Here is a 115,343-nt window from a genome sequence, read left to right as displayed (position 1 = left end):
CTCACAGCAGCAGCATAAAGCTCAGCAGCACCTGGAACAGGGTTGAAGCTCAAATCCAAAGGATCAGCAGTCTTAACTGGTGGCAACAAAGCTGGGTTCACGCCAGCAGCGACAGCTGCATTGTAGGCATCCTTGTAAGCCTGCAAAGCCTTGTTGTAAACATCCTTAGCTTCAAGAGCAGCTTTCTTAGTGTCATTGTACTTAGTCTCAGCATCCTTATAAGCTGCATTTGCACGCTCCCAGTGAGCAGCAGCACGATCCACAGCATCAGATAAACGCTGTTCCTTAGCAGAATCATTCACGCCAGAAGTTTCGAATGCATCATAAGCAGCCTGAGCAGCCTGCCAAGCAGCATAACGAGCATTCAACTCAGCCTGAGCCTTACGGTAAGCATCCTTAGCGGCATAGAAAGCCTTCTTAGCCTTAGCGAAATCGTTATCAGCATTCTGCAAGGTCTTAGCGGCATCGCGAACATTATCAATGGCTTCCTGCTTCTTATCAGGATCTGGAGTTGCGCAAGACTCTGCATCCTTAGCAGCAAGATACTTATCACGAAGCTCGTTCACCTTAGTCTGCTGAGCATCCTTAGCAGTCTTAGAAGCAACATAAGCATTACGCTTAGCAGCAAAAGCACGAAGAGCAGTAGCCTCGCCAGCCTTAATGTCAGAATCAATTGCGTTATCGAAAAGTTCGATAGTAGTATCCGCCTTCACCTTGTAATAGGCAGCGACAGTCTTACCAGCTGCTGGTGTGATAGTTGGCACAGCACCAGTAGCATCCTCAGAAACAGTCATCGTATCCAAAACAGCTTTAGCAGCAGCATACTCATCGTAAGCAGCTTTAGTAGCAGCCTTAGCAACGCTCATGACTTGTGGATTAGCTGGGCAAGCAGCCATTGCTGGAGCAGCAAAAGCGAAACCAGAGAGGAGGGTGGCGCCAGCAGCGAATGCGGCGATAGCCTTCTTGTTCAACATAATATTTTCCTTTCTTCTTCTCCTTCGCACTAGGGTATGCGAAGAAAAATTTGCCATTTGCGGTTTCCCGCTAGTACCAGTGAACTAGGGATTCAACCGGTAACTGAGTTAAAACTTACCGCAAGCTCTCAGAAAACTCAACACTAAAATTCAGATTTCTAAGCGCCAAAAATACAAAAATCTTGATAAATATTAGTTGTATTCATTAAAAAGCAGAAATATTTACGGCATTTTTATATATTTTTTGATAAAAATTACACGACACGCCATATACTGGATTTTTTTAATGTTTTTTCAGCTTTCTTTAAGGTTTGAGTTTTGCGGTTGCTCCAAATGCCTTATAAAACAAGGGAAAACGCAATATTTAAGCATTGACGCGCTTTAAGCAAAACTAAGGCACCAAACACACATCAAACACCAAAAACAAACGCATCAACACAACAAAACACACACCAAACACAAAAAATGCCCGAGTAAACAAGTAAACAACTCACTCGGGCATTAAAATCAAACTTCGCAAAAACACTAATCAAGCAAATCGTCAGAATCTTCAGAATTTGCTAAATCGTCACCATTAGACGCATCAAGAACATCTCGCTCGTCAATAACAGGCGCCAAAACCAAATCCTTCACAAGCTCACGCGTGCGAAGCTGAGAATCAGCATCCAAACCATCGTCTGTAATAACAGTATCAACCTGATCAAAACGAGCAAACAGTGAAAGCGACGTGCAACTCCATTTAGTGTGATCCGTCAAAATAATCGTGCGATCCGCAATATCCATTAACGCCATATCCGTAGCAGCTTCCAAAGAGTTCGGCATAAGGAATCCGCGAGGAAGAGACACAGAGTGCGTGCCAAGAAAAACGGTATTCACACGAAGAGAAGCAACAACTTTATCTGCAATAGGCCCAACAAGCGAATTGGAACGCGTAATCACGCCGCCGGTAACAATAACCTCAACATCCTTCGACTCCAACGCTTGCACAAGCTCTGCAACAGGAATCGAATTAGTCAAAATCGTAATACCAGAAGCCCTGCGCGACTCGAGCAAATGTTGCGCAAACACATAAGCAGTGGTACCACCGCCAATAGCAATCACATCTCCAGGAGACACATAATCCACGGCCAAACGCGCAATTGCATCCTTCAAACCAATGTCCATCTGCGACTTTACAGAAAACAGCGGCTCCGAAAGCAAAGTATTAGTCGTTACAGCGCCACCGTGAACGCGCTTTAAAAGCCCGCGATCCGAAAGCTCCGCAATATCCCTGCGAACCGTCATAGCAGAAACGTTCAGCTCTTTAGAAAGCGCAGTAATGCGAACAGCACCGCGCGTACGGAGACGGCTTAAAATCAAATGTTGACGCTGCGAAGAAATCATACGAACATTATCGCACACGTTAACGCAAAAAACAAACGTAATTGAGCGTTTTAATGCCTTAAAACGAAAAGAACGCACATTTTGTTGTCAAGCAAAGCAGGTTTTGTGAAAAATCGCACAAAAACGAACGCGGGCTAAGTGAGGAAACGCACAAAATACGCTAAGAAACTACGCTAAGAATACGCCAAGTTAGGAAACGCACAAAAACACTAAATAATAGCGCATATAAAAATAATGCTCTACTATATAAATATGTACTACGTTTCTGAACATTCATTGCACAATGTCGTCAATAAAGCAACGACCGACCTTTTTACATTCTCATACAAACACATTATTAAACCGCATTTTGTTTTTAACATTCCTCCAGACGAAGCGCATGATCGCATGATTAATTTTTGCAAATTTAGCGAGCGCACTCCTGGATTAATGTGGCTTCTTCGCGAAATGCTTAACTACACAGACCCGGTGTTAGAAACTAAGGTTATGGGTGTGGATTTTGCGAACCCGTTTGGCTTAAGCGCGGGACTAGATAAAAACTGCCAAATGGCAACCGTACTAGACAACGCAGGCTTTGGTTTTGAAACAGTTGGCTCTACCACGAGCCGACCATGCGAAGGAAATCAAAAACCTTGGTATCATCGCCTTCCAGAATATGACTCTATTCTTGTGCACGCAGGACTAGCAAACGATGGCAGCGAAGCTGTTATTGCACGAGCCGAAAAAGCTTGGACGCACGCAAAGTCTATGAATATGTCTATTTCTATTGCGCGCACAAACGACGACTTAGTTGGCGACTTGGAAGAAGGAATTGAAGACTACCATATTTCCATGGAACGCGCAGCAGGAAGAAGCTCAATAATTGAAGTAAATATTTCATGCCCGAACACTCGCGTTGGCGAACCGTTTAGTCAGCCGGAAGCGCTTGACAAATTATTCACCGATCTTGACACTATTAAGCGACCTCAGCCAACGTTAGTTAAGATGCCGCTTAATTTGCACGGTGGTTGGGAGCAGTTCAAGTCTTTGCTTGACGTACTTGCAGAACATAAAGTTGACGGAGTAAGTATTGCGAACTTGCAAAAGAATCGCGCAGGACTTGACGTTCCGCAAGATTGGCAAGGAGCGCTTTCCGGAGGTCCTACATACAGCGCAAGCAACGATCTTATTCGACGCACGCGCAAAGCTTTTGGTGAACGCTTTGCTATTGCAGGCATTGGCGGAGTATTTACACCAAAGCAAGCATATGAGAAGATTCGCTCAGGCGCTGACTTGGTTATGTTTATTACGTCACTTATGTACAGAGGACCGCAGCAAATTACGACGCTGAAACGCGGACTTGCGGATCTTTTGAAACGCGATGGCTTTGAGCATGTTGCAGACGCAGTCGGTGCTGATTTGAACTAGCAGTGCGGATTTGCACAGTGCGGATTTGCACAGTGCGTATTTGCACTAAAAATGACCCTTACTTTGCTCACAATCAAGTAGCATAAGTAAGGGTCTTTTTGTAGAAACAGCACAAAACAACTTAGTATTTAGCAAGTTAACTAACAATTACGAGTTGACAAATGCCGTTTAATAATTATCAGTTCCCGAATTGTTATAGTCGTCGCGACGAGCAGTGCCGTACTGATCTTGCGTGTTCTTTTGCTTCTTAGCTTCTTCCTGCTGTTCTTGCGCTGCCTGCTTTCTAGCGTCTTCATCTCGCTTTTGCTGATCAGTTTTAACAGTAGTTTTAGGCATACCAGGCAGAGTTCCGCCGGCAGTGTACTTTGGATCAGGCTTGCCGTAATCGTTATCAACAGGAATGTTAGCAGCCTTCAAATAGTCGTTCATAAACTGTTTCCACGCTGGCGTTGCAATATACATACCGTACCAAGCTGCCATTGTGCGACCGTTAATAGTCATACCATTAAAGCTTTTTTGCGATTCAGCGTTACCAACTGCCACAAACGAAGCAACTTGATAAGGCACAAAACCAGCTGTAGTCATGTAGTACTGCTCGTTAGTACCAGTTTTTGCGAAAGTCTTGCGACCGCCATCAAGTTGTGTAGTTGAAGCCTCGCCGCCAGGTTGCACAACACCCTGATTCAGCGCATAAGCAGCAGTTTGAGCGATTCCCTTTGGAATTGCTTGATGGCAATGTGCACTAGGAACTTTCAAACGCTTACCGTTTTTGTCAACAACTCGCTTAATAGCAATAGGATCACATGCCACGCCATCAGCGCCAAGAGTTGCATACACATTCGCCACAGTTAAAGGCGAAGCTTGCACAGAACCAATCGTCATAGGCGGATTAAGCGAGTTAGCAGAATACACGCTCTCCTGACCAAGAGGCGAATTGTGGTAGCCAAGTATGCGAGCAGCATCCGCTATAGAGCACAGCTTAATTTGCTGAGCCATAGAAGCCTGAGTGGTGTTATGCGAGCGCACAAGACCTTGCAAAGGAGTTTCCGGATTAGTTGTGCCACCACCAGAGTTTTGAACTGACCAACTGCCAACTCCGCGGAATTTGCTGCAATTAAAATCAGCATTGTTGTAAAGCATAGAAGTGCGAAGAGGCTGATTAATTGACTTTCCAGCAAGCATCCACGCAACCATATTAATTGGCTTCCAAGTAGAACCAATTTGCCAACCGAGACCGCCACCATCTCGCTCATCGACAGCATAGTTCAAAGCAGTATGCGTAGGATCTGATTTTGCAGCATCCGTAGCATCATAAATACGATTGCTACCAAACGCCAAAACTTCACCAGTTCCAGGCTTAATTGCCGCAATTGAAACTTCAAAACCGCTCTTATCGTTTACAGGAATCGTATCCTTAGCAGCTTTCATAGCAGCCTTGCTAGCACGCAAATCCATAGTTGTGTAGATATCAAGACCACCCTCAGTAAGCAACTTTTCGCGCGCAACAGCAGTTTTACCAAACTCGCGAGAGTGCAAAATTTTCTTCGTCACGTAATCGCAGAAGAATGCTGCATCACCTGCAGCTTGGCAACCAATCTTGGAAACTTCCCTCTGTATGTTAAGAGTGCTTTTAAGAGGAATAACAACAGCGGAATCATGCTCGCTCTTAGTAATAAAACCTTGGCGAAGCATTAAATCAAGAACAATATTGCGCTGCTTTTGCGCTTCAGGCTGATTCGCTTCAATAGAAGGATCGTAATGCGAAGGATTCTTTGTAATTGCAGCAATAGTTGCCGATTGAACAAGATTAAGTTTTGCAGCGCTCGTATTGAAGTAGCGGTGAGCTGCAGTTTCTACGCCGTAAATATTATTGCTACCGAACTGCGCAATATTTAAATATCCCTGCAAAATCTCAAGTTTGGAGTATTTTTTCTCCATTTGAATTGCAATAAGCATTTCGCGCAATTTACGAGCAATAGTGCCTTCAGAAGCGTGGTACTCAGCTAAAGGATCGTTATTTTCGTGAGCTTTAATCATAAGCACATTTTTTACATATTGCTGAGTTAAGGAAGAGCCACCTTGCATATCTCCCTTTTTAACGAATGTTTGCACGAATGCGCGAATAACACCTTGCATATCTACGCCGGAATGCTCAAAGAATCGACGGTCTTCACGAGCAACCATTGCTCGCTGCATATATTGCGATATGCGTCGGAGCGGCACTACAGTGCGGTTTTGAGCATAAAAAGTTGCAATAATAGTTTTGCCATCAGAAGCGTAAAGTCGCGATTTTTGCGGCAAAGCAGTTACGTCAAAATCGATGCCGTCAACGCGAAGTGAAGGCACTACTGTTTTCACTATGCTATTCACGCTCATTACGCCAGGAACAAACATAATACTTGTTGCAACACCTCCTGCAACACACAAAGTGATGTAGGTAAGGAACAGCGCTAGCACACGGCGAACAGTCAGTGAATTCTTTTTCGGCATGCGTACTATTCTAAAGGTTTGCCTCTACTTGGAAACCGAGATAATAAACATTCGCGCTTTAGCGCTCAGCTCGACGGATAAGCATGCCAGGCTTATAAATAATAATTGACCTGCCTTGGCGCATAATCCAGCCTCTGTTTGCAAAATCCATAAGTGCTTTGTTAACTGTTTCGCGCGAAGAGCCAACAAGTTGCGCAAGCTCTTCTTGCGTCAAATCATGCGGCACAAGCAAGCCGTCACTCATAGGCTCGCCAAATCTCGAAGCTAAATTCAGCAAAGTCTTTGCTAAACGAGCAGGAACATCCATAAAAACTAAGTCGGAAATTCGCTCATTATTTGCTCTCATGCGCGCTGCAAGCACTTGAAGCATATCTACTGCAACACTAGGGTGATTGTTTAGCCAATTGAATAACACGTCATTTTCTAGCCATAAAACTCTAGTGTTGTTTGTAATAGATATTGCTGAAGCTGTACGAGGACCGCCGCTAGGATCAAAAACTGGAATTTCGCCTAGAATTTCGCCAGGAGTGTGAATACTTAGCAATTGCACACGATTGTCGTTTGAATGACGAACTAATTTAACTCTTCCACGCTCAAGCAAGTACATTCGATGGTCAGTATCGCCTTCATTAAAAATTGCCGAACCTTTTTTAAATGTCGACTCTTGCAAATACTGCATCAATTCTTTTACTTGATCAGCTGGAACTTGCTTAAACAATGCGGTATGTTGCAGTGAAAATTCATCGCTGTCAACGCTGAGTGTTGCCATTGCTGCTCTACCCCTTCATTAAGCAATAAGTAGATATCTCCATTGAACTACCTGTATGCGGATGAGCGCAAACGCAAACGAAAAACGCAAGCGAAAAACGCACATCACCTGACCTATGATATCACGAAAGACGAGGAAACGACATTTACTTTACGCCGCTGTAAAATTTCTGCCGGATTAAGTCGCACAGGCGGCATAAACTGCGCACGACTGTAAAGTTTCTGCCGCTTTTTAGCGCGTAACCGACATTTATTTTACAGTCGCGTAAAATTTCTGCCGCTTTTTGGCGCGCAAACGACCAAAACTTTACACAGTTGTAAAGTTTCTGCCGATTCCACTAACTATTTATGCCCATAACATGCAAGCACCACGCGTTTTCATAAGCTAACTCCTGCCATTGCCTGTACCTGCCAGAAGTGCCACCGTGACCGCCGTCAGTTTCAATACGAGCAATTGCGTCAACACCAGAAGCTTGCAATTTAGCGAGCCATTTCAAAGGTTCCGTAACAAGCACGCGCGTGTCGTTAATAGAGGATGTGATTAAGATTTTCGGAAAATCAGCTAACTTTTTGCGACCCTCTTCCGTTTTTGAGCAAGGCACATTTTCGTAAGGAGTATACGATTTCATATAAGCGTAAGCTTCAGGATCATCGAGCGGATTCCCCCACTCATCCCACTCCGTTACAGTAAGCGGCAAAGAAGAGTCGAGCATAGACGTAAGAGCATCTACAAAAGGCACGTCTGCTTCAATTCCTGCATAACATTCCGGAGCCATATTTGCTATAGCGCCCATAAGCAAGCCTCCTGCTGAACCACCGTTTGCAACAGTATGGCAAGCTGAAGCAAAACCAGCTTTTTGCAAAGCACGCGTGGCATCAACAAAATCTTCAAAAGTATGCTTTTTATTAACGCGCCTACCCTGCTCATACCACGCGCGGCCCATTTCTCCGCCGCCTCGCACATGCACTTGCGCATACAACACACCGCGATCCAGCAAACTCAAGCGACCGACAGAAAAAGTAGGGTCTGAACTAATTTCATACGCTCCATAGCCAGTAATAAACATTGAGTCAGTTTTAGAAATTTTATCCGGACGCCACACAAGAGACACTGGCACACGCTCACCATCTCGAGCAGTAATCCAAACGCGCTTTTCAGCATAATTGTGCTCATCAAATTCGCCTAAAATTTTACCTTGCTTGAGCAACACATCTTCGCCTGTTAAAGGATCCAACTCGCGAAGTTGACCTAAAGTTGCGTAGCTGCCAAAAGCGTAACGCATATGCGGAGCTTCGTACGAAGGATTTCCAGTCATAGAAATACTAAATAAGCGATTATTGTTGATTTCTTCTTGTGAAATATTTGCGAGCGCAGCGCGTGATTCTGCTTGCGCTTGATCCGCAAGTTGATCCGTGAGTTGAGAAGAAAGTTGATCCGCAAGTCGATCCGTAAATTGATTCGCAAGCTTAGAAGAAAGCGGTCGCACTTCGCAAAAACGCCACGGTTTTGCTTGCAAAAAATCTTCAGCAGCGCGCTTTTTGCTCATTACAGCCAAATGCGGCAAACCTTGAGAGCGATAAGCTAGTGCCACATAATTTTTGTACATTGACAATCCGCTTATGCTCAATCCAACTGCATTTTGCAATATTTCAGGATTTTGAGGCGAATTATAAGGCTTTGTAATAGGCTCACTTCCGGCACCTTTTTGCCAAGCATCTCCCTGCTCGCAACCATAAGGAGAACCCGAAGCAATACATACTCCATCCGAAAGCTTGTACGTTACATGCTCATCAAACTTGCCGGAATTTCCTCTCATGTCAATAATGTCAATTTCAAAATTAGGATTTTTAGCGTTATGGCACACAATCGCAATTGGAATATCTTCACCATTTTCGCCAGCATTCTCAAAGCAAGCGAAAGAAATATCGTATTCCACTCCCTCAACCGGCTCAATAACCATACGGAATTCGCCCTCAGGATTGCTCAAAGGAAGCATAAGCACACGCGACGTAGTCTTTGAACTACTACTGATCATCATGTATCGTTCGTCAAAACTTTCATACACGTCAACAAAAAATCGCTCGTCAGTTTCTTCAAAAACTTTTACATCGCTGGAAACTTTAGTGCCGACCTTATGCCTCCAAACTTGATAAGGACGCCAAGCGTCATCAAGCTTTACATAAAACACCCATTTTCCATCTGGAGAAAGTGAAGCAGAAGCAAGATTTTCCCACGATTCATCCAACTGCGACCAAGAACATGTTTTTGTAGAAAAGTCACGAATAAAATAGTTAAAGCGTTCATCGCCTTGAGTGTCGACACCGTACAGCATTCGCAAACCGTCGGTGCTCAAATCCATTCCACCGACTTTAAAGAATTTGCCACCAGAGCGCTCAGATTCAAGGTTTGCATCAAATAAAATTTCTTCACCATCAGTTGCGCCAGGTTTTGCAGAATTGTCGATAGTTGGCGGATTCCAATCGTCACTATTTTCGACTTTCATACGGCATTGCACAGCGTATTGTTTGCCTTTTTCAGTGCGCACGTAATACCAATAATTATTCATGCGCACAGGAACAGACATGTCTGTTTCTTGAACTCTTGAGCGCAACTCGTCAAATAATGTAGAACGCAAGTTTTCTAAGTGCTTCACACGCTGTTCAGTATAAGCGTTTTGACTATTGACGTATTCCATAAGCTTAGGATTATTGCGATCTTTCATCCAAGCATATTCGTCTATATAAGTGTCGCCATGAAATTCACGTGCCGACGGTATGCGTTCTGCTGCTTTTGGCTTTGCGAAATCTTGATTATTCATAGCTACACCTCTTTTAATTTTCATTAAGTATTTTCTTCAGCTTTTATATATTAGTAACGAAATATTTTCTGCAATTCTTTAATATTACAAAATTATTTTGCAATTATTTTATGCTATTTCGCAATCGCTTCCTCTATAAACGGAAGCATTACTTTAGCTAAATCTTTGCCTTGCGGAGCTGCAAAAAATGGCACGCCTTGCAAAGTACCAGCAGCACCTTCTGCTTCAATTATGCGCATTTGACTATCGTCAAAACCATCAAGACCATCAATATCACCAGAAAACTCGTTAGCATTATTTAATTTTTCGATTGCCATAGTAGGAATTTCTTGCGCATCTTCGCACGCACTGTCAAGAGCATCCGAAAAAACATACGCACGCTTAGACGCACTTAAAGCAAGCGCAAAATCACGAGATAATTTACGACGGAAATCCTCAACAGTAGCGCTCTTGCGCAATTGCCTAATACCTACTGCAAGCACGCGACCTGGATGCTTACGAATAATATTCGCATACGTTAAAGGATCCTTTTGACCATCGTCACCAATAAGCACAAAACGCATGCCAGGAAAATCATCCATAAGTTGAGTTGCAAATTCTAATTTATGCTGCGGTCCGTTTGGAATAAAAGTTTTAGGGCGTGGATCCAAATCACGAAGAAGAAGAGGACCCTCAGGAAACTTTTCGCGATCAATAAAGTGACGAATTGAAGCCTCAACATTCCACGGAGAAGTAGAAAGATAGAAAAATGGAATATCGTCACGCAAACGCTCTAAAGACTGGAAAAACTCAGACATCCCAGTAACTGGCGAACGATGAGCAGGATTCATAATAAGCAAATTATAAGCAGCGCGAATTGGCGAAGGCGCTTGAGTAACCATAATAGTGTCGTCAACATCCGAAATAACACCAATAGGAACATTTGCGTCAATAGCAAACAAACTCGCTTTTACAGGCTCACGGTCACTAACAGAATACGAAACAACGTGACGACCAGGCTCTAAAGCGCGCTCTGTAATTAAATCTAAATATCCTGCACGGTCAGAAATACAATACTCTGCACTGCCATCGCGCGAACCTTCAGGCTTATCGTATATTTCAGAATCGCCAATTTGAGCCGTTTCTACAGGAATACCGTCAATAGACAAAGCAACGCGCACGCGCACAGCAGGAACAACAAGCATCGCGTAAATTCCACGTTTTAGAGCAGAATGATGACCGAGCTTTGGAGCATACACAGTTCTGCAAATCAAGCGAGCATATCTATGCGTTCCATACCCAATATATGGCTCAACACTTGGAAACCAGCCAAAACGACGAGCAACACGACCAGCAAGACGCATCCACGTGCCGAAAATAGACGTAACAATCCTGCGACCAAAACGCACAATCAATGGCTTATTGTCAATACGCTCAGCTTTAGAAGGAGCGTCAAACAATGTTGCAGTAACATGCACAGGAATTGGCGCGCTGCTAATTCGTCTAGAAGCAGCTAATTTCGGAGCAGATTGTGGGCTTTGCACACACTCAAGATTAGAACGCGCAGAAAGTGAAAGTTCTTCAGCGCGTTCATCTTTGTTAAGTGAGTTACCCACAGATTCGCTCATTCGCGCACCGGACCATCCGGAGTCGTGCCAACAATTTGCACAATAGTGCCGCGTGGGCAATTGTCAAAAATCCAGTGAGCATCCTGCTCATACATGTTTATGCAACCATGAGAGCCATGATTTGCAGCATCGCCAGTTGCAATACCCTTATAATTCCAAGAAGCAGTGTGGAAGCCTTCTCCACCATGGTAATAGCTAACCCAACGCACTCCAGGAGAGAAGTAAGGAGAGCCATCGCCATTCCTACCGCGCATATCTTGTGAAGCATAACGCAAGTAAATAAAGAATGTGCCAGAAGCTGAATCATCAGCACCGCGCTTACCTGTGCAAACAGGGAATGTTTTTACAAGCTCATCATTCCTATATACAGAAGCCATTTGAGTTGTTTTGTCAACAACAATTCGCATTTCAACAAGCTTCTTCTCAACTGTGAACTTAGTGACTTTTGCAGGAACAGCCATCTTGAAATCATTGCCATTTCGCAAAGATTCTACAGCCTTTTTCGCAACATTATTGGAATAGTTAATTTCAACACCGTTAGAACCTTTAAGCGTTGTGAAAATAAACTTACCTTCTTTATCGATTGCATCTTCCTGATTAATTTTTTGCTGATTAAGCTCTTTTGGAAGAACTTGAGACAAATAATAATCTGCTTTATCTGCATCAATTGTGTAAGAAAGCTTACGGCGAGTCGTATCTGCGTTTACACTAATCCAAGACGCAATCGCTTCTTTTGGAACAGTAAAATCTTTGCCGTCGCCGTTGTTAAACGTAACTTTTTTCTCAAGAAGTTTATTTAAATCATTTACAAATTTTTGCGCTGCATCAAGCTTAATAGGAGCGTCAGTACGTCGAGATGTAACAGAAACTTTTACTGTTTTACCAGGGTGAGCAATTAACTTTTTTACTGCTTCGCGAACAGACATAGTTTCTATAGTGCGACCAGGTACGCCATCTTCTACTTTGAAAGATCCAGAATCCTTGTCAAAAACTGCGCTATAAGGCACAGCACGATCACTTTCACGAATAAACTTATGCAATAAGTACGAATCCAAAGCGGAATCATCGCGCTCAGCTTTCAAGCTCACAGTTTGATGAACCCAAGGCATAATGCGAGTAAATAAATTATCTCGCTTAGCATTCATAATAGCTTTTACAGTTGCGTTCTTATCAATCTTGACACCAAGCTGGCTCAAATCTGCATCAATACTATTGCCTTGATCGTCACTAATTTCTAATTTGCTATTTTCTACAGCATTCTGAACAGTTTTGCTTACAGCATCTTCCTGATATCCAGTGAGATTGCGCGTAATAGAAGCATCACCAAAATCAACACCTGGAGCAACTCGATTGTTGAAATACAAATGAAGTGCAAAAAATGCTGCAGCTAACAAAATAACAAAAATAAGAAGCGAATACATTAACGCCAATGCGGAACGGTTCGCACGATGTTTCTTTGCTTTCGGCTCCACTACTCTAAATGAATCGGTTGCAGTTGAGTCGGCAGGAGTTGCATTTTCATACACTCCATATGCATTTTTATTGCCAAACATGTTCTTCTTGTTTCCAGCAATATCGTCAACAATATCGTCAACAATATCTCTAGAAGTGTCTTCTTCATCTGCGACTTCGCCTAAATTATCGGCAAGAGTTCCCTCATAATTAACAGAATTATCAGAATCATCAACCATTTGATCTTCTGCATGACTTTGAGGAACCTGCATAAAAGCAACAGTATCGTCACTAGCATCATCAGGCATATTACTAGATGTAATATTGAAGGATTCATCTCCCTCAAAATTTTGCTGTAATTCAGCCATATTCAAAACCTCTGCTCAATAATTGTATGCGACAGACACGTTTGAATAGTTTATCACTAGCGACGCACGAAATTAGTATTAGCGATGAATAGGAGCATAAATGGCTAAATAACCGGATATATAAATGGCTATAAAATGCGCACGAAAAATGCGCGAAAGCAATCAAAACAATATTTATAAAAAACAATAAATAATATACAAATGTGTAAAAAACGTAAATATTCGCAATATGCCGAAAAATTTAGTATTGTAGAAAAAATAATGTGCAAGAATAGGAGGTATGCCAACTATGCCTATTCAAGCGACTATTGCTCTTATGATGGTTGTATTCGCGCTTGTACTCGCGCCATTCGTCATCATGATTGTTTCACGCGCTTTAAAACGTCATCATTTGGCAGAAAAACTTGCTAAACGACACGGCGACTCAGTGCATTACGCATTCATACTTAATCCTTCAAAACCGCAAGCGGAATCGTATCGCGAAAGTATTAAAAATTATTGCAAAGAACGCAATTTAACCTACGAAATTATTGATACACAGCTAGATAAAGATGGGCGCGAATGCGCTTTAGAAGCGCTTTCAAACGGAGCTAACGTAGTAGTAGCAGTAGGCGGAGATGGCACGGTTCGTACTGTTGCGAGCGCAGTAAGCGGTAAAGGTCATGCGATGGGAATTATTCCTATCGGAACTGGCAATCTTTTTGCTAGAAATATGGGAATTCCAGTAAACGACGTGGATGCTGCGTTGCGTGTCGCAACTTCTCACGGCTCTAGGCAGGTTGACGTTGGGCGCGTAACGATTCTCGACAATACAGAAGAAGATCATGGACACGCATTCTTAATTATTGCCGGCATTGGTTTTGACGCGTTAATGATTGACGATACTGATCCAAACTTAAAAAAGAATATTAGTTGGCTTGCTTATTTTGTTTCTGGCGTAAAGCATTTGTTTATGCCAAAATATCGCGCAACCGTCACCTTACAGCGTTCGAATGGCGACGAAAGCGTGCTAAAAGGATTGTCTTTCCACACACTTATGGCTGGAAATTGCGGTCAGATTCCTATGTTTTCGCTTATGCCAGAAGCAGCGTACGACGATGGCGTGCTTGATTTTGAGATTATTGACACTTCGGGCGGTTTAATTGGTTGGGCTAATTTGTTCCGAGGAGTAATACACCAAACGCTAACCGGGCGCGCGCTACAGCAGGATTCGCTTTCTGCAGGCTCAAGAATTGACCAAACGCAAGGTTTTAGTGCAGAAGTGCAATTAGAAAAATCTGCTCCAGTGCAAGTAGATGGCGACATTTTGGGCTATACGAAACATTTGCGCTTCACTGTTGACAAGCAAGCATTGTGCGTAAGAGTGCCAACAAGCGTAAAAACCAGCGTTGCTGTGAGCAAATAATATAAAATACAAGCACCGTGGCAAAATAAAAAATTATGGTAGCAAAAAATGCGGGAATGCCCGCCACCCCAGAAGATCTAGTCGACGTCGACGCTTTGGTTGGCGCTTACTATGATGAAGTTCCAAATTCCAACATTCCAGAGCAGCGAGTGATTTTCGGCACGTCCGGTCACCGTGGTTCTGCTTTGAAAACTTCGTTTAACGAAGCTCATATTGTGGCAATTACGCAAGCTATTGCTGAATATCGCAAAAAAGCTGGCGTAACTGGTCCTCTTTATATTGGTCGCGATACGCACGCTCTTTCTGAGCCTGCTCAAAAAACCGCTATTGAGGTTTTGGTTGCTAACGGAGTTCACGTTCGCGTGGATGCTCGCGGCGACTTCGTGCCAACTCCTGTTGTTTCTCAAGCTATTTTGACGCATAATCGCGCAGCCGACGGCACTCAGCGTTTTAGCGGCGACGGTTTGGCTGATGGCATTGTCGTCACTCCTTCGCACAACCCACCAACCGACGGTGGCTTTAAGTACGATCCTGTAACAGGCGGCCCTGCACCTGCAGATGTAACTAACGCAATTGCAGCTCGCGCAAACGAATTGCTCGACAATTACAAGTCCGTAAAGCGCGTACCTTTCGAGGAAGCAATCAAGTCTGACTTGGTTGAAGGCTTCGATTACCGCGAACACTACGTTAGCGATTTGGCTAATGTAATTGACTTCGATGTGATTCGCTCCAGCGGCGTGCGTTTGGGAATTGACCCACTCGGCGGCGCAAGCGTAAACTACTGGCCACTTATGAACGAAAAGTACGGCTTGAACATTGGCGTTGTGCGTCCAGAAGTTGACCCAACTTGGCGATTCATGACTATTGACCACGATGGCAAGATTCGTATGGATCCAAGCTCCCCTTACGCAATGAAGGGCTTAGTTGATCAGCTTAACGCTGGTGCTTGGGATAAGTACGATTTGGTTGGCGGCACCGATCCAGATGCTGACCGCCACGGTATTGTGTGCCCGAACTGGGGCGTTATGAACCCGAACCATTACATTGCAGTATGCGTGGAGTACTTGTTCGGCGGCGCTCGTCCGGATTGGCCAAAGAATACTGCTATCGGCAAGACGCTTGTGTCTTCTTCCTTGATCGACCGCGTGGCTGCTTCTATTAACGCAAAGCTTGTGGAAGTTCCAGTTGGATTCAAGTGGTTCGTTGACCCACTCTTTAGCGGCGAAGTTGCTTTCGGCGGCGAGGAAAGCTCCGGCATGAGCTTCTTGCGCAAGGATGGTCGCGTGTGGACCACCGATAAGGATGGTTTGATTCCTGATTTGCTCGCTGCGGAAATTACTGCAAAGACTGGCAAGAACCCAGCTCAGCTTCACCAGGATCAGGTTGCTCGCTTTGGCGAAAGCTGGTATAAGCGCGTCGATACCCCAACCACGCTTGAGCAGAAGCAGAAGTTCGCAGCTTTGAGCGGTGACGACGTTGAAGCAACCAAGCTTGCTGGCGAAGATATTACCGCAAAGCTTACGGAAGCTCCTGGAAACGGCGCAAAGATTGGCGGCTTGAAGGTGACAACTAAGAACAACTGGTTCGCTGCTCGCCCATCTGGTACCGAGAATATTTACAAGGTTTACGCAGAATCCTTCGTTTCTCCAGAAGCACTTGACAAGGTGCTTGAGGAAGCTACTGCTGTAGTCGACAAGGCTTTAGCGTAACGTAATAATCTTGCGTAAATAAAGAATCTACTAATTGCGCTGGTTGCAATCTGCAGCCGGCGCATTTTTGAAAGGTTTTGTCATGATTGTTGTTTCTACAGACGGTTCCGCGCTCGGAAACCCAAACGGTTCAATGGGTTGGGCGTGGGCAGACCACATTGACGAGTCTGGTAGCTCTAACGAACACCATCACACAGGCAATGCAGATGCTGGCGGCGCAACTAATGGCACAAATCAAATTGGCGAATTATGCGCAGTTTTGGAAGCTTTACGAGCACATCCTGGAAGCGAGCCGCTCACAATCGAAAGTGATTCACAATACGCTATAAACTGCGCAACTACGTGGATTCACGGATGGAAAAAGAACGGTTGGAAAAACTCTAAAAACGAGCCTGTTAAAAACTCTGAGCTGATTCGCGCAATCGACGCGGAAATTACTAAGCGCGAAGGTGCCGTAAAATTCGTGTGGGTTAAGGGACACGCAGGAAACGCAGGAAACGAAAAAGTTGATACATTAGCACGCGGATATGCGGAAGATTGCCGAAATGGTTTGAAGGATGGATACTTGCCTTTAGAAGGCTGGAAGTCGCTTCTTGCTTCTGAATATGCAAAAGGTACGAATGTGCCAAGTGATGCGAAAATGCTTTTAGATGGCAAAATTTCCAATGCAGAATATCATCTTGAACGCACAGTTGGCGAAGATATTAATCCTGATTTTTCTGCACAAAATAGTAAAAACGATAGTGATTTAACTGAATCTACGAATGAGTCAGCGCGCGAACAAACGCAAGAAGCAGAATGTGAAACAGCGCGCGAACAAGAGCGTGAAACAAAGCGTGAAACAAAGCGTGAAACGTTAGAAAATAGCGAAAAAGATGCACTATCAATAGAAAATGAACAAGATGCACACCAACAAGACGCTATAACTATTGTTCAAGAAGTTCCAAAAACAAAGCAAAATGTTACGCAAACTGCATCTAAAGCAGTTCAAGGATTAAGCGTTTCTGGCGTGCTGCAGTTTACTCCTCCGCCAAACACAAGCCCAAGTTTTAACGGCGAAGCGCGTTTTATTTCCGGCACAATCAACGTAAGCGGATACGTCGATCCAGACGGCACCTTGCATTTAGCTCCAACCGCCTTCTACCTAAATCAATGATAAAGGCATACTAAAAATCTGCACGCAGACTAATATGGAAATGTACGAAAATGAGGCACGCATAAAAGCACAAAGCCTCTCCCGCAAATAGCGATGGAAGTTCATCGGCGAACTCGGGAATAACAAAAACAAGAAAGCAGGAATAATGGATAAAGCACAACAAGATGCGCTTAAAAAGGCAGCAGGCATTGAAGCCGCGAAGATTGTAAAGAATGGAATGATGGTTGGTCTTGGCACCGGCTCTACAGTGCGCTTCTTGGTTGACGAACTTGGCCGCAGAGTTAAGGAAGAAGGCTTGAGCTTCACAGGAGTCACCACTTCTCGTCGCACGCAAGAGCAAGCAGAAGGCTACGGCATTAAGATTCTCGACATTAACGAAGTGGATCACATTGACGTTACAATCGATGGTTCTGACGAAGTTGACAAGAATTTCAACGGTATTAAAGGCGGCGGCGCAGCTCTTCTTTGGGAAAAGATTGTGGCTATTAACTCCGACCGCATCGTGTGGATCGTTGACGCAAGCAAGGTAGTTGATACGATTGGCAAGTTCCCACTTCCTGTTGAGGTGATTCCATTCGGCTCCGCGCAGGTGATTCGTAAGTTCGAAAAGCGCGGATATAAGCCAGTTTTGCGTCTTGATGCGGACGGCAAGGAAGTGCGCACCGACGAGAACAACTTCGTGGTTGATTTGCACATGGAGCGCATTGAGCATCCTCAGGAGTTGGCGAAGGATTTGATTGAGACTGTCGGCGTTGTGGAACACGGATTGTTCTTGAACATGGTTGACACGGTGATCGTCGGCGATCCAAACGGTCCTCGCACTCTTACGAACCCAAATAAGTAGCGAAACTAATATAAAAGTAGAGTCCGCAAACGCGGGCTCTACTTTTTTGTATACAAAAAAGCGCCGGAAAAACCGACGCTTCAAAAAAGTCTTACGTGCCTAAACGTTCAGACACGCATCAACGCATAGCAAGAAAATTACTTGCGCTGGTGACGAGTCTTACGCAGCAGTTTGCGGTGCTTCTTCTTGCTCATCCGCTTGCGGCGCTTCTTGATGACAGAACCCATCTGAAGCCTCCATTCCTATGTAAAGTGTGCAACTTGCCTAATGTTACACCGTTTGAACGACTTTGTGGAGTGATATTACAAAGAACATCATTTTTTACAACAATTTACATCGGGAATTTGTGATAAAAACGCTCTACTGCTTGCTTTGCGCCTTTCACTTCAAAAACAGCAGTATCGTTCTGCCACAATGCACTAGCTTGCGATTTATCATTTTCATCATTTCGCAACACATAGCTACCGGAAGTCTTACCAGAAACTTGAATTTTTCCACTTGTAATATCAGAACCCTTAAGTCCATCAACTAACGCTTCATACTGCTTGTTCGCAGAATCGCGATTCGACCATTGAGCAACAGTTACAGACACTTCCCCATCTGGCTGACCAGTTGAGTACTTAACAGAATACTCTTCCAAAGGCGACGATTCAGTCCAGTTTGCACTAGGTATAGCGTCAACACGAGCGAAATCAAGTACGCTATCTGGCATAGCCTTAAGCAATGCCGTAGAAGATGCTGGCAAAGGTTTCGATGGTATAGAAGGCGTTTTAGGCATTACCATATGATTTTTGCTCGCAACATTTTCGTGATTCAATGCCCAACCTGGCCACATAAACGCTGAAATTAAAGCCAAAACCACAATTACTGCAGCTGAAGTCAACACAACTAATAACTTGTTGTGTGATGAATTATTGACACTTGAGGAATTCATATTCAACGCACCCATCTTTGAAGCATTCATACTTGAAGCATTCGATTTCGACATACTTGCATTATGTCACATCGCGATGACGCTTTTAGTGCGCAAAAACGCTTTACAATCAAAAACAAATACAAAATATGATTGTCTAATAAAGCGTATAGCGTCGAGATATGGCTAGTAAATCTACTCTTCACTATTTATGCTCCGAATGCGGCTGGAGCGGCTCAAAATGGTACGGTCGCTGCCCTGAATGTGGCGAATGGGGCACAGTGAACGAGTTTAGAGAAGCGCGAGTTAGTGGATTATCTCGTACAACGCGCGCATCGCGAGCAACAGCAATGCACACAACAGCATCGCGCACCTATTCACCAGATAGCATAACTACTTCCAATCGCAATATCGCGCATTCAACTCTCGATTCAACAACGTCCGCGCAACCAATTAGCGAAATTCAAGCAGACGACGCAATGCGCATCCACACTGGTTTTAGCGAATTCGATCGCGTATTAGGCGGAGGACTTGTGCCAGGCTCCGTAACTCTTATAGCTGGAGAGCCAGGTATCGGAAAATCAACACTACTTTTAAAAACAGCAGCTTACGTATCTAAACAATCAAAAGAAAGCAACGCTCCCCCTGTATTGTATATTTCCGGCGAGGAATCAGCAGCGCAAGTTAAATTGCGCGCGTCTAGAATTAACGCTGTAAACGATTATTTATTACTTGCAACAACAGGCGATCTTGACACTGTACTAGATCTTATTGAAACGCATCATCCTACGCTTGCTATTGTCGATTCTGCGCAAACGATTTCCGCACAAGAAGTAGATGGCATTACAGGCGGTTCTACACAAGTTAGAGAAGTTGCGAGCGCACTTATAGACGTTGCTAAAACTAACAATATTCCGATACTTTTAGTTGGGCACGTTACAAAAGATGGTTCAATAGCAGGACCGCGTACGCTTGAGCATTTAGTCGACACAGTATGTCAATTTGAGGGCGATACACAAACAGCGTTACGCATGCTAAGAGCTGTAAAGAATCGCTTTGGACCTACAGACGAAGTTGGCTGCTTCGATATGAGCGGTGAAGGAATTGAGGAAGTGCCGGATCCTTCCGGACTGTTTTTGTCTTCTACAGAAAACGATAATCAAGGTAAAAATGCGCAAGATGGCACAAACGACGGAACTTGCGTCACTTTTACACTTGAAGGACACAGAAGCCTGCCGATTGAAATACAAGCACTTGTAACGCAATCAGCTCTGCCCACTCCTCGCCGTGCAGTTTCAGGTGTTGATTCTAACCGTCTCGCAATGCTTACAGCAGTTTTGTATCGTCACGGACGCGTTAATTTACTTGCAAAAGATTTGTACGTATCTACTATTGCAGGAGCGTTGGCAAAAGAGCCATCTTGCGACTTGGCAATTGTAGCAGCTTTAACTAGCGCTGCCGCCGGGAAAGCAGTAACTCCTCAAACTTGCGCAATTGGTGAGATGAGCTTAACTGGTCAAGTTCGCCCAGCGCCAAGAATAGAGCCGCGATTGCGTGAGGCTGCGCGAATAGGATATAAGCGCGCTGTTGTGTGCCCGCTTCGAAAAAAGATTAATATTCCAGGATTGCAGATTGTTGAAGTGCGCAACGTTCGAGATGCGTTACAAGCGCTTGGATTGTGAAGATTCGTGATTTTATAGATTTGCGATTTTAGGAATTAATATAGGAGTTTAATATGATTGACTTTAGCGAATGGGTGTCTGTTGCTTCGCAAATGACAAATCGCTCGCTTGCTGGATCGCGCGTGCTTGTTGACGATACTGCAGAAAATAATACTTACGATAGTGCTGAAAATAATACTAAAAATAACAACAAAAATATTGAGAAATTCCTAAAAAGCTCACAGTCCTGGGGAATAATTCCTACAACCTGCAAAAAAGATGCAGATTTTGACGCCACACAATCATTAGAAAACCTAAAAAACACTACTATTAACGCCCCTAGCTTAAGCGGAAAAGACGCAATCGACTACGCGCAAAAACACATGCCCGTGATGCAAACACTTCTTAGCGAATTGCGAAAAAAAGAACTTGACTTGCAAGGAGTCAGAATAGCTGTTTGCCTTGTGTTGGAGCCAAAAACAGCTGTGTTACTTAGGGAATTACACGCTTATGGAGCAACAGTTGGCGTTTTTTGCGCACCAGACGAAACGGATCAGCGAGTAGCAGATCAGCTTAAAAAAGAAGGAATTGTAGTACAAGCAAATCGCAGTTGGACACCTGCACAAACACACGAAGGCGCACTAAAACTCTTAGACGAAATACAGCCAAACATAATCATTGACGACGGAGCTAGTTTTGCACGACTGGCAAGCTTAGAGCGCCCGCAAATCGCCGAAAAACTAATAGGAGTTGCGGAAGAAACAACAAGCGGAGTGCGCGCTTTCGAAGCAATGCAAGAAGCTGGCCAGCTAAACTACCCAGTAATCGCAGTAAACAACAGCGCCTTAAAAACCGACTTTGACAACCGGCACGGGACTGGCGAAACATGCGTTACAACAATGCAGAAAATTCTTGGAAGCGCATGTTTTAGAAACGCTAAAGTTACGGTAGTTGGGTATGGCCCGGTTGGTCGCGGTTTTGCATTAAGAATACGCGCTCTCGGCGCTAACGTTACTATTTGCGACACAAATCCAGTTCAATCTTTGCGCGCAGTATTCGACGGATTTGAAGCTAAAAACCTTGAATGCGCTGTTACTTCAAGCACAATGATTGTTTCGGCAACTGGAGTTCGTCACACTATAACTTTGCAACACATGCAAAAAATGCAAGAAAATGCGATTTTGGCAGTTATTGGCGGAATCGCAAACGAAATTGCGCTAGACGAAATACGCGATTTTAAGCCAATTGTTGGAACATCGCAAAGGCAAATTCAGGTTCCGAACGGCCCACAAATCACACTGATAAGCGAAGGCGACGGAACCAACTACACTACTGGAGGCGGAAATCCGATTGAAATAATGGACTTTAGTTTTGCAGTTCAGGTGAGCGCAGTTGCATATTTACTAGAGCACAATGGGAAAAATGCAAACAAAAGCAATAACGGGAAAAACCGCCTTAATGCTGGAATCTACCAGCTACCCGAAGCTTCCGATAACCAAATAGCGAGTATTGCATTAGAAAAACGAGGTTACAGCGCGAGTGAAGCTAATAAAAACAACGGCTACAGATGGGATTTAACGCGATTTGCAGAAGAAGAATCAAATTAACTAAAATTCAATTAACAAAAGTTCAATTGACTAGAATCTAATTAACAAAAACATAATAAAACTGAGCAATAATAAAGTAAAACAACGAAATTATTTAATAACAATTCCATAAGGAACACAATGCTTCAAGATCCAATACGCGCACTCGCCCACCCAACGCCACTTAACGAAGTCACATTGTATAGCGCAGCGATGGTTATTCCAGTAACAGGACCTATTATTACCGAAGGAGCCGTAGCAGTATCTAACGGACACGTTGTACACGTTGGAACAAGACAGTGGGTGCTGAACACTCTAAAAGACGAGATGCCAAGCGAATCCTACAAGCAAATGTTCAACAATGAGAAGCATTGGCATGGGCTTATGACACCTGGCCTTATTAACGCCCACACGCATTTGCAATACACGAATATGGCAAGCGTTGGACTAGGAGAATATCGCAATTTTCACGATTGGGAACAGGGATTCAACGTCGTATACGACAAGCTCCAAGAAGAAAAGAAACAAAACCCTTCTATAACGCCTTGGAAAACTTCAGCATACGAAGGCGCCAGAATGATGGTTGAAGCTGGCACAACTGCTGCAGCCGATATTGTAACCGACATTGAAGCCGTTGGAGCGCTCGCAAGCCAGGGAATGCACGGAATAGCCTACTGGGAAGTAATGGGCTGGAAAAACGTTGATTGGAAGGAAGAAGGCTACGCTAAGCTGCTTAAAATGCTTGAGCATATGATGAACAATGGAAGCGTGCCAAGCATAGGAATTAGCCCACACGCTCCTTACAGCTTAGAAACTGAGCCTTTTGTGGACTTGCCGGATATTGCAAGACAGCTGAACATGCGATTGCATATACACTTGGCCGAAACCCCAATGGAAGCAGGAAATCACGCAGATACTCTGACCACGTATTCAGCTCCAGATTGGAACGCAAACATTTGGACAAGCTACAGCGAGCTGAAAGAGCACGGAATGACAGCTTCCGCAATTCAGTTTTTGGATCAGCTTGGCTCTCTTGGGCCAGACGTTCATATTGCGCACGGAGTTTGGGCAGATGGCGAAGATAGAAGGATTTTACGTCAGCGTGGAGTTGGAGTTGCGCTTTGCCCAAGATCTAACCGCATTACTGTTACAGAAAGAGACGCACCAATTCGCGACTACATGGAAGAAGGTAATTTGCTTGCTATTGGCACGGATTCGCTATCTTCTTCACCATCTCTTGACGTTTTGGACGATGCCGCGAAAGTTTACGATTTAGCAACAGCTCAAGGTTATAGAAAAGATGATTTATCTCATCGAATTATAAGAATGATGACTTTGGGCGGAGCAAGCGTTATGGGCCTACACGTTGGACCACACAGAATTGGTCAGATTAACGCTGGAGCTACAGCAGATCTTTCTTTCTTTGATATTCAAACCGATACGGATTCTCCTCAAGGAATTGAGGAAACTTTGCACAATTTTGTTCGCCACGGTGCCGGTAGTGCGAAGGCTACCGTTATTTCTGGAAATCTTGCTTATAACGACGGCGCATTTGCAAAGTAGCGCTTGCAAAGTAGCGCTTGCAAAGTAGCGCTTACGCGACAATACTTACAAAATATCGCCTACCAAACACTTACCCAGCAAAACAACAAAATACAAGTCAAATCAAATAAAAATAGGATATTACAATGAGTGTCAGCTTAGAAAATATGAGCGATTACGCAAAGAATCTAGTTAAAGAACTGCACCTAGAAGCCCACCCAGAAGGCGGCTGGTATAACCGCGACTGGCAAGCATCGCAGCTTTACAACGAAGCCAACACTGAAAATATTTCAGACGCGAGCGCAATCAATACGAAAGTCGACGAGAACGCTAGTGCAGACGCACCAAGACCATTGGCATCGCTTATTTACTTCCTTCTTCCCGCTGGAGATTCAAGCGCATGGCATAAGGTTGACGCAGACGAGATTTGGCTTTGGCACGGACCTGCAAATCTTACGATTGAGCTTGGAGGATGCGCTAAAAGCCCTTGTGACGAAGCTGATTTGCAGAGATTTACACTTGGAAATAGTGAGAATAGTAAAGGCTTAGAAGTGCGTGGACACCTTGTGATTCCTGCTGGAACTTGGCAGCGAACAGTTCCTAGCAATGCAGATGTTCTAGTTTCGTGCGTTGTAAGTCCTGGATTTACTTTTAGCGGATTTGATTTAGCTTAAAGATTTGTGCGTCACGCTGATTTTTCGCGGATTCTATAACTTGCTATAAGTAACTGCAATAACAACAGGGCTTACTATTCCGGTATCTTAATATAGACTTGTTTTGCGCAGCTTACTCACGCACTTGCCGCACGCACTTGCGTAAATACAGAAGAATCGCAGAATCTGCTACGCGAAGTACATAATTTATACAATAAAATTTCGAAAGTATTGCAATTATCAGCCAATACACAATGATATAAAAGGAGAGAATATGACTATTCGTTATCGTAAGACGCTGATTAAACATGCTATAAGGTTTGCAGCAGCTCTGCTAAGCGTAGCAACTTTAGCAGGAACCGCAGCATGCGGCGGAAGTAAGCCTGAAGGTAACAAAACTGTAGAAGCAAATGTGCTCACAGTTGGAACCGCTCAGCCAGCATACGAGCCGTGGATTCACAATAACAAGCCTGAAAACGGCGAAGGATTCGAATCAGCAGTTGCGTACGCTGTGGCCAAAAAGCTCGGCTACGATAAAAGTCATGTTAAGTGGGTTCGCACAACTTTCGACTCTGCCGTAACCCCTGGTCCAAAAGATTTTGATTTTAACATTCAGCAGTTCTCGATCACAGAAGAACGCAAGAAAACAGTAGACTTCTCCCCAAGCTACTACAACGCAACTCAGTCCGTAGTAGTTAAAAAAGACGGAAAATTCGCTTCAGCTAAGTCGCTTGCAGATTTGAAGTCCTCTACTATTGGCGCAATGGTTGGAACTACTAGCTACGATGCTGCTAAGAAGATTAAGGGCGATATTCAAACCTTTAACGACAACGATGCTTTAGCTCAAGCTTTGAACTCAGGTCAAATTGACGCACTTGTTATAGACACTCCTTCTGCTTTCGTAATGGTTCAAACCGACGAAGTTAAGAACAGCACTGTGGTTGGTCAGATTGCTGGTTCTGAAGATAAGGAAGGCATGGGAATTGTGCTTCCTAAGGATTCGAAGCTCACTAAAGATGTTACTAAAGCTATTAATGAACTTGAGAAAGACGGTACGCTTAAGAAGCTGCAAGATAAGTGGCTTGCTGAGTTTACGACTAAAGTTCGCGAGTTGAAGTAAAGCAAAACTCGCGCCATACCAAACGAATTGTAAAATAAGCTATATATTTAAGCGGTAAATTTAAGTGCGCAATCACTTTGATTTACCGCTTAAATAATTTCAGATAAAACACATTTATTTTAATTAAATAAATAATCGTTTGAAGTACTTAAATGCTTTAGTACAATAACTAAGGAATGTTCATCGCGTTGAAAGGCTTAAGGCTACGCCAATGACAGCACTTACAGGCAATACTGCTGAAACCCGAACGAATAAAACAACATCCGCAGAAGACTACAATGTCAATACGTCAAGCAAAGCGAACGTAGAAAACGCAAACGTAAGCAAAGTAGAGCGGAATCGTCGACTTATAAGAAAGAAGCAGAATCTACGTTCTGTAGGAATCAGTATTCTCAGCACTGTTGTTCTTGTTGGAGTTGTTGTTATAACGCTTGCAATGAGCCCAGGTTGGCCAAGAGTACGCGAAACATTCTTCTCTGGCAAATACTTTATGATATCTTTGCCATCTGTTTTGCAAGGTTTAATGCTTAATTTGCAAGTTCTTGTATTCGCTGTTATTGGTGTGGCAATACTCGGAACTTTAATCGCAGTTATACGCACAAGCACAAGCCCACTGCTGTTCCCTTTGCGAGTCATAGCGCAATTTTATACGACTATTATGCGCGGCATACCAATGCTTGTTGTGCTTTACTTAATCGGCTTTGGCATACCTGGATTGCAACTTTTTGGACGCATTCCGCCGTCAATACTTGGCACAATCGCCATTGTTATGAGCTACTCCGCATATGTCGGAGAGGTATTGCGAGCAGGTTTTGAGGACGTTCACCCTTCTATGCGAGCATCCGCAAGATCGTTAGGATTAACATCCGGGCAAACTGTGCGATTAGTGGTAATTCCGCTTGGTTTAAGGAAAGTTGCGCCTGCATTAATGAACGATTTTATATCAATGCAAAAAGACGCTGGACTTATATCTGTTTTAGGTGCTGTTGACGCTGTTAGAGCTGCGCAAATATCTGTTGCAACTTCTTATAATTTTACGCCTTACGTTGTGGCAAGCGTCGTGTTCATAGCGCTAAGTATTCCGTTTATTGTGCTGAACGATTGGTATACAGCAAGGTTGCGCAAACGCGAGCTTAACGGAGGAACTGTGTGATGAATAACTTAAATCAGCGTGAAAATCAGAAAGCAAATCAGAAAGCAAATCAGAAAATGAGCGAGCAAACAAACGCAAACGATAACTCAGATTCAACTCCAGTTTTGCGCTTAAGCAATATTCGTAAATCATATAACTCAACTCCTGTTCTTAAGGGTATTTCGTTTGATATCGCTTCACACGAAGTAGTGGCACTTCTTGGCCCTTCCGGAAGCGGAAAATCCACTCTTATGAAGTGCATTAATTTGCTTGAGTGCGTGGACGACGGGCAAATTTGGCTTGGAAATACGGATATTACTGACCCTCGCGTAAACCAGGATAAAATACGGTCTCAAATTGGAGTCGTATTCCAACAATTCAATCTTTTCACGCACATGACCGTTTTGGATAACGTTACTTTAGCCGCACGTAAAGTACACCACTGGGATAAAGATCGCGCAGAAAGCCGCGCAATGGAGCTTCTAGCTAGGATTAAGCTTGAAAATAAAGCAAAGTCTTATCCTGATCAGCTTTCTGGTGGACAGCAGCAGAGAGTTGCGATTGCGCGAGCGCTTATGACAAGCCCACAGCTTTTGCTTTTAGATGAGATTACTTCCGCTCTTGACCCTATGCTCGTTGGTGAAGTTTTAGACATGGTTTCGGAGCTAAAAGCACAAGGAACAACAATCCTGATGGCAACGCACGAAATGCATTTCGCACACGAAGCAGCAGACAGGATTGTTTTGCTGAGAAACGGCATTGTGGCAGAAAACGGAACGCCATACGAAGTTATGGACGCATGCACAGACCCAGAAACGCAAAACTTCTTTAAGTCGTTCCACCACTAAAGCAAACGTGACTATCTGAAAGTTACTAACTAAAAGCTAGTTTTTAAGATTAAATATTTTCTGACTGCGTAATCTCGCGCACTTGCTCAACATTAGCTTTGAGCATATCTTTTAGCGCGTCAACTGAGTCAAAAGCCTGTTGCGGACGCAAGAAACTAGCAAACTCAATGCAAACGCGATGCCCGTACAAGTCTTTCCAATCGTCGAACAATCCGTAAGCTTCAACAGTGCGCTCTGCATCTTCTTCGCCATCTTTATTAAATGTTGGCTTAGTTCCAATAGAAATCGCAGCAGGCCAACGCCACGGAGAATGAACGCCTAAATGAAGCTCATCACGACGCAAAACACTCACATCTGGAACAGCATTTTTCGATGGCCTGACATCGTTCTTATTGTCAGCATCTAAATCAACAACCCAACCTGCATACACGCCATCAACTGGCACATAGCCTTCAATTTTTTCGCCAAGATTTACTGTTGGGAATCCAATCTCGCGCCCACGCTCGTCTCCATGAACTACTGTTCCTTCAACGCGATGCGGCTGATCCAAAATTTCACGCGCTTCTTTGACTCGACCAGTAGCCAACATCCAGCGCACATTTGTAGAGCTCCAAGCACGCACTTTCTTATTTGGCATGCTCTTGCTCCAAGCACGGTATTCAGCTTTATTCATGCCCTCAGAAGGATCTTTAGGGTCTCCAGGCTCCTGTGGAACTTCACGAACAATAGGATCAGGCACGCGAACGTCGTCTGGGCCCAAATCCTCTACTTCAATAAGCTCAAAAACTCCAGTTGCTTGAGACAATTCGCGAATTGCTTTAATATCACCAGCACGACGAGCACCAAGTGCAGCATCAGAGCCAAGAACTAATGCTCGCATACCAAGCTTTCCAACGAGCTGACCTAAGAAGAAACGGTACGATTTTGCAGCAAAAGCAAGGCTGTAGCGCACAATCACAACATGATCAACATCCAACTGTGACATCACACGCAAACGTTGACGCACGCTTGTAAGAGCATCCGGATCGTCCGGAAGTTTAGAATTAACGTCGCCAAAATCATCGTACAAATCAGGATTAGCATGCACTACGCTTGGACGTGGATCAAACATAATCACTACTGAAAACGCTCCATGACGATGCGCAAGATCCACAGTACGACGAATAACCTCGCGATGACCTTTGTGCATACCGTCGAATACGCCAATGGTAACAACCGCTTTACGCTCCGCACTTAACGTTGGCCAATTAATCATGCCGTTGGCATCTGGTCGAATGTCGATGACCTTCATGATATCCTTACTATCCGCGTTCAAGCATTACTCAAGCAAACTACGCAAATTACGCAATTCGTTATTTTAAATACTTATCTAGTTTACCAGTCTTCTCGCTTGCCGGAAATACCACAATTGGTTTGATTTGATTACTTTTTATATTTTTTGTCAATTCAACTACTGCAACAACGTCACATTCCGCAGTATTTGCGTTTGGAACGTACGCTATTGCAGGATAATTTTCGTAATTTATGCCAGATTTAAGCTCAATCCAGCGCCCAAAACGCAAGTCTTTAGCTTGATTTTCATCAATGCTTAAAGTTGGAAGCGAATACGAAGCTGCATCCATCATATTTAAGCAAATTTTAGGAAGCATATTATTTGCGTCAAAATCGTCACTAGGAACTGCTTTTGAGCGATGCTGCAATACTCCATTGCGATCAGTAAATTCTCGCATTTGAGCGCGAAGTTTAAGAACTCGCGAATCAGTAACCGAAAAATCACCAACGCTAGTGCGACGAAGCTGAATAAGATGCCCACCAACTCCTAGTAAGCGACCTAAATCGCGAGCTAAAGCGCGAATATATGTTCCACTACTGCAAGAAACTTTTGCAGATATATCGCATACGAGTTTCCCACTCACTCCCCTAGTAATTCGAGGATTGCTCACTGAAAAATCACTAACAAATATCTCTCTAGGAGCAATCTCTACTGATTTTCCTTCGCGCGCTAAATCATAAGCTCGTTGACCATTAATTTTAATAGCAGAAAAAGCAGTAGGAGCTTGCATAATTTTGCCTACTAAATTTTCGCTAACAACTTGCTTAATTCGCTCAAAAGACAGTTGCTTTTCAAAAGATAGTGAACTTTCAAAAGACGTGTCGCTATTAGCAACATGAACCCCCGGACCTATATTTAATGCGTCATCCGGAAGAATTTCACCTTCAGCGTCATCAGTAGTAGTTGCTTCTCCTAAGCGGATTACTGCTTCGTAGGTTTTATTGTGCCCCAACATGTAATTTAAAAGTCGCGTTGCGTTGCCAAAACCTATGATTAGCAATCCTGTCGCCATAGGATCAAGCGTTCCTGCGTGACCAACTCGCTTTGTATGCAACAAATGACGAGCGCACGCAACAATATCGTGACTTGTAACACCTTGCGGCTTATCTACAAGCAGTAATCCTGAATCTGGTATGCACATAAGTTAAATCTAGCTACTATACGATTCACATTGAGTTTGCTTTGAGATTTAATTGTTGTCAGACGATTCAGACGTGTCTTCAAAGTCGTCGCTTTCAAAGGCATCGTCCTCTTCAAAGTCATCGTCGTCGTCGAAGTCATCGTCAGATTCTTCAACTTCGCGCGGCTTCTTATACGGATCGACATCGCCAGCATACTTAGCATTTTCACGCAACTTAGCTAATTCTTCATCACGATGACGAGCTGCAACAAGAATATCCTCAATTTCGTGCGCTTCAGAAGGCACTTCGTCATAAATGAATTTCAATTGAGGAGTCAAACGCAATCCAGCTTTTGCACCGACCAAAGAGCGCAGTCGACCGTGAGCCTGCTGCAAAGCTTGTGCTGCACGCTGACGCTCGCCCTGCTCTTTGCCTTCGTGACCAAGTTGAGTCCAGTAGACCTTTGCAATTTGCAAATCGTTCGTAACGCGCACTTCCGTAATAGTCACACTCGCCAAACGCTTATCGTGCAAATGCGATTCCATATTAGAAGCGATTACGCGCTGAATTAATGCTGCAATACGTGCAGCTCTAGGATTCGTTCCTGCCATAATTACTTGCGCTCAATCTGCTTCATTTCAAAGGTTTCGATTATATCGCCAAGCTCAATGTCGTTGAAGCTGCCGAGATTAATACCAGCTTCGTAACCTTCGCTAACGGATTGCACGTCATCCTTAAACCTACGCAAGCTGGAAATCTCCAGGTCGTTGACTGTAGCAACGCCGTCGCGCAAAATACGGCACTTCGTACCGCGCTTGACTTCGCCGTCTTGAACCATAACACCAGCAATATTGCCGAACTTGGAAGAACGGAAGATTTCGCGAATTTCGGAATGCGAAGTAACAACTTCTTCGAATTCTGGCTTAAGCATACCCTTCAAAGCAGCTTCGATATCTTCGATTGCCTTGTAAATAACCGAGTAGTACTTAACTTCCACGCCTTCGCGGTCTGCCAAATCAGCAACCTGACGGTTTGGACGCACGTTGAAGCCAATAATCACAGCCTTATCGACAGTTGCCAAGTTCACATCGTTCTGAGTAATTGCACCAACACCGCGGTGAATAACCTGGATTCCAACTTCTTCAGAAACCTCAATCTTCATCAAGGAATCTTCCAAAGCCTCAACAGAACCGGAAGAATCACCCTTAATAACGATGTTCAGCATGTCAACTTCAGACTTAGCGAACTGTTCCTTAAGACTTTCAAGAGACACAACCTTGCGGCGCTTTGCAAGCTGAGCCGCACGCTCTGTAGCTGCACGCTTTTCAGCAATTTGACGAGCAGAACGGTCGTCCGAAGTAACCAAGAACAAGTCGCCAGCAGTTGGAACAGAAGTTAAACCAAGCACCTGAACAGGAGTGGAAGGAGCCGCATCCTGCAAATGCTTGCCGTTCTCATCGAGCATAGCGCGCACACGACCGTAAGAAGTGCCAGCAACAATAGAATCACCAACGTGAAGAGTACCTTGCTGCACAAGAACAGTAGCAACAGCACCGCGACCCTTATCGAGTCGAGCTTCGATAGTTGCACCGCGAGCATCCATATTTGGATTTGCTTTAGGATCAAGCTCAGCATCAGCAGTCAACAACACAGCTTCAAGAAGCTTATTGACGTTCGTGCCCTGCTTTGCAGAAATATCCACAAACATGGTGTCGCCGCCGTATTCTTCAGCAACTAAACCGTATTCTGTAAGCTGACCGCGAACCTTATCTGGGTTAGCACCTTCAACATCAATCTTGTTCACAGCCACAACAATTGGCACATGAGCAGCTTGAGCGTGGTTAATAGCTTCAACAGTCTGAGGCATCACGCCGTCGTCTGCTGCAACAACAAGAATTGCAACGTCTGTAAGCTCAGCACCGCGAGCACGCATAGCAGTAAACGCTTCGTGGCCTGGAGTATCGAGGAACGTAATCTTACGAGGCTTTCCTTCAAGATTTACAGTTACTTGATAAGCACCGATGCGCTGAGTAATGCCACCTGCTTCGCGATCGATAACATTCGACTTACGAATAGTATCGAGCAAGCGAGTTTTACCGTGATCTACGTGACCCATAACAGTTACTACAGGCGGACGAGATTGCAAATCGTCATCTTCTTGCAGCTCTTCTTCGTCCAAATCGATGTCAAACTGCTGCAAAAGCTCTTTATCTTCTTCTTCAGCAGAAACAATGCTGATATTCCAGCCGATTTCTTCACCCAAAATTTGGAATGTTGATTCATCCAAAGATTGTGTAGCTGTTGCCATCTCACCCAAGTGGAAGAGAACAGTTACCAAAGCTGCTGGATTTACATCGATCTTTTCTGCTAAATCAGAAAGAGTTGCGCCTTGACGCAAGCGAATCGTAGCTCCGTTACCGGAAGGAATACGCACGCCGCCAATCACTGGTGCTTTAAGCTCTTCGTATTCACGACGTTTCGCTAAGCGATTCTTACGAGCCTTAGAAGATTTACCACCTTGACGACCGAATGCGCCTGCAGCTCCTGCACGACCGCGACCGCCGCCACGCGATGGACCACCATTAGGTGCACCTGCTGCAGCAGCCTGGAAGCTAGCTCCTTGAGATGCAAAACGAGATTCTGCAGATGGGCGAGAAGATGCACCAGAGCCTGCACCTGCGCCACCTTGACCGCGACGCTGACCCGACCACTGAGATGAGCGTGCGCCACCTTGACCAGAGCGACTGCCACGTGAGCGACCACCGCGTTCTGCACGTTCACCACGCGAACCTTGAGCTCCAGCGCCAGCTTGACCTGGACGACCACCGCGACCATTTTCAGCGCCAGGACGAGACATCGGATGAGGACGTGGAATATCTCCAGGTGTAGGAGCACGCATGCCTTGCTTACGGCTAAACGGATTATTGCCCGGACGTGGAGCAGATGCGCCTGCACCTTGCGCATTCTGGTGCGGACGAGGGCGAGGAGGCATTTGAGAACGATCTGAGTGAGATTGACCTTGAGCTTGCTGTCGAGATTCGCCGCGATTATCACGATTATCGCGATTCTCATTGCGACGATCATTTTTTCTATTTTCGCCGGCAGCAGCATTAGGACGGGAAGTATTGTTTGAGCGAGTATGATTTGCACCCGGCTTTGGAGCAGAATGAGAAGCTGCGTTATGCACAGGCTTGTTAGCAGAAGAGTCAGCTACAGAATCACTGTGTGACGAATCTTTAGCTTGAGGTTTAGCTTGAGGCTTAGCCTGCGGCTTAGCTTTTGGTGCAGCAGGCTTACTTGCACTAGATGCCTTTTCGGACTTATTTCCGTCAGATGCTAATACTGTTTGCAAACGACGGACTACTGGAGCCTCAACTGTTGAAGAAGCAGACTTAACAAATTCGCCCATGCTCTTCAAACGCTCCAACACGGTTTTACTGTCTACACCAAATTCTTTGGCCAGTTCATACACGCGCTTTTTAACCACTCAGTGTTCTCCTCTGTCTGTGGCAGCGCTAGTACACGCGACCACTTTACATTATTGCGAGCTTATTATTTATTATCGTGCGATATATCATCGTGCGACCATGATCTTATACCTCGTCTCCCGCCGGACGATGGCTATTGCCTTTCGCCCAGATTCCAGCTTTTAGCATACTCGAAACGTTGGATTGGCTCGAGTGTCGCTAAATGCCACGTAAGAGACTACTTTATTTGCACACCGCTAATAAAATAAACAATCAAGAAGTGCTAAACATTGCGGAAATATCAATCCAAAACAATATTCAGCACTTCTCAATAACAATCTATTCAGCAGCAGATGCGTTATTATTCAAATCAGCTGAAGCAGGCTGCGCATTTTGCGCTTGAGCTGCAGCAACCTTCTTAGCATGCTCTTCTGCAGACTCAATACCAATCTTCCAACCAGTCAACTTTGCAGCCAAACGAGCGTTCTGACCTTCTTTGCCAATAGCAAGAGAAAGCTGAGCATCATGAATAAAAGCAACTGCAGTTTGGTTCTTTTCGCTCACTACTTGTACTTGTGTAGCAGTAGCAGGCGAAAGAGCAGCAGCAACAAACTTTGCTGGATCAGATGACCAATCGACAATATCAATCTTCTCTTGACCCAAGTTTTCCATTACAGCACGCACGCGCGAACCGCCAGGACCAATTAAAGCACCCTTTGGATTCACACCTTCAGTATTAGCTCTAACGGCAATCTTTGTGCGAGCGCCAGCTTCACGCGCAATCGACATAATAGAAACTGCTCCAGAAACAAGTTCCGGCACTTCTCGCTCAAAAAGACGACGAACTAATTCAGGATGCGAACGTGAAACAACAATTTCCGGACCGCGCAAACCACGAGCAACATTTACAACATATACGCGAATACGCTCGCCATGGCGGTAACGCTCACCTGGAACCTGCTCGCGACGAGGCAAAATAGCTTCAACGTCTCCAACAGCAACGTGGATATTAGTGTTATCTTTTGCGTCTTGCTGAATAATGCCGTTAATAAGCTTTCCTTTTTGACCAGAAAACGCACCAAATACGCGGTCATCTTCAGCTTTACGGAAAATTTGACTAATAACTTGACGAGCTGTCGCAGCAGCTAAACGACCAAAATCACGCGGAGTATCGTCATACTCCTCTCCCAGCGTTGGAGCTGGATACGGGTTATCTTCAGTAGGTTTACCAGGAATTTCATCCCTAGCCCACACAGTAAACGAACCTGCACGTTCGTCCAATTCAACTCGCACATGCTTTGCAGGATGAGCGGTTTTCATATACGCAAGACGCAAGGCCTCGGCGAGTGCCTCGTCCAGCTCCTCGGCATTAATCCCCTGCTGTGCCGCAAGCTGATGCATTCCCGCCAAATCCAATTCCATCGCGCACGTCCTCTCGTTATAACGCATTAATTTATGATTATTAATTGTAACTATTAAAGCACACTTATTTTTTCTTACAATAATAGTTAGCTTTAATTGTTGCAGACTTAAAACAAATACCAAATTAATAAATCGATATTGGTCACAGTCAGTGGCTATTTTAGTAGATTATGCAGACACTTTATGTTTTGTTAAATGATATGCGCAAACAAGTAAAACGCAGTATTGCCAGAGCACTCGTGCTTCTTATATGCGTTTTAATATCTCCACTTCTAACAGCTTGCGGAACATTACAAAACATTCATGTCGAACATACTGTTCACACAGCAGCTCCAGAAAATGCATGTGCTAAAGCATACAGGCTTGCGCAAAAAAGGCAGCGCGAAATCAAGAAGAACCAAAATAACATATCCACTAAGGATTTGGAAACCACAGCAAAATATTGGAAAACTGTCGCTCAACAATGCCCGGGAAGATTAAGCGAAAGCATTGTATACAGCACGCAAGCTCAATGGGAAATGCTTTCGAAGAAAAATAGTGACGAAAATTCAAATAATGTAAGCAATAAAAGCGAAAACGGAAACGGAACTGAAACTGGAAACGGAAACGGAAACGAAAGCTCAGAAAATACAAAAACTACAACAGCGCAACAAATGGAGCATGATTCATACGCGAATCTTATAGAAGTAATAAATCATTACAAGAACTTCAAATGGACGCATCAACCCTTAGCTCAAGCTGCAGAAGCTGAAGACAAACTCGCTTTTATTTTGCAAACGCTAGCAGCGAGAAAAGATCAAAATACTGCATTGGAATACAGCGATATGGCGTCAACAAACGCTCAAACTCTTATGCGAGCTGCAGGAGAAGGAACAGACTTGCGCAAAAAAGTTTACGATATTCCTCAAGAGGCGTTAGAAAGCGGAAAAACGCATGATTCAGCAAGCGGAAAAGATCTGCCGATTGCTGCTATAGCTTATATGGATTGCGCTAGAGAAGAGCTAGATGCTTTTAATCAAGTAATAGTTATTGAAGAAAATAAAACTAAAAGCGCAGCAAAAAGCAATAACAACGAAGCAGGATACGAATACTCTGCAGTTCAAGCGAATAATGTTTTTAAGGATGCGATAATAAAACTAATCACTTCGCGATTATTACGCGCCTACGCATTCGGCTACCCAGCGGACTCAAATTTAATTTTGAAATAGCATAATTTGGTATGGTCTCCAATACAGGTATAACTAATGTCATTACTCCATTATTTAAAACGCACACTGTTTAATCGCTTACCCAGAAAGGGCAATCGGCAAAAAGAGACCTACTATGCAATAGCTAGCAGGCCTCTTTTATATTCAACATAGATATATAACAAATGCAAGCTGAATATTACAAAACTTATATTTATAAATCTTAAATTATTTATCTCAAGTTATTCAAATGCTTCACGCTCCCACAGTGCGCTTAATGGTATTGCCCACAAATTGTCCGCCCACTGCATAATTTTTTGACCCAAATAAACAACGTATCCGCACTTAAATTCATGTCTTCGCGAAAGAGCTACAAGTCCCTTAAAATCGTTACGATTCAACATGCTAGAGCTTTTTACTTCCACCCCAACCAGATTTCCACGGAAACTTAGCACAAGGTCAACTTCTTTAGGACTGCTGCCAGTTTCACGCCAGTAGAAGCAATCCGGGTGCATTTTAGACCATTGCACGGCAGGCATAATCTGATTTACAACAAAACTTTCCAGCAAATTCCCATACATAACTGGATCTTCCAAAGGATTATGACCTTTACTGATCATTGTTTGAACGCTTAAAGACGTATCAACCGGATGCATCTTAGCTCTAGTAAAAGTTTGACGATTCGGCGCGGTTTTTATATTCGGGAGCGCATTTATTAAAAACCTGCGCAAGAATACGCTAACATAACGCTCAATAGTTCGCCTATCTAAAGCAAGATCTTGACCTATTGAACTCGTGTTAAGAATCCCACCAGGCGTACACAGCAATTTATTAAGTATGCTAACAGCCAAACTTCTGTCTAATCGTTCTCCTGGAAGAATAGTATCTCCCAACACCGCAAGAATATCGCTTGACACAAGCTTTTCGCGTTCCCAATCTTCATAAGAATCATATGATTGCTGATATTCTGGGAATCCGCCAGCAGCCATCATTTTATATACTTCTTCTCTGCTTATTTCTTTTTCATATTTAAGATTTGGATTACTTTCTATAAGATTATCTACAATATTTCCACTATTTTGAGTAATTTCGCACTGAGTAAAAGGACTCATTATAAAGTGCTGAGCACGCCTAGCAAGAGGATCTTGACCATCTAATCCGTTGCGATTTATAAGCGCACTACCTGTTAAAACATACTGAAGACTGTTTGAAGTTGAATTATCAACTATTTCTTTTATTGCAAGCGGAAGATCTGAAAGTCTTTGCGCTTCGTCAATAACAACTGGAGTACTAAGATTTTTTAGCCACCCATATAAATCTGTTGAGGCAAGCGCAAACGTATTTTCATCCGCAAGACTCACGTATGAAAACCCTTTAGACACAAGCTGACGCTTTGACATCATAGTTTTGCCTACAGCCCTTGCGCCTTCAAGAATTACGACTTTTCGTTTTGCGTGAAGAATAGCATCAGCAATTGGTCTAGGAAAATATTCGCTCATAAAAACAACTATACACGAAAAACGTAGTTTTTATACATTCGATGTACAATTTTTTGTACATTGGATGTACAAAAACTACAATATGCGCATATTACGCTCGCGCGCGAAACTCGCGTTGGAAGCACACTAATCTGCCCTGCCTTCGTCAATAGAGACGAAGGCAGACCGAGCTTTCACTGAAAGTGCACTGCACTTTCAGTTTTGAGAAAGCTCGGCAGAATAAAAAAGCTTCAAGCGAGAAATACGCTTGAAGCTTATTATTCTGCGGATGAAGCGAGATTCGAACTCGCGGAGGAGTTTACCCTCACACGCTTTCGAGGCGTGCTCCTTAGACCGCTCGGACATTCATCCACTTGCGATTTGCTGCACTGAAAGCGCACACAAACGCAACTTTTCAATTGTAAACCATGCTGCGAATATAAAACCCATGGTGCGTTGAAACATTACAACTCAGACGAATCACGGCGAGCGCGAATTTTTTCAGCGCGAGAAGCAAGCTCCTCATCAGGAGGATAAGCTACATATTCCAATGTCAATCCATGAGGATCAATTGGACCCGTCGAGCCTTCACGAAGAGGAACATTAATCTTTCCCTCAAACCAATCAAGAGAACGCTTTCCGCAACCAATTTGCACACAAGCTTGCACCAAAGAACGCACCATATTGTGCGCAAAAGCATCAGCGACAATAGTAAATTCAAGCAAACCTTGTTCAATAGGAAGAACAAACCCAGTGCTATTTTGCGCATCATTTGACCCAACTCTGTGCCATCGAGCCTGCTTAACTTCGCGAATAGTAGTTCCTCCAGGATTTGGCTTAGCAAATGAACCAAAATCATGCAAACCAACCATAAGACGCGCAGCTTGATTCATAGCGTCAACATCAAGCTCTGAATCAAAACGCAAAACAAAGCCGCGCATACGAGGATCATATTTAGCTTTGCAATACCCATCAGCAATACGATACACATATGTGCGCTCTAACGCAGAAAATCTAGCATCAAAGCCACAAGGCGCAACACTAACCTTGTGTATGACAATATCCTGCGCAAGAACGTGCCTAAGCCTATACTCCAGCGCACTAACACCATCTAAACCAGTATGTCCTATACAACGCTGCAATGTTTCATCTGAAATATCTAAATGACACACTTGATGAGATGCATGAACGCCAGTATCCGTACGACCAGCAACAGTAAGACGCAACGATTCAGTAGGATCATTTTCCGGGACACGCAAAACCATATGCAACGCTGCCTCAATATCACCTTGAACAGTGCGCAAAACCGGCTGCTTAGCCCAACCATAAAATCCGCCGCCGTCATAAGCTAAATCCAAGCGAAGTCGCATTTAAAAACCTTCCATTCGTCGTAACTGAATAATTCCGCAATTAAATTCCGTTTACAGTTGCTTCATAAAATTTACTTCGTACAATTACTTCACGCCTACGCCAGCAACAGCAGCAATAATTCCACGTATAAGCTCATAAGACTTCGCATCCAAGTGCGTTGCCATTCCAAGTAATTTTGGCACAAGCTCAGACCAATGAGAACCCAATAAATCAAAAGTAGGATAACCTAAACTCGACAAAACGTTATACACACTATCAATCCTGCGTTTTCGTTCTTCAACAGGCAAATCAAACATCCAAGAATTTATAGCTTTTGCGATTGCAGCAGCGCGAGAAGTAACTTCATCTCGATAATCAAAATCGCCATCCTCAACATGCCAATACATGCCAAAATGCTGCATTAAACCAACAGAATCAGCCCTAGCTACTTTATATGGCAAACCATTATCCATAAGAAGCCCAATAATCGAAGATTGCGGCACAACTTTCTCTATTCGACTTGCCACGCGCGAAAAAACGCTAGTATCTACTACATCATTTGCAAAACCCGGCCCATCCATTGAATAAATTTTAGATACAAGATTGCCAAGTTTTTCATTTTCTGCATCCAATCGCATAGTAGCATAGGACGCCATATTTCCGCCTTTTGAATGACCTGTGACAATAATATTCGGGCTGCTATTGCGATTGTTATTGTTATCGTGATTATTATTATCGCGCTTGTTACTGTTATCGCGATTGTCGCACTTCAAATTAGTTGATTTTGCGAAAAACGAGGAAATTTTTTGTAATAAACTAGCTTTTTTTGCAATATATTTACTATATCTTTGTGTTACAGAAATTAAATACTCTGCTGCTGACTCCTGAGCTGGAATTGGGCAGCGAAAAGCCATATTAAAATCTTCTTTCCACCCAACAAGCGTATTATCAGTGCCTCTAAAAGCAACAACAATAGTATTCGGATTATCAATTCCTTCACAAGCACTAAGGTCAAAAGTAACGCCGGCAAACTGCTGCTCACACGATTCATAAGCATTCGATTTATCAAATCGTTCAAGAATTTCGCCTACTCTAATACCTCTATAACGCGGATTAGATGCAACTGCAAAAAGCAACTCTTGGCGAAACTTATCAACCTTAGCTACTCCAGAAGAAAACATCGACGAAAAATCTTCAAAACGTAGCAGATCGTAAATAGACGTAGTCGAAATAACCTTTGACTCACTGTTATATAGCGGAATAGATTTTGGCATATTTATGTATGAAAGTTCGCACAAAATCAACGCATCAACAGAATTAAAACTTCTTTGAGCAAAAGTACGAAAATCGCTTCTTACTTGATCCAGAATATTCGTCATAACTTAATAATAATACAAATAAAAAACGAGCCGAGGAATTAACCTCGACTCGTCTTAGCAATTCTTTAAGAAGCGATTAAACGCTTGCTTTAAGATTCACTTTACCGATGCGTAAAGCTGGAATGCAAACTACTCGGCAGCTTCTTCTTTAGCTGCAACCTTGGTAGCTGCTTCAGCTTCCTTCACAACAGCCTTCTTTGGGCTTACTGGCTCAGTTACGAGCTCAATAATTGCCTGAGGAGCGGTATCACCACGACGTGGAGCAATCTTCACGATGCGGGTATAACCACCTTCACGCTGCTTCATCTGCTCAGCGATCTGAGTGAAAAGCACGTGAACCACGGACTTGTTGCGAATTACACGCAACACACGACGACGCGAATGCAAATCGCCACGCTTAGCGAATGAAATCAAACGCTCAGCAAGCGGACGAAGACGCTTTGCCTTTGGCAACGTCGTTACGATACGACCGTGCTGGAAGAGGCTGGTCGCCATATTGGCCAGCATCAGGCGCTCATGAGCCGGGCTAGAAGCCAGACGAGGGCCTTGTTTCGGTGTAGGCATTATTACTCCTTATTGTCGCATCGTTCAGGTGGGCATCAACCCGAACATCCGAACGTTACGACGATTGCAGATGGAACTTACTCGTCTTCAGGCGAGAAGAAAGTGCCACCTTCGAGATTATTGGCGTCGAAGCCAATCGGTGAAGCCTTCAAAGACAGACCCATTGCCTGCAACTTTTCTTTAACTTCATCGATGGATTTCATGCCGAAATTACGAATATCGAGCAAATCCTGCTCAGTGTGAACTACCAGTTCGCCGACTGTATGAATACCCTCACGCTTCAAGCAATTATAGCTACGCTGAGTAAAATTCATATCTTCAATCGGTATAGCCAACTGAGAATCAGCTTCATCATGAGTTGGCGCTGGACCAACTTCAACACCTTCGGCATCAACGTTAAGCTCACGGCAAAGACCGAAAAGTTCAACTAAAGTCGAGCCTGCAGATGCAACTGCATCACGCGGTGTAATAGCTGGCTTGGTTTCCACATCCAGGATGAGCTTATCGAAGTCCGTGCGCTGTTCCACGCGGGTAGCTTCGACCTTATAGCTCACCTTCAAAACTGGTGAGTAGATCGAATCCACAGGAATGCGGCCGATTTCGCTGTTCTCCTGCTTGTTCATCTGAGCTGGCACGTAGCCGCGACCGCGTTCAACAGTAAACTCAATTTCAAGTTCACCATCTTCTGCGAGTGTAGCAATATGCAAGTCAGGATTAGCAATAGTAACACCGGCTGGAGGAGTAATATCTCCAGCAGTGGCCTCACCTTTACCATTCTTGCGCAAATACATCACTACAGGCTCGTCGTACTCACTCGTGAGCACGATGCCCTTGATGTTCAGCAGAATTTCAGTGACATCTTCTTCAACACCTGGCAGAGTCGTAAACTCATGCAAAGCTCCAGAGATGCGAACCGAAGTAACGGCAGCACCTGGAATAGAGCTTAACAAGGTACGACGCAGCGAATTGCCGAGAGTGTAGCCAAAACCTGGTTCCAGCGGCTCAATAGTAAAGCGAGAACGCTGGGGATTCAGTGATTCCTCGGTAAGTGTCGGACGCTGTGCGATAAGCACTTTGGTATCCTTTCAGCTTCTGGTCGGTGGTGCACTCGCCGCCCATAAGCGGGTTGGATGGATGGATTCGTAAGAGTGCTCAGACGCGGCGACGCTTTGGTGGGCGTACGCCGTTATGCGCTTGCGGGGTAACGTCGGTAATAGAACCAACTTCGAGACCCGCGGACTGGAGGGAACGGATAGCGGTTTCACGACCGGAACCTGGACCCTTAACAAACACGTCGACCTTCTTGAGGCCATGTTCCATTGCCTTGCGTGCAGCAGACTCAGCAGCCATACCTGCAGCGTAAGGAGTCGACTTACGGGAACCCTTAAAGCCGACATCACCGCCGGAAGCCCAAGAAAGGACTGCACCGGATGGATCGGTAATGGAGATAATCGTGTTATTGAATGTTGATTTAATATGCGCCTGCCCAACCGGCACCGACTTGCGGTCCCGGCGACGCGGCTTGCGCGAGGCTTGCTTTGCAGCTGCCATTGACCCTCGTTTCCTAATGACGAATGAGTTGGTATGTCTAGACGATGGAAATATATCCGTGGCCTAGAGCCGACCACCGACTACTATCGGGTGGCCTTCTTCTTCCCGGCGACAGTACGCTTCGGACCCTTGCGAGTACGAGCATTAGTCTTGGTACGCTGACCACGCACAGGAAGACCCTTGCGATGACGCTGGCCTTGATAGCAGTTGATCTGAATCTTACGACGGATGTCAGCGTCGATCTCACGACGCAAATCGCCTTCAATCTTGTAATTGGCCTCAAGATAATCACGCAAGGTGATCAGCTGTTCATCCGTAAGATCCTTGACGCGAGTGTCCGGATTAACACCGGTCGCGGCAAGCGTTTCCTTAGCGCGAGTACGACCAACACCAAAAATGTAGGTGAGGGCAATCTCAATGCGCTTCTCATTGGGAATATCTACTCCGGCAAGACGTGCCATTGTAATTCCTTTACTGTTACGCAGGTCGTGCACCAAGTCTTCCGCACTAATAGAAATTAAGTGCGGCCTGGGCCTGCGCACCCAGGGTTCAGCTTCTGCTGTGACTTAGCGCCTTATTCTTTGTATTCCGCGATGGAAATCTGCTCAGCCCTGACGCTGCTTATGACGTGGGTTAATGCAGATCACCATGACGCGGCCGTGACGGCGGATCACGCGGCAGTTTTCGCAGATCCTCTTCACGCTAGGGCTGACCTTCATGGTTTTCCTTTGCTTGTACCTTACTTATAACGGTACGTAATACGCCCACGATTCAGATCGTAAGGGCTCATCTCTAGCACTACACGATCTTGAGGAAGAATGCGAATATAATTTTTACGCATCTTACCAGAGATCGTAGCTAAAACAATGTGCTCATTCTCAAGCTGAACGCGAAACATCGCATTTGGTAGTGCTTCTACTACCATGCCTTCGACTTCAATCACACCGTCTTTTGCCATGAGCCTCGTTCCGTTCCTTGGGCATACTACTTTGCGCATCCGAAGACACGCCAATCTTCTATAATACAGTAAATGCGTCCCATTCAACACTCGGCGTGTCGAACAGAACGCATTTTACTTTTTAAATTTAAAAACGCACTAATTAATTAAGTGATTCAACAATGCGATTATTGATTTCCTTAATATCTCCAACGCCATCTACTTCAACCAACTGACCGCGGCTATCATAGATATCAAGCAATGGAGCTGTTTCTTTCTCATACGTTTCCAAACGCTTAGCAATTACTTCTGGAGTATCGTCAGAACGGCCTTGCTCAACTGCACGCTTTTGCATGCGTTCGAGCAAAACATCGCGCTCAGCCTCGAGAGCCACAACGTGATCGAGAGGAGTGCCAAGCTCTTCCAACATACGATCCAAAGCTTGAACCTGAGAAGCGTTGCGAGGATAACCGTCAAGAATCCAGCCGCTCTTTGCATCGTCCTGAGCAAGACGATCCTTAACAATGCTGTTTGTCAGCTCATCTGGAACCAACTCGCCCTTGTCAAGATATCCCTGAACCTGCTTTCCAAGCTCAGTATGATTCTTAAGGTTATAGCGGAAAATATCACCAGTAGAAATCGCTGGAATGCCATAATGCTCACTTAACAAAGCGGCCTGAGTGCCTTTTCCAACGCCCTGTGGACCCATAATTAATAATCGCATATTCATCTCCTTAGCTCGCTAACTGTAGTTACTTAGATACTTGCTTTTGATCATCATGCTTGAACAAGAAACCAGCGTACTGGAATTGTTCAGTCTGAGCCTTTGCTTGACGCAACGTATCCAAACCAACGCCAGCAATAATCAAAATTGTTGTACCACCGAATGGCAATTTTGTATTCAAATGCAAAGCCATAATCAAAACGGTAGGAATCAATGCAACAAAGAGCAAATAAATAGCACCGACAGTATTCAACCTGTTCATAACATAGCTAAGATAATGACTCGTAGCACTGCCAGCGCGAATGCCTGGTATGAAGCCACCATACTCTTTCATGTTATCTGCAGTCTCATCAGGATTAAAAGTAATCTCTGTGTAGAAGAAGCAGAAGAACACAATCATTACTGTGTAAAACGCAATATACCAAGCAGAAGTGGAATTAGCCAAATTAGCTTCAATCCAATTCACCCAAGCCTTGCTCTTATCTCCAAACTGAGCAATAAGAGTAGGAACAGCAAGAATTGATGAAGCAAAGATTGGTGGAATAACGCCACTCATATTTACCTTTAACGGCAAATAAGTCGAAGAGCCGCCATACATCTTTCGTCCAATCATGCGGCGTGTATATTGCACAGGAATACGACGCTGAGCAAGCTCAACAAAGTCAACAAATATGAGGATAACAAGCAAAACGCCACCAACAATAGCGAACTTATTCCAATCGCCATTAGAACCGTTGGTACCCCAACCAATCTCCCAAAGCTTTGGCAAGAAGCCAGAGCAAATAGACATAAAGATTAAGACAGACATGCCTTGACCGATACCCTTATCGGTAATGAGTTCTGCCATCCACATAATAAGACCAGTGCCGCCAGTCATGATCAAAACCATGACAATAAGGCTCCACATGCTTCCGTCTGGAATAATATTATTTCCGCACTGATAATTAAACAAAGCACCCGTACGTGCTGTTACCAAAATCGTAGTAGATTGCAAAATTGCCAATCCAATAGTTAGGTAACGCGTGTACTGCGTAAGCTTTGTTTCACCAGACTGGCCTTCCTTATGAAGAGCTTCGAAGCGAGGAATAACCACGCGCAAAAGCTGAATCACAATGGAAGCAGTGATGTAAGGCATAACACCCAAAGCAAAAATAGAAAGCTGCAACAGCGAGCCGCCTGAGAACAAGTTAACTAACCCAATAAAGTTCTCGCTCGATGAAGCTAATTTAACAGTGCAAGCATGCACAACTTTATAGTCCACACCCGGAATCGGAATAAATGAACCAATACGATAAATAATTATCATAGCGAAGACGAAGAGGATCTTGTTCCTCAACTCCTTCGTCCTGAAGGCCTGGATTAACGTTTTCACCTGGGTCTTCCTCCCTTTTTTCGCGCACTCCTAGGCGCAACAGTGCAAAAAACAAACTCTGAGGCAATAGTTTAACTCACGGTACCTACTGGAATAGGCTATTGGTGAGTTTTGATGATAAAAATAGTCCCTCTAGACAATGCTAGAGGGACTATTTACAGATTTATAACTGCATCAAGCTTTAAGTAGCTTCTAACTACTCTTCGCTGATGGAGCCGCCGGCAGCCTCAACCTTTGCCTTAGCAGAAGCAGAAGCTTTCATACCCTTAAGAGTCAAAGCAACAGTCAATTCACCATCGCCAAGAACCTTTACAGGATAGCCATCACGTACAGCGCCCTTAGTAATAAGGTCAGCTACAGTAACCTCGCCACCCTTTGGGAAAAGTTCAGCAAGATCTGCAACGTTGACGACTTGGAATTCCTTCTTGAAAGGACTCTTGAAGCCACGCAACTTAGGCAAGCGCATGTACAGTGGGAGCTGGCCACCTTCGAAGCCAGGACGAACCTGATAACGCTTCTTTGTGCCCTTATCACCACGACCTGAGGTCTTACCCTTAGAGCCTTCACCACGACCTACACGGATGCGATCCTTCTTAGCTCCTGGAGCTGGACGCAACGTGTGCATATGCAGCATTGGTTCTTCGTTAGCCATAATCAGTCGACCTCCTCGACGCTCACCAAGTGGCGAACGGCCATAACCAAGCCACGATTGACGGGGGTGTCCTCGCGAACTACGCTGTGACCAATCTTATGAAGGCCGAGCGTATGAACATTCGCGCGCTGGCGCTCAGTTGTATGAACTAAACCATGCACCAGAGTGATCTTCAAATTTGACATCACTCACCATCCTTTGCTTCAGATGCCTTGGCGGCCTGAGCTTCTTCGCGAGCCTTGCGAGCTTCGGCAATGCCGGCAGCACGCTCACGGAGCAAAGCATCAGGAGCGACTTCCTCAAGAGAAAGACCACGACGAGCAGAAATCTCTTCTGGCTCTTCGAGCTTCTTCAAAGCGTCCACAGTAGCACGCACTACGTTTACAGCAGTTGCAGAGCCCATGGACTTGGTGAGGATGTCCGTAATGCCGGCGCATTCCATAACAGCGCGCACAGCACCACCAGCAATTACACCAGTACCTGGAGCAGCTGGACGGAGCAACACAGTACCAGCAGCATCGTGACCGAGCACTGGATGAGTGACGGTACCACGAATGCGTGGAACAGTGAACATATGCTTCTTAGCGTCAAGCTGACCCTTAGCAATAGCAGCTGGAACTTCGCGAGACTTGCCGTAACCAACACCAACAGTGCCCTTACCGTCGCCAACAACAACAAGTGCTGCAAAGCTAAAGGTACGACCACCCTTGTGGGTCTTGGAAACACGGTTAATAGTAACTACGCGATCCAGAAGCTCTTCGCCACGGTTTTCTTCACGACGATTACGACGTTCGCCGCGCTTACCCTCGCCCTTGTTACGGCGAGAACGACGATCATCGTTACGCTCCTCAGCGGATGCCTGAGTGTTCTGAGTTTCTTCAGCCACTTGGGTTTCCTTTTCGTTGTCGCTCACAGTGCCAGACCTCCCTGACGGGCGCCTTCAGCCACTGCTGCGACGCGACCATGATATTTGTTACCGCCACGGTCGAAGACTACAGCGGTGATACCCGCTTCCTTCGCCTTAGCCGCTACTAATTCGCCAACCTTGGTTGCAGCTTCAGTCTTCGTGCCAGTGAAACCAGCGAAGTCAGCAGTCAAAGTGGAAGCGCTTACCAAAGTAATTCCCTTGGTATCATCCACAATCTGAGCAACCATATGACGGTTAGAACGGGAAACAACTAAACGAGGACGTTCAGATGTGCCGGCAATGTGCTTACGAAGACGGGCGTGACGACGCAAACGTGCGACTTTGGTACCCTTACCGAAAATCTTAACGCTCATATCACTTACCAGCCTTTCCAGCCTTGCGCAGGATACGTTCATCGGTGTACTTAATACCCTTACCCTTGTAAGGTTCTGGAGCACGAAGCTTACGAATGTTAGCAGCAACCTGACCAACAGTCTGCTTATCGGTGCCCTTTACGATTACCTGGTTAGGATTTGGCAACTCGAACTCAATACCTGCCGGTGGTTGAACGGTAATAGTGTGAGAATAACCAAGCGAGAACTCAATGCCCTTGCCCTTCATCACTGCACGATAACCGGTACCGACAATATCCAAAGTCTTGGTGTAGCCTTCATGCACACCCTTCACCATAGAAGCAACAATTGCGCGAGCCAAACCATGCTTTGCACGAGTTGGGCGCAAATCGTCAACTGGAGTCAGAACAATCTGATTGTCAGCGACTGTTGCGGTGATTCCCTCTGGAATTTCATAAGAATCAGAACCCTTAGCGCCTTTGACGCTGAAGGACTGACCTTCAATCTTTACTTCCACGCCTGCAGGAATGTCGACGGGGAGCTTACCAATATGCGATGCCATCTTCAGCTCTCCTTTCTCACCATACGTAGGCGACGATTTCGCCGCCAATGCCTCGATCGAGGCATTCCTTCTGAGTCAACAATCCCGAGCTGGTCGAGATAATAGCAATACCGAGACCACCAAGAGGCATTGGCAAAGCATCAGACTTTGCGTAACGACGCAAGCCTGGCTTAGAAATGCGCTTGATGCCTTGGATAGAACGCTGGCCATTGGAGCCATACTTCAACGTAATTTCCAACGTCTGTCCAACCTTAGCTTCCTTAGCAGCGAAGTCCTTAATATAGCCTTCGTGCTTCAGAATCTCGGCGATATTCGCCTTGAATTTGGAGTACGGCATTTCCACGGTATCGTGCTTTGCCGCGCTCGCATTACGCAGACGTGTCAACATGTCTGCGATTGGATCTGTCATTGTCATGTGGGCTAACGCCCTTTCTCGCCGTGGTTTCCACCGCCTCTATATGAGAACTTTGTCTTCAAGCAGTGGACCTTCAGCGTCGATATTTACCAACTGGACTTCGTAACACCCGGCAACTCACCGCGATGAGCCTTCTCACGAAGGCAGATGCGGCACAGACCGAACTTGCGATACACGGAGTGAGGACGACCACAAACCTGGCAACGCGTATAAGCGCGTACCTTGAACTTCGGCTTGGCGGCCGCCTTGTTTTTCAGAGCGGTTTTTGCCATTTCAGTTCTCCTTGAATGGGAAACCGAGGTGCTTAAGCAAAGACTTGGCCTCCACATCGTCCTTGGTGGTAGTCACCACGGTGATGTCCATACCACGCTGATGATCAATCGAGTCAGGATCGATCTCATGGAACATAGACTGTTCCGTAAGACCAAAGTTGTAATTACCCTGACCGTCAAACTGGTTGCCGTTGATACCACGGAAATCGCGGATACGAGGCAAAGCCAGAGTGAGCAAACGATCCAAGAATTCCCACATACGATCGCCACGAAGAGTTACGTAAGCACCGATAGCCTGACCTTCGCGCAAATGGAACTGAGCGACAGACTTCTTTGCCTTAGTTACCTTTGGCTTCTGGCCGGCAATCAAAGTGAGATCCTTAATCGCACCTTCGATGAGCTTAGAATCACGAGCTGCAGCGCCGACGCCCATAGAGACGACAACCTTCTGCACGCGAGCCACCTGCATAGGATTAGTGTGGCCGAATTCTTTCTCCAAGGCTGGTACGATTTCATCCTTGTATTGTTGCTTTAAGCGCGGAGTTGCCGGCAACTCAACTGTAGTATCGGTCATGCCAGCTCCTTTCCGGACTTCTTGGCGACACGCACGCGCACGGTCTTAACCTTGCCGTCACGAGCCTCTTGCTTAACAATCACGCCAACGCGTGTAGGCTGCTTGGTCTCTGGATCAATAACCATCACATTAGAGCGATGGATTGGAGCCTCAACCGAAACAATGCCCGCCTGCTGACCCTGCTGGGTGGCGCGAACGTGCTTCTTAACGACCTGAACGCCTTCTACGATCAAACGGTCATCGGCAAGTACACGAACTACTTTGCCTTCCTTACCGCGATCCTTGCCGCGAATGACCTTCACCTGGTCGCCGGACTTAATCTTGGCTACCATATCAGATCACCTCCGGAGCAAGGGACACAATCTTCATGAAGCGCTGATCGCGCAATTCACGACCGACTGGTCCGAAGATACGAGTGCCTTTTGGTTCACGACCGGAGCCGAGAATTACGGCGGCGTTCTCATCGAACTTAATATAGGAACCATCGACACGGCGATGTTCCTTGACAGTACGGACGACGACAGCCTTAACTACGTCGCCTTTCTTGACCGACCCGCCAGGGATCGCGTCCTTGACGGAGGCGACGATGATGTCGCCGATGCCGGCATAGCGTCGCTTCGATCCACCGAGCACGCGGATGGCAAGTAATTCCTTAGCACCCGTGTTGTCGGCGACATGAAGCCGCGTTTCCTGCTGAATCATTGATTCTCCTTAGCCGAGCTGGTTCTCCCCACTCACCTGTGTCTACCACATTAGCAGACACAGGTGAAGCGCGGAGCCTTGCCGAACTTGTTTACTTGGCGCGCTCGATAATCGAGTCGAGACGCCAACGCTTGGTCTTGCTCAGTGGCCGAGTTTCCATAATACTCACGAGGTCGCCAATATGTGCCTCGTTGTGTTCATCATGGGCTTTGACCTTGCGGGTGGAGCGAACGACTTTACCGTAAAGCGGGTGTGTCGAACGCTGCTCCAGCTCAACGGCGATTGTCTTGTCCATGGCCTCGGACACGACGTAGCCGCGACGAACCTTGCGGAAGTTGCGCTCTTGGTTCTCAGCCATGCTTACTTCTCCTTGACCTCAGTGGCGCCAGGCTCTTGGCTGATGCCGAGTTCACGCTCACGCAGGATAGTATACATCCTGGCAATGTCGTGCTTGACCGCCTTGAGGCGAGCGCTGTTTTCGAGTTGACCAGTTGCTGCCTGGAAGCGCAAGTTAAATAGCTCTTCCTTAGACTTCTTCAAGAAGCCTTCGATCTCAGCATTTGTCTTCTCGTTCAAATTCTTGATGGTGTAGTCTGCAGTTCCGACTGGCATCAGATGTCACCGCCTTCACGCGCAATAACACGGCATTTCATTGGGAGCTTATCGATAGCGCGGCGCAAAGCCTCGCGAGCGATGTCCTCAGAAACACCACCGATCTCGAACATTACGCGTCCTGGGTGGATGTTGGCAATCCAGAATTCTGGAGCACCCTTACCGGAACCCATTCGCGCACCAAGCGGGTGCTTGGTTAATGGACGATCTGGGAAGATCGTAATCCACACACGACCGCCACGCTTAATGTAGCGAGTCATTGCGATACGAGCTGCCTCGATCTGTCGGTTAGTGATGTAAGCCGGAGCCAGCGCCTGAATACCAAAATCGCCGAAAGCGATCTCGGTGCCACCCTTAGACATGCCGCTACGGGTAGGACGGTGCTGCTTACGATATTTAGTCCTCTTTGGGATAAGCATCTGCTCACTCCTTCGTTTCCGTTGCGGCAGGAGCTTCAGCAGCTGCAGCTTCAGCTGGCTTTTCAGCCTGTGCTTCAGCAGCCTTCTGCTGGTTAGCAGGACGTGCGCCACGACGTGGGCGACGATCGCCACCACGACGACCTTCACGCTTACCCTGCTGAGCCTGCTGCTCTTCGAACTCACGCTCGGTCATATCACCCTTGTAGATCCAGACCTTTACGCCGATACGGCCGTATGTGGTCTTAGCTTCAAAGAAGCCGTAATCAATCAAGGCACGAAGGGTCTGCAGTGGAACGCGACCCTCGCGATAGAACTCAGAGCGGCTCATTTCGGCGCCACCAAGGCGACCGGAGAGCTTGATACGGATACCCTTGGCACCTGCACGCATTGCATCTTGCTGTGCCTTACGCATAGCACGACGGAATGTAACACGGTTTGTCAACTGCTCCGCAATTCCCTGAGCAACCAACTGAGCGTCAAGTGCAGCGTTCTTCACTTCGAAGATGTTGAGCTGTACTTGCTTGCCTGTGAGCTTCTCGAGCTTTGCGCGAACGCGCTCAGCTTCAGCGCCACGACGACCGATGATAATACCCGGACGAGCAGTGTGAATATCTACACGAACGCGATCACGAGTGCGCTCGATAACGATACGAGATACGCCAGCACGCTCGAGGTCATGGCTCATTTCCTTGCGAATCTTGTCATCCTCAAGGACGAAGTCACGATAACGCTCGCCAGCTTTGTTGGAGTCAGAGAACCACTTAGAGCGATGATTCTCGGTGATGCCCAGGCGATAGCCGAAAGGATTGATCTTCTGACCCATCTTTAGCGGGCTCCTTCCTTAAGCGAGACGATAACAGTGATATGGCTTGTGCGCTTGTTAATGCGCGCAGCGCGACCCTGTGCACGAGCACGGAAACGCTTAAGCGTTACACCCTCGTCCACATAGGTTTCCTTGATGACCAAGTCCTGCTCACGGAATGGTTCACCGGCTTTTTCAGCCTTAACGCGAGCGTTAGCGATCGCGCTTTCAAGAACCTTGCGCACCGGCAATGATGCGTCCTGAGGAGCAAACTTCAAAATGGTAATAGCTTCGCTTGCACGCTTGCCTCGGATGAGGTCGACCATGCGGCGAGCCTTGCGCGGCGTCACGCGGACGTGACGAGCGATTGCTTTAGCTTCCATGTGTCCTAACTCTCCTTTAGCGGCGTGCCTTTTTGTCGTCCTTCACATGACCCTTAAAGGTCTTGGTCGGGGCGAACTCACCGAGCTTATGACCAACCATGGCTTCGGTAACGAATACCGGCACATGCTTGCGGCCATCATGTACGGCAAAGGTGTGTCCAATGAAATCAGGAGTGATCATCGAACGACGCGACCAAGTCTTAATGACATTGTGCGTACCCTTGTCGTTTTGCTCGTCGACTTTCTTCTGCAAGTGGGCGTCGACGAAAGGGCCCTTCTTGATGCTACGAGTCATCTATTCGACACTCCCTTACTTGCGGTTCTTACCATTCGGGCGACGACGAACAATCATCTTGTTCGAAGCCTTCTTTGGACGACGTGTACGAACCTCGCCCTTGCCCCATGGAGAAACTGGTGGCTTACCACCACGGGTGCGACCACCATGTGGATGGTCCACAGGGTTCATGGATTCGCCTCGGGTGATTGGTCTACGACCAAGCCAACGTGCGCGACCTGCCTTACCAAGCTCGATATTGGCGTGATCAGAGTTACCTACTTCGCCAACAGTAGCGCGGCAACGAGCGTCCACGTTACGAATTTCGCCAGATGGCATACGCAACTGCGCATAAGCACCATCCTTAGCGACGAGCTGAACAGCAGCACCAGCGGAACGAGCAATCTTCGCACCACCAAGTGGACGAAGCTCAATTGCGTGAACCACGGTACCGGTTGGGATATTCTTCAGAGGCAGGTTGTTACCTGGCTTAATATCAGCCTGAGCGCCGGTCTCAATAACATCACCCTGGGCAATGCCTTCAGGAGCGATAATGTAACGCTTCTCACCGTCTGCGTAATGCAACAAAGCGATGCGAGCGGAACGATTAGGGTCATACTCAATATGAGCGACCTTTGCTGGCACGCCATCCTTGTCCCAACGCTTGAAGTCGATGAGACGATACTGACGCTTGTGACCGCCGCCGCGATGGCGAGAAGTCATGCGGCCGTAAGAGTTACGACCACCAGTCTTGCTGAGTTTGCGTACCAGCGACTTTTCAGGCGTAGAACGCGTGATCTCGGCAAAATCCGAAACCGAAGCGTTACGACGGCCTGCAGTCGTCGGCTTATAAACGCGGATAGCCATAATATAGTATTCCTTTACTTTTCTCGGCTAGCCTTCAGTTACCAAAGATGTCAATCGTTTGACCTTCAGCCACGGTGACAATAGCGCGCTTCTGGTTCACACGACGGCCGAAACCGGTGCGAGAGCGCTTCAACTTGCCAGCGCGGTTCAAAGTGTTAACGTTTGTCACCTTGACCTTGAAGATTTCTTCGATAGCCTGCTTGATCTGAACCTTGTTAGCATCTGGAGCCACTACGAAAGTGTACTGACCACGATCAGAAGCTGCATAACTTTTTTCAGAAACAACTGGCTTAAGAATTACGTCATGTGCTGGGTTATGGACTGCGACCATTTAAATCAGGCCTCCTTAACGACAGGCTCGGTCTTAGCAGCAACGAAGGCTTCGAAGCCTTCCTTGGAGAAGACGACGTACTGAGCTGTAACAACATCGTAAGTGTTGAGCTGATCAGCGAAGATCACGTGAACAGTTGGAATGTTGCGTACAGACATCCACTCATTGATGTTCTCACGAGAAAGAACAACAGTAGTGAATTGGTTATTGGTCACAGGGGTAAGTGCTGCAACAGCTGTCTTGGTGGATGGAACATCCTTAATACCAAAGTCAACTACAGCAATACGTCCAGCATTTGCACGATCCGAAAGAACATAACGAAGAGCAGCTGCCTTCATCTTCTTCGGGGTGCGCTGATCGTACTTACGAGGAACTGGACCATGAACAACGCCACCATGTACCCACTGTGGAGCACGAATGGAACCCTGGCGAGCACGACCGGTGCCCTTCTGCTTCCATGGCTTCTTACCGCCGCCGGAAACATTAGCACGATTCTTCACAGCATGGGTGCCCTGACGAGCAGCAGCAAGCTGAGCGATTACGACCTGATGAACCAGTGGGCCGTGAGCTAAAACGTCTTCGTTGGAGATGCCGAAAATTTCAGCAGGAGCTTCAACGGTTCCGCTTGCATTGCCCTTAGTATCAGTGACGTTCAGAGTTACGTTTGCCATAATTATCAGGCTCCCTTCACTGCCGAACGGACGAGAACGATTGCGCCCTTAGGACCTGGAACAGCGCCCTTAATAGCGAGAATGCCGTTCTCGACATCCGAAGAAACGATGGTGAGGTTAAGCGCGGTGGAAGTCACATGACCCATGCGACCAGCCATACGCTTGCCCTTCAAAATGCGGCTTGGAGTTGCGCAAGCGCCCACAGAACCTGGGCGACGTTCGTTCTTGTGCGAGCCGTGAGTACGGCGATAGGACTTGAAGCCCCAACGCTTGATAGTGCCAGCAAAGCCCTTACCCTTGGTAGTGCCAGTGACATCTACTTCAGAACCCTCAGCGAACAATTCAGCAGTCAATTCCTGACCTGGCTGATAATCTGCTGCGTTCTCGGTGCGCACCTCAGCGAGGTGACGACGAGGAGTTACACCAGCCTTTGCAAAATGACCAGCCAATGGCTTAGTCACCTTGGTAGGATCAATCTGGCCATAACCGAGCTGTACTGCGCAATAACCGTCAGACTCTACAGTCTTTACAGCGGTAACTACGTTAGTAGCAACTTCAACCAGAGTTACGGGGACGAAGAAGCCGTTTTCATCCCAAACCTGCGACATACCCAGCTTGCGGCCGAGCAATGCAGTGCGATTCTTATTCTGCGACATTACTTTCTCCCCCTTCCTACAGCTTGATCTCGATGTTTACATCCGCAGGCAGGTCAATGTGCATCAAAGAATCCACAGCCTTTGGCGTTGGATCTACGATGTCAATGAGGCGCTTATGAGTGCGCATCTCGAAATGCTCGCGAGAATCCTTGTATTTATGAGGAGAACGGATAACAACAAACACGTTCTTCTCGGTCGGCAGAGGAACCGGACCCACTACTGTGGCGCCCGCGTTCGTCACCGTCTCGACGATTTTCTTCGCCGATTGGTCGATGACCTCATGGTCATAGGACTTAAGCCTGATGCGGATTTTCTGTCCCGCCATTGCCGTCCGCCCTTTCTAGCGATTCGTTTACTGTTTACCAACCTGAATTCAAGGGCACCGGCGAGAATAAACCCCTAGGGTAATTCCACATCAGTGCGCGGCATCAAAAACCTATTCATACAAAAAGATTTCGATTCAAAGTTTTTGCTTCCGCGCTCGCTTTTTTTAATTACAATATGCGAGCCTTAAAACAGGCAACTAAGTAATTAAACCATCAACCTTCGATTATTAAAAACCGGGCGTGTCGGCTATTTTCCAACAAAAAATGGCAGAAACTACAATTAGTTGAGCTTCTGCCATTATTAACTAAATACGCAAATAATTACGCCGCTTCACGCTCCAAACGCATGCGATGGCCTTCTTCTTGAGAAACACCATAATATGCAGCAATAGCAATATCCTTCATATCCTCAATTTGCGGAATACGAGGATTTGCAGGCGCACACTGATCTTCGTAAGCACGCATGCCAATATTGTCAAGTATCGACCAGTAGTACTCTTCGTCTACGCCACAAGCCTTAAACGAAGCGTCCATTCCAAGCTTTTCATTTCGATACTCTTCAACAGCGCGAGCAAGATTTTCAACGCCTTCTTCAGGAGTTTTACCAGGATCTACACCAAGATTCTTAGCGATCTCCTGATACCTCTCAAGCGCAATATAGCGGTTGTACTTTGGCCAGCTAGTTGGCTCTTGCGGAATTTGACCGTTATATCGAATAACGTAAGGCAACAAAATTGCGTTTGTATGACCGTGTACAACATGGCACAAAGCACCAATAGTATGAGCCATAGCGTGGCACATTCCGAGGAATGCAGAGCCAAACGCCATTCCAGCCATAGTAGCTGCATTATGCATTTTTTCTTTCGCTTCAATCTTGCGCTGAGAATCTTCGCAATTCACAGAATCGTTGAGATTTTCCCAAATAAGCTTCGAAGCATGCAAAGCCATAGCATCCGTAAAATCATTTGCGTAAACAGAAACATAAGCTTCTATAGCATGAGTTAATGCATCAAAACCAGAATCACACGCCAAACGACGAGGCTGCGTACGAGCCAAAACAGGATCGACTATTGCGACCGTTGGAGTCAAAGCGTAGTCCGTAATAGGATACTTGTATCCAGTCTTGTGATCTGTAATAACAGCGTAAGGCGTAACTTCAGAGCCAGTTCCGGAAGAAGTTGGTATGCAAACAAGCTTAGCTTTGCTACCAAGAGGCGGAATCTTAAATGCGCGCTTACGAATATCGAAGAACTTTTCTCGCAAATCAGCGAAAGAAATCTCCGGATGCTCATACATAAGCCACATAATCTTAGAAGCATCCATTGGAGAACCGCCACCAACAGCAATAATTGTGTCTGGCTGGAATTCGTCACGCATCATTGCGGCTCCACGCTCAACCGTTTCAACGCTTGGCTCAGGCTCAACGTAATCAATAATACGGAAACTAACGCGATTATCTCGAGCACGAAGCTGGTCGATAATCTTATCGACTACGCCAAGCTGCTCCATAACCTTATCGCACACAACAACTGCGCGCTCAACGCCGTACATATCCCTCAAATAACGAATAGCATTCGGCTCAAAATAAGTTTTAGCCGGAATCTTGAACCATTGCATATTATTATTCCTTCGTGCAATACGCTTAATATTAAGAAGATTTATAGCTTGTACGTTGCCAGAAACGGAATTTCCACCATAAGATCCGCATCCGAGAGTAAGCGAAGGGGCAATCGCGTTGTAAATATCTCCAACGCCACCAAGAGATCCAGGAGAATTCCAAACAATTCTGCAAGCATGCATACGAACGCCATATTCGCGCACAAGATCTTGATTATTTGTGTGAATTACAGCAGTGTGACCAGCTCCATGTACAAGCATCTGCTCACACATCTCAAAGCCTTGTTCCTTATTTTCTGCGCGAAGCATTGCGTGTACAGGAGCGAGCTTTTCCATAGTAAGCGGCTCCATTTCGCCAACTTCTTTGCACTCAGCAACCAAAATCACAGCATCTTCTGGAATTTCAAATCCAGCTTCGTGCGCAATATATTGCGGAGACTTACCAGGAACAACGGAATTAAGTTTTGGCGTATTTCCAGAATATGCAGTGCATCCAAACATATATTGTTCAAGCTTAGCTTTTTCGTCAGCGTTAACAAAATATGCTTTCCTGCGCTTCAATTCGCGAAGTAATGGCTCATACACATCCTTGTGCGCAATAATTGCTTGCTCTGTTGCACAAATCATTCCGTAATCAAAATGCTTTGAAAGAATTAAATCGTTTGCAGCGCGCGCAATATCAACGTCGCTATCGACATATGCAGGAGCATTTCCAGCACCAACACCAAGAGCAGGTTTTCCTGAAGAATACGCTGCTTTAACCATTCCAGGACCGCCTGTTGCAAGAATAGTTGCGATCTTTGGATGTTTCATCAATGCACCGGTAGCTTCAATTGAAGGATGCTCAATCCATTGAATGCAATCTTTTGGCGCGCCAGCAGCCACAGCAGCATCGCGAACAATTCGAGCTGCTTCAGAAGAGCACTTTTGCGCGAAAGGATGGAATCCAAAAATAATTGGGCAACGAGTCTTAAGCGCAATAAGCGACTTAAAAATAGCTGTAGAAGTTGGGTTCGTAACTGGAGTTACGCCTGCAACAATACCAACCGGCTCAGCAATTTCGTCAATGCCGAGGACATCATCCTCGCGAATAATACCAACTGTTTTTTGACCTGCTAGATAATGCGTAATATGTTCGCATGCAAAGATATTTTTTGTAGCTTTGTCTTCTACTAAGCCACGGCCTGTTTCATCGACAGCCAACTTTGCAAGAACCAAATGTTTATTCAATGCTGCCACTGAAGCTTTAGCAACAATATGATCGATTTGTTGCTGATTAAGCTTCTCAAACTCATCCAAAGCGACAGTTGCTTTTTCAACAAGTTGATCAACTTCATTTTGAGCAGCTAACGCAATGTCATCAGCACTAGCAGTTTTGCCAGTTTCGGCTTGGTGTTGTGCCTCAACCATGAGTATCCTCCTCGATAGTTCCACCAGCGGTATCAATAGACTCATTAGCAGACTAATTTAGTATTCACCGCTAAATATGTGATACAAGTCACAATTTAGCCTCTTTGCTGTACTTTCGCATCTTTGAAGCGAGTTGCGCTATTTATGAGCGAGCTTTATCCTCTACTGTTCGTTATTTGTTCTTATTTGTAATGATTTATGTTCGATTAATAGATGAATTTTTCTAGAATGTCAATTTTAACGGCTAGTTACACACTATTTATAACATTTACTAAACAAATTTAATTTAATTTAATAAATAATAAAAATACAAAAAATGGCTCCCAGCAAAACCAGGAGCCATTTGCAAATATAAATTCGCGAAACTTAACGCTTCGAGAACTGAGGTGCACGACGTGCCTTGTGCAAACCAGCCTTCTTGCGCTCCACAACGCGAGCGTCGCGAGTCAAGAAGCCAGCCTTCTTCAAAGCAACACGGTTTGCATCGCGATCGATAGCATTCAATGCACGAGCAACACCCAAACGAATAGCACCAGCTTGACCAGTGGTACCACCACCGTCAACGAGGACTACAACATCAAACTTGCCTTCAAGCTTGAGCAACACGATTGGTGAATTCACTTCGCGCTGCAACAAACGAGATGGGAAGTACTCCTCCAAAGTGCGACCATTGATAGTCCACTTGCCGGAGCCTGGAACCAAGCGCACGCGAGCAACAGCTTCCTTACGACGACCAGTGCCGTAGCCTGGCTCGATGGCGGAAGTACCAGTGCCTGCACCAGCGTTAGTTTCAGTGGTGTAGTTAGTCAGTTCTTCTTCGTTCTCAAGAACCGCGGAGTTGTTATTTTCTGCCATATCTATTCTCCTTGATCTCACTTAGCCTGCTGAGAGACCTGAGCGATCTCGAAGACCTGTGGCTTCTGCGAAGTGTGCGGATGCTCAGCGCCAGTGAACACACGAAGGCGGTCAAGCTGCACCTTAGCAAGACGATTCTTTGGAAGCATGCCCTTTACAGCAGCCATGATGATACGCTTTGGATTCTTCTCCAAAAGCTCTTCATAGCTATCACGACGAAGGCCGCCTGGACGACCAGAGTGGGAATACAGTTCCTTGCTCAACTTATTGCCAGTCAAAGCAATCTTTTCAGCGTTAATAATAATAACGTGATTGCCAGAATCAGCATGAGGAGCAAACGTTGGCTTATTCTTACCACGCAGCAAAATTGCTACCTGAGAGGCCAAACGACCAAGTACCACGTCAGTGGCATCGATGATGTACCAGTCATGAGTTAAATCTGCTGGTTTCGGTGTGAAAGTCTTCACAATCGTACCTTTTCTCTATTGTGTTTCGAGTGTATATTTTCTTGGTTTATAGAAAATATTTTACTCATAATCCGTGGGCTCCCTGAAAGTCCTCGATGGCGAGTGGGAAAAGCGCTTTGAAGGACCCCTTAGGGAAACACAACAATCTGCAAGTATATCGCCAAGTGGCGACTACTTGCAAATGTATATTTTATATAAGGCTGCGACGAATTACAAAACGAATCGCAAAACGAATTACAAAACGAATTACAAAACGTCACGCGTTCATAATTGCTGAAAGCGACTTCACTCGAGGCAAATCAAACATATTGTCCAAAGACACAGGATTGCCTTCACCATCAGCTAACGGAATACGCCAATTTGGATACTCGTCATTCGTTCCAGGCTGATTTTGCGTACGATACTCCCCAACTGCATCAACCAAAGAAGCAGCAAGCAAACGCGAAGGAGCATCCTTCAAAGCGCGATACAATGCCTCAATAATCTCCTGAGTGTGAGCTTCTTCATCTTCAAGCAATTGAGCATCCAAATAACCGCCTTTGACCAGCATTCGCATCATTGCACGATGCTCTGCCTCAGCGCCAGCGCGGAATTCTTCAACAGAACCAGTAAGCAAGTGCAAACGCTCACGAATATTAACTTGCTCATAGCGCAAATAGCCGGCAGCAGGAGGCAAATCATGCGTATTGACGGAAGCAAGCGTCATTTCGCGCCACTTATCTGGAGTGCGGAACTCGCCATCACGCTCTTCGAACCATTCAACAGTGCAACCAAGCACAGCCTTCTTGCGCAACACTTCCAAAGCATTTGCAGGCAAAACACCCAAATCTTCGCCAACAACTACACCGTGAGCGCGATCGGCTTCGATTGCCAAAATGCCGAGCATAATGTCAGCATCGTAGTAAACGTAAGCACCACCACTTGGAGCCGAACCTTCTGGAATCCACCACAAGCGGAAAAGTCCAAGAATATGGTCAATGCGGACAGCACCTGCTGAAGCAAACATTCCATGAACCATATCTCGGTATGTTTTAAAACCAGTACGCTCAAGCTCAAATGGATGCAAAGGTGGCTGAGACCAATCTTGACCTTGCTGATTGAAGTAATCAGGCGGAGCACCAACAGTAGCTCCGTTAGCAAATCGCTCCGGATTCCACCAAACTTCAGATCCTGCAGGATGCACTCCAACAGCCATATCAGACATAATGCCGATTTTCATACCAGCTTTACGTGCAGCAACTTGAGCATCATGCAATTGCGTAAAAGCAACCCACTCAAGCCAACGATAAAACTCAAGAGTATCTGGGAAACGATTAGCTAATTCGCGAACTTGATCAGAATCCTTAGTAAGAGTTTTCTCCCAGCAATCGTCACCCTTTGGAGCACCCCACTTGTCGTAGCACAAGCACCAAGTGGCATAAGATTCAAGCCTGTCACCCATCTCATGCTTAAACTCATTAAAAATGCGAGCGCGATCTTCAGACATACCAGCTTTGAAAATCAGCCACAATGCGCGCATTTTTACACGCCACATGGAATCACGGTCTATTATTTGCGCGTCATTGTTAAGTGGCTCAACCTGTCCATGCAGATTTTCAATTTCTTTGCGCGTTTTATCGTTTAACGTTTCGTACTCAGGAATACTTTCTGGGCGAATATACGTTACGTTTACCATTCCTCTAGCAACAGGCAAGTATGGAGATGGAGTAAGCGGAGTTACAGGCTCACCTGCGTGCATTGGGTTTATTAACACAAAGTCAGCACCAGTTTTTTGCTTAGCTTCAGTAAGAAGAGTTGCCAAATCAGCAAAATCGCCAACGCCCCAAGACTTTGAAGAACGGATTGAGTAAAGTTGTGCCATCCATCCCCAAAGCTGTTCTCCATTTGGTTCCAAGGAATTAAGCGTATCAATGCTTTCTGGAGCGCTAATAAGCGTTGCTTCTTCTTGTCGCTCACCAACCGTTACACGCAATGTGTGATAACCCATTGGCACATCTTCAGGAATTTTAATTGAAGACGTAGCTACAAACTTGCCATTTACAGGGTATGCGGTGGTATTATCGTTAGGCACGATTTCTAATTCACCCTCATACTGTTCGCCATTTTCCAACGTAATAGTTGCCACTGGATACTCAAGAATTCCAGTATTCACAGTTACTTCATCGCATTTTCCAACAGTGTGCAAAATAGTTGGCGCAATAATGCGTCCGTGACGACACGCTAAAACTTCGTTTGTAGATTTTTCTATTGCAGCATCGCTAGAAGCGTCTACGCCTAATGCGCCTAAAACAGAAACTAATACGTTATCTTGAATCTCGTGTTTTTGATTATCCGAACCAATAAAACTCACGCCAACGCCCATTAATTCAGCAAGACGGTGTAATGGCTTCATTGCTACTTCTTCATCTGTTGTATTATCCATACGCTCCATTATTCGCGTTAGCAACGACTGCGTGCCGCTAATGACACATCTTCAGATTTATCGTTGCATAATTCTTGCAGCACGTTTTGTGGAACACCAGGATTTAGCGCAACAGCTCTTCGTACCATGGAAGCTAACACAACCGGAGCGTTTTCTTCTGCACTAACACCGAGGGAGGCTAAATATTTCAGTGTTTCAGCACTTATTCCATCTGATTGCGCACCCTCTAAACGCATTTTCCAAGAAGCTTTTGGATTGCATAATGCAGCATTTCTAACTGCGTTACATGAATCTTTAGTAAGTCTTCCAACTAACCAATTTTTAGCATTTTTATTTTCAGCAACAGCCAAACGCACTTTATCAGCAGAATCTTCAGAAAGTTTCACTAATATGTTTGGGAAAGGCATTTCTGTAGCTAAATAAATACGGTCTTCTTCTGGAGTATTGATATTACCTGCAACTGCTTCGAGCAAGGAAGTAGCTCTAGAAAATGCCGCTTGATCTGATCGATCCGGTAATTCTCTCCTAGCAAATTCATGGAGTTCAGCTGAATCCTCGCTATGTCGCAAATGCTCGTATACAGCAGTTAAAGGTTCATAAGATAAATCGTCAGTAGTGTTTGCTTTTTCATTAGTTTTTTCCATGAAATCACCTTTAACGCTTAGTATCTATCAGCTTATTACTTAGAGTACCATCTGCTTTCGGCACAACGCTTCCAGAAAAAGCATTCTGAACAATATCAAGAAATTCTTGTGACTTTAAAGTTGGAATAGCAATATTAAGAGAAATTTCAGCACCATAAATTTCGTTGTCAATTATGCCTTCCATTTGGCTTACAATATGCTGCAACATTCGCAATTGTTGATATTGCAATTTGCAAGTAAAACGAGTGCACGTAATAATATCAACTATTTGCGCAGATTCTACTGCCATACTTGCTGCACGCGCATAGGCTCTGGTTAAACCGCCTGCTCCAAGCAAAATACCGCCAAAATATCGCGTTACTGTTACTACACAATCTGTTAAATTTGACGATCTAAGTACATCTAATATTGGTTTTCCTGCTGTCCCAGTTGGCTCACCATCGTCACTCATGCGCTCACGCAATTGAGCTTTCGACGAACCACAAATTGCAGCATAAGCAACATGGCGAGCTTTAGGATTCTTAAGACGTACTGATTGCATAAATTCCACAGCATCGTCAAGATTATCAATATGACAAATACACCCAATAAATTCTGATTTTTTCTCTACAAAAGAAGCTTCACAAGGATGCGATTGCAATTGACGAACGGTGCGTAAAATATTATGCAAATCAGTCACTAGACACTACCAATACTAAGCTTTTTCGTAACGCAATAACCTGTCAATAATACCCGAAATATCTTCCATTGCTGAATTGGCAGCATCTTTAGTACCAATTTTTACAGATTTATGTATTTCTTTATTGACATGTTCTCTCGCAACTATTACTGCTAAAGAATGTAAAGCAGCAGTTGCAGCTGAAAGTTGCATAAGAACATCTTGGCATTTTGCATCGTTTTCAATCATAGTATTGACTGCTTCAAGCTGACCTTGTACTCGATGCATGCGTACTATCAGTTTTTCTTTATCAATATCATAATTTTTCATCGTTACTCCGATTTATCAATTAAATAACAACATAAAGGTTATAACATCATATACAAATTAACACAATAAATCGTTGTAATTATTATTATGCAACATCACATTATTTATTGCAAAATGACGCGTTAATCTACTTCAAAAAAATCTCAATAGACTAACGCGCCAATTATTCTACATTAAAAATGCGCTATTTCACTAACCGACGCCTCATTGGAGGAATCCCGCCATGTCGCGCCCCACCAGACATTCTCCCATGCTTAGGAACTATAGATGAAAAACGACCGAACGATAAACCTGAAGCAAATGTTAACGTAATAACAGCCAGAAGTATCACAGTTACTGAAGAAGCACCAGTAACGGCAAGTGATGTTGGAATTGTACTACTTTGATTAGCATAATTCTTATTAGCATTTTCGTTGCCATTTGTGCTGTCGTGTTGATTGGAAGCATTATCATTCACATCATTTTTCGAATCAGTTGAATCATCACTGCTAGCCGTTTCATCACTGCCAGTTTTACTATGATTTTCTTCTACATTTTCTTTGTTTTCTTTATTATTCTCCTCATTTTCATCATTTTCATCATTCTTAGAACGATCCTCGCCGCCAGAAACTTGCACAGTCTCTCCTTCTACACCCAATGCGTGAGTTGCTAAAGGATTACCCTGAGCATCGTAAACTTCAGCTTTCCAATAAACAGTTCCTTCATGATCTAATGTAATATCCGCAGAACTTACAGAGATAGAAGACTTTTTACTTTCTTCAGCTTGTTTATCTGTAATATTTACGCGAGATTGAGGCATTTTTTTCTCAATTTCAGCAGATACTACAGTTTCCTTAGTTTCTTTAGTCTCCTTAGTTTCTTTAGTTTCCTTAGTTTCCTTAGTCTCCTTAGCTTCCTTAGTTTCAGAATTACTGTTTTTTGTAACGCTATTCTTAGCATCGCCATTCTTAGTTTCGCTATTTTTAGTTTCACTATTCTTAGCATCACTATTCTTAGCATCGCCATTCTTAGCTCCACTAGAATCACTCTTATTTTCCTTACCATCTTCATACTCGTATGCGCTAAACACTACGTAACTTCCTTTTGGCAACGTACCAGTAATACGAGCATTATCGTGGAACTTTTCACCAGCCTTAACTTTTTCATCGCTTACTCTAGTTGTAACAGATACAGGAGTAGTTAAAGCATTCGGTTCAACTAAAGCACGACTCCACAATCCGTCATACGCGGATTTATGAGCTAAAGCGCGCGAAGAACCAGGAAAATCATAAACAAACACATACCATCCTGACTCACTATTTTTATTAGCGCGAATATGCACATTATCCTTCAAAACTTTCGGCTCCGAAGAAGATCTATTTACGCCATCAATAGGACGCGTTGTAATGCTTCCATTACCAACCTTATAAACTCCATTTACAGCCGGAACTTCCCAATTACCAATTAAACGATGATGCGCATCTTCTTTTGGCTCTTGCTCTGCCGCTTCACCTTTAGATCCAGGCATATACTTTTCATTATCTTTTTTAGTGCTTTTTTCACTACCTTCTCCAGCCCACCAAACGCGGATATGCGCCTTTTTGTCACCATTAAAACCATATGATTCATTACCGTTAAACGTTCCATATGTTTCTGGAAGACCTCTTACAGTGATTTCATTAACAATTTCTGCGCCAATACCAACAATTTTCTGTTTTGTAACAACATCAGAACTTACAGTTGATTGGTATACAGAAGTAGAATCTGCAGAACCAAATACTTTCACAACTTCATCATCTAATTTATCTGCATCTTCTTTTTTCTGCGCATCACGAGAAATAATCCAAACCCATGTGCCAAAAAGACCAGCTTCATTATCAGCAACTTTGTAATCTTCAGCTTCCTTCAAATCTGATGCACTAATATCACCACTTGCACGTTTAGCCTTAGCATTCACACTTTCGTTAGCTTTAGAAAAGTCAGCTTTTGACGCAGCAACCTGTCGCAAATCTGGCAAAGCTCTAATACGCTTCAAGTATTGAACTGCAGATTCGCCATTGTTACGTTGCCTAATTTGCAAAATATCTTTAGCAGATCCAACGAAATAATATCCTTGCGCATGCAAAGTAACTCCGTTTGACCAACTATCTTTTGCTTGCACTCCACTAGTTATTGTGCTATCGACCTTCTCACCCACACGCAGCTCATGTTTTGCAACTTTTGAAGTAAGAGTTGGCTGGAAACTGTCTTTTACTCCAAACGAAATTCTTTCGCCATATTCAGCATCGTGAATAGAGCGTATTTCGTCTTGATGTTTAGGTGAATAATATCTTTCAGCTTTAGGAGCTAAAAATACAATTTTAATTTTGGCGGTACCATTTCCTTTAGACTTCCAAGGAATATTCACTATTTCATCTTTTGACTTTAATTCAACAGATCGTTTACCATCATTAAATTCAACTAAAGCGTTTTCAGATTCGATTTTAATAGGAACATCTTTAAGAACATGATTCTTAATATTTTTCACTATCACTTGCACAACTCCAGCATGCTTTCCTGAAGTATACTCTTGATTAACTTCTAAGTTCATAGGAGTATCATTTTCGGCTGTTTCCCACAAATTCTTAGCTATTTGCTTCAAAGTATCAGTGGAGATATCTTCAAAACCGTTGTCTACAGCTTTTTTCCACTCATCTTTTTTAATATCGAAGTGATCATGAATTGCAAAGGCCATAGCCGCTTGAGTAAATATATTGTTATCAGTGCTATGAGTTTTTATCATTTCTGCAGCAATGCGCCAATCTTCACCTAATTCTTGTCTCCAATCATCTGTGTCACGTCCAAAATCTACACTTGTTTCAATACAATAAGATACGTTCTTTTCATCATCCCAATAATTTACTGTAGGACCAAGCTTTCTGCGAAGATAACCAGGCTTAAGCCATTCTATTTTGTCTGAAACTTTATAAAGTACTCCAGGCCCCTCATGATAACCTAAAGCTGACTGCGAGCAGAACATAATAGGAATTATAAAAATAGAAGCAAAAAATGCTGACAGATTACGAGTAGTTTTACGCTTCATACTAGTGCGCATATTGTTATCACTATGAACACTATTATGCTTCCCCCCATACTTTTCCATAAAAATCTCCTTTACCCAACCCTTTAAATATTTGTTTTGAACACTTTTAATAAGCGCTCATAGGTCAACTATGAGCTTAAAGAAAGTATGAGTAAATATTTTTTTAACATTGTGGTTAAAAGCTTGAGCAAGAATACGAAACTATCCACAAATCCACAATTTTTTCTTTTGCTATATTATTTTTTATTTCTAAGTAGTAAAGTAAGCACATTTTAATTGCGTATTGCACATTTTCTATACGCAATTGATAAAACAAAAACAAAAACTCCGGACTGCAAAAAGCAATCCGGAGTAACTTGCGGAGTCAGAGAGATTCGAACTCTCGAGCCGCTTACGCGACTAACACCTTAGCAGGGTGCCCCTATCGGCCACTCAGGCATGACTCCACTTGTTTACTGTACATAACAGCAACAGATTGACACTATAGCACCTCTTAAGGACTGTAAACAAGCTTGGCGACACACTTTAAAATAAGATTTAATATAAAAATGCCAAGTGCTACATAGGATTATTATCCCCAGAGAACGTTACAACTACAGCCAGCATAACAAGAATTATTCCTGCAATATCAGTCAATGTTGGAATTTCACCAAATCCCATTCCAATAATAACCGCGATTGCAGGATACAATGCTTGCATAACAGAGTATTTTGCAGAACTAACACGTTTCAATAAAACTTGATCAAGCAAAGTTGGGAAGAAAGAAGCACATATTGCAATCACTAGCATTAACGCAAGTAAAGCAAAAGAACCACCAGGACGAGCAGCCCAAGTAGCTTCCGGTTTAGGCGAAATAACATGCTGAATTGCAGGAACTGCAAGAACAACAGACTGCAGCAACCATCCAATAAGAGCTGCAACACTTACACGGTCAATAGCGTGCGAACTTTTTGCCAACATGCGACCTGAAACAATATATAGGCCCCACATTGAACCGCCAACAAGAATGGCAAATAAGCCAATTAGAAAATGCGGACTTACTGAACTATGCATAGAAGCGCTAGCTAACAACATAATGCCACAAACAGCAATCACAATTCCCACACGCTCTCGCCATTCATGACCTGTAATAACAGCCACAAGCAAAGGACCTATAAATTCTATAGTCACTGCAACACCAACAGCCATACAACTAATAGCAACATAGAACATAGTGTTCATAGCAACTAACGACACACCAACAGCTGCAACAATTCCCCATTCTCGTAGCGTTTTTGGCAAAAAACTACGTTTGCTGCGAGAAAATGGTCTCCTCCAAGCCAAAAGCAATAATGTCATAAATCCTACGCGATACCACACTGCGTACAGAGGATCCAGTTGGCTAAAAGCTACTTTTGCAACAGAAGTTGCTGTATACACCATTGAAGCCTCAATGACGATAATAAGCAGCACTGGCATGCGATGTAAAAGATTGACAACAAATTGCTTCATAGCAACAACCCTACATTAATATTTAGTCGACATACGCTTTTTTGCAAAAACATTAGTTTTATACGCAAAAATTTTCCACAAAATCGAACGTTTGTTCTATTATAAACTTATGAGTACAGCACCGAGAGTACAAGCAGCGAAACGTGATTGGGGGCACGACACCTCAGGTTGTAACATACTTCACGTCGACATGGATGCATTTTATGCTTCGTTAGAAGTTGCGAGACATCCAGAGCTTAAAGGAAAGCCGCTTATTATTGGCACAGGAAATCGTGCTGTTGTTTCTGCAGCAAGCTATGAAGCGCGCGCTTACGGCGTTAATTCCGCTATGCCGGTTGTTAAAGCTAGAAATCTTTGCCCACAAGGACTTTTCTTGCCAGTTGACATTCCTTATTATTCAAGCGTTTCCAAAAGTATTTTTGAAAATATTTTTTTGCATATTACTAATCAAGTTGAAAAAGTTTCTGTTGACGAATGCTATATGAATGTTAAATCGGCTTTATTACAGTGGAAATCGCCTGTAAATATTGGAACTTGGGTACGAAAAGAAGTATTTGAAAAGTATCATATTACATGCTCGGTTGGTATTGCCAGCAATAAACTTATTGCAAAAATGGCTTCAACTAACGCAAAACCTAACGGAATGCTTCTTATTCCACAAAAATGTAATGAAGATTTTGTGTCAATAATGCCTTTGCGTGCAATACCAGGAATTGGCTCATCTTTAATACATAAACTTGAGGATTGGGGCTTATCTACTGTTGCATCTCTTAAAAACGTTGACGAAGCAACGCTTACTCGCATAGCAGGTTCGCAAATTTTAGCAAGAATGGTATATCAATCAGTTAGAGGCATAGACGAGCGCACTGTTACTGCGCATGCGCCTGAAAAATCTATTGGAACTGAGCGAACTCTTGATGCAGACACAACGGACGAGAATGCTGTTAAACAATTACTGCAGCAATGCTGCAGCGAAGTAACTCAGCAGTTGCGAAACAGAAAGCTTATGGCACGCACTATAACGCTAAAACTGCGATTTAGCGATTTGCACTATGTTACTAGATCTTCTACTTTGCAAAATGCAACTGATTCAACACATGAATTTTACGAGCATGTCGTTGTTTTGCTTTCTAAAGCTAATCCAACTGTGCATAATTACATTCTTGGAGGCAATAACACAAAGCTTTTAAGCCCGGTTCGTTTGGCGGGCATTACAGCGAATAATCTTGTGCCAGCAAATAAGGTTTCACTCCAGCCTTCTATAAACGATATTATGGAGGAAAATACTCGCGAATCTAAAAATCCTACGCAAAACAGCATGTCCGCAATGAATAAAAATACTAGATTACGTCACGCAGAACACGCTTTAGATGCCGTTCGCAAAAAATATGGCAACAACGCGGCTCATATTGGATTGTAAACTCGCGCCACACTAAGCAATACTTTACAAGTAATTAGCTACTTGCTTTATCTGAACGCGAAGGCAGTGCAGCTACGCGAGCTTCGTCCCATCCGGAAGCTCCAGCATCTGTAGCTCCTCCCAAATCTCCGAGCTTGTCGAAATAATCAACCGCAGCATCGCGGTACCACTCCCAGTCTTCTGGCAAATCATCTTCGTAAAAAATGGCTTCTACTGGGCAAGCTGGTTCACAAGCTCCACAATCCACACACTCGTTTGGGTTAATATAAAGCGTTCGATCGCCTTCATAAATGCAGTCCACAGGGCATTCATCAACACACGCTTTATCTTTTACATCAACGCAAGGCTCTGCGATTACATATGGCATAACGCCCTCCTTTCTGCTTTTATGCAACTTTTCTATTATAGAACATTTTTGAAAAGTCTATGACACAAAAAGTCGGCATGCGATATAAACGTATGCCGACTTCTTGCTAAATAAATAATTTATTAATTTTAATTATTTTGCGAGGACGCAGCAGCAGCCTCAGCTTTAGCTTCTGCACGAGCCTGCTCTTCTGTTTCTCCTTCAGCTACCTTTTCTGCAGCGGCAGCATCTTGAGCAAACAAAGTTTCAACAGGAACACCGAGCTGCTTAGCTTTACGCATTTGCCTACCAAGTAACGAATTGCGGTAAGAGTAGCCGAAGTACACAGCAAAACCGATTGCCAGCCACACTGCAAAACGAATCCAAGTCAATACAGACAAGTTAAGCATGAGCCAGAATGTGGAAAGCGCTGCAAACAGAGGAAGCCACGGATTGCCTGGAACGCTAAACGAACGGTGCAAATCAGGCCTACGCATACGCATAATCGGCACACCAGCAGAAACAAGCAAGAACGCAGAAAGCGTACCAATGTTCACCATGTCGGAAAGAATGCCAATATCGAGAGTGGAAGCAACAACTGCCACAACAATGCCGGAAACAATCTGAAGCCTTGCAGGAATACCACGCTTGCTTACCTTAGAGAAGCTACGTGGAAGCAAGCCATCGCGGCTCACAGCGAAGATAATACGTGTAAGACCGAGCAAAAGAACCATCACAACGGTTGTTAAACCAATAACAATGCCGAGGGAAATAATCTTTGCAGCCCAAGTAGCGCCCACAAGTTCGAAGCTTGTGGAAAGCGAAGGAGATGGCTGATTTGCCAAATCCTTGTAGGAAACCATACCGGTTGTTACAACTGCGACGAGAATGTAAAGAACGGTAACAATAAGCAAACCAAGACCAATGCCTCGTGGAATGTTCTTGTGTGGATCCTTAGTTTCTTCTGCTGTTGTTGCAACAACGTCAAAACCGATGAATGCGAAGAACACGAGTGCCGCGCCGGAAAGAATGCCAGGAATGCCATAAACGGCTGGCTGCATGCCAGTTACCCACTGCCACAGAGGCTGGCTCATAACGCCAGAAACTTCTATTCCCTTTACGCTTGCAACGTCAGTTGCAGGTGGCACAAATGGCGTAAAGTTGGAGGCTTTAATGTAGAAGAAGCCCACAACAACCACGAACAGAACGATACCAATCTTCAAGATTGTTAAAGCGCCGTCGAAGCGTGCAGAAAGCTTAGTTCCAAGAACAAGCATAGTTGTAAAGAATGCAACGATTATGATTGGAGCAACATCAATATTGAAACCACCTAAGTTAAAACTTGTGGTCATACTCAAACCGAAAAGCTTCATTAAATCGTTAAGATAAACGCCCCAATACTTTGCAATTACTGAGCCAGCCATCAGCATTTCCAGGATCATATCCCAGCCGATAATCCAAGCAATAAGCTCACCAACTGTAGTATATGTAAACGTATAAGCAGATCCAGCAACTGGGATCATTGAAGCAAATTCTGCGTAGCACATTGCAGCAGAACCGCACACAATACCTGCAATAATAAAGCTAATAATTACAGCAGGACCAGCATGGAATGCTGCAGCTTGAGCACCGACAGAGAAAATACCGGCACCAACTGCGACAGCAACACCCATAACTGCCAAATCCCAAGAATTTAATGTACGTTTAAGATGGCGTTCACCATCCATAGTCTCAGCGATAGTCTGTTCAACAGACTTCTTTCTCCATATTTGCATAATAAACGCACTTTCGTTGAGGTATAGGTATAAAGGTATGCCGCAATCAGAAGCGAATTAACAAATTTGCGAAACAGTTGCGACTTCACCTACATAAAATTTTTACTTAATTTCCTTTATTTATTTCTGTAAATGTAATTAAATAAAAAATTTATATAGATAATGTAGGTAAATATTACACAAAACATTGCTTATACGGTAGTTTTACCGTGTGTTCCTTTATTATTTGTGAAAATTTAAATAATAAACTTATATATTACTGCATAAAACATATTATATTCGTAAAATTTTCAGTTTATAGAAATATTTATTACAACAGGTTCAGGAATAAGCGTTATGCCAAACTTATTTTTTACACCGCTGATAATAGTTTTTGCCAAATTTGCAATGTCGTCACAAGAAGCATTGTTACGATTAGTGAGTGCCAAAGTATGCAATGAAGAAAGCCCTGCAGGAGAAGGTTTCCCATTTTCTATAAGCCTAAAACCCTTATGGAATCCAGCATGATCAATAAGCCAAGCTGCAGAAGTTTTTATGCCATGCGATCCATCTTGCATAACAGCGTCAAATTTAGGAGCATCTTCTGGCAAAGCATCGGCTTGACTAGTGCTAAGTATTGGATTCATAAAGAAGCTACCGCAACTATGACGATCACTGTAAGTATTATCGCCCTCTAAAAATTCACCAGTAACATAGTCTTCACTTTGCAATCGCAAAGCAAATTCAACACCTTCAGCACACTTTGTGCCACGCATCCACAGCTTATCGTAACGAGAAGCATCCTCAAGCATGCCTTTAGAAGCACGAACGCGCAAAACTTCACGACGTATTACTGCTGTTTGCATGCGCTCGCCCAATTCTACGTGCAAAGCCTTAGCTAATTGGGAATGAGAGACAACTCCGGTTGAATTATGTTTCAAACAAAAAGTAACAGACAGCACAACGTAACGAGGAGTAGGAAAATACGAGTCCGCAGGAACTCCCGCTGAAGAGTACATGCTTTTTTTAAGCAATGAAGTGCGATACCCAAAATTTAAAGCATCCTTTTGCAACTCCATAGTTGATTTTGTTTCGCGATCCCAAACTTCTACGGAAGTAACACTTTGAGATACTTCTTGACCATAAGCGCCAATATTTTGTACAACCGAAGCTCCAACAGTGCCAGGTATGCCAGAAAGACCTTCTACGCCCTCTAAACCAAGAGAAATCGTATGAGAAACAAAATCATCCCAATTACAACCAGCTTCAGCGTTAATATGCACTAAATGAGCACCGCTTTGTAAATCAATGCCATCTTCTGAAGGTGCTGCTTCATCAAGCACATGAATATCGCGTCTAGCATCTCGCACAACAACGCCGTTGAAGTTCTCATCGCTAACAAGCATATTAGAGCCGCCGCCGATAACACATAAAGGCAAACCAGCTTCATCAGCATCTTCTACCGCTTCAATAACCGCAACGCGACTTTTTGGCTCTATAAAACGCGCAATTTTGCCACCTACGCCAACAGTTGTTATATCTGCAAACGATGGATTATTTACTAAAGATGCTTGCATACTCATGGTTTAAATACTAACAGTAATAAATAACAAAAACCCCGCATCGAGCGGGGTAATAAGAATAAAATCTGCGCAACTGAAACAAGCTCAACAAGCCAAAATCGTGAGCGCAGTAAGCTGAAAATTCAGCGAGTCTCGCGATGAAGCGTATGCTTGCCGCAGCGTGGGCAGAACTTGTTCAACTCAAGACGATCAGGCGTATTGCGACGATTCTTCGTCGTGATGTAATTACGCTCTTTGCACTCCGTGCATGCCATCGTAATGCCCGGACGGATGTCGGCGCTCTTGCTTGCCATTTCGTTCACCTCTACAATTCATTATTGGCCAGCCAGTCTCCTACTGGCCGTTGTAGCGAGGAAGAGACTCGAACTCTTGACCTTACGATTATGAGTCGTACGCTCTAGCCAGCTGAGCTACCCCGCCAGAGAGCCTCGAGTGAGAATCGGACTCACGACCTCTTCCTTACCAAGGAAGTGCTCTACCACTGAGCTATCGAGGCGTGGCGGGTAGTGGATTCGAACCACTGAAGCACGAAGCGGCTGATTTACAGTCAGCTCCCTTTGACCACTTGGGAAACCCGCCAGCAGTCTCCGTAAGAAGTGAACTTCAAACGGCAACTTTGTTATTTTGCCACGAAATCGCGACTAATGCAAGATTAAGACACGCCGAAAGCAAAACTTTTATGCAAAAAAGCTAGTTATTTAGCGAAAAACCCTCTTTTTTTAAATTTTCGCAAACTGTCAAAACCCTGTCATTAGCCTCGCGCTCGCCGATACTAATGCGAATACCTTCACCAGCAAAAGCGCGAACAGACAATCCTGCAGCAATAAAATGTTCTGTTGCTCGCTCGGTATCTGCACCAAATGGCATCCAGAAGAAGTTTGCGTACGCATCCTCAATATTCCAGCCTTGCTCGCGTAAAGCTTCAACAATGCGCTCGCGCTCAGCAACAAGAGATGCAACACGAGTATCCATCTCCTTGCTTGCGTCTTCTTCCAAAGAAGCCAAAGCTGCTACTTGCGCTATTTGAGACACTCCAAATGGAACAGCAACCTTGCGCATACCGTCTACAACTTCAGCCGGAGCAATACCATAACCAATGCGCAAACCTGCCAATCCATAGGCCTTGGAGAACGTTTGAGCAACAACTACATTTGGATACTCATGGTACAGTTTTACGCCATTTGCAGTGCCTTTTGCTGTATTAAATTGCACATAAGCTTCGTCAATAAGCACAAGAACGTCGCTTGGCACAGCATCTAACACCTTACGAGCTTCTTCTTCGCTAAGAGCAGCTGAAGTTGGGTTATTAGGATTATTCAAAATAACCAAACGCGTGCGATCGTTAATAGCTGCAATCATAGCGTCAATATCGTGGGAACCATCGGCACGGTTAGGAATCTTAACGCTTGTAGCACCAGCTCCCGTTACAATAATCGGGTAAGCTTCAAAGCTTCTCCAAGGATATATGACCTCATCTCCCGGGCCTGCAACTAAGTCAACAAGCTGCGTAATAACTTCCGTAGAGCCGCAACCAAGCACTACTTCGTCTGCAGTCACACCAAAACGCTTAGCAAGTTCTTCAACAACTTCTGTGCCACGCATATTAGGATAACGGTTTATTACATTAAGCGCGCGATTTGAAATCGCTTCTTTTACGCTTTGCAAAGGCTCATAAGGATTTTCGTTACTCGAGATTTTATATGCACGAATGCCGTCCAATTTAGGAGCTGGCTTACCCTGCTTATAGCTAGGAATCGTATCTACAATATTGCGATGTTTGTATGTCATACTTCTCCATCATACTCCACACATGCCTTAACTGCGCAATAGCAAAAACGACCAAAACTACGCACGCATGTAAAGAAACTGCCGCTTCCAAGCGAAAATCCGACCAAAACTTTACACCCACGTAAAGTTTCTGCCGCTTATACAAATATTCCACAGCGCATTCTTACGTAACGCAATAAAAAACGCTGGGAACAACGTTTCCGTCATTTCCAGCGTAAGTTTTATTGCTTCAACCTGCTAAATACTAGCCAAGAATAGCAAGCACGTCGCGAGAAGACACGATTAAGTAGTCCTCACCTTCGTAATGCACTTCAGTTCCGCCGTACTTGGAATAAAGAACCTTGTCTCCAACCTTAACGTCCATAGGAATGCGCTCGCCCTTATCGTCGCGACGACCAGGACCTACTGCAAGAACTTCACCCTGCTGTGGCTTTTCCTTGGCATTATCTGGAATATACAAGCCAGAAGCAGTTTGAGTCTCTGCTTGAGCTTGCTTAACAATAATCTTATCCTCCAACGGTGTGAGCTTAATCGACACTGTTGCCACCCCTTTCATAAGAGATATTAATTTCGTACGCAAGAAACAATCCGACGAGGCTGACGATCACGTCCGCAACCGCACTTACGCTCTGTGCCTCATAATACCGCGAATTTAGCACTCTAACAACTCGAGTGCTAATCTTTTAAGAAAATTTTTAGAAAACTCTTTAGTTTAATTGAAAGTTTAATGTGCGTGTATTGGTTTTATTCGGTGAAATATTCTTCATATTAATCCATTCTCGCTTGGCTTGGCGCGAGTTTCGGGGGATTTCTCTCCTCGCAAGTCCCGTCCTTCGTCGCTTTGGCTGTTAGAGGCTTTGCTGTCTGCTTTGTTCTTAAAAGAATGTTGCTTCCTCAGTCCTCTTTTATTGCTCGTAGAGAAATCCCCCAAACTCTGCGTGTTTAATCGTTAATAACCGTGTCTATCGCAGAGATTTTTCGATTTTTCTTCTTCGCTTGGCGAATCAGCAGCCTGCGGCTCTGACGTTCGCCGCGCTCAGTGCGAAAAATCTCAAATCTCTACCACACTGGTATTTGCACAACTCAAGCAACACAATTAAACAAAAGTTCCGAACCAGAGGCGTATGGCAGCTTTATCAATGTGTGCAGCAGCAAAAATGCACGGACATTAAATCACTTATTACTGCTAAACACGCACATTAAACCTTCAAAAGCACAACCTTCAGAGAAGTACCCACAAGATTTAAGCATTGCGACGAGCAAGAACATCGTGCAAATTTGCCACACCGAGTGAGTCTTCAGAACTTTCTGGAGCATCCACTTCGCTTACTTTTTCTTTTTCGTGGAATTGAGAAGAGTTTGCAGCAGCAAAATTAGTATCGGCAGTAGCGTTAGTAGCGTTAGCATCAGTACCAGCAGCGTCAACAGCATTAGTAGCTTCAGCAGCGTTAGCAACTGGCACGGCTTTAACTACTTGCTTAGTTGACTTAATTTCCAAACTTTCTGGAGCACGAGATGCCAAATTAGCATTACGTGAATCAGACTTAGTTTGTGAACCAAGCGAGAATGAAATTAAATCTTGATTAGAATTATAGTTTTGCTTCGAAGTCATAGAAGCATTAGAAGAATCGAATGCGTCTTTATTTTCCGCTTCAACGATATTAGATTCTTTAGATTCTTTAGATTCAGATTCTTCTTTATACAAACGCTCACGCAACGCTGCATTGCGCTCTTGCTCTGCACGATGTAACGCAACACGAATTTCGCTCTGCTCCATAACCGAAGTTTCAGTATTGTCACGAGACGCGCCATTTCGAACAGGCACTACAGTTTGAGATACAGAATACTCAGCATTGTCGTTTTGAGAAATCGCATCATAACTGTTAATTTCCCCATTAAAATCAGAATCAGATGCAGAAGAATAATCTTTCAACTGGCGTACAACAGCACTGTTGCGGCGTTCACACAACTCATCCTCAGTTTTGCGTTTCGAAGCAGCACGCATTTTTGCAATGCGAGCCTCCCACGCACGAGCATGCTTAGAAGCACGAGCTCCAAAATAAAGCACTACTGCCAACATAGCTCCAGGAATAAGAGCAAAAACTGGAGAAAATATGCCAGAGCATCCTGCTAAGAATACTACAAAAGTCAAGGCAGCAAGCGCAGATACCAACACACAACGACGGCGTATCGCAGCACGCCTAGCAGTGCGAATGCGCGCAATATATTCAGGAGTTAGTGTTCGTTTTTGTTGTGTCGGTTGCATACAAGCCCCTTTTGCCAACATACCAGTACCGTCGCAAATGCGCGCAGTACTCCACTCACCTACAAGATGGAGTGTTGGTGAAAACCTATCCTCGCGATGTTCAAGCATAGACTTCATGCCGTTAACCGTGCGTTTAGGCAACCACCCGAACCATAAGGCTACGAGGATGACTAATACGAGTACCGCACTCACCGATTCATAACCCATAACTATTAATATAAGGAAGTCATAGGATGTGTAGCAACATAAACATTTCGGCGTGTCGCCAAAATGTGGGATTATTGCGCGCGCCATCACACAATATGCTGTACCGCAATCATTCACTAAGCAAATTTAACACCTATAATAACTGTCATAGTATGTACTAGGATATGTGAAGGAACAGTAAGTTTCTACTTACGTGCTCGTGTAACTTCGGAGGGACTTTTGCCTACTTATCATTATCGTTGCAAGCAATGCGGATACGATTTTTCAGAACATCAATCATTTTCGGATGACCCTATTACCATTTGCCCTCAGTGCGGAAAAGATGCAGTACACAAAGTGTACTCCGCTCCTCCAATCAACTTCAAAGGCAAAGGTTTTTATCGAACCGATAAATGATTTTGTAAAATCATAAATATTAATTATTGTTTAAATATTGCGCGCTAATAGGTTTTATCCACAGCGCGCAATTTTTCTTGCTCTTGCATTTTTTATATTTCAAAATGCAAGTATGAGCATAAATTTTTCTTTATTTAAATCTCAAAATAACGCAAAAAATAGTGCGTTATTGCAGCGAAGGCAACGCGCTTTCGTGCGGAAAATCATTATTGTGCTATGTGCTGGAATGATGGCTTTACTCGTTGTGTCAACTATTATTGACTCACAAGAAACTCAAGTCATAGCAGTAGCTAAACACAATATTCAGCAAGGTTCACGCGTTAGCGTAAAGGATATTGCATACGTTCGAGTTCCTAAGCATAAAGTATTTAATCAAGCGCTATCCAATAATATAAGCGCGAATGCTTCTATTATTGCAACATGCGAAATACGTAAAGGCATGCCAATTTTGCAAACGCTATTGAGTAAAATTCCGCGCATTCCAAAAGGATTCACTTCTATTACAATTCATCTAGCTAGCGCAGATCACACACTGCTTCCTGGCGAAAAAATTGATTTAGCTTTTAGCAAGCCTGTACAAGATGAAGAAATTTCTAACTCTCAAAATGCAGAAAGCCATAACAGCGAAAAATCTAAAAGCAGCACCGCAGAAAATGACGATAAAAACAAAAACCACGATATTGAGGAAAACAATATTGCAGAAATTGACGAACGCTATGTTAGCGTAGTTCATAATGTTATGGTGATGCAAATAGCTCAAAGCACTCAAGCTTCACAAAATCAGCAGAATACTACTACTCTTGCTATGCCTGCTGCAGATGCCTTGCGGTTATTACAAGCTCAGTCTGCAAATCCTTCTTTAGCAATTGTTGCCATGAAATTGTCACAATGAAAAATTATTGTGCTACTTCTATCGTATTTCAAGCTCAACTAATACGCTCGGAAAATACAGCCCAGTGAGGCGGCAATTCGCTTAAAATGCGATTATCGTCGTCTTGATTGCGCTGTTGCAAAGTAAGCTCGTCAGAAGGCTCGAGTTTAACGCCATCTGCATCAAAAAGCTCTGAGCCTTCGCGAACAACCCTAACCGACCTACGTGGAGATCTTCTATTGGGATCGTATTTACTCATTCGTTGTCACCATACAATTCCCCGAGACGAGAAACAACACGATCAACCTCTTTTTCAGGATTGACAAAAGCTCCAACGCTCCACACTGTCATTACTGACCAGCCCAAGGATTCCAAATCCTGAATAATCATGCGATGACGTTCACGAGTTGATTGCACGCTCATAAATTGCGCATCATCCGTAAGAACAGCAATAGCAAACGGCTTATCCGCAAGTCCAACTACTAGAGGAATTCTAACGTCATTATCGAAGCCATAATTGACTGCAACTTTTAATCCACGCGAGCGAATACGCTCAGCTAAATCAGTAAATAGCACATTCCTTTGTGCAGATTCTGCAGCAATTTGCGCTTCAACATCGTTAGAATCTTCTGGACGAAGCGGCTTATCACTTAACTTCTCAGCCCATTGCAAAAGACTCTTCAAAAGCTTTGGACCATCTTGGTGCAAACGCTCATCTTCCATATCTTTAGACGTAAACGCACTAACAATATCTAGATGACGGCGAGCTAGAGCCAAAGCATCAAGAAGCATACTGCTTCCACCTTCTTCTTCAAGCAATCCAAACTGCTGAAGAAGTCTGCCGTGAGATGTTTTTGCATAGCAAAGCGACATAATTACATCTGTTGCTATTGCTCCAGAAGCTTCATTAACGCCCAAAAGTCTCACGTGTCGCAAGAATCTAGCCATGTTTTCGTCTTTAATAGACAAAGACTTCAGCTCCGCTCCCAAACGACTACGGAAAACGTTTGTCAACGTAACTACAACAAGCACATAGCTTGAAGGAACAACCGTAAACGTATTTGCACGCTGACGAATAAGCTCAACTACTTCATCAATTTCACGCTGGCTGCTTTCAATAAGCCCAGAAGACATTACTGGAACTCCAGTTGCTTCAATTTGATGCAAGCGAACTTTGCCTTGCAAACGCTCAACAGGAACGTCGTGACGCAACTTTCCGTAACCATGTTCTTCCAAGAATCGCGCTAAACGAAGCGAGCGCCTTGTTGCTCTAGAAACTACTGTTACAGATGGTAGTAATGAAATAAGCGAACGCAAGCTTTCAGAACTTACTGTTTGCTTATGCGCTAAAACTACTACTTGACGAGCACGAGACAAAATAGATAGCAACTCAATATTTGATATATGAGATGCTGAATCAATTATTACAGTATCTGCAATAGGTCTCAACGGAGTCATCATAGTAAGAGTAGATGGCATAGCTACAAGTATTGGTTTCGCAGCCAACACAAGTTCCGCATAATTGCGCAATAATTTATTAAAAGTAATTCCAGAACGGTTTCCGGCAAGCATAGTATGCAATTGATTAGCTTCTTGCGTATGCGAGAACAATAAATCACACAAATGCTTCATAGCTTCTTGCTGAACCATTGGACCGATTGAACGCACATGTTCTGTATCAACTTGCACGAATCGATCAGAAGCATCTTGCATTGCTGAGCCATCTTGGTGAGAAATAATTGCAGAAGAATTAACAATATCTTCAAAAACAGTAGTCCACCAAGCTAATTGCAACTCACCGTCAATTGCATTACCTGTAACGTTGCGACGACGCAAATCGCTAACTAAATCAGATAAGCCAGCTTTGCTGAACTCGCGTTCCAAATTGCAACGACCAGGGAGAGTATCTAGAGATGCTCTGTCGTCATGCAAATCTTGCAAACGAGCTTCGAGCTGCGCAAATTCAATATTTTCAAGATCTGCACCCTTAAGAGTTGTTGCTAATACTGCATCAAGAGCAACTAAATGCCTTGCTAATAACTCTTGAGTATTTACAATATCGTCCAATTTTGGCGGCAAAACAGGCCATCCGCCGTGAGGCACGAAAGTACGCCACTGAGCTGCTTGCTGCGCAACAATCTTTAATGCCTCATGCAAATCATCGACTTTAGCTCCAACTCTTAGCAAGCTGCGCGCTTCACGAACATGATGCCTACGTTCCCAGAAGCCCATAACTGTGCCTTCGGCTTTACGCTGAGCTTTCGGCTTACTTGCTTCAATCATTGCATCTAAATCGCGCTCAAAAATTTCAGGCTGGAATACGTCAAGAACACGTCGCAAATTCTTGAGAACTGTAACTTGACGACTCCACTCACGAGCTGTCGTTGGCACAGGGAAGCCACAGCTTTGCACAGTGCTTTTAACTTGTTCTCGAGTTGCTGGAAGAAGTTTAAGAAGCACGTCTACAACACGCTGATATACAGATATAGCTTCATTTTCGTCAAATATTGACGCACCAAACCAAGGAGTGTCTTCAGGATTTATCCTAAACTCTCCAAGCTCATCGGCTTGGTGGAATTTCTTCGACCACTCTTCAATATGACCGGTCATAGCGTGTGCTGCAGCAACATCTAAACGCACATGCGTAGACGGATGCGTTGGGAACATTGCAATTGCTGCAAGATTCTGGATTGTTTGGTATGCAGATACTCCCCAAGTTTCGTTAATACCGTGAAGATCGCCTAAATAACGAGTAAGGCGAGAACGCACTCCGACCAACTCATCTGCAACCTGCTCAAATCGCGAAGTCGCAATACTATGTCTAGCGCCAACTGCTGCAATCAACTGCGCATCGACGTGCTTAGCAATATGACCATCCGCAACATCTAATGCTAATGAGGAAATTTCATGCGTATTCAACGTGTAACGGAAACGCCTCTGCTGCTCAACAACATTAGGCACATATAGCACAGAACGTCCTGCAATCACAGAACGAGAAGCGATCGCAGCAGCAATTGCAGCTGAATCCGAGCCCGAATCAATATTCACGAACAAAGAGTTTCCAGATGCAACAAGTTCCGCCGCATAACGCACAACGTTATCTACTTCACCAACTTCGCATTCGCTATGAGGATCTGCGTCGAAAGGACTATATTCTGGCTTATTTGCAGACTGGAGCTTATGGATAGCTCGATCGTCGCCAGCCATAGCGTCAATCATTGCATTTCCAACATTGCCAGATTGCAAAGCGTTAATAATTTGTTCACTTTCTGCTACAAAACGCGAACCAGCATCTGTAAAGCAGCCAAGTATAATATCGCGCTCAATATCAAAATCTGGGAAAGCTGAGCGAGCTTGCTTACAAATAGCATCAAACACTACAGAAGTTTCTGGTGTGCCACTTTCATATTGAGATCCGTCGAATAAAACATCTTCCCTAAGTTGAACACCGCGCTCACTTAAACGCGACACAAGCGAATTGTTCAGCCCAACACTTCCAGAGAAGTAAATAGTGGCGGAGGTTTCATCTTGATTAGTGTCACGAACCACTTTCACAGGATACGTAAGAACAGGCACATGGTTGCCATTCCACGATGCAACACCGACTATTAAAGAAAGCTCAGAAACGCCACTTTCGTGCGCTTTTGCGTCTCTATCTTCAAAAACTCGATCTAGCCTTCGCCCAGCAGCTCGTAACATTCCAGCGTCTCGGAATAAAGATTTTAATGTTACTTTTCCGCTCGCAAAAAGTTGCGCAATTCCGGAAGGATGAGCATGCGTTAACTCTAATTGTGCAGCAAGTTGCGTTATATCTTCTAGTGGAGAAGGAGATAGTTGAGCCTGATATTGCTGCTTCCACTCAACTATGCGTTGTAAAGCGTTAGTACGAGCGCTGTTGGTATTATTAGAGCCGGATTTTTCCAAAGAATCATCTTCTGACGTAGTATTTTCGACTACTGCATCGGTAAAAACTTGCTGTGCCGAATCCTGCTCCACGTTGTTTGTATCACTCATATTCCCACCCTGCTTGCTTACTGTTCAATAGCTTTGCGATATGCACTATAACCGCTGTTTCTAGCTAGTGCAGCATCTACTTCAGAATTACCTTGAGCTGCGAGCCACGCGTATAAGTCATCGTACAAACCAGTGTTTGCAGCCAAGAACGGAAGCAATTGCGAATATTGCGCCATTTCAAATTGCTTTGAAAAATCGCTACTTTCTTCAGCTTCTTTTGACGTAAATCCGCCGGCTTCCACTATATTTTCTTGAGAGTCAAATTCGCCTTTTGATACTTTTTCAAATACGGAGCCTGGCTCAAATGCAGGTGTGTATGCCGCATCGGAATTGTTAATATCGAGATTGTTAGAATCGAGATTCGTAGTACCAAGATTCGTAGTACCAAGATTCGTAGTACCAAGATTCGTAGTACCAAGATTCGTAGAGCTGAAACTATTAATATCGAAATTATTAGAACCTGTATTTGCAATATTAAAAGCTGAAGAATCGGCAATATTTTCACCAAAAGTTTCAGTTGAATTCAATGGAGATGCTGAAAATTCTTGAGAACTTTCGTTTTGCAATACATTTGGTTCTGTGTTAACTGGCGTAACTGGAGAAACCGTATTGACTTGAGAATCTTGAGCAGACGGATAATCTTGAGCAACTGAATCAGATTGATCAACAGCAGAAACCGTGTCAACCGCAGAAACCGCAGCAACCGTGTCAACCGCAGAAACCGCAGAAACCTGATCAACCGCAGAATCTTGTTGCGAAGGCTCTTCTTTAGTTGCACTTTCTTGCTGAATTGCTTGTGCGTCTTCAAATAAATTACGCGGCTCTACAGGAGTTTCCTGCTGCTCTCGCATAACAGGCAAAGTTACATCATGATTGATTGGAGCAACTTCTGTTTGCGAATCATCATTGAGCTGAGTTTGATTTTGCATGCCTTGTTTCCAAGACAATCCAGGATGCGAAACTGATTGAGCGCGGAAAACACCTGTTGGCTCGCCAGCGCGCAAATCAAGAATTTGATCTACCGATAAATCTGAAGCTGCAGGCTCATCATGCGAATCATCTGTAGCATAAGAGAACAGATTGCGCACTGCGTTATCTTTTTCAACTTCAGAAGATTCTTCTTCTACACGCACAAAATCAACAGGAACATCGCCGAATTGCATGCGCATTAAGCTATCTGGAAGCTGAAAATCGACATTAGGCTCTAACCGCAGCAAATCACCATTTGCGCTGACTAGATATGTGCCATTAGTTGAATTTAAATCTCGTATTGTTGCCACGCCATGCATGTCTACAATTAGCAGCGCATGCCTCTTTGACATAGAACGTTTGTTATCTACTATGTCGACGCGCGTGAAACCATCTTCACGCAACGGGCGTATAGGCTTTCGACCAATCTCTACAGACTGACCTGCACCCACACGTGCCTGCTCGACACCACCAACTGTAATCATCCAGCGCTGCACGGTTTGTCGCTCACTCACGTGATCTGCTCCCTTCAAAAAACACACTACTTACTATTGTGTCATGCTTTGTGTATATTGCGCTAGTATTTGTTGATTTTAAGCATAAAAAATAACAAAAGGCTCGGAAGAAATACTCCCGAGCCTCGAAAGTGCGATATTACCACCCGTCCCTAGCGGAAAGTAACAGCGCAAAGCACTCAGCATTAATCAGTTAACGAAGCATGAATCAATAGTAAAAAAGGAAATTTTGGCAAACTACATCAACAAGCAAACGCAAACCAATTAATTGCTGTATAAGACTAAAAATCTACACAGCGCGCCAAGCACAAAATTTTTATAAAAGCACTTAGTCTAGCGCACCTTTTAGCACACTAGACTAAGTGATTCACAGTAAAATCGACTCAACGATCAACCAGTAAGCTAAAGCTTAAAATGATTCATCGCTGAATCAGCTTTTAGCTTAGTGACGGATCTTGCGAAGAGCAGCACCCATGCCAGCAAGCACAGAAGCAGCAACAGCAGCCATAGCTACAGCAGCACCACTCTTAGGAAGCTGAGCGGCAGCAGAGGCAGATGCACCGTTTGCGTCAGCAGCAGCATTGTTCTTGTTGTTCTGCTGAGCAGAAGCCTTGCTCTTATCAGCACCCTTCTTAGCAGCAGCCTGAACAGCAGGACCGAACTTACCACTCACAGCAGCAGCATAAAGCTCAGCAGCACCTGGAACAGGGTTGAAGCTCAAATCCAAAGGATCAGCAGTCGTAACTGGTGGCAACAAAGATGGGTTCACGCCAGCAGCAACAGCAGCATTATACGCATCCTTGTAAGCCTGCAAAGCGGCCTCATAATCAGCTTTAGCAGCAAGAGCAGCTGCCTTAGTGTCATTGTACTTAGTCTCAGCTTCACCATAAGCAGTATTTGCGCGCTCCCAATGAGCAGCAGCACGATCCACGGCATCAGCTAAACGCTGCCTCTTAGCAGAATCATTCACACCAGAAGCATCGAATGCATCCAAAGCAGCCTGAGCAGCCTGCCAAGCAGCATAACGAGCATTCAACTCAGCCTGAGCCTTACGGTAAGCATCCTTAGCGGCATAGAAAGCCTTCTTAGCCTTAGCGAAAGCATTATCAGCATTCTGCAAATTCTTAGCGGCATCGCGGACATCATCAATAACACCCTGCTGAACCTCATCCTTAGTTGGGCCAGTGAAGTCCTTAAGATTATCCTGTGCCTTTTCCAACTTAGCCTTAGCAGCAGCCAAGTCAGAATTTGCATTCTGCAAAGCAGAATAAGCTCCATTCTTAGCAGTAAGAGCAGTAGTCTCAGCCGCAGCAGCCTTATCATCAGCATCCTTAGCAAGAGTTACAGCAGCGTCAGCAACATTCTTTTGTTCTTGAGTAGCATCTTGTGGCAAGTCAGCCTTAGCCTTATTAGCAGTCTTAAGAGCTTCACTAGTTTCCTTGTGCTTAGCTACTGCCTTGTCGTAATCCTCAGCAGCCTTATTATACAAAGCCTGCTTACCAGTTTCTTTATTGTTAACAGCATCGAGAGCTTTATTATAATCAGCTTTAGCATCGTCAACGAAAGCAGTGCACTGTGCAGCTGTCTTGCCCTTGCAAGGATTGGTATCACTCACAGCCATTGCTGGAACAGCAAAAGCGAAACCGGAGAGGAGGGTGGCGCCAGCAGCGAATGCGGCGATAGCCTTCTTATTCAACATAATATTTTCCTTTCTTCTTCTCCTTCGTGCTAGGTACACGAAGAAAAATCTGCTGTGCAACTCCAAACGGAGCCACACACGCCCGTCAACTAGGAATGACCGGCGTTTGCTATTAAGATACCCCCCCCCCGTTCGCAAAAGTCAAGAGCCAACACGCAGCTCATTAACAAAAAACATCGATGTTTTTGCGGAAATATTTCAGTTAAACTATTTTCAAGAGTAAAAAATACAGTATTACGCGTTATTTTTCGTAAAAATGTCAATTTCAAGGTTTTTAAAGATTTTTCTCAGAAAACTCTCAGGAAACTCCTGAATACTCCCCCAGCCAGACGCAAAACCGTTGCAAAACCGCCATTCTCACGCGACACGCCAACAGTCCACTTCTTGCGTGTCGTGCGGCGGCAGAAACTTTACAGCGTTGTAAAGAAAAGGTCGGTTACGCACCAAAAAACGGCAGAAACTTTACGCGAGTGTAAAGAAAAGGTCGGTCACGCGCCTTAATCCGGCAGAAACTTTACAGCGTTGTAAAGAAACGGTCGTTTGCGCGCAAAATAACGGCAAAAACTTTACACGGGTGTAAAGAAAAGGTTGAGACGCAACAAAAAAGGCGGCAGGAATAATCCTACCGCCTAATTTTCACTATGTACGCACGCATAAAACTGCGTTACGCGCAAAGCAACAAAAAGTTAGAACTACTTAAGTTCAACGGAAGCGCCAGCCTCTTCGAGGGCAGCCTTAGCCTTCTCAGCGTCTTCCTTCTTAGCCTTCTCGAGAACAGCCTTTGGAGCGCCGTCAACGAGAGCCTTAGCTTCAGCCAAGCCGAGGTTGGTCAAAGCGCGAACAGCCTTGATGACTGCAATCTTCTTGTCGCCAGCAGCGGTGAGAACGACGTCGAACTCGTCCTTCTCTTCCTCAGCAGCGCCAGCAGCAGCTGGAGCAGCGGCAACAGCGGCGACAGGGGCAGCAGCCTCGACGTCGAACTTCTCTTCAAAGGCCTTGACGAACTCAGAGAGCTCAACGAGGGTCATTTCACCAAAAGCTTCAAGAAGCTCTTCACTAGTGAGCTTAGCCATAATTGGCTTCCTTTCTTACTTGGCCAGGCACACGGTGTGCCTTACGACCATAACATTTTTATATTTGGTTGGTCTCATGCAGCAAGCTGCAAGGGAATCAAGCGGCCTTTTCCTGCTTCTCGCGCAAAGCGTCGATTGTACGAACTGCCTTGGTTGGCAATGCGTTGAACAGGTAGGCGGCCTTGGACATGGTGCCCTTGAGCGCGCCGGCCATTTCGGAAAGCAACTGTGGGCGAGACTTCAAGTCTGCAAGCTGCTTTGCACCTTCGGCATCGTAAACAGTTCCATCTGCGAAACCGCCCTTGATGACGAGGGCTTTATTCTCTTTGGCAAAATCACGCAAGGTCTTAGCAGCCTCAATGAAATCACCCTTAACGAAGGTGACTGCAGTTGGGCCGGCGAGAAGCTCGTCGAGACCTTCAATGCCCGCTTCCTTAGCAGCAATACGAGCAAGCGTGTTCTTAGCCACAGAGTAGGAAGTATCGCGGCCTAGCTTTTCGCGCAGAGTAGAAATCTGCGGAACGGTAAGCCCGCGGTACTCGGTGAGGTAGATAGCGTCTGCATTACGGAAAAGTTCCGTAAGCTCGGCAACTACCGCTTCCTTTTCGGGCCTCTTCATGGCGTTCCTTCCTAAATTGGCCGTAGGTGAAAGAAACGCATCAAGCTTAATTAAACAGAGCAACAAAAAAGCCCTGCGCACTGGCAGAGCAACATAAAAAGCACACTAAGTGCTAAATAAAACTTACAACATACTAGTTGTAAATCATCGCTCAACCTGTGCTGGCATGACACATCAATTTCAGGAATTTTTAATTCCGCCAACGGTCTGTGGTTTACGTTGGGTAAGTTTAATACGCCCTTAAGACAATGTCAAGAGAAATACTATGAAAATAAAATAGAAATAAAAAAGAGGGCATGTAATTTACATACCCTCTAATTTTTTAATTTTTGCTTTTATATTTTTGCTTCACAAGTTCACTACTTGTAAAATGCACTCTTACATTAAACGCACATTTAAAGCACAGCATTAGCAACGAAATCAAGTAAGAACAGCAAAGAAACAATCCAGAGCATTGGATGAACTTCTTTAGCACGCTTCTTGCAAGTCATCACTAAGCAGTACATGATAAAGCCAGCGGCAATACCATAAGAAATGTTGTAAGAGAATGCCATGAACACTGCAGCGAAGAATGCAGGAATTGCCTCAGAAATATTATCCCAAGCAATTTCCTTCAAAGAGCTTGCCATCATGCATCCAACAACCACAAGCACGCCGGCAGTTGCAGCAGCAGGAACAGCGGAAACTACAGGAGCAAGCACGATAGAAAGCGCGAAGCAAATAGACACAACCACGGAAGTCAAACCGGTACGGCCACCAGCACCAATACCTGCAGCAGACTCTACATAAGTAGTGGTGTTAGAAGTACCGAAAATTGCACCAACAGAAGTTGCGATGGAATCAGCGAACAAAGCGCGATCCATCTTGGAGCTAAATCCGGAGCCGTTTTCAAGAGCCTTTTCGTCAGCCTCAGAGAAGATACCTGTACGACGACCAGTGCCAATGAAGGTACCCAAGGTGTCGAAAGTATCAGACATTGAGAATGCAAAAATAGTTATCAAAACAAGCGGAACGCGCGAAGAGTCTGCAAACAGCGTTGGGAAACCTTTGTCGCTAAATATTGCGCAGAAAGTAGTTGGCAAATCATGGAAAGCTCCCATGATTGACACAGAGTTGTTCATAGTCGTCAAACCCATTGGAATACCAATGATAGCTGTAACAACAATGGAAATAAGCAAAGATCCGCGAACATTCAAAACAGTAAGAATAATTGCCAAAAGCAATCCAATGAGGAACAACCACAATACCGGGTTCTTTAAAACAGCAAGACCTGGAATTGCAGGAGCTGCACCAAAATGAGACGCAACTTTTGCAGCTTTATCATCCTTTGGAGTGAACTTAATCAAATCAACGTTCACCATGCCAACATAAGCCACAAATAAACCAATGCCACCGCCGATTGCGTGTTGTAACGAAGTCGGGATGGCACGAATAATCATTTTACGAATTTTAGTAACGGTAATAATAATGTTAATTAAACCGCACAAGAACACCATGCACATTGCATGCTGCCAACTAAAGCCTAAACCTTTTACGACTGTGAACGTAAAGAATGCATTTAAGCCCATACCAGCAGCCTGAGCGTAAGGCACGTTAGCAAATAAGCCCATAACAAGCGTGCCAATAATAGCGGCAATAATTGTTGCTAAGAACACGCCACCCCATGGCATACCAGTTTCTTTTAATACATTTGGATTTACGATGATAATGTACGACATCGCGAAGAATGTAGTGAGACCTGCAGTGATCTCCGTTGATACATTCGTGCCGTTTTCTTTGAGATGGAAGAACTTTTCCATATACTCTCTGTTCCTTGGTTTACAAGCGCAAAAGACCAGAAAAGCGCAGCGAAAGCACTTGAGCAATCGCGTACGCAATTACATTTGGGCATTCACGCAGAGGTTACTGCGACTCGTCGAATGAACGAAGGCATCACAAAATCTCACATAAAATTATGAAAATTGCGAAACCTTTGAACAACCGAACAGCTCTGACCTTACGCGCACGTGCTGACCAAGGAAATACACCGAAATCAAAAAAGTATATAACAAATCAGCCAAAACGACCGGAAATATAACGCTCAGCTTCAGCGTTGCGCGGATTGTTGAACATAGTAGTCGTGTCTGCAAAGTATTCCAGATGACCAGGCTTGCCAACAGCCTTCAAATTAAAGAATGCCGTGTAATCCGCAACACGAGCAGCTTGTTGCATATTATGCGTCACAATCACAATCGTGTAATCGTTTTTAAGCTCATTAATCAAATCTTCTACAGCCAACGTAGAAATTGGGTCGAGTGCCGAGCAAGGCTCATCCATAAGCAAAACTTGCGGATGCACAGCCACAGCCCTAGCAATGCAAAGTCGCTGCTGCTGACCGCCAGAAAGACCAATTCCAGGCTTATCTAAGCGATCCTTAACTTCATTCCACAAGTTCGCGCCTCGCAAAGCCCACTCAACTAAATCGTCAGCATCACTTTTAGCAATTTTGCGATTATTCAAGCGAACTCCAGCAAGCACGTTTTCGCGAATAGACATAGTTGGGAAAGGATTTGGTCGCTGAAAAACCATGCCAACATCGCGGCGGACAGCCACAGGATCCACATCTTTGCCGTATAAATCGCGGCCTTCAAGAAGCACTTGACCTTCTACGCGCGCGCCCGGAGTGATTTCGTGCATGCGGTCTAAAGTGCGCAAAACTGTTGATTTTCCGCATCCGGAAGGTCCAATAAAAGCCGTCACTTTATTTGGTTCAATATTAATATTCACATCTTCTACAGCAAGAAAATCACCATAGTAAATATTCAGATGCTTCACATCAATTCGTTGACCCATTTTGTACTCACTTTCTAAAAATTTAATTCGTTTTGCTTTGCTTTATTTTGCTTTGCTTTATTTCGCTTTATTTCGCTTTATTTCGCCTTTACAGAAAACACTCGAGCTACAACTCGCCCCAAAATATTTAGCAACAACACCAACACAATAAGCGTTAAAGCTGCAGCCCACGAGCGCTCCATTGGAATTGACGTTACGCAAGAAGCCGGCGCATTAGCCGGGCAATTCGCAGAAAGCTTGGAATATTCCTGATAAACATACACCGGCAAAGTCGTCATTTGCCCGTCAAATAAATTGAGATTCGTGGAAGCAATAAAGCCTGAAGCCATAAGAAGTGGCGCAGTTTCGCCAATAACGCGCGCGACCGCAAGAATGCAGCCAGACACAATTCCCGGAAGAGCAGTGCGCAAAACGATTTTGGTAATTGTGCGCTGCTGAGTGACTCCCAACGCAAGAGACGCCTCGCGCAAATCGTTAGGCACGATTTTTAGCATTTCTTGAGAAGACTTCACAACTGTTGGAATCATAAGAAGCGAAAGAGCCACAGATCCTTCAAAACCATTGATTGTGCCAGGACCTGCAAGAAGAGCAAACATAGAAAACGCAAACAAGCCGGCAACAATAGACGGGATACCACTCATAACGTCAACAAGCAGATTAATTATGCGCGAAATTTTGTTTCCGCGAGCATACTCAACCAAATAAACAGCACACATTAAACCAATCGGAATTGAAATAACCATAGCTCCTAACGTTATTTCAAGAGTTCCAATAATTGCGTGCAAAATTCCGCCGTAACCGCCAGTTCCAGTAGCATTTCCGCCCACAACGTAAGTCATGTTATGAGTGAGAAAATCAAAATTCAAGCGCTTAATACCATTGATAATGGTTGTTAAAAGCAAAGAAATAAGTGGAATAAGTGCCACAACAAAAGACAAGAAAATCAGCACGCGCATAAGCATATCTTTACGTTTGCGCGCAGCTATGTGTGAGCGAGTTGGGCGGAATTTGTTGAAGTCAATAACCGGAGCTGCGGAATTTTCAGCAGACTTTTCAGCAGACTTTTCGGCAGATTTATTAATTTGATTCTCCATTTATGCGCCCGCCTTTCCTGTAATTTTGCGAGCAATAAAGTTGACTGCAAAAGAAATAACGAACAAAACTAAGCCGGTTGCAATAAGCGCACTTACGCCAAGCCCGTTTGCTTCCGGATACTGCGCTGCAATATTTGCGGCAATAGTTTGATTTTGAGAAGCCTTGAAAACATTGATACCAAAAGTAAATCCAGGAGACAGAATCATCAAAACTGCCATCGTTTCGCCCAAAGCGCGACCAAGCCCAAGCATAGAAGCTGACACAATACCAGACTTTGCAAACGGCAGAACCGCTAATCTAATCATCTCCCACTTCGTAGCACCGAGCGCGAGCGCACCCTCTTGCTGCAAACGCGGAGCCTGCTGGAAAATATCGCGAGCCATAGAAGTAATAATCGGCAAAATCATCACAGCCAAAACTAATGCAACCGTAGCAGCAGAACGAGAAGGATTAGCTGCCGGACCAGAAAATAGCGGAATCCAGCCAAAAAGTTTAGAAACCCAATCCCAGAAAGGATACATAGCTGGAACCAAAACCAATCCGCCCCACAAACCATAGATTACGGACGGAATCGCCGCAAGCAAATCAATTACTCCACTTAAAAGCGGAACAATTTTTTTAGGAGCATAATACGAAATAAACAGAGCAATACCAATTGCCACAAAAAATGCGAACAGCAGCGCGAGCGCAGACATAAGCACTGTGCCAAAAATAAGCGGAGCCACATAGCTTATAAAATCATGCGCTTTACCACCAGTAAAATCAGCAAACACATGACTTACTTGATCGTGATTTCCACTTAATAACGGCAAAGCACGAAACAGCAGAAATACTGCAACTGCCGTAAGAACAAGCAAAATTAGCATGCCGCAGCCTGCAGCCACGCCTTTAAAAAGACGGTCTGCAAGATGAGTGCCAACATAATTTTTTCTATTGCTCTCAGAAATTTGAGCAGTTTCGTTTGCACTATTCGCAACTGCTGTCGCATTTTTCGTAGAACTCAATAATTCTCCTTTATAACCGATACGTTCATAATATCAGTTTGTAAAGTTTTTACTTTCCTGTTTTAACAGACTTAATTGATGCGCTAATTTTGCTTACCAAATTTTGCGGAAGTGGAGCCGTTCCAGCAGCGGAAGAAGCAGCATTCTGACCTTCCGCGCTAGTTATGTAGCTAAGCCAAGACTTCACAAATTGCGCAGTTGAAGCATCTTTATAAACCGGGCAAGCAATATCGTATGAAACTAACACAATTGGGTAAGCGCCATTAGCTTGCGTATTGTGATTAATTTTCATAACAACGCGATTAGGATATTTTTCAGAAGCGTCTGCGTCAATTTCAGAATCAGCTAAAGTTTTAGAAGCAGCTTCCGGAGAAATCTGATTATAAGTATCCCCCACCTTCACTGCAACTGTGCCAAGCTTACCGACTTGCGAAAAATCAGCGTAGCCAATCGCACCATTCGCCATGCGAATAGTAGACACAACGCCCGAAGTGCCCTTCGCGCCTTGACCGACATTATTTGGCCAGTTTTCGCTAAGATCGTGCGACCAATCGTCCGGAGCTGCATCCTTCACATAGCTTAAGAAATTCTGCGTTGTGCCAGACTTATCGGAGCGGTGAACAACAGTAATCGGTGTGTCTGGAAGCTTTAGCTTAGGATTCTGCTTCTTGATATTGTCATCATTCCAGCGCGTAATTTTGCCGTCGAAAATTTTAGCAATCGTCGAAGCGTCCAAATTAATATGCTTGCCAGCATCCGAAACACCTTTAAGGTTGAAAATAATCGCAATTGGTGAAACATACACAGGCACGTCGAAAGCCGTAGTTCCATTAGCACAAACCGACTTAGACTTTTCAACTTCGTCGTTACTCAACGCTTTGTCTGAACCAGCCCAAGCAGTTGCACCAGTCATAAAAGTGGTAACGCCAGCACCAGAACCGGTAGGATTGTAAGCAATTTTTGCACCCGGATTTTTAGATTGGAATCCTGCAATCCACGCTTCCATTGCAACCTGCTGAGAAGAAGCGCCCGAGCCTTGGAAATTGCCGGAAATCTTAGTGTTTTGCGAACCTGACGCGTTGGAATTATCAGCAGGAGCGTTGTCTCCGCAAGCAGCGCAAGTTGCGCACAAGCCGAAAGTAATCGCAGCCGCAGCAATAGTGCGGAACTTAATTGCGCTTTTAGTCGTATTTAATTTTGTTGTAGTTGTTGCATCCAATTTGTTCATATTTAATTTGTTCATATCGTTACGCATATTCTTCTTTCCTTTCGCGAAGAATTGCCTTGCGCCCCACCACATTTTCGCGTTCCTATAGCCGTATTGCGAATTGGGCGCATTTTCTTAACTTAATCCCTATCTTTTTTTATTAACGCAACCATCATAAATAGGTGGGTTAAACCGCACCGGCAAAAATAAAATAGGTACCAAAAATGGCGGCATTTGGCGCTACTTATTGCGCTATTTGCGTAAACGTAGGGTGGCGACCACATCAGCGTGTCGAAATGTCACAAATTGCGAATTATATTTACAGTAATTTTTGCAGCCGTGTCCGCGTATTCGGAGATATCGAAAGCGCGGAAAGTTTCGTATTCAGTGTCTGCATTATCGCTCATTGCGCGCACAATAAGCGCAGGAACGTCATTACGAGCAGCAACATGCAAGACAGCAGCACCTTCCATTTCAACTGCATCCGCTTGAGTAGCTGCAATTACTTCTGCTACTTTTTCTGGAGAATCAACGAAATATCCGCCGGACGCAATCGTTCCAGCAATATGCGTGATTTTCATGTCAGTTAATACATTGCTAGCTACTTTAAGCAAGTAATCATCCGAATGAAATTCGCTTGCAAACGGCTTCCACTGGCCGATTAAGCGCATATCGGTATCGAGATATTTTACAGTTTTTCCAAGAACAACATCGTTCGTATGTAAATTTTTATTAAGATTTCCTGCAATTCCAGAAAAAATTACAGCTTGAGGATTGTATGTGTCAATAAGATACTGCACAGTTGCAGCAGCATTTACTAAGCCCATTCCGCCAACCGTAGCTGCAACTTCGATTTTACTGCCATTCGCCGAGTCAAGAGTGCCGCAAGATACATCAAGACTTGCAGACTTATCGTGAGTCACGTTTTCAAGCGCGCTAGCAATATGTGCAACTTCTTCCTCTAAAGCACCGACAACAGCGACTTTCGTAATTTTCTCAGTACTAGGCATTAGCAGAATCATCCTTTTTTACTTCGCTACTTACGCATTTATCGTTATTCTTAACCAAAAACACGCATACTAAAGTCATAATAACAAAAGTCAAAGTCGCAATCTTCAGCAATGCTCCGCACGTAAAATCAAACCAAGGATTCACAACAGGAACATTGAAAAACGCAATAATTTGATCCTGCAAAGCAAGGAAAGCAAAAAATCCAGCTATAAGAAGCACACAAACTAAAGTACCAACAATGCGACGCCATCCGCGAGCAAAAACAATTAAAGCAATTCCAGTTACAAACGGCATAAAAACGCTAAACCACAAAGCAGAAAACGTAACAAGCGTATACCCAGCGCTATGCGTGCCACGATACCATGCAAGAGCCAACAAAAGCACACCGTTGTAAATCAAAGCTAACAATATATAACGCACCACCTGTAATGCTTTACACATAAAACCTTTATTCGCTTTATTAGCTTTATTCAAGTCTTTGTTATACATTTCAACACACTCCCTTGTACGCAAAATATAATGCAAAAATAGGCGGCAAATACAGTAAGGAATATAAGCCAAGTAGAAATTAATTGAGATTATCTTACTACAATCTCTAATCTCTAAGCTCTACGGCGAGTTGCTACAGATTTAGCTAAAATTCTTAGCAAATTGGCAGTATCTTCCCAAGAAATGCAACGATCTGTAATAGACTTGCCGTATTCAAGCTCGCTAAGAGGAGCAGGATCTTGATTGCCACCCTGCAAGAAGCTCTCCATCATAACGCCCTTAATACCCTGCTCGCCATCAGCCAAACGATCTGCAATCTCACGCACAACCTCAATCTGGCGACGCTCATCCTTGCCAGAATTACCATGCGAGCAATCCACAACCACGCCGTTAGAAGCCACGCAACCAGTGCCCAAACGCAAACGAATTGAAGCCACAGCAGAAGCAACCGACGCAGCATCATAATTCGGACCCTTACTAGAACCGCGCAAAACAACGTGGCAATCAGGGTTGCCAAGAGTCTGAACAGCGCAAGCGCGACCAAGATGATCAATACCAAAGAACGTATGATGCTGGCTCGCAGCCAAGCAACCATTCACAGCCGCAGAAATCGAACCATCAGTAGCATTCTTAAAACCAACCGGCATAGAAAGACCACTAGCAAGCTGACGATGAATCTGAGACTCCGTATTACGCGCACCAATCGCACCCCAACTCACAGCATCCGCAATAAACTGAGGGCTAGTCGGCTCCAAAAACTCAGTAGCAGCAGCCAAACCAGCATCCAACACGCCAAGCAAAGTCTTACGCGCAAGAAGCAAACCCTTATGAATATCATGCGTTCCATCAATATCCGGGTCGTTAATCAAACCCTTCCAGCCAAGAGCCGTGCGCGGCTTTTCAAAATACACGCGCATAACAATAAGAAGCTCATCTTCAAGCTCCGAACGCAACTTAGCCAAACGATTCGCATAATCAAGAGCAGCCTTAGGATCATGCACAGAACACGGGCCAACAATAACCAATAAGCGATCATCGTCGCCATTCAAACAGCCGCGAATTTCATCGCGCGACTGCGCAACAATATCCTGCGCATACGGCGACAACGGCAACTCACCAAGCACCTGAGCAGGAGTTGGAAGAGGTTCAAGCTCAAGCACGCGACGGTTAATAATCCGATCCACACCAACCTGGTCTTCCCAGCGTTGGAATTTCGCAGAATTAAGAGGGTTGCGTCCCTCCTCAACTTCCTTCTTTACCGCGCGAGAAGTACGCTGCTCAGCTGTAGAAGCCATTTGTTCACCATCCTATAAAAACTGTGCTTGGTGGGGTCGGTGCGCGTTTTTAGAACGCGCACCGCCGAACTCGCGCAGAGAGTCCACCGGACTCTCTGCAATAGCGAGTTCGGCGATCTCGAGTAGGCTAATTTCCCTGTGAAATTAGCCTAGGCGAGAGCGCCCATTGGGTCCCACGCCGGTAATACGATTGCTGGTTCTTCCAGGGCTTTGCGATATTCCTCTGGAAGCAAATTCTTTGGAACTGCAACCTCATACACGTACTCAGTAAACCAGTCGTCACTCATCGTAAAGTAACCCTTATCCGCAATATCAGTGCCCCAAGAGTTCTCTACGCGCCAACGACGAGTAGTCGTACCATCATCAGCAACATCCACGCCAGCAAAAGCCATAGCATGATTCATCGCAGAATCAGCAAAACGCACACGCGCTTCCTTATCCAAATCAAAATCAACGCCATAAACGCGACCATACTCGAACAAATCAGTAGCCCAAGCACCATTCTCGCGATCCATCATAGGATGGCAATCGGCACCAAACCACACTGGAATGCCCTTCTCAACCAAAATCTTACGCACGCAATCCTTCATAAACTGGTTTGGCACGTTCAAATATTCGGTTGCGTCTCCGCCAGCAACATTACCCAAGTGCTCAATAGCAATTTTCTTGCCCTTAGGATGTTCAGCTCGAGGATCGTCAACCAAGCACACATAATCCTCAAGACCAGCATTCACGTACTTCTTCCAGAACTCAACTGGCGTAATCTCACCATCGCGATGGAACTTGCCGTCGCTATCAGTCCACTCCCAATCGAAGCTCTTAGGTGGCTCACCCAAGTGGATCGTCAAAATCCTGTGACCTGCAGCAGTAGCATCCGCAATAATCTCATCAATTTCAGTAGCATTCGCATACATATGAGCAACAGCAGTATGCAAAAGCGCACGCAACTGCGTATTCATAGCACCAGTATTCTTAGAAGAAGCAGTTTCTGGGAACAAATCCTTAGGAACAGCACCATACTTCTTGTAAACGTTCATAGCCATGGTCCACTGTCCACCATCGCCCATAACATCGTGCAACAAATGCTGAATCAAACGAGAATCTGAAGGCTCACCTGCGCGCACCAAAGCTGCAACATCCTTCAAGAAGTAGTTAATTCGCTCAAGCTTGTCATAGTACATCGCATAGTTCTGAGAAAACTCAAATTCCTTCAAACCAAGCGACTTCTTCGCAATGAAACGGGCCACGTTCAACGAACTAAACAGCCAGCAACGGCCAGAACGATCCTGATGTGTTGCATCTCCGTTGTCAACGATGGTAGAAAAACGACGCTGCAATAAGCGCGCACGATCATAATTGCGCGCGACTTTATCAATACCAGCAGCAGTCACACCATTCATAGCTAAACGGTTTAAAGGATTTGCGTCAAAATCCTCACGCAAACCTTGTAATTTTTCATCAGTTAGAGCAGTGATTTCAGTCACAATGCTACCTTTCCTGTTAATTATCAATATTTATTTCAAATATTTATTCAAATACCAGCGCATTCTAGCGTACGATATTTAAGCCAATCTACAAATTTTACAATATTTTCTTTACTAATTATTTGCGTCTTGGTTTTCTTGAGACTCTTTAGCTTCTTCAGATTCAGCCAACGCAGCTTGAACATCTCGCTGAGCTTGCTTCGCATCCGCAGAAGATTGCGCATCAGTCGAATCCTCATTATCGTCAGAAGCTTGCGCAACTTGTTGATTTTGTTGAGCATCTCCAAAATCAAATCCAGAGAAAGCATTCGCAAACAGCGAGCGCAATTCCGTAACGCGCTGCGTAATAGTTGCCTCACGATGCTGCAATTGCGTTAATCGAGTCGTCATGCCATCAAGCTCTTGCTGTGCTGCAGCTCTACGCTCTTCAACCTGAGCAGTCGCCTCCTGCATAGCTTTGCGCACAATATCAGCAGCCTGACTATCGGCAGCTTGATGCGTTTGCGCTGCATACTCGTCAGCTTCTTGATGAACAGTTTTTGCGCGAGCAACCAAAGCATCTGCTTCTTCCTGAGCTGCACTTTCTTTCTCTTTCAAGCCAGAAAGCAAGGCATTGACTTTCTTTGTAGCTTCCTCCTGCTGAGCAGCAATATCTGCACGAATCTGCTCAACTTCTGCACTAACTTGGCTTAACGTACGCGTGCGCTCAACTTGAGCATCATCCGCAATTTCTTGAGCTTTAGCGGCAGCAGCATCCGTAATTTCGCCAGCTTTGCGCTGTGCGTCAGCCATCATCTTCGAAGCGTGTTCGCGCATATCAGCAAGCTTTTTATTTGCTTCTGCGAGAGCAGATTCAATCTGATCGTTTGTTTCAGCTTTAGCGCGCGCAATTTCTTCGTTTGCAGCCGCACGCTGCTCAGCAATTTTTTGTGCAGCCTCCGACTTAAGCTGTGAAATACTGCTTTCTTGCTGAGCGCGCTCAGAAGCCATGCGCTTAGTGTGCTCCTCTTGAGCATTTTGTAAAGCTAATTCTGCAGCGTCTTTTTGAGCTTGCACATCTTTAGCAGTAGTATCGCGCAAACGTGCAGAATCTTCTTGTGCAGCTTGCATAAGTTGCGTCGACTTTTGCGTGGCATTAGAAAGCATTGTGTCTGCTTTAGTTTGTGCTTCTTGCATTAAATGCGCAGCATCCAGTTTTGCATTGTTCAGCAAAGTTCCGGCTTGTGCTTGTGCATTCTTTTTAATTGATGCAGCATCTTGCTTAGCGCGCTCAAGCAATTGAGAACTAGTCTGCTCTGCAGATGCCAGTAATTGTTGCGCATTTGCACCTAAAGATGCAAAAGTATTTCCGCTTTTTGCACGTTTTACATTATTTTTTTCTTCTTGCAATTGCGCTTGTAATTGCAAAATTGATTCATCGCTTGAACGCACTTGTTCACGCAGACGAGAAATAGTGCGCTCATAGTTTGCAAATGCTTCATTTACCTTGTCTTTATCGTACCCACGCAACGCGGTTGGGAATAAATCAGCCACCATAATATTCCTTTCACAAGCCCCCACACAGCTGCACAAAACGCTGTGCTACACCATCAGAATCAACGCTATCACTTACAAGCAAAAAACACTCGTGTGTTGCGCACGTTTTTGCTAAGCTCACACAACTGCACTTACTACCTAGCTCAAATACAGTAATGTTTATATAGCATATATGATTATTTGTCGCGAATTACTAAAGCAAGAAGTCTACCTTCATGCGATTTTCCAGCTAAACTAGCACGTCGATGAGAATACCATAGCGGATTTTCCAAAGTGCACATTGGGTTTTGCAAATTTTGCAAACGTTCTGGCAAAGAGTCGCCTTCACCATCTACTTCGCAAATCGTGCGCAATTCCTCATCTTCAGATAAATATTGCGTTGCAGCAGTAACTCGCGGCAAAGCGTCAACAATATTTGCTACTCCTGCGAGCGCTAAATCAATGCGCGCAGCTTCAGCAATATCAATACCGATTCCACCGAAACGTGTTTTTGTTACTGTTTGTGGGTAGCGTTTTTCAAAATCGCGCGCAATACTCTCACCAACTTCGTAGCAATCTCCGCAAATACATGGGCCGAGCACTGCTGTTATGCGAGAACGCTCAGCTCCCTTTTCGCACATTGCTTCGATTGCAGCATCGAGCACTCCAGCCATCAAGCCTTTTCGCCCACAATGCGCTGCAGCGATTACTCCAGCTTCGTCGTCCGCAAGTAAAACGGGCAAACAATCTGCAGCAAACATTCCCAAAGCAAGCGAGCACGCAGTTGAAACTTGCGCATCTGCTTCAATTCTCAATTGCGAATCCGCAAAACCTGTTGCATCAAAGCCGTAAGAAGTATTCCATGAATCTACTACACTATCTGCATCGAATACTTCTCTGCTATGAACTTGAGCAACAAGCGACAAGTCCGCTTGCAAAGCTTTCTGTAAAGCTGCGCGATTGCTCGCTACAGCTTCCGCGCTATCTCCTGCGCGTCCGCCTAAATTAAGTGAAGCAAATGAGCCTTCAGAAATTCCACCCAATCTAGTAGTAAAAACTGCATGAGTGCGAGTTCCTAACGCCACCGGAATAGTCACAGGAATTGGTGCACCGTCCTCATCTTCGTGAGGCAACGGCATACCAGTTACGCTTGTTTCTTGCATTTTATTGTTTTCTTTCAGCCTAAATAAGCCAATTCTTCATTGCTTAATTGCAAATCGGAAGCTTTCAAACTATCTAAAATTGTAGCCGGTCTATGAGCTCCAGGAATTACGAATACGTGATCGCCTTTAGATAGCTCCCAAGCCAAAACTACTTGCTGATAACTTACGTTATGATTTTCAGCAACTTTGCGGAATGGATCGAAAAGATGCTCGTCATAAGGATGGCGGAATCCACCTAACGGACTCCAGCAAACAAAAGCAATTCCAAGCTTTTCGCAATATTGCAAAGTATCTTCATTCTCTAAATGAACTGGAGAATATTGATTTTGTACTGCTACTAGCTTTTCTCCTAAAATATTGCGCGCAATATCGATTTGCTCTACAGAAGCGTTAGAAATACCTATTTCTCGAGCCACACCTTCGTCAAGCAACTGTTGCATTGCTTCAATAGACTCATTGTATGGAACTTCTGGATCTGGCCTGTGGAAGTAAAGCAAGTCAATAGTGTCAACACCTAAAGCCATTGCAGACTCTTTGGCATGCGCAATCAAATGCTCTAGCTTGCCATCCTTACCCCATGTTGGTCGCCCATCAGTAAAGTTACGGAAGTGACCGACTTTAGTAGCAACCAAAATAGAAGATTTGTCGCCTTTCCAGCTTTCTAAAGCTTCACGAACAAGCTTTTCACCAGTTTGTTCCTCACCGCCAGAGCAGTAATACGCCCATGCGGTATCAATATGTGTGCAGCCAGCATCAAGAGCCGCGTGAATTGTTTCAATTCCCATATCGTGGCCAAGATTGTTTTCTATTGTCAATGGCATTTCGCCAAAACCAATAGCGGTTGTATCGAACGAACCTAATGCGCGATGCATAACCATATTTCACCCCTACTTTGTAAGTTTTATATTTTCCGTAAGTATTTATTATTGCATTACGCTACTTTACGCAGTCGCAATATTTTACTACTTTTTATATTTTATTTTATTGCACAGATTGCATAAAACAGTTGAATCGCTATTTAAAAGAAATGCCTCCAAACGCAAACGCAGCTTGAAGGCATTTCTACGAATATTTATTTTTATTTAGTATCTAGCAATAATTTTGCTTTAATACTATTTGCGCGATTAATCTTCCTCAAATGGATCAAAATCGCGACGCACGCGGCGGCGAGGACGCTCTGTGCGCTCTTCACGAGCCGAACGATACTCGTCATAGTGATCGTCATCAGCTGCATAACGCGGCTTTCGATCGGATACGCGACGATTTTCTGAATCTCGACGATTTGAGCGATCTTCACGGTCATCGCGGTCTGCGCGCTCTTCACGGTCGTCGCGATTTTCGTAACGATCGTCACGATCATCGCGCACACGGCGACGAGGACGCTCGTCAAAATCGTTGTCACTGTAGCGGTCATCACGATCCGCACGATCCGCACGACGGTCGTCACGACGAGCGCTGCGGTCATCATAACGGTTATCGCGCTCAGCGTATCGGTCATTTCGATCCATGCGATCTCGATCGTCACGATCATCGCGCACGCGGCGACGAGGACGTTCATCGCGATCCGCACGATCATGATTATCGCGATCGTCACGGCGAGAACGACGGTAATCGCCACGAGAGTCGCGAGAGTCACGAGAGTCACGAGAATCGCGATCGTCGCGAGAACTACGGGAACGATTTTCACGCGCTGCTGGAGCAGAAGATTCTTGATCTTCAAAACCTGGAATAGCCAAAGAAATCTTGCCGCGCTCATCTACGCTTTGCACGATAACTTCAACATCATCGCCTTCCTTCAGCACATCTTCAACAGTGTCAATGCGCTCACCGTTTGCTAAATTGCGAATCTGTGAAATGTGAAGCAAACCGTCAGTTCCAGGAGTCAAATTCACAAAAGCTCCAAAGCTCGTGGTCTTAACAACCTTGCCTGTGAAAGTTTCACCAGCTTTTGGCACGCGAGGATTTGCAATAGAATCGATGATTCCCTTAGCCTTCTCAGCAGCTTCGCCACCTTCAGAAGAAATGTAAACAGTACCGTCATCTTCAATAGCGATTTCAGCACCAGTTTCTTCCTGAATTTGGTTAATCATCTTGCCCTTAGGTCCGATTACTTCACCAATCTTATCTACAGGAATTGTGGTTGTAATAATGCGTGGAGCAAATGGGCTCATCTCAGCTGGGCAATCAATGCACTCGTTAATAACTTCAAGAATCGTTGTACGAGCTTCATGTGCCTGCTGCAAAGCGGCAGCCAAAATATCAGCTGGAATACCATCAAGCTTCGTATCGAGTTGCAAAGCAGTGATGAATTCGGAAGTACCAGCAACCTTGAAGTCCATATCACCAAATGCATCTTCTGCACCGAGAATATCGGTCAAAGTCTTGAAGATATGCTTTCCATCAACATCGCCAGAAACTAAGCCCATAGCAATACCAGCAACTGGAGCTTTCAAAGGCACGCCAGCAGCAAGCAAAGAAAGCGTAGAAGCGCAAACGGAACCCATAGAAGTAGAACCATTAGAACCAATAGCTTCAGACACCTGACGAATAGCGTATGGGAACTCTTCGCGGCCTGGCAATACTGGAACCAAAGCCTTCTCAGCTAAAGCACCGTGACCGATTTCACGACGCTTTGGAGAACCAACGCGACCAGTTTCACCAGTGGAGTATGGAGGCATTTCGTAGTTGTGCATATAACGCTTGGTTTGCGGGCCAGAAAGCGCATCAACCTGCTGCTCCATCTTAAGCATATTCAAAGTAGTCACGCCCAAAATCTGGGTTTCACCACGCTGGAAGAGTGCAGAACCGTGTACGCGAGGCACAACATCAACTTCTGCAGAAAGCGTACGAATATCGCGCAAACCGCGACCATCAATACGATAATCTTCAGTCAAAATACGACGGCGAACAATTTGACGCTGCAATTCCTTGAAGGCGTTGCCGAGTTCTTTTTCCTTCTCAGCTTCGTCCATATCAGTGAATTCTTCAGCGATTGTTTCGCGCACGTGTTCCTTAATTTCAGCAATGCGATCTTGACGAGGCAGCTTTTCTGCAATAGAAAGAGCCTCATTCAAATCAGCATGCGCAATCTCGTCAATACGAGCATAAAGTTCGTCAGTATATTCTGGGAAGAGTTGGAATTCCTTAGTTTCCTTAGCTGCAATGCGCTTCAACTCATTTTGAGCATCGCAAATAACCTTAATAAATGGCTTTGCAGCTTCCAAACCGCCGGCTACAACTTGCTCATCTGGCTTAGTTTGACCATCATTGTAAATCAAATTCCAAGCATTCTTACCAGCACCAGCCTCAATCATTGCAATAGCAACATCGCCGTTTTCAATCACACGACCAGCCACAACAATTTCAAATACTGCACGCTCGCGCTCACTCCAACGTGGGAAAGCAACCCACTGGCCATCAATCAAAGCCAAACGAACGCCGGAAACTGGACCCTCAAATGGCAAACCAGAAATCATAGTAGATGCAGACGCAGCATTCAAAGCAATAACATCGTAAGCATCATCTGGATTAATTGCCAAAATTGTTTCAACAACTTGCACTTCGTTACGCAAAGTGTGTGGGAACAACGGACGCAACGGGCGATCAATAATACGGCATGCCAACGTCGCTTCGTTAGAAGGACGACCTTCACGGCGGAAGAACGAACCTGGAATCTTTCCAGCAGCATACATTTTTTCTTCCACATCTACAGTTAATGGGAAGAAGTCGTAATTTTCCTTCGGGCTAGATCCTGCAGTCGTCGTCGACAAAATCATGGAATCGTCATCCAAATATGCGGCAACAGCACCGTCTGCTTGCTGAGCAAGTCGACCAGTTTCAAAGCGTAGCGTACGCTTACCAAATGAACCATTATCAATAACGGCTTCTACAGCCTTAATTTCGGGACCCTCCACGGGTTCCTCCTTTTCTTAACTTACCTAATCAACCAACATGCGTAATAACATTGACGACTTCGCATTATTACCTATATGCGAATATTTGCGCTCTTTGCAACACTTGCGTTACGTCAATATTTCGTAGTGTTTTTTGTTTCGGTTACTTCAATCATCCGTATTAAGTTATGCTTCAATTTTCAATTATGTGTTGAATTATGTGTTAATTCTTTTTAGTTATAAATTATTTTTTAGTTATAAATTTTAAATATTGCCCACTACTTTATTGCCCACTACACTTTCCCCAAATATTGCGCATGAGTGAACAACTTATGCATTTAACAATTAAGCAAAACGTATAAATAATACAAAAGCCCGAGCTTAAGCCCGGGCAATAAGACTATCGACGCAAGCCGAGTCGTTCAATCAAAGAACGATAACGGTTGATGTCAACACGCTTCAAGTAATCGAGAAGACGACGACGATCACCAACCATGAGCAACAAACCACGACGAGAATGATGATCGTGCTTGTGCTCCTTCAAATGCTCAGTAAGGTCAGCAATGCGCTTGCTAAGCAAAGCGACCTGCACTTCTGGGGAACCCGTGTCACCCTCGTGCGTCGCGTATTCGTTGATAATGTTCTTCTTATCTTCAGCCGTTAATGCCACGGCGTCCTCCTTAATATCACTGCGCGGTGCCACAACCTCATGCTGTAGCGCTCTCAATCCGCGGGCGTTACACGCCAAGCGTCTATTGTACAACCACTTGCAAACAACTTATTTTTGTAGAATCTAAACATTACATTGCTGTCAAAAAACCACCAAAAATAACTACTAATATTGCCAAAACCTCAATTGCATAGAACATTATGAACGATGCCCAACTGCGCGTAAGAACATTCAAAGCCGAAGTTTTAGGAACAATTACAAGCAAACCTACAAAAATGACAGCAAATACAGCTACTCCAATACCTGCAGAAATAATGCCAAGATTTGCCGCATTCGCTAAACCTGAAGCATGACCATAAACCACATAAGTCGAATACCAGAAGCTCATGTTTAGCATGCATAATCCGGCAATAAGTTGTTCTAAAGCCAGAAAAACAGCAAACATTATTCTCCAAATCCAACGATGAGTGTCAATTAATGCCATTGCGAGACTTGTAAAAGCAGCTACTGTTATTACCCAAGAAATAAAAACGACACCTTGCGAAGACAATCCAGAGCAATGCGAAATAACCCATAAAGTATGACGAACTGCCATAATGCGACCAATCCAATACGGAATAACAATGGCAACAAGCAGAACACCAAAATAAATCCACCATCTCTTTGGATTAGAATGCTTACGAGAAAAATCAGCAATAGACAAGTCTGTTTCCGGCAAACCAATGTTTAAATATTCGTCAGAAATTTCGCTTTTTGAATCATCATTCTTTTTCGGAACTTCATTAGCATTGATTACGCGAGCAGAACGTTTCCTAGGCTTTAGTGGAGCAAAACTTTGCGGACGTTCACTATCATGCTCATCATTTAACTTCATGCGCTACTTCTCCTGCCAATCTTTAATCGTCAAGCAATTCTCAAGTTTTAACAATGCAACATTACATTACTAATATTGTATGTTATAACGCAATTAACTGATAGCGTGTGCACAAAAAGTGTCAACCGTTTATGGCGACTGCTAGGCTCAAAATAACAGTTGTTTCGCTTGATTTTTAATTAGCAAGCGTCACTAAATACGCAAAATTTATGACAGGACATTATGGGATTTATTCATTTTATTGTTAACCTACTCAAGGATCCACGCTCAGCTATTGCAAGTTGGATTGCAATGGGCACAGCTCCAGCATTAGGTCTTATTTTTCTCATTGTTTTTATTGAAACAGGCGTAGTATTCTTCCCATTCCTTCCAGGAGATTCACTTCTTTTTGCAGCAGGCTTTTTTGCAGCTCCTGACGCTCAAACTGGTCACAGCGCGCTTCCACTTCCACTACTACTTGCCGTAGTGTGGCTAGCACCAATTATTGGCGATCAGTGCAATTACTTTATTGGTCATTTCTTCGGTCGAAAGATTGTAGAATCCGGAAAAGTAAAAGCACTCACTCCAGAACGAGTTGCAAAAACCGAAAAAATGATTGATAAATGGGGTCCGCTGGCTGTATTCTTGGGCAGATTCTTCCCATTCATACGCACTTTTATGCCGTTTATTTCCGGAATTTCTGGAATGCGTTGGACACGCTTCACGCCATTTTCTGTATTAGGCGGTCTCATTTGGTCGTCGCTTTTCACATTTCTTGGATATTTCTTCGGCAAGATTGATTTTGTACAGAAGAATTTTGAATTAGTAATTGTTGCAATTTTGCTTATCTCGCTTGTGCCAACTTTTATTGGTTTATACAAAGCGCACAAAGCAAAGAAAGCAGCAAAACTTAATAAAGAAAACAAATAAACTAGTATTTTAACTTACGACACTCAAGCACGCTGCACTACAAAAAATATTGTTTTTATACAAGCTTTGTAGTACAGTGTGCAGAGTTGTCATAAGATGATTTGTCTTAGACATTGGGGCTATAGCTCAGTTGGTAGAGCGCTTCGTTCGCATCGAAGAGGTCGTGGTTTCGATTACCATTAGCTCCACTAAGCCCACTGCATTCATTCCACCGCAGTGGGCTTTTTATTTTCTCGCACAATGCCTATTAAATCTATCGAAACTACCTAAACTATCAAAACCTTTAAAACAGTTTACTTACGTTAATTTTCTTTTTAAAAATAGTGCTAATTACTAATACAGCACAAAGAATCGCTATAATTCCAGCGCCAATATAAGCCACAATTTCTATATAATTTACCGAGTTTCGTTTAAAGGAATCAGCATTTTCAAAAGATTTTTCCGATTTTTTCACTTGCGAACGAGCTACCCAATCATCGCCATCGGAGCTATTGTCGGAACCATCATCAGAACTATCAGTATCTTTACTCTCGCTATTTTTAGATTTTTTATCTGCTTCAGATTTTTTTACAATCTTATTTGCAATAGAAACAATTTTTACATTTTTATATTGCAAAGTTGTTATATTTCCCGCATAATCTGCAGCTTTTACTAATACGTCGTGAGTAAAACCGTCTGGTTTTAGTTTTGTAGATAAAACTGATTTATTCACATCTTTGCCGCTCCAAATACGATTTGTTTTACCATCAACATCGATTGTTACATATTGCAATGCTATGTTATCTTTTGCACTAATACGTAAAGTTTTTCCTTCTTTATTAGTGCGATAAGTAGAATTATTTTGCATATCAAACACTGTTGCGATTGGGGCAAGATTATCTACTGTAAATTGCACAGATGCTGGTGCAAATTGCAACATTCCTTCTTTTTTGCTAACTGCACTTTCGCTACAAGAATGATTTCCTGCCTTGTCTACTGACATAACGCGCACACGATAATGAGCATTATCTGCAAAATTTCGTTTAAAAATAGTGTAAGTCAATCGTTTCCAGCCATGATCTATGCGACTGTTTACAGAAAAATCCTGTTTTGACAAAATCTTCTCTACACCGTCTTGAATAACACTAATTTTTGCAGGACTTGCAAGTCCGCTAGGATTGAGTTCTTCAATATGAATATCTTTAGCATTTTGCAATTGTTTACGATTAATTTCTTTAGTGGAACTATCTATACTAAATGAGGAACCGCTTCTATTTATAGAAAATTGCAACTGGCCAGAAACAACATGATCTACTAAATCTTTAGCACTCCACTGAAGCTGATACACGTCATCGTCTTGAATTCCATTATAAAAACCTGCGTATTGCACACTTACGCTTTGCGAATCAGCTTTTTTAGGCACGAAAGAACGCAATTCCTTAGAATATCGCATTCTTCTCAACGAATACGTTACGCTTGCAGGTTTTAGCCAACGATCTTTTATAACTAATGTTGGAACTACAGCATGAGAATACGCTCCGCCTTGTTGCACTCCAGTAATAGAAACAGTTGGCGCAAGCGTATCAATAATGAATTTATTACTGATAGAAGAACTCGCATTACCCGATAAATCTTCAACGCAATAGCGAACATCCCAAGAAGCGTCCCCCAAAAAAGAAACATCAGCATACCACACGTTTGTATGCACACCATCGTTTTTAAAGCTTTTAGCTGTAAGTACCATAACCTGCTTACCATCAGCAAAAACTTTCGCAATAGGAAAAGAATCGTGAAGCAAATACGAGAAAACGAACGAATCATCCTGTATTAATATTCTTGAAGCTCGATTATTGCGAAAATATTTGCCTTCATACGATGCGTTGTTGTCATAGCTAACACTCAAGCGAGGAGCAGTTTTGTCAATAACAATATATCTTGGACGCTTGCTATAAGAGTTATCTTTTGTTAAATCTGAAGCATTCAAAACTGAATCAGGAATACTTAATATTGGCTTACGAGAGCGCAATTTGTTGCTAGAAAGTTTACTTTCATTAGAAATATAGTTAGTTTGCTTTGAAACATGAGGATTAGAGTCGACTCCTCCCCATATGCGTTTAGGATGCATTGTTACAGCAGCAAGTCTTATAGAGATATCTTGCAAATCGTATATTCCTTCTTTTTGCAATTCAACTCTTACTATTCCTAATACTCGAGGTCGGATCTTATAACGAATATTAACCAAGGACGACACTGCCTCAACCTTAGCTAAATCAGCTTTGGCACTCACTATTTGATATCTTCCAACGCTAACAGTAGCTTTATGCGCGTTCCTAATTTCCGAAGCGTCCAATCCATCAAAAGTTATAAGTAGCGAAGCAGAACGTTTAGTAAACATGTACTCGCCTTGAGTGCGAACAGTTTTCTGTTTTGTCATAACAGAAACATTTGCTATATGCAATCCTTTGGCTGCGTTATAGCTGTTCTTCGCATACGCAATAGAATTAAGTGGCAATAATGCAGCAGCTATAGCAACACTAATAAACGCAATAATCCCAATATAAACACCAATGCGAGCGCAATCGCATTTAAGTCGCTTGAAAAACCACATATCCCCCAAATTTCTTTGTTTACACATTTATTCCCCCCTTTTTATTATTTCTTTTATTTCTTTTATTTCTTTTGCAAAAAAGCTAAATTAATTTCGTCTTGAACTTTTTTGACGCTATCGATTGCGTTTTTCTTTCTACTTACAGCTTCATCATTTGACACATGCGCTTGTTTAAGAAGATATTCTGCCTTGTCGCACATTTGCTGGATCTCTTGTTTACTTGATCCACTTTCTAGGAACATTGGCAACCACGAATGAATTGATTGCAAAACTAGTTCTCCAGTATCCACGAACAAGACGTCTCCGTGATCTTTCTCAACAATTTGCATTAACTGCTGTAATTGATTCACATAATTTTTATACGTTTCTACGCTTGCACAATCTTTAGAAACATCAACAAGTTGCGCATAAGCGTCAGAAATAGCGATGTACGCGCTTAACATTTTTTGATTTGAAACAGTATGCGATATGCCATCAGAATTAGTTTCTACAGCTTGCGAAGACGCTTCATCCGCATCCTTCTCATATTTTTGAGCCTCTTGGAACCATACTTTTGCTACTCGCATACGAGATAATCGTTCTGTTTGCGAAACTTTTCCAGAAAATCCTGCAAAATAGTACCAATACGCTTTGCCTATTTCTATAGAAATATTCAACCAATCTTTATTTACAGTACGCAAGTTTTGCTCGTATTTATTAATCAAACCAACAAAACATTGCTCTTCGTCGGCACTCCATTGCTGATCTGCAAGTTGAATTTGCAATAAACTTTGGAGAGGTTTAAATGACATTTTGCTTATGTATTTCTTTTTGAGCATACTATTTTGCACTTGCATTGCATGAGAAATATAGCGACACGCAATATCCGAATTGCTTTCGCGCTCAGCTAATTGCATGTAAGAATCGTAGCTTTTATTATTTTTGCGTATTTCCTCAATTCTTTTACTACTTGGCTCACTATCAAAAGATTGCTTATTTCGATTTACAAAAGCATGCCCAACAAATAAACCTAAGCAGTTGAATAAAATTACTATAAAAACCAGCGCTACAACAATTAATGCCGTAATTGCATAGCGCTTTTTTCTAGGCTTAGAACTATTTTTGCATTGTTTGCGTTGCAATACATTCGTAGAGGTGTCGCATTGTTGTGAATGTTTTTCTGTATGCTCACACGCTTCCAGTGCAGAAAACATTTCTTCACAATCTTTATATCTATGAGATGGTTTAGTAGCTGTAGCTATTGCGAGCACGGACACTAATTGTTCTACTACTTCGCGATTCTCGTGAGGCAATAGTACAGAAGATTGCACGTCTGTTTTAGACACTTCAGTTGGCAATAATGCGTAACGCAATGTCATTCCAATCGAATACACATCGCTCGAAGTAGTTGCTGCAGAGTTTTCGTTCAAAATTTCAGGAGCGGTAAAAATATTAGTAGCAAATCGAGCGTCGCACTGGTCTATTGTGCGTAAATCAAGCACTCCCCCGTTTGCATATAATTGCGTTGCAGCACCAAAATCAATCAAACGGACTGTGCCATCTTCTGAAATCATAACCTGAGAAGGCTTAAGATCACCGTATATAATTGGCGGATAATGCGAATGTAAATAAGAAAGTATTGAGCAAAGTTGCATACCTAAATCAAGAACAGTTTCAACATTTTGCAATCCAGATTCTTCTACAATAGATTTTAAAGAACGTCCCTTTACATAATCGCGAACAGCATAAGCTCTACCATTTTCTTCAAAAAAATCAACAATTCGCGGAATAGCTGGATGATCGCATTCCTTTAAAACATTCGCTTCAGCGCGTAAGGATTGAATAATACGCTGTTGATACTCTTCGTCTCCTTGCAGAAGCGTTTCTTTAACAGCCCATTGCTTGTGCAAAACGGTGTCAACGGCAAGAAACACTGTTGAAGTGCCACCACGCCCCAGCTCACCAAGCAGCTGATAGCGTCCGCCTACACAAACCATCGTTACGCCTCCGCAATATTGAAAACTACAACTACTCATCAAATATTTCAGTTAATTTTTTGAGTAATTGAATTACAGTTGCGACTACTGTACCGATAAATTTATGCGTAAAAAAGCTTTTTATAGCATTGTGGATAAAAGCTTATAACCTTACAAAACTCACGTTTTGTAGAAGAAGTAGAAGAATATATCAGTCGATATTAGCGCCCAAAGCTAAAAGTTTGCCTCTAAAATCTGCATATCCTCGATCAATTAGCGAAATTCCGCGCACATTCGACGGACCTTGAGCAGTAAGAGCTGCAATCAAATGGCTAAAGCCTCCGCGCAAATCAGGTACATCAATATCTTGACCTGTCAACGGAGTAGGTCCGAAAATAACTGCAGAATGCTTGTAATTGCGCTGCTGGAATCTGCAAGGAAGCGAACCTAAGCATTCACGATAAAGCTGAATCATAGCTCCCATTTGCACAAGTGGCTTCGTGAAACCAAAACGATTTTCATAAACAGTTTCATGCACAATACTCAAGCCCTTCGCTTGAGTAAGCGCAACAACAAGAGGCTGCTGCCAATCAGTCATAAAACCAGGATGCACATCGGTTTCAATAGCAACCGGATGCAAATCCCCACCCGGATGCCAGAAACGAATTCCTTTATCTGTCACATCAAACTGTCCGCCAACTTTACGGAACACATTTAAGAAAGTCATCATTTCTGGCTGAGTTGCGCCTTTAATAAACACATCTCCGTGTGTTGCAAGAGCAGCAGAAGCCCAAGAAGCTGCTTCAATGCGATCAGTTAATGACGTATGAGTGTATCCTTGAAGCTCTTTTACTCCTTCAATACGGAAAGTACGGTCAACGTCTACAGAAATAATCGCACCCATCTTTTGCAAAACGGCTACCAAATCCATAATTTCTGGCTCAATTGCAGCTCCAGAAAGCTCTGTACGACCTTCTGCAAGAACCGCTGCAAGCAAAGTCTGTTCGGTTGCACCGACAGAAGGATAAGGCAAATGAATTTTAGTGCCATGCAAGCCATTAGGTGCAGTAATATGAATACCATCCTCGTGATCTTTATCTACATTTGCACCAAGTTTACGTAACGTCTCAAGATGAAAATCAATTGGACGGCCACCAATATTGCATCCTCCAAGCGCAGGAATAAACGCTTCTCCAAGACGATGAAGAAGAGGACCAGAGAAAAGAATTGGAATACGAGATGAGCCAGAAAGAGTGTCGACGTCAGCTACATCTGCGAGCTGCACTTTTGTGGCATCAATTGTCACAATGCCTTCAGGTCCATTAACTTCAACGTCAACACCATGCAAACGCAACAAATCAGAAACTACATGAACATCGCGAATTTCAGGAACGTTTTTTAGAACAGACTTGCCAGGTGCCAACAAAGCTGCAACCATAGCCTTGCTAACAAAGTTTTTTGCGCCACGCACTTTAATAGTGCCATTAAGCGGCTTACCACCTTCTACATGCAACACATCTGCAGCGTCAATGCCACTATTGTTGTTCTGTTCAGCCGTATTGTGTGCGGACACATTTACCTCTTTCGTTCGCGCTAAAACACTATTCACTATAATACCGGCATATTTGCCAACGCGCTCATGCAATCTATTAAAACTGATTAAATTAGTGCGTAGATTGTTGACGCCATCGACGAATCAATCTAGTAAGTAATGATGGTTTACGCAATAAATCCACTTCTGGCAATTCATGCTCAGACTCAGCTGTAAGAGCATAAGTATAGGCTTTTTTGGAAGAAGGTTTGCCAACAAGATTCCCAAATTCAAGCATTTGCGTACGCGGTTCAAACGGGTGACGAATATCAAATTCAAGCAAGCGCACGCCTCTTTTAGCAGGTTCAGGGCCGTAAGATCCAAAACCACATGTAGGAGTAGCAACAAATAGCATATTACTCTCGGGATCTTTAGCTGCGAAAGAATTGCGGTGATCGTGACCGGCAATTAGCGCAAAAGCTCCTGCATCAAGCAAAGCAGCGTATTCACCACTATCGACGTCAGGGCAGCTAATTCCTTCACCTAAATACCCATCTGGCAGAACATGTTTTTCGTCAAGAGCATAATAGCGACCAGCAAAAGTACGATACCCTTCAATAGCATGTTCGCGCGCAGCGAGTTCTTGCGGAACTTCGCGAAGAACACGATAATATTGCGGCAATGGAAAATGCTGAAAAACGCAAATATGTTCAGGCAAATAAGAAGAAAGACCAGAAACAAACTCAATAGTTTTTTTAGAAGGGCTACCATAGCCGCCGGATTTAGCATAATCTCCCGAATCAACTAAAACTATTGAAAAAACAACCTTTTCATGCTTTTCATCCATAACAGGCAAGGCAAAAGTACCAGGCTCACATGTAAAAATAATCTGCTTTGGCAACACACATTTTGTCGATTGCATAGCACTTGCAGAAGATGCATTAGAAGCACTGCGATTCATGCAGCATGGAAAATCTTGATATATCTTATCAAGCTCTTCATTACTTAGACCGCACTGGAAATCATGATTACCATAAGTAACAACCCACGGAATACTGCGATCTTCTAGTGGCTTCATTAACTTAGCAACAAATTCGTGCACTTTATCAACCAATTGCTTCTTATCAGAAGCCGAAATATTGGAAGATTCCTGCCAGCGTCTACGCTGAAAAGTTTTTGCAAATACTTTTTCATAACCTGCAATCTGGTTTCCGCTAAAAACTACAAGATCTGGTCGCACAGCATCGCAAGCAGAAGCAATAAGTCGAATAGTATCTTGTGAAATACGTAACCCATCTTGAACATCTGCACACTGAAGCACCCGGAATTTACCAGAAAGATGGAACTGCAAACGTCCTAAACGCGCCGAAACAGATAAAGGAAGTGCCGCAGATGCATTAGCTTCAGATTGTGCAGAATCAGTCATACTTTAAGCATACGGCAGATATGCCGCGACTCACTCAATTTTGTGCGCAAGTTTACATAAATTATTTACATTCAAAAATACTAAATTAAGCAAATACTGATAAGAAATAACCTAAAAGCGATAAAAACGTGCAATTTCAGTAAAATAGTTACAAATTCACAGACAATTCACAGGTAATCGCATTACTGCGCTCAGCATAAGGTGGTTATTATATATACATCAAAAGGAAATAAACTACAAGCAAGTAGTTGAATTTGACTTTAATAACTTAAACCTCTCTTCTTCTCTTCTTTCTCTAACCCCGGTCACGCACCGGGGTTTTTGATTTTAAGGCTGCATAAGAAGCACGCGGTAAGCGAGAGTAAGCGAGAGTAAGCGAGAGTAAGCGAGAGTAAGCGAGAGTAAGCGAGAGTAAGCGAGAGTAAGCG

At 44.1% G+C, this 115,343-nt stretch carries 104 protein-coding genes and 6 tRNA genes (1 of these 110 running past the window's edge); 18 read left to right on the top strand and 92 right to left on the bottom strand.

The features are described from left to right. Window positions 1-974: the 5' portion of a hypothetical protein gene (locus AC1EKT_RS05340; RefSeq protein ID WP_481616164.1), read on the bottom strand. It extends 226 nt beyond the left edge of the window; 974 of the gene's 1,200 nt are visible here — the first part of the coding sequence; the start codon lies at window positions 972-974; its stop codon lies off the left edge, out of view. A 525-nt stretch (window positions 975-1,499) separates the two neighbouring features. Then, entirely contained in the window at window positions 1,500-2,357 is an 858-nt protein-coding gene (locus AC1EKT_RS05335) for a DeoR/GlpR family DNA-binding transcription regulator (RefSeq protein WP_064621441.1), read from the bottom strand. Window positions 2,358-2,609: 252 nt separating this feature from the next. Between AC1EKT_RS05335 and AC1EKT_RS05330 the strand changes: the two genes are divergently transcribed. Then, the gene (locus tag AC1EKT_RS05330) at window positions 2,610-3,764 is read left to right on the top strand and encodes a quinone-dependent dihydroorotate dehydrogenase (protein ID WP_415683311.1); all 1,155 of its coding nucleotides are present in this window, start codon (window positions 2,610-2,612) and stop codon (window positions 3,762-3,764) included. 168 nt (window positions 3,765-3,932) lie between these two features. Here AC1EKT_RS05330 and AC1EKT_RS05325 read toward each other — a convergent pair whose 3' ends face one another. The 5 genes from AC1EKT_RS05325 to AC1EKT_RS05305 all read right to left on the bottom strand — a co-directional run bounded on the left by AC1EKT_RS05325 (window position 3,933) and on the right by AC1EKT_RS05305 (window position 13,268). Next, window positions 3,933-6,254 (bottom strand): transglycosylase domain-containing protein, encoded by a 2,322-nt coding sequence (locus AC1EKT_RS05325; RefSeq protein WP_415689149.1) that lies wholly within the window; start codon window positions 6,252-6,254, stop codon window positions 3,933-3,935. Window positions 6,255-6,312: 58 nt separating this feature from the next. Further along, window positions 6,313-7,023, bottom strand: a complete 711-nt coding sequence (locus AC1EKT_RS05320) for a Crp/Fnr family transcriptional regulator (RefSeq protein WP_481616165.1) — start codon at window positions 7,021-7,023, stop codon at window positions 6,313-6,315. Window positions 7,024-7,360: 337 nt separating this feature from the next. Beyond that, on the bottom strand, window positions 7,361-9,865 hold the full coding sequence (locus tag AC1EKT_RS05315) for a S9 family peptidase (RefSeq protein WP_481616166.1): 2,505 nt from the start codon (window positions 9,863-9,865) through the stop codon (window positions 7,361-7,363). Window positions 9,866-9,954: 89 nt separating this feature from the next. Next, window positions 9,955-11,448, bottom strand: a complete 1,494-nt coding sequence (locus tag AC1EKT_RS05310) for an App1 family protein (RefSeq protein ID WP_481616167.1) — start codon at window positions 11,446-11,448, stop codon at window positions 9,955-9,957. Then, window positions 11,445-13,268 (bottom strand): L,D-transpeptidase, encoded by a 1,824-nt coding sequence (locus AC1EKT_RS05305; RefSeq protein WP_415689143.1) that lies wholly within the window; start codon window positions 13,266-13,268, stop codon window positions 11,445-11,447. The genes AC1EKT_RS05310 and AC1EKT_RS05305 overlap by 4 nt, the downstream gene beginning before the upstream one ends. 280 nt (window positions 13,269-13,548) lie before the next feature. Between AC1EKT_RS05305 and AC1EKT_RS05300 the strand changes: the two genes are divergently transcribed. The 4 genes from AC1EKT_RS05300 to rpiA all read left to right on the top strand — a co-directional run bounded on the left by AC1EKT_RS05300 (window position 13,549) and on the right by rpiA (window position 18,382). Then, window positions 13,549-14,673, top strand: a complete 1,125-nt coding sequence (locus tag AC1EKT_RS05300) for a diacylglycerol/lipid kinase family protein (protein WP_481616168.1) — start codon at window positions 13,549-13,551, stop codon at window positions 14,671-14,673. 35 nt (window positions 14,674-14,708) lie between these two features. Continuing rightward, window positions 14,709-16,382 (top strand): phosphoglucomutase (alpha-D-glucose-1,6-bisphosphate-dependent), encoded by a 1,674-nt coding sequence (gene pgm / locus AC1EKT_RS05295; protein ID WP_481616169.1) that lies wholly within the window; start codon window positions 14,709-14,711, stop codon window positions 16,380-16,382. A gap of 34 nt (window positions 16,383-16,416) precedes the next feature. Then, the gene (locus AC1EKT_RS05290; protein WP_481616170.1) at window positions 16,417-17,538 is read left to right on the top strand and encodes a ribonuclease H family protein; all 1,122 of its coding nucleotides are present in this window, start codon (window positions 16,417-16,419) and stop codon (window positions 17,536-17,538) included. A 145-nt stretch (window positions 17,539-17,683) separates the two neighbouring features. Further along, complete coding sequence (gene rpiA / locus AC1EKT_RS05285) at window positions 17,684-18,382, top strand: ribose-5-phosphate isomerase RpiA (protein ID WP_004105437.1); 699 nt, start codon at window positions 17,684-17,686, stop codon at window positions 18,380-18,382. Window positions 18,383-18,519: 137 nt separating this feature from the next. On the opposite strand, the gene AC1EKT_RS05280 is transcribed toward rpiA, so the two are convergent. Together AC1EKT_RS05280 and AC1EKT_RS05275 are read right to left on the bottom strand one after the other, a co-directional pair. Beyond that, window positions 18,520-18,609 carry a 30S ribosomal protein bS22 gene (locus AC1EKT_RS05280; protein ID WP_004268639.1) on the bottom strand — a complete coding sequence of 30 codons (90 nt, stop codon included), beginning with the start codon at window positions 18,607-18,609 and terminating at the stop codon, window positions 18,520-18,522. 104 nt (window positions 18,610-18,713) lie between these two features. Then, a complete protein-coding gene (locus AC1EKT_RS05275; RefSeq protein ID WP_415687250.1) occupies window positions 18,714-19,370 on the bottom strand; it encodes a hypothetical protein in 657 nt (218 codons plus the stop codon). A gap of 107 nt (window positions 19,371-19,477) precedes the next feature. On the opposite strand from AC1EKT_RS05275, the gene radA reads away from it, so the two are divergent. The 7 genes from radA (at window position 19,478) to AC1EKT_RS05240 (ending at window position 27,837) form a co-directional block, all read left to right on the top strand. Beyond that, entirely contained in the window at window positions 19,478-20,977 is a 1,500-nt protein-coding gene (gene radA, locus AC1EKT_RS05270; protein WP_481616171.1) for a DNA repair protein RadA, read from the top strand. A 53-nt stretch (window positions 20,978-21,030) separates the two neighbouring features. After that, window positions 21,031-22,563, top strand: a complete 1,533-nt coding sequence (locus AC1EKT_RS05265) for an adenosylhomocysteinase (RefSeq protein ID WP_119527058.1) — start codon at window positions 21,031-21,033, stop codon at window positions 22,561-22,563. Between the two features lie 120 nt (window positions 22,564-22,683). After that, window positions 22,684-24,105, top strand: a complete 1,422-nt coding sequence (locus tag AC1EKT_RS05260) for an amidohydrolase family protein (RefSeq protein ID WP_119527060.1) — start codon at window positions 22,684-22,686, stop codon at window positions 24,103-24,105. A 125-nt stretch (window positions 24,106-24,230) separates the two neighbouring features. After that, the gene (locus AC1EKT_RS05255; protein WP_415683301.1) at window positions 24,231-24,758 is read left to right on the top strand and encodes a cupin domain-containing protein; all 528 of its coding nucleotides are present in this window, start codon (window positions 24,231-24,233) and stop codon (window positions 24,756-24,758) included. Window positions 24,759-25,011: 253 nt separating this feature from the next. Next, window positions 25,012-25,857 (top strand): ABC transporter substrate-binding protein, encoded by an 846-nt coding sequence (locus AC1EKT_RS05250; RefSeq protein WP_119527062.1) that lies wholly within the window; start codon window positions 25,012-25,014, stop codon window positions 25,855-25,857. 211 nt (window positions 25,858-26,068) lie between these two features. Further along, window positions 26,069-27,010 carry an amino acid ABC transporter permease gene (locus AC1EKT_RS05245; RefSeq protein ID WP_415683300.1) on the top strand — a complete coding sequence of 314 codons (942 nt, stop codon included), beginning with the start codon at window positions 26,069-26,071 and terminating at the stop codon, window positions 27,008-27,010. Further along, window positions 27,010-27,837, top strand: coding sequence for an amino acid ABC transporter ATP-binding protein (locus tag AC1EKT_RS05240; RefSeq protein WP_119527066.1), 828 nt, complete (start codon window positions 27,010-27,012; stop codon window positions 27,835-27,837). Before AC1EKT_RS05245 ends, AC1EKT_RS05240 begins: the two co-directional genes overlap by 1 nt. 49 nt (window positions 27,838-27,886) lie before the next feature. On the opposite strand, the gene ribF is transcribed toward AC1EKT_RS05240, so the two are convergent. The 5 genes from ribF to nusA form a co-directional block, all read right to left on the bottom strand. Then, entirely contained in the window at window positions 27,887-29,128 is a 1,242-nt protein-coding gene (gene ribF / locus AC1EKT_RS05235) for a bifunctional riboflavin kinase/FMN adenylyltransferase (RefSeq protein WP_481616172.1), read from the bottom strand. Window positions 29,129-29,189: 61 nt separating this feature from the next. After that, complete coding sequence (locus AC1EKT_RS05230; RefSeq protein ID WP_421784647.1) at window positions 29,190-30,311, bottom strand: tRNA pseudouridine synthase B; 1,122 nt, start codon at window positions 30,309-30,311, stop codon at window positions 29,190-29,192. Between the two features lie 48 nt (window positions 30,312-30,359). Beyond that, window positions 30,360-30,902 carry a 30S ribosome-binding factor RbfA gene (gene rbfA, locus AC1EKT_RS05225; RefSeq protein ID WP_419398903.1) on the bottom strand — a complete coding sequence of 181 codons (543 nt, stop codon included), beginning with the start codon at window positions 30,900-30,902 and terminating at the stop codon, window positions 30,360-30,362. A gap of 2 nt (window positions 30,903-30,904) precedes the next feature. Beyond that, the gene (gene infB / locus AC1EKT_RS05220; RefSeq protein ID WP_481616173.1) at window positions 30,905-33,778 is read right to left on the bottom strand and encodes a translation initiation factor IF-2; all 2,874 of its coding nucleotides are present in this window, start codon (window positions 33,776-33,778) and stop codon (window positions 30,905-30,907) included. A 319-nt stretch (window positions 33,779-34,097) separates the two neighbouring features. Continuing rightward, window positions 34,098-35,180 (bottom strand): transcription termination factor NusA, encoded by a 1,083-nt coding sequence (nusA, locus tag AC1EKT_RS05215; protein WP_012913832.1) that lies wholly within the window; start codon window positions 35,178-35,180, stop codon window positions 34,098-34,100. A gap of 170 nt (window positions 35,181-35,350) precedes the next feature. Between nusA and AC1EKT_RS05210 the strand changes: the two genes are divergently transcribed. Then, window positions 35,351-36,388 carry a hypothetical protein gene (locus AC1EKT_RS05210; RefSeq protein WP_481616174.1) on the top strand — a complete coding sequence of 346 codons (1,038 nt, stop codon included), beginning with the start codon at window positions 35,351-35,353 and terminating at the stop codon, window positions 36,386-36,388. 221 nt (window positions 36,389-36,609) lie between these two features. Here AC1EKT_RS05210 and AC1EKT_RS05205 read toward each other — a convergent pair whose 3' ends face one another. The 43 genes from AC1EKT_RS05205 to AC1EKT_RS04995 form a co-directional block, all read right to left on the bottom strand. Further along, a complete protein-coding gene (locus AC1EKT_RS05205) occupies window positions 36,610-37,866 on the bottom strand; it encodes an ATP-binding protein (protein WP_481616175.1) in 1,257 nt (418 codons plus the stop codon). A 265-nt stretch (window positions 37,867-38,131) separates the two neighbouring features. Beyond that, window positions 38,132-38,217, bottom strand: a tRNA-Ser gene (locus tag AC1EKT_RS05200). Window positions 38,218-38,309: 92 nt separating this feature from the next. Beyond that, window positions 38,310-39,215, bottom strand: a complete 906-nt coding sequence (gene truA, locus AC1EKT_RS05195) for a tRNA pseudouridine(38-40) synthase TruA (RefSeq protein WP_415683293.1) — start codon at window positions 39,213-39,215, stop codon at window positions 38,310-38,312. A gap of 84 nt (window positions 39,216-39,299) precedes the next feature. Next, a complete protein-coding gene (locus tag AC1EKT_RS05190; protein WP_415687234.1) occupies window positions 39,300-40,574 on the bottom strand; it encodes an Mbeg1-like protein in 1,275 nt (424 codons plus the stop codon). Between the two features lie 129 nt (window positions 40,575-40,703). After that, window positions 40,704-41,138: a 50S ribosomal protein L17 gene (rplQ, locus tag AC1EKT_RS05185; RefSeq protein WP_004129014.1), complete on the bottom strand. Its 435-nt coding sequence runs from the start codon at window positions 41,136-41,138 to the stop codon at window positions 40,704-40,706. Window positions 41,139-41,215: 77 nt separating this feature from the next. Next, window positions 41,216-42,211, bottom strand: a complete 996-nt coding sequence (locus AC1EKT_RS05180) for a DNA-directed RNA polymerase subunit alpha (protein ID WP_004574084.1) — start codon at window positions 42,209-42,211, stop codon at window positions 41,216-41,218. 79 nt (window positions 42,212-42,290) lie between these two features. After that, window positions 42,291-42,689: a 30S ribosomal protein S11 gene (gene rpsK, locus AC1EKT_RS05175; RefSeq protein WP_004105468.1), complete on the bottom strand. Its 399-nt coding sequence runs from the start codon at window positions 42,687-42,689 to the stop codon at window positions 42,291-42,293. A gap of 83 nt (window positions 42,690-42,772) precedes the next feature. Next, window positions 42,773-43,150 (bottom strand): 30S ribosomal protein S13, encoded by a 378-nt coding sequence (rpsM, locus tag AC1EKT_RS05170; RefSeq protein WP_004105472.1) that lies wholly within the window; start codon window positions 43,148-43,150, stop codon window positions 42,773-42,775. A gap of 144 nt (window positions 43,151-43,294) precedes the next feature. Then, window positions 43,295-43,408, bottom strand: coding sequence for a 50S ribosomal protein L36 (gene rpmJ, locus AC1EKT_RS05165; RefSeq protein WP_003842636.1), 114 nt, complete (start codon window positions 43,406-43,408; stop codon window positions 43,295-43,297). A 20-nt stretch (window positions 43,409-43,428) separates the two neighbouring features. After that, window positions 43,429-43,647, bottom strand: coding sequence for a translation initiation factor IF-1 (infA, locus tag AC1EKT_RS05160; protein ID WP_415687232.1), 219 nt, complete (start codon window positions 43,645-43,647; stop codon window positions 43,429-43,431). A gap of 142 nt (window positions 43,648-43,789) precedes the next feature. Next, complete coding sequence (locus AC1EKT_RS05155; protein ID WP_012913828.1) at window positions 43,790-44,350, bottom strand: adenylate kinase; 561 nt, start codon at window positions 44,348-44,350, stop codon at window positions 43,790-43,792. Window positions 44,351-44,378: 28 nt separating this feature from the next. Beyond that, entirely contained in the window at window positions 44,379-45,722 is a 1,344-nt protein-coding gene (gene secY, locus AC1EKT_RS05150; RefSeq protein ID WP_415683289.1) for a preprotein translocase subunit SecY, read from the bottom strand. Between the two features lie 196 nt (window positions 45,723-45,918). Continuing rightward, entirely contained in the window at window positions 45,919-46,374 is a 456-nt protein-coding gene (gene rplO / locus AC1EKT_RS05145; protein ID WP_004105490.1) for a 50S ribosomal protein L15, read from the bottom strand. Window positions 46,375-46,376: 2 nt separating this feature from the next. After that, window positions 46,377-46,559, bottom strand: a complete 183-nt coding sequence (gene rpmD / locus AC1EKT_RS05140; protein ID WP_004105491.1) for a 50S ribosomal protein L30 — start codon at window positions 46,557-46,559, stop codon at window positions 46,377-46,379. Next, window positions 46,559-47,287 (bottom strand): 30S ribosomal protein S5, encoded by a 729-nt coding sequence (rpsE, locus tag AC1EKT_RS05135; protein ID WP_004574087.1) that lies wholly within the window; start codon window positions 47,285-47,287, stop codon window positions 46,559-46,561. The genes rpmD and rpsE overlap by 1 nt, the downstream gene beginning before the upstream one ends. Further along, the gene (gene rplR, locus AC1EKT_RS05130; RefSeq protein WP_004109670.1) at window positions 47,284-47,655 is read right to left on the bottom strand and encodes a 50S ribosomal protein L18; all 372 of its coding nucleotides are present in this window, start codon (window positions 47,653-47,655) and stop codon (window positions 47,284-47,286) included. The genes rpsE and rplR overlap by 4 nt, the downstream gene beginning before the upstream one ends. A 1-nt stretch (window position 47,656) precedes the next feature. Continuing rightward, complete coding sequence (rplF, locus tag AC1EKT_RS05125; RefSeq protein ID WP_119527086.1) at window positions 47,657-48,196, bottom strand: 50S ribosomal protein L6; 540 nt, start codon at window positions 48,194-48,196, stop codon at window positions 47,657-47,659. Between the two features lie 16 nt (window positions 48,197-48,212). Further along, window positions 48,213-48,611 (bottom strand): 30S ribosomal protein S8, encoded by a 399-nt coding sequence (rpsH, locus tag AC1EKT_RS05120; protein WP_004105495.1) that lies wholly within the window; start codon window positions 48,609-48,611, stop codon window positions 48,213-48,215. Window positions 48,612-48,697: 86 nt separating this feature from the next. Beyond that, a complete protein-coding gene (locus tag AC1EKT_RS05115) occupies window positions 48,698-48,883 on the bottom strand; it encodes a type Z 30S ribosomal protein S14 (RefSeq protein WP_003808046.1) in 186 nt (61 codons plus the stop codon). 1 nt (window position 48,884) lies between these two features. After that, window positions 48,885-49,457 (bottom strand): 50S ribosomal protein L5, encoded by a 573-nt coding sequence (gene rplE, locus AC1EKT_RS05110; protein ID WP_004109679.1) that lies wholly within the window; start codon window positions 49,455-49,457, stop codon window positions 48,885-48,887. Further along, complete coding sequence (rplX, locus tag AC1EKT_RS05105; RefSeq protein WP_004105501.1) at window positions 49,454-49,789, bottom strand: 50S ribosomal protein L24; 336 nt, start codon at window positions 49,787-49,789, stop codon at window positions 49,454-49,456. Before rplX ends, rplE begins: the two co-directional genes overlap by 4 nt. 1 nt (window position 49,790) lies before the next feature. Continuing rightward, entirely contained in the window at window positions 49,791-50,159 is a 369-nt protein-coding gene (rplN, locus tag AC1EKT_RS05100) for a 50S ribosomal protein L14 (protein WP_004574089.1), read from the bottom strand. 91 nt (window positions 50,160-50,250) lie between these two features. Next, complete coding sequence (gene rpsQ / locus AC1EKT_RS05095; protein ID WP_004114365.1) at window positions 50,251-50,517, bottom strand: 30S ribosomal protein S17; 267 nt, start codon at window positions 50,515-50,517, stop codon at window positions 50,251-50,253. Between the two features lie 2 nt (window positions 50,518-50,519). After that, window positions 50,520-50,771 carry a 50S ribosomal protein L29 gene (gene rpmC, locus AC1EKT_RS05090; protein ID WP_004105502.1) on the bottom strand — a complete coding sequence of 84 codons (252 nt, stop codon included), beginning with the start codon at window positions 50,769-50,771 and terminating at the stop codon, window positions 50,520-50,522. Beyond that, window positions 50,771-51,190 carry a 50S ribosomal protein L16 gene (gene rplP, locus AC1EKT_RS05085; RefSeq protein ID WP_004109684.1) on the bottom strand — a complete coding sequence of 140 codons (420 nt, stop codon included), beginning with the start codon at window positions 51,188-51,190 and terminating at the stop codon, window positions 50,771-50,773. The genes rpmC and rplP overlap by 1 nt, the downstream gene beginning before the upstream one ends. 4 nt (window positions 51,191-51,194) lie before the next feature. After that, complete coding sequence (gene rpsC, locus AC1EKT_RS05080) at window positions 51,195-52,013, bottom strand: 30S ribosomal protein S3 (RefSeq protein WP_004574090.1); 819 nt, start codon at window positions 52,011-52,013, stop codon at window positions 51,195-51,197. 2 nt (window positions 52,014-52,015) lie between these two features. Further along, entirely contained in the window at window positions 52,016-52,375 is a 360-nt protein-coding gene (gene rplV, locus AC1EKT_RS05075; RefSeq protein ID WP_004105510.1) for a 50S ribosomal protein L22, read from the bottom strand. 16 nt (window positions 52,376-52,391) lie between these two features. Next, a complete protein-coding gene (gene rpsS / locus AC1EKT_RS05070) occupies window positions 52,392-52,670 on the bottom strand; it encodes a 30S ribosomal protein S19 (protein ID WP_004114357.1) in 279 nt (92 codons plus the stop codon). 15 nt (window positions 52,671-52,685) lie between these two features. Continuing rightward, window positions 52,686-53,516, bottom strand: a complete 831-nt coding sequence (gene rplB / locus AC1EKT_RS05065; RefSeq protein WP_116712248.1) for a 50S ribosomal protein L2 — start codon at window positions 53,514-53,516, stop codon at window positions 52,686-52,688. 34 nt (window positions 53,517-53,550) lie between these two features. Beyond that, on the bottom strand, window positions 53,551-53,847 hold the full coding sequence (rplW, locus tag AC1EKT_RS05060) for a 50S ribosomal protein L23 (protein ID WP_004105515.1): 297 nt from the start codon (window positions 53,845-53,847) through the stop codon (window positions 53,551-53,553). Between the two features lie 5 nt (window positions 53,848-53,852). Then, the gene (rplD, locus tag AC1EKT_RS05055; protein ID WP_004105517.1) at window positions 53,853-54,518 is read right to left on the bottom strand and encodes a 50S ribosomal protein L4; all 666 of its coding nucleotides are present in this window, start codon (window positions 54,516-54,518) and stop codon (window positions 53,853-53,855) included. Window positions 54,519-54,523: 5 nt separating this feature from the next. Next, window positions 54,524-55,174: a 50S ribosomal protein L3 gene (gene rplC, locus AC1EKT_RS05050; RefSeq protein ID WP_004105519.1), complete on the bottom strand. Its 651-nt coding sequence runs from the start codon at window positions 55,172-55,174 to the stop codon at window positions 54,524-54,526. Between the two features lie 16 nt (window positions 55,175-55,190). Then, window positions 55,191-55,499, bottom strand: a complete 309-nt coding sequence (gene rpsJ / locus AC1EKT_RS05045; protein ID WP_003808013.1) for a 30S ribosomal protein S10 — start codon at window positions 55,497-55,499, stop codon at window positions 55,191-55,193. Between the two features lie 322 nt (window positions 55,500-55,821). Then, window positions 55,822-58,527, bottom strand: a complete 2,706-nt coding sequence (adhE, locus tag AC1EKT_RS05040; RefSeq protein ID WP_421784665.1) for a bifunctional acetaldehyde-CoA/alcohol dehydrogenase — start codon at window positions 58,525-58,527, stop codon at window positions 55,822-55,824. 366 nt (window positions 58,528-58,893) lie between these two features. Then, a complete protein-coding gene (gene rpsI / locus AC1EKT_RS05035) occupies window positions 58,894-59,382 on the bottom strand; it encodes a 30S ribosomal protein S9 (protein ID WP_421784667.1) in 489 nt (162 codons plus the stop codon). A 17-nt stretch (window positions 59,383-59,399) separates the two neighbouring features. After that, a complete protein-coding gene (gene rplM / locus AC1EKT_RS05030) occupies window positions 59,400-59,849 on the bottom strand; it encodes a 50S ribosomal protein L13 (protein ID WP_004129067.1) in 450 nt (149 codons plus the stop codon). 256 nt (window positions 59,850-60,105) lie between these two features. Beyond that, window positions 60,106-62,280 carry a 4-alpha-glucanotransferase gene (malQ, locus tag AC1EKT_RS05025; protein WP_481616176.1) on the bottom strand — a complete coding sequence of 725 codons (2,175 nt, stop codon included), beginning with the start codon at window positions 62,278-62,280 and terminating at the stop codon, window positions 60,106-60,108. A gap of 8 nt (window positions 62,281-62,288) precedes the next feature. After that, a complete protein-coding gene (locus AC1EKT_RS05020) occupies window positions 62,289-62,915 on the bottom strand; it encodes an AbrB family transcriptional regulator (protein WP_415687221.1) in 627 nt (208 codons plus the stop codon). Window positions 62,916-62,925: 10 nt separating this feature from the next. Next, the gene (locus AC1EKT_RS05015; RefSeq protein WP_415683285.1) at window positions 62,926-63,594 is read right to left on the bottom strand and encodes a YigZ family protein; all 669 of its coding nucleotides are present in this window, start codon (window positions 63,592-63,594) and stop codon (window positions 62,926-62,928) included. Window positions 63,595-63,609: 15 nt separating this feature from the next. Continuing rightward, window positions 63,610-63,903 (bottom strand): metal-sensitive transcriptional regulator, encoded by a 294-nt coding sequence (locus AC1EKT_RS05010; protein ID WP_415683284.1) that lies wholly within the window; start codon window positions 63,901-63,903, stop codon window positions 63,610-63,612. A gap of 184 nt (window positions 63,904-64,087) precedes the next feature. After that, a complete protein-coding gene (locus tag AC1EKT_RS05005; RefSeq protein WP_481616224.1) occupies window positions 64,088-67,024 on the bottom strand; it encodes a peptidase in 2,937 nt (978 codons plus the stop codon). Between the two features lie 299 nt (window positions 67,025-67,323). Next, window positions 67,324-67,410: transfer RNA gene (locus AC1EKT_RS05000), tRNA-Ser, on the bottom strand. A 112-nt stretch (window positions 67,411-67,522) separates the two neighbouring features. Then, entirely contained in the window at window positions 67,523-68,455 is a 933-nt protein-coding gene (locus AC1EKT_RS04995) for an EamA family transporter (protein ID WP_415683282.1), read from the bottom strand. 109 nt (window positions 68,456-68,564) lie between these two features. On the opposite strand from AC1EKT_RS04995, the gene dinB reads away from it, so the two are divergent. Beyond that, window positions 68,565-69,875, top strand: a complete 1,311-nt coding sequence (gene dinB, locus AC1EKT_RS04990; RefSeq protein ID WP_415687216.1) for a DNA polymerase IV — start codon at window positions 68,565-68,567, stop codon at window positions 69,873-69,875. Window positions 69,876-69,909: 34 nt separating this feature from the next. On the opposite strand, the gene fdxA is transcribed toward dinB, so the two are convergent. The 10 genes from fdxA to AC1EKT_RS04940 form a co-directional block, all read right to left on the bottom strand. Further along, on the bottom strand, window positions 69,910-70,242 hold the full coding sequence (fdxA, locus tag AC1EKT_RS04985; protein ID WP_415683280.1) for a ferredoxin: 333 nt from the start codon (window positions 70,240-70,242) through the stop codon (window positions 69,910-69,912). A gap of 128 nt (window positions 70,243-70,370) precedes the next feature. Further along, on the bottom strand, window positions 70,371-71,996 hold the full coding sequence (locus AC1EKT_RS04980; RefSeq protein ID WP_415683279.1) for an APC family permease: 1,626 nt from the start codon (window positions 71,994-71,996) through the stop codon (window positions 70,371-70,373). A 290-nt stretch (window positions 71,997-72,286) separates the two neighbouring features. Beyond that, window positions 72,287-73,558: an FAD-binding protein gene (locus AC1EKT_RS04975; protein ID WP_481616203.1), complete on the bottom strand. Its 1,272-nt coding sequence runs from the start codon at window positions 73,556-73,558 to the stop codon at window positions 72,287-72,289. Between the two features lie 122 nt (window positions 73,559-73,680). Then, window positions 73,681-73,851, bottom strand: coding sequence for a 50S ribosomal protein L33 (gene rpmG, locus AC1EKT_RS04970; protein ID WP_004105548.1), 171 nt, complete (start codon window positions 73,849-73,851; stop codon window positions 73,681-73,683). Window positions 73,852-73,904: 53 nt separating this feature from the next. Next, window positions 73,905-73,978: transfer RNA gene (locus AC1EKT_RS04965), tRNA-Met, on the bottom strand. 4 nt (window positions 73,979-73,982) lie between these two features. Continuing rightward, a tRNA-Thr gene (locus AC1EKT_RS04960) sits at window positions 73,983-74,054 on the bottom strand. 1 nt (window position 74,055) lies between these two features. Next, window positions 74,056-74,137, bottom strand: a tRNA-Tyr gene (locus AC1EKT_RS04955). 111 nt (window positions 74,138-74,248) lie between these two features. Then, window positions 74,249-75,346 (bottom strand): histidinol-phosphate transaminase, encoded by a 1,098-nt coding sequence (gene hisC, locus AC1EKT_RS04950; protein ID WP_415683277.1) that lies wholly within the window; start codon window positions 75,344-75,346, stop codon window positions 74,249-74,251. Window positions 75,347-75,590: 244 nt separating this feature from the next. Beyond that, window positions 75,591-75,884: a co-chaperone GroES gene (groES, locus tag AC1EKT_RS04945; RefSeq protein ID WP_004114319.1), complete on the bottom strand. Its 294-nt coding sequence runs from the start codon at window positions 75,882-75,884 to the stop codon at window positions 75,591-75,593. Window positions 75,885-76,589: 705 nt separating this feature from the next. Further along, complete coding sequence (locus AC1EKT_RS04940; protein ID WP_481616204.1) at window positions 76,590-77,729, bottom strand: hypothetical protein; 1,140 nt, start codon at window positions 77,727-77,729, stop codon at window positions 76,590-76,592. A gap of 309 nt (window positions 77,730-78,038) precedes the next feature. Here AC1EKT_RS04940 and AC1EKT_RS04935 point away from each other — a divergent pair, with 309 nt between their 5' ends. Both AC1EKT_RS04935 and AC1EKT_RS04930 read left to right on the top strand, forming a co-directional pair. Continuing rightward, the gene (locus AC1EKT_RS04935) at window positions 78,039-78,215 is read left to right on the top strand and encodes an FmdB family zinc ribbon protein (protein WP_004574103.1); all 177 of its coding nucleotides are present in this window, start codon (window positions 78,039-78,041) and stop codon (window positions 78,213-78,215) included. A 112-nt stretch (window positions 78,216-78,327) separates the two neighbouring features. Continuing rightward, window positions 78,328-79,107 carry a CpaB family protein gene (locus AC1EKT_RS04930; protein WP_481616205.1) on the top strand — a complete coding sequence of 260 codons (780 nt, stop codon included), beginning with the start codon at window positions 78,328-78,330 and terminating at the stop codon, window positions 79,105-79,107. 34 nt (window positions 79,108-79,141) lie between these two features. Here the strand turns inward: AC1EKT_RS04930 and AC1EKT_RS04925 are convergent, their stop codons facing one another. The 21 genes from AC1EKT_RS04925 to AC1EKT_RS04825 form a co-directional block, all read right to left on the bottom strand. Then, the gene (locus tag AC1EKT_RS04925) at window positions 79,142-79,345 is read right to left on the bottom strand and encodes a hypothetical protein (RefSeq protein WP_004109746.1); all 204 of its coding nucleotides are present in this window, start codon (window positions 79,343-79,345) and stop codon (window positions 79,142-79,144) included. After that, window positions 79,342-83,100 carry a helicase gene (locus AC1EKT_RS04920; RefSeq protein ID WP_481616206.1) on the bottom strand — a complete coding sequence of 1,253 codons (3,759 nt, stop codon included), beginning with the start codon at window positions 83,098-83,100 and terminating at the stop codon, window positions 79,342-79,344. Before AC1EKT_RS04920 ends, AC1EKT_RS04925 begins: the two co-directional genes overlap by 4 nt. A 17-nt stretch (window positions 83,101-83,117) precedes the next feature. After that, window positions 83,118-84,584, bottom strand: coding sequence for a variant leucine-rich repeat-containing protein (locus AC1EKT_RS04915; RefSeq protein WP_481616207.1), 1,467 nt, complete (start codon window positions 84,582-84,584; stop codon window positions 83,118-83,120). 442 nt (window positions 84,585-85,026) lie between these two features. Next, a complete protein-coding gene (locus tag AC1EKT_RS04910; RefSeq protein ID WP_481616208.1) occupies window positions 85,027-86,283 on the bottom strand; it encodes a hypothetical protein in 1,257 nt (418 codons plus the stop codon). A gap of 692 nt (window positions 86,284-86,975) precedes the next feature. Beyond that, entirely contained in the window at window positions 86,976-87,356 is a 381-nt protein-coding gene (gene rplL, locus AC1EKT_RS04905; protein WP_119487302.1) for a 50S ribosomal protein L7/L12, read from the bottom strand. A gap of 97 nt (window positions 87,357-87,453) precedes the next feature. Continuing rightward, on the bottom strand, window positions 87,454-87,975 hold the full coding sequence (gene rplJ / locus AC1EKT_RS04900; RefSeq protein WP_012913809.1) for a 50S ribosomal protein L10: 522 nt from the start codon (window positions 87,973-87,975) through the stop codon (window positions 87,454-87,456). A gap of 395 nt (window positions 87,976-88,370) precedes the next feature. Then, window positions 88,371-89,774: an NCS2 family permease gene (locus AC1EKT_RS04895; RefSeq protein ID WP_415687200.1), complete on the bottom strand. Its 1,404-nt coding sequence runs from the start codon at window positions 89,772-89,774 to the stop codon at window positions 88,371-88,373. Between the two features lie 253 nt (window positions 89,775-90,027). After that, window positions 90,028-90,807, bottom strand: a complete 780-nt coding sequence (gene pstB, locus AC1EKT_RS04890) for a phosphate ABC transporter ATP-binding protein PstB (RefSeq protein ID WP_004105584.1) — start codon at window positions 90,805-90,807, stop codon at window positions 90,028-90,030. Window positions 90,808-90,884: 77 nt separating this feature from the next. Further along, window positions 90,885-91,901: a phosphate ABC transporter permease PstA gene (pstA, locus tag AC1EKT_RS04885; protein ID WP_415687198.1), complete on the bottom strand. Its 1,017-nt coding sequence runs from the start codon at window positions 91,899-91,901 to the stop codon at window positions 90,885-90,887. Continuing rightward, entirely contained in the window at window positions 91,902-92,849 is a 948-nt protein-coding gene (pstC, locus tag AC1EKT_RS04880) for a phosphate ABC transporter permease subunit PstC (protein WP_481616214.1), read from the bottom strand. A gap of 106 nt (window positions 92,850-92,955) precedes the next feature. Further along, complete coding sequence (gene pstS / locus AC1EKT_RS04875; RefSeq protein WP_481616209.1) at window positions 92,956-94,206, bottom strand: phosphate ABC transporter substrate-binding protein PstS; 1,251 nt, start codon at window positions 94,204-94,206, stop codon at window positions 92,956-92,958. A 206-nt stretch (window positions 94,207-94,412) separates the two neighbouring features. Then, window positions 94,413-95,123, bottom strand: coding sequence for a 5'-methylthioadenosine/S-adenosylhomocysteine nucleosidase (gene mtnN / locus AC1EKT_RS04870; protein ID WP_415689083.1), 711 nt, complete (start codon window positions 95,121-95,123; stop codon window positions 94,413-94,415). After that, entirely contained in the window at window positions 95,116-95,613 is a 498-nt protein-coding gene (locus AC1EKT_RS04865; protein WP_415689081.1) for a hypothetical protein, read from the bottom strand. The genes mtnN and AC1EKT_RS04865 overlap by 8 nt, the downstream gene beginning before the upstream one ends. A 113-nt stretch (window positions 95,614-95,726) precedes the next feature. Continuing rightward, a complete protein-coding gene (locus tag AC1EKT_RS04860) occupies window positions 95,727-96,908 on the bottom strand; it encodes a 3-deoxy-7-phosphoheptulonate synthase (protein ID WP_415689079.1) in 1,182 nt (393 codons plus the stop codon). Window positions 96,909-97,057: 149 nt separating this feature from the next. Then, window positions 97,058-98,392, bottom strand: a complete 1,335-nt coding sequence (locus tag AC1EKT_RS04855; protein ID WP_004105599.1) for a C1 family peptidase — start codon at window positions 98,390-98,392, stop codon at window positions 97,058-97,060. A 114-nt stretch (window positions 98,393-98,506) separates the two neighbouring features. Next, window positions 98,507-99,928: a coiled-coil domain-containing protein gene (locus AC1EKT_RS04850; RefSeq protein ID WP_415683265.1), complete on the bottom strand. Its 1,422-nt coding sequence runs from the start codon at window positions 99,926-99,928 to the stop codon at window positions 98,507-98,509. Window positions 99,929-100,104: 176 nt separating this feature from the next. Beyond that, window positions 100,105-101,070, bottom strand: a complete 966-nt coding sequence (locus AC1EKT_RS04845) for a purine nucleoside phosphorylase YfiH/LACC1 family protein (RefSeq protein WP_415683264.1) — start codon at window positions 101,068-101,070, stop codon at window positions 100,105-100,107. A 14-nt stretch (window positions 101,071-101,084) separates the two neighbouring features. Then, window positions 101,085-101,948, bottom strand: a complete 864-nt coding sequence (locus AC1EKT_RS04840) for an aldo/keto reductase (RefSeq protein ID WP_481616210.1) — start codon at window positions 101,946-101,948, stop codon at window positions 101,085-101,087. 246 nt (window positions 101,949-102,194) lie between these two features. Then, window positions 102,195-104,984, bottom strand: coding sequence for a polyribonucleotide nucleotidyltransferase (locus AC1EKT_RS04835; protein ID WP_415683262.1), 2,790 nt, complete (start codon window positions 104,982-104,984; stop codon window positions 102,195-102,197). Window positions 104,985-105,363: 379 nt separating this feature from the next. Further along, window positions 105,364-105,633, bottom strand: coding sequence for a 30S ribosomal protein S15 (gene rpsO, locus AC1EKT_RS04830; RefSeq protein ID WP_004109774.1), 270 nt, complete (start codon window positions 105,631-105,633; stop codon window positions 105,364-105,366). Between the two features lie 130 nt (window positions 105,634-105,763). Next, window positions 105,764-106,507: a teichoic acid transporter gene (locus AC1EKT_RS04825; protein WP_415683261.1), complete on the bottom strand. Its 744-nt coding sequence runs from the start codon at window positions 106,505-106,507 to the stop codon at window positions 105,764-105,766. A 222-nt stretch (window positions 106,508-106,729) separates the two neighbouring features. Here AC1EKT_RS04825 and AC1EKT_RS04820 point away from each other — a divergent pair, with 222 nt between their 5' ends. Then, entirely contained in the window at window positions 106,730-107,416 is a 687-nt protein-coding gene (locus tag AC1EKT_RS04820; RefSeq protein ID WP_481616211.1) for a DedA family protein, read from the top strand. A gap of 115 nt (window positions 107,417-107,531) precedes the next feature. Beyond that, window positions 107,532-107,604, top strand: a tRNA-Ala gene (locus tag AC1EKT_RS04815). A 95-nt stretch (window positions 107,605-107,699) separates the two neighbouring features. Here AC1EKT_RS04815 and AC1EKT_RS04810 read toward each other — a convergent pair. The 4 genes from AC1EKT_RS04810 to AC1EKT_RS04795 form a co-directional block, all read right to left on the bottom strand. Further along, window positions 107,700-110,030 (bottom strand): hypothetical protein, encoded by a 2,331-nt coding sequence (locus AC1EKT_RS04810; protein WP_481616212.1) that lies wholly within the window; start codon window positions 110,028-110,030, stop codon window positions 107,700-107,702. 35 nt (window positions 110,031-110,065) lie between these two features. Then, complete coding sequence (locus AC1EKT_RS04805; protein ID WP_481616213.1) at window positions 110,066-111,979, bottom strand: serine/threonine protein kinase; 1,914 nt, start codon at window positions 111,977-111,979, stop codon at window positions 110,066-110,068. A 190-nt stretch (window positions 111,980-112,169) separates the two neighbouring features. Beyond that, the gene (gene murA, locus AC1EKT_RS04800) at window positions 112,170-113,531 is read right to left on the bottom strand and encodes a UDP-N-acetylglucosamine 1-carboxyvinyltransferase (RefSeq protein WP_004109784.1); all 1,362 of its coding nucleotides are present in this window, start codon (window positions 113,529-113,531) and stop codon (window positions 112,170-112,172) included. A 91-nt stretch (window positions 113,532-113,622) separates the two neighbouring features. Then, window positions 113,623-114,915 (bottom strand): metallophosphoesterase, encoded by a 1,293-nt coding sequence (locus AC1EKT_RS04795; RefSeq protein WP_415687172.1) that lies wholly within the window; start codon window positions 114,913-114,915, stop codon window positions 113,623-113,625. Between the last annotated feature and the right edge of the window lie 428 nt (window positions 114,916-115,343).

This window comes from Bifidobacterium sp. C0047B3, assembly GCF_056590535.1.
The sequence above is the reverse complement of the archived record's forward strand: the minus strand, read 5'-3'. Positions and strand labels throughout refer to the sequence as shown.

Coding starts and splice junctions, on each gene's coding strand:
- AC1EKT_RS05335 (WP_064621441.1), bottom strand. CDS start 2,357: ATGATTTCTTCGCAGCGTCAACATTTGATTTTAAGCCGTCTCCGTACG.
- AC1EKT_RS05330 (WP_415683311.1), top strand. CDS start 2,610: ATGTACTACGTTTCTGAACATTCATTGCACAATGTCGTCAATAAAGCA.
- AC1EKT_RS05325 (WP_415689149.1), bottom strand. CDS start 6,254: ATGCCGAAAAAGAATTCACTGACTGTTCGCCGTGTGCTAGCGCTGTTC.
- AC1EKT_RS05320 (WP_481616165.1), bottom strand. CDS start 7,023: ATGGCAACACTCAGCGTTGACAGCGATGAATTTTCACTGCAACATACC.
- AC1EKT_RS05315 (WP_481616166.1), bottom strand. CDS start 9,865: ATGAAAATTAAAAGAGGTGTAGCTATGAATAATCAAGATTTCGCAAAG.
- AC1EKT_RS05310 (WP_481616167.1), bottom strand. CDS start 11,448: ATGAGCGAATCTGTGGGTAACTCACTTAACAAAGATGAACGCGCTGAA.
- AC1EKT_RS05305 (WP_415689143.1), bottom strand. CDS start 13,268: ATGGCTGAATTACAGCAAAATTTTGAGGGAGATGAATCCTTCAATATT.
- AC1EKT_RS05300 (WP_481616168.1), top strand. CDS start 13,549: ATGCCAACTATGCCTATTCAAGCGACTATTGCTCTTATGATGGTTGTA.
- pgm (WP_481616169.1), top strand. CDS start 14,709: ATGGTAGCAAAAAATGCGGGAATGCCCGCCACCCCAGAAGATCTAGTC.
- rpiA (WP_004105437.1), top strand. CDS start 17,684: ATGGATAAAGCACAACAAGATGCGCTTAAAAAGGCAGCAGGCATTGAA.
- AC1EKT_RS05280 (WP_004268639.1), bottom strand. CDS start 18,609: ATGGGTTCTGTCATCAAGAAGCGCCGCAAGCGGATGAGCAAGAAGAAG.
- AC1EKT_RS05275 (WP_415687250.1), bottom strand. CDS start 19,370: ATGTCGAAATCGAATGCTTCAAGTATGAATGCTTCAAAGATGGGTGCG.
- radA (WP_481616171.1), top strand. CDS start 19,478: ATGGCTAGTAAATCTACTCTTCACTATTTATGCTCCGAATGCGGCTGG.
- AC1EKT_RS05265 (WP_119527058.1), top strand. CDS start 21,031: ATGATTGACTTTAGCGAATGGGTGTCTGTTGCTTCGCAAATGACAAAT.
- AC1EKT_RS05260 (WP_119527060.1), top strand. CDS start 22,684: ATGCTTCAAGATCCAATACGCGCACTCGCCCACCCAACGCCACTTAAC.
- AC1EKT_RS05255 (WP_415683301.1), top strand. CDS start 24,231: ATGAGTGTCAGCTTAGAAAATATGAGCGATTACGCAAAGAATCTAGTT.
- AC1EKT_RS05250 (WP_119527062.1), top strand. CDS start 25,012: ATGACTATTCGTTATCGTAAGACGCTGATTAAACATGCTATAAGGTTT.
- AC1EKT_RS05245 (WP_415683300.1), top strand. CDS start 26,069: ATGACAGCACTTACAGGCAATACTGCTGAAACCCGAACGAATAAAACA.
- AC1EKT_RS05240 (WP_119527066.1), top strand. CDS start 27,010: ATGAATAACTTAAATCAGCGTGAAAATCAGAAAGCAAATCAGAAAGCA.
- ribF (WP_481616172.1), bottom strand. CDS start 29,128: ATGAAGGTCATCGACATTCGACCAGATGCCAACGGCATGATTAATTGG.
- AC1EKT_RS05230 (WP_421784647.1), bottom strand. CDS start 30,311: ATGTGCATACCAGATTCAGGATTACTGCTTGTAGATAAGCCGCAAGGT.
- rbfA (WP_419398903.1), bottom strand. CDS start 30,902: ATGGCAGGAACGAATCCTAGAGCTGCACGTATTGCAGCATTAATTCAG.
- nusA (WP_012913832.1), bottom strand. CDS start 35,180: ATGGAATTGGATTTGGCGGGAATGCATCAGCTTGCGGCACAGCAGGGG.
- AC1EKT_RS05210 (WP_481616174.1), top strand. CDS start 35,351: ATGCAGACACTTTATGTTTTGTTAAATGATATGCGCAAACAAGTAAAA.
- AC1EKT_RS05205 (WP_481616175.1), bottom strand. CDS start 37,866: ATGAGCGAATATTTTCCTAGACCAATTGCTGATGCTATTCTTCACGCA.
- truA (WP_415683293.1), bottom strand. CDS start 39,215: ATGCGACTTCGCTTGGATTTAGCTTATGACGGCGGCGGATTTTATGGT.
- AC1EKT_RS05190 (WP_415687234.1), bottom strand. CDS start 40,574: ATGACGAATATTCTGGATCAAGTAAGAAGCGATTTTCGTACTTTTGCT.
- rplQ (WP_004129014.1), bottom strand. CDS start 41,138: ATGCCTACACCGAAACAAGGCCCTCGTCTGGCTTCTAGCCCGGCTCAT.
- rpsK (WP_004105468.1), bottom strand. CDS start 42,689: ATGGCAGCTGCAAAGCAAGCCTCGCGCAAGCCGCGTCGCCGGGACCGC.
- rpsM (WP_004105472.1), bottom strand. CDS start 43,150: ATGGCACGTCTTGCCGGAGTAGATATTCCCAATGAGAAGCGCATTGAG.
- rpmJ (WP_003842636.1), bottom strand. CDS start 43,408: ATGAAGGTCAGCCCTAGCGTGAAGAGGATCTGCGAAAACTGCCGCGTG.
- infA (WP_415687232.1), bottom strand. CDS start 43,647: ATGGCAAAAGACGGTGTGATTGAAGTCGAAGGCATGGTAGTAGAAGCA.
- AC1EKT_RS05155 (WP_012913828.1), bottom strand. CDS start 44,350: ATGCGATTATTAATTATGGGTCCACAGGGCGTTGGAAAAGGCACTCAG.
- rplO (WP_004105490.1), bottom strand. CDS start 46,374: ATGGCTAACGAAGAACCAATGCTGCATATGCACACGTTGCGTCCAGCT.
- rpmD (WP_004105491.1), bottom strand. CDS start 46,559: ATGTCAAATTTGAAGATCACTCTGGTGCATGGTTTAGTTCATACAACT.
- rplR (WP_004109670.1), bottom strand. CDS start 47,655: ATGAGCGTTAAGATTTTCGGTAAGGGTACCAAAGTCGCACGTTTGCGT.
- rplF (WP_119527086.1), bottom strand. CDS start 48,196: ATGGCATCGCATATTGGTAAGCTCCCCGTCGACATTCCTGCAGGCGTG.
- rpsH (WP_004105495.1), bottom strand. CDS start 48,611: ATGACAATGACAGATCCAATCGCAGACATGTTGACACGTCTGCGTAAT.
- AC1EKT_RS05115 (WP_003808046.1), bottom strand. CDS start 48,883: ATGGCAAAAACCGCTCTGAAAAACAAGGCGGCCGCCAAGCCGAAGTTC.
- rplE (WP_004109679.1), bottom strand. CDS start 49,457: ATGACCGATACTACAGTTGAGTTGCCGGCAACTCCGCGCTTAAAGCAA.
- rplX (WP_004105501.1), bottom strand. CDS start 49,789: ATGGTAGCCAAGATTAAGTCCGGCGACCAGGTGAAGGTCATTCGCGGC.
- rplN (WP_004574089.1), bottom strand. CDS start 50,159: ATGATTCAGCAGGAAACGCGGCTTCATGTCGCCGACAACACGGGTGCT.
- rpsQ (WP_004114365.1), bottom strand. CDS start 50,517: ATGGCTGAGAACCAAGAGCGCAACTTCCGCAAGGTTCGTCGCGGCTAC.
- rpmC (WP_004105502.1), bottom strand. CDS start 50,771: ATGCCAGTCGGAACTGCAGACTACACCATCAAGAATTTGAACGAGAAG.
- rplP (WP_004109684.1), bottom strand. CDS start 51,190: ATGCTTATCCCAAAGAGGACTAAATATCGTAAGCAGCACCGTCCTACC.
- rpsC (WP_004574090.1), bottom strand. CDS start 52,013: ATGGGTCAGAAGATCAATCCTTTCGGCTATCGCCTGGGCATCACCGAG.
- rplV (WP_004105510.1), bottom strand. CDS start 52,375: ATGGAAGCTAAAGCAATCGCTCGTCACGTCCGCGTGACGCCGCGCAAG.
- rpsS (WP_004114357.1), bottom strand. CDS start 52,670: ATGACTCGTAGCATCAAGAAGGGCCCTTTCGTCGACGCCCACTTGCAG.
- rplB (WP_116712248.1), bottom strand. CDS start 53,516: ATGGCTATCCGCGTTTATAAGCCGACGACTGCAGGCCGTCGTAACGCT.
- rplW (WP_004105515.1), bottom strand. CDS start 53,847: ATGGTCGCAGTCCATAACCCAGCACATGACGTAATTCTTAAGCCAGTT.
- rplD (WP_004105517.1), bottom strand. CDS start 54,518: ATGGCAAACGTAACTCTGAACGTCACTGATACTAAGGGCAATGCAAGC.
- rplC (WP_004105519.1), bottom strand. CDS start 55,174: ATGTCGCAGAATAAGAATCGCACTGCATTGCTCGGCCGCAAGCTGGGT.
- rpsJ (WP_003808013.1), bottom strand. CDS start 55,499: ATGGCGGGACAGAAAATCCGCATCAGGCTTAAGTCCTATGACCATGAG.
- adhE (WP_421784665.1), bottom strand. CDS start 58,527: ATGGTTGAGGCACAACACCAAGCCGAAACTGGCAAAACTGCTAGTGCT.
- rpsI (WP_421784667.1), bottom strand. CDS start 59,382: ATGGCAGAAAATAACAACTCCGCGGTTCTTGAGAACGAAGAAGAACTG.
- malQ (WP_481616176.1), bottom strand. CDS start 62,280: ATGGAGCGTATGGATAATACAACAGATGAAGAAGTAGCAATGAAGCCA.
- AC1EKT_RS05020 (WP_415687221.1), bottom strand. CDS start 62,915: ATGGAAAAAACTAATGAAAAAGCAAACACTACTGACGATTTATCTTAT.
- AC1EKT_RS05010 (WP_415683284.1), bottom strand. CDS start 63,903: ATGAAAAATTATGATATTGATAAAGAAAAACTGATAGTACGCATGCAT.
- AC1EKT_RS05005 (WP_481616224.1), bottom strand. CDS start 67,024: ATGGAAAAGTATGGGGGGAAGCATAATAGTGTTCATAGTGATAACAAT.
- AC1EKT_RS04995 (WP_415683282.1), bottom strand. CDS start 68,455: ATGAAGCAATTTGTTGTCAATCTTTTACATCGCATGCCAGTGCTGCTT.
- dinB (WP_415687216.1), top strand. CDS start 68,565: ATGAGTACAGCACCGAGAGTACAAGCAGCGAAACGTGATTGGGGGCAC.
- fdxA (WP_415683280.1), bottom strand. CDS start 70,242: ATGCCATATGTAATCGCAGAGCCTTGCGTTGATGTAAAAGATAAAGCG.
- AC1EKT_RS04980 (WP_415683279.1), bottom strand. CDS start 71,996: ATGCAAATATGGAGAAAGAAGTCTGTTGAACAGACTATCGCTGAGACT.
- AC1EKT_RS04975 (WP_481616203.1), bottom strand. CDS start 73,558: ATGAGTATGCAAGCATCTTTAGTAAATAATCCATCGTTTGCAGATATA.
- rpmG (WP_004105548.1), bottom strand. CDS start 73,851: ATGGCAAGCAAGAGCGCCGACATCCGTCCGGGCATTACGATGGCATGC.
- hisC (WP_415683277.1), bottom strand. CDS start 75,346: ATGACATACAAACATCGCAATATTGTAGATACGATTCCTAGCTATAAG.
- AC1EKT_RS04940 (WP_481616204.1), bottom strand. CDS start 77,729: ATGAAGTCTATGCTTGAACATCGCGAGGATAGGTTTTCACCAACACTC.
- AC1EKT_RS04930 (WP_481616205.1), top strand. CDS start 78,328: ATGAGCATAAATTTTTCTTTATTTAAATCTCAAAATAACGCAAAAAAT.
- AC1EKT_RS04925 (WP_004109746.1), bottom strand. CDS start 79,345: ATGAGTAAATACGATCCCAATAGAAGATCTCCACGTAGGTCGGTTAGG.
- AC1EKT_RS04920 (WP_481616206.1), bottom strand. CDS start 83,100: ATGAGTGATACAAACAACGTGGAGCAGGATTCGGCACAGCAAGTTTTT.
- AC1EKT_RS04910 (WP_481616208.1), bottom strand. CDS start 86,283: ATGTTGAATAAGAAGGCTATCGCCGCATTCGCTGCTGGCGCCACCCTC.
- rplL (WP_119487302.1), bottom strand. CDS start 87,356: ATGGCTAAGCTCACTAGTGAAGAGCTTCTTGAAGCTTTTGGTGAAATG.
- rplJ (WP_012913809.1), bottom strand. CDS start 87,975: ATGAAGAGGCCCGAAAAGGAAGCGGTAGTTGCCGAGCTTACGGAACTT.
- AC1EKT_RS04895 (WP_415687200.1), bottom strand. CDS start 89,774: ATGGAAAAGTTCTTCCATCTCAAAGAAAACGGCACGAATGTATCAACG.
- pstB (WP_004105584.1), bottom strand. CDS start 90,807: ATGGGTCAACGAATTGATGTGAAGCATCTGAATATTTACTATGGTGAT.
- pstA (WP_415687198.1), bottom strand. CDS start 91,901: ATGGAGAATCAAATTAATAAATCTGCCGAAAAGTCTGCTGAAAAGTCT.
- pstS (WP_481616209.1), bottom strand. CDS start 94,206: ATGTGGTGGGGCGCAAGGCAATTCTTCGCGAAAGGAAAGAAGAATATG.
- mtnN (WP_415689083.1), bottom strand. CDS start 95,123: ATGCCTAGTACTGAGAAAATTACGAAAGTCGCTGTTGTCGGTGCTTTA.
- AC1EKT_RS04865 (WP_415689081.1), bottom strand. CDS start 95,613: ATGTATAACAAAGACTTGAATAAAGCTAATAAAGCGAATAAAGGTTTT.
- AC1EKT_RS04860 (WP_415689079.1), bottom strand. CDS start 96,908: ATGGCTTCTACAGCTGAGCAGCGTACTTCTCGCGCGGTAAAGAAGGAA.
- AC1EKT_RS04850 (WP_415683265.1), bottom strand. CDS start 99,928: ATGGTGGCTGATTTATTCCCAACCGCGTTGCGTGGGTACGATAAAGAC.
- AC1EKT_RS04845 (WP_415683264.1), bottom strand. CDS start 101,070: ATGCAAGAAACAAGCGTAACTGGTATGCCGTTGCCTCACGAAGATGAG.
- AC1EKT_RS04840 (WP_481616210.1), bottom strand. CDS start 101,948: ATGGTTATGCATCGCGCATTAGGTTCGTTCGATACAACCGCTATTGGT.
- AC1EKT_RS04825 (WP_415683261.1), bottom strand. CDS start 106,507: ATGAAGTTAAATGATGAGCATGATAGTGAACGTCCGCAAAGTTTTGCT.
- AC1EKT_RS04820 (WP_481616211.1), top strand. CDS start 106,730: ATGGGATTTATTCATTTTATTGTTAACCTACTCAAGGATCCACGCTCA.
- AC1EKT_RS04810 (WP_481616212.1), bottom strand. CDS start 110,030: ATGTGTAAACAAAGAAATTTGGGGGATATGTGGTTTTTCAAGCGACTT.
- AC1EKT_RS04805 (WP_481616213.1), bottom strand. CDS start 111,979: ATGGTTTGTGTAGGCGGACGCTATCAGCTGCTTGGTGAGCTGGGGCGT.
- AC1EKT_RS04795 (WP_415687172.1), bottom strand. CDS start 114,915: ATGACTGATTCTGCACAATCTGAAGCTAATGCATCTGCGGCACTTCCT.